Here is an 84,650-nt window from a genome sequence, read left to right as displayed (position 1 = left end):
CCAAATCAGAACGTCACAGAAGAATCATACAGCACACGCCGGCGGAATCCGACACGTCACAACCGAGTCAATCCGTCGCAGCAAGATGTGTATACGCCCTAGCACAGGTCATGGGAGAAGCATCCGGTCCCGGCGCGCAAATCAGGGCAAGGCGCGGCGTTCCGGCACGTTCATCCCTGATCGAATTGTCTGCTTTCCTCAACGTCACGATACGCCTGCGTCCGCGCAGGGTCAACGGAACCAGCGAAAAGCCCAGCGCATCGACCCGGTCCCGAAGGCGATGGTCGCGCTGAGTTCCTGCTGTTCCCGGAGACCATGGAGCCTCTGGATCTGTGGTCATGGGGCTTTCCTTTCCGGGGCCGCACCACGCGGCACCTGAGCGTCAGTCGCGGGGCGAGGCGGAAAGGTTCATGGGCCGGGGGCCGGGCCGGCTGGATCACCGCCGGAAAATACGGGCCTGCCGGTCCCGAATCCGATCAACCGCGATGAAAGGTGAACGCCTTGCGCAGAATGCTTGCGCGCCACGCAGCCTGTTCTTATATACGCGCCAAGCCGTCCAGCGCCGAATGCCGGTTGCCGGAGCGGAATTTCTTGTGAACAGGGGCTTTCGTCGGAACGCCTGTACGGGTCCTGAGAGCCTGCTTAGCGGAGAGATTAGAGAAATGGCAAAAGTAATCGGTATCGATCTGGGAACAACCAATTCCTGTGTCGCCATCATGGACGGCAAGGAATCCAAGGTCATCGAGAATGCGGAAGGCGCGCGCACGACCCCTTCCATCGTCGCCATCAACAGCGACGGCGAGCGCCTCGTCGGCCAGCCGGCAAAGCGCCAGGCGGTTACCAATCCTGAGAACACCATTTTCGCGGTCAAGCGCCTGATCGGCCGCCGCTACGACGATCCGGTGACGGAGAAGGACAAGAAGCTTGTCCCCTACAAGATCGTCAAGGGCGACAATGGCGACGCCTGGGTCGAGGCCGGCGGCAAGAAGCAGTCGCCTAGCCAGATCTCGGCGATGATCCTGCAGAAGATGAAGGAAACGGCGGAGGCCTATCTCGGCGAGAAGGTCGAGAAGGCGGTCATCACCGTTCCGGCCTATTTCAACGACGCCCAGCGCCAGGCGACCAAGGATGCCGGCAAGATCGCCGGCCTCGAAGTGCTGCGCATCATCAACGAGCCGACGGCGGCCGCGCTTGCCTATGGACTGGACAAGAAGGAAGGCAAGACGATTGCCGTCTATGACCTTGGCGGCGGCACGTTCGATATTTCGGTGCTCGAAATCGGCGACGGCGTGTTCGAGGTGAAGTCGACCAATGGCGACACCTTCCTCGGCGGCGAGGATTTCGACATGCGTCTGGTCGAATATCTGGCAGCCGAGTTCAAGAAGGAACAGGGCATCGACCTGCGGAACGACAAGCTCGCCCTTCAGCGCCTCAAGGAAGCGGCTGAAAAGGCCAAGATTGAGCTGTCGTCCACCACGCAGACCGAGATCAACCTGCCCTTCATCACCGCCGATGCCACCGGCCCCAAGCACCTGACGCTGAAGCTGACGCGGGCGAAGTTCGAGAGCCTGGTCGAGGATCTCGTCCAGCGCACGATCGATCCTTGCAAGGCGGCGCTCAAGGATGCCGGCCTGAAGGCCGGCGAAATCGACGAAGTCGTCCTGGTCGGCGGCATGACCCGTATGCCCAAGATCCAGGAGATCGTGAAGCAGTTCTTCGGCAAGGAGCCGCACAAGGGCGTCAACCCGGATGAGGTCGTCGCGTTAGGCGCCGCTATCCAGGCCGGCGTGCTGCAGGGCGACGTCAAGGACGTGCTGCTGCTCGACGTGACGCCGTTGTCGCTCGGCATCGAGACGCTGGGCGGCGTGTTCACGCGGCTGATCGAACGCAACACGACGATTCCGACAAAGAAGAGCCAGGTGTTCTCCACGGCCGAGGATTCGCAGTCGGCGGTGACCATCCGCGTCTTCCAGGGCGAGCGTGAAATGGCCGCCGACAACAAGGCGCTCGGCCAGTTCGATCTGGTCGGCATCCCGCCTGCGCCGCGCGGCGTGCCGCAGATCGAGGTCACCTTCGACATCGACGCCAACGGCATCGTCAACGTCTCGGCCAAGGACAAGGGCACCGGCAAGGAGCACCAGATCCGCATCCAGGCGTCCGGCGGCCTTTCGGACGCCGACATCGAGAAGATGGTCAAGGACGCCGAGGCCAATGCCGAAGCCGACAAGAAGCGGCGCGCGCTGGTCGAGGCCCGCAACCAGGCCGAGGCGCTGGTGCATTCCTCGGAGAAATCTCTGAAGGAATACGGCGAGAAGGTTTCCGAGGCCGACCGCACGGCGATTGCCGATGCGATCGCGGCGCTGAAGACCGCTGCCGAAGGCGACGATGTGACCGAGATCGAGGCCAAGACGCAGACGCTCGCCGAAGTCTCGATGAAGCTCGGCCAGGCCATGTACGAGGCTTCGCAGAAGGAAGCCGCCGAGGCCGACGCCAAGGCTGATGCCGCCAAGGACAGTGACGTCGTCGATGCCGACTTCGAGGAAATCGACGAAGACGACGAGAAGAAGAAGTCGGCCTGAACCGCCTGACGGTACAGGTAAGGGAAAAAGCCCGGCGCACAGCCGGGCTTTTTTGCAACCCTTTGCCGGAAAAACGCTGAGCTGCCCGAAAAAATGCGGACAAAGCCTCGTAGACACTGGCATCGCGGCTCCATCACACCTAAATCGGAACAGCGTGCCGGCAAACGACGCAACGATGCTTCAAGACGTTGACTATCCGGACTGCGGGAAAACATGAAAGCTGATTTTTACGAAACGCTAGGCGTGCAAAAGGGCGCCGACGAGAAGGAGCTCAAGAGCGCTTTTCGCAAGCTCGCCATGCAGTTCCATCCCGACCGCAACCCAGGCGACCATGCCTGCGAGCACAAGTTCAAGGAAATCAACGAAGCCTACGAGACACTGAAGGACCCGCAGAAGCGCGCCGCCTATGATCGCTTCGGCCACGCCGCCTTCGAGCACGGCGGTATGAATGGCGGGGCGCAAGGCTTTGGCGCCGGCGGCTTCGCCGACATTTTCGAAGACATTTTCGGCGACATGATGGGCGGGCGCCAGCGCCGCTCGTCCGGCGGCCGCGAGCGCGGCGCCGACCTGCGCTACAATATGGAAATTACGCTGGAAGAGGCATTTTCCGGCAAGACCGCGCAGATTCGGGTGCCAGCCTCGATTTCCTGCTCGGAATGCTCGGGCAGCGGCGCCAGGCCTGGCACCCAGCCCGTCACCTGCTCGATGTGCAACGGCCACGGCAAGGTGCGCGCCACGCAAGGCTTCTTCTCGATCGAGCGCACCTGCCCGCAATGCCAGGGGCGCGGCCAGACCATCAAGGATCCGTGCCCGAAATGCGCCGGCCAGGGCCGTGTCACCGAGGAGCGCTCGCTGTCGGTAAACATCCCTGCCGGCATCGAGGATGGCACCCGCATCCGGCTGGCCAATGAGGGCGAGGCCGGCCTGCGCGGCGGCCCGTCGGGCGATCTCTACATCTTCCTCGCGGTCAAGCCGCACGAATTCTTCCAGCGCGACGGGGCCGATCTTTATTGCAAGGTGCCGATCTCGATGACGACGGCAGCGCTTGGCGGCTCGTTCGAGGTGACGACACTGGACGGTACCCAGACGAAGGTGAAGGTGCCGGAAGGCACCCAGAACGGTCGCCAGTTCCGCCTCAAGGGCAAGGGCATGCCTGTGCTGCGCCAGCCCAATATCGGCGACCTCTACATCCAGACCGTGGTTGAGACGCCGCAGAACCTTTCGCGCCGTCAGCGCGAATTGCTGGAGGAATTCGAGCAGCTTTCCTCAAAGGACAATTCGCCTCAGTCGAGCGGATTTTTCGCCCGCATGAAAGACTTTTTCGAAACGTTCGGCGAGCACTGAAGCTGATCCCTGGAAAACGCTTCCCGAGCGTCATCAACACCTTATCCGGGGATTCGCCTTGTCTTGCACCTCGTAACTGCTAAGTAGCATGCGAGGGAGCGTTGAGGAGGACTTTCGATGACGCGTAGTCCCGGACTGCGAAAGACGCTGGCGGAAAAGTTTGACGACGAGCTGAAGTTCTTCAAGGGTTGGATCGACAAGCCGAAGGCGGTCGGTTCGATCGTCCCGACCAGTTCCATCACCGCAGGCAAGATGGCCTCGATCGTCGATCCGACATCCGGCCTGCCGGTGCTCGAGGTCGGGCCCGGTACAGGCGTCATCACACGCGCCATCCTCGCCCAGGGCATAAAGCCTGAGAATCTCTACGCGGTCGAATATTCCACCGATTTCGTGCGCCATCTGCGCCAGCTTTATCCAGGCGTCAACGTCATCGAGGGCGACGCCTTCAATCTCGACGCGACGCTTGGCGACAAGCGCGACCTGATCTTCGATTCTGTGATATCGGGCGTGCCGCTGCTCAATTTCCCTGTCGCCCAGCGCATCGCCTATGTCGAGAGCCTGCTCGACCGTATCCCGGCGGGCCGGCCGATCGTGCAGCTGACTTACGGGCCGCTGTCGCCGATCCCGCCGGGCCGCGGCGACTATACGGTCGAGCATTTCCATTTCGTCATCCGCAACATTCCGCCGACGCAGCTTTGGATCTACCGGCGCGGGGCCGCATGAATTGAAGCGTTGGGTTTGAATAGCACTTGTCTTATACCCATCGGGTGACAAGGCAGACCCATGGCTGTGATCCCGAAAATTCTCGTCGTCGCCGGTTCGGTGCGCAGCGGCGCCTATAGCGGCAGGACCGCCGACGTGGCACAGAAGGAACTTGCCATGCAGGGCGCCGAGGTGACCCGCATCTCGCTCGCCGACTATCCGCTGCCGATCCTCGACCAGGATTTGGAAAAGGACGAAGGCATTCCCGAAAACGCCGTCAAGCTCGGCCGGATGATCGCCGCCCATGACGGGCTGCTGATCGCGACGCCCGAATATAACGGCTCCATTCCGCCGCTGCTCAAGAACAGCATCGACTGGGTGAGCCAGCTGCGCAAGGATGGCGGCCGGACGTTCAGGCCGCTTGCCGGCAAGGTCGCCGCCCTCTGCTCGTCTTCCAACGGACCCTTCGGCGGGATACGCTGCATCAACCATCTGCGCGCCGTGCTGGTGCGCTGCCGGATGGAGGTGGTGACACCGGAGTGTTCGGTGCCGGAGGGCGGCTACGCCTTCGACGACGAGGGCAACTTCCGGGACGAAAGACTACGCCAATCGATGGAGCACCTATGCCGAACGCTGATCGAAACCTCGCGCATGCTGTCGACGCGGATCGAGGCATGATCCCGGACGCCGCGCATGCCGACACGATGCAGGAACGGCTGATCGTCGGCCTCGACCTGCCGACGCTGAAGGAAGCCGAGAAAGCGGTGCGCGAGCTCGACGGGATCGTCTCCTTCTACAAGATCGGTTACCAGCTCGCCTTTGCCGGCGGGCTCGATTTCGCCCGCGAGCTGGCCAGCGGCGGCACTAGGATCTTTCTCGACATGAAGCTCCTCGACATCGATAACACCGTTGCCAAGGGGGTCGACAACATCGCCAGGATGGGCATGAGCATGCTGACCATCCATGCCTATCCGAAGACGATGAAGGCGGCGGTCGAGGCCGCGAGGGGCAGCGACCTTTGCCTGCTCGGGGTCACCGTGCTGACCTCGATGGACGAGCAGGACGTGATCGACGCCGGCTATGAGTATGATCCGCATACGCTAGTGCTGAGGCGCTCCGAGCAGGCGCTGCATGCCGGCATGGGCGGCATCGTCTGCTCGGCCGAAGAAGCCGAGGCGGTGCGCCGCATCGTCGGCCCCGACCTGGCGGTCGTGACGCCGGGAATCCGGCCGAAGGGCAGCGACCATGGCGACCAGAAACGCGTGGTGACGCCGGCGCAGGCGATCCGCAACGGCTCCAGCCACCTCGTCGTCGGCCGGCCGATCGTCGGTGCGGCCGACAGGCGGGCGGCAGCGGAAGCGATCCTCGATGAAATGCGCTCGGCCTGAGGGCAGGAATTAACCCGGAGAAAAGCCATGCCCAAAGGATACTGGATCGCTCGCGTCGACGTGCGCGATGCGGAAGGCTACAAAGACTATGTCGCCGCCGCCAAACCGGCCTTCGATCGCTTCGGCGCCAAGTTCCTGGCGCGCGGCGGCGCACATGAGAAGGCCGAGGGGCCGGGCCGCGACCGCAACGTGATAATCGAGTTTCCGTCGCTTGCGGCGGCGCATGACTGCTACCACTCGCCCGAATACCAGCGCGCTGTCGCGATCCGCCAGAAGGTGGCCGATGGTGAAATCGTGCTGGTCGAGGGGATTTAGGCGAGAAGCCGGTTCGCCGCTGCGTCCGCCATCGCGTCGGCGAGGCTCAAGCCCCATTGCTGGCGACAGTAATCGCGGAAATCGAAGCAGGGCAGGCCGGGGCAGACCTCGAACTCGATGAGGTGGACGCTGTCGTCGGCTTCGACCCGGAAATCGATGGAAAACACATCCCGCAGGCCAAGCCCGACCATCAGGCGTTCGGCGATGCGACGGATTCTTGCATCGGCTTCAGGCTGGCTGCCGGCGACCGGCAGCAGCACCGGCTCGGTATATTTTCCCGCAGCTTTCGCCGCTGCGCCGGTATCGCCGTAAAGCGCCAGGCTGTCCTGCATGGTCTGGAAATCGCCGCCCGAATCGACAAAGGCGATGCCCAGCGCCTCGACGCCGGTATCCGGCCTCAATCCGAGAAAACTGGCGCGCGCGTTGCGGCCGGCGACATAGGGCTGGACGACGACATCGTCGCGATAGGCGGCGAAGACGCGCCGGCTAAGCTCCAGCGCATGGCCGAGATCGTGGCAGCGCGAATCCGGCCAGATGCCGATCTTGGCGCCGAGCCGGTTCGGCTTGACGAACCAGCCGGCGGGCGAGGCCGGTGGCGCGACCAGCCAGGCGCCGTCACGGGCAAGGCCCACCTGCGGCACCGGCAGGCCAAGCGCGCCGAGCACGGCGCCGGACCGGAACTTGTCCTGACAGAGCGCGAACAGCGCGTCGTCGGCGCCGATCGCCTTCAGGCCATTCAGCCGTGCCAGAGCCGGTGCGGCGCCGCCGCGGAAATAGGCGACGCCGTCGGTCAGCGTCCAGACAAGCGTGGTGTTCGGGTCCTCGCCGGCGAGAACGCTTGCGGCGTCGTCGAGCGCCAGCGGGGCAAACGACAGGCCGCGCTTCTGGCAAGCGGCGGCAAGTGCGTCGAATTCAGCAGCGATATCGGTCGATTGCGCCAGATAGGAGGCGATTTCGGCGGCACGCTCCGGCACGTGGTTATCGGCAACCAGCCGATCGAAGCAAGCCTTTTCCGGCTCGTAGACAAGGATCAGCTTCGGCTTGCGGCTTGACATGATCGAACGATTTCCCGGCAGCACGATTGCTAGAGCAATTCCAGGAAAAGTGTGAAACGGTTTTCCGTCCAGAATTGCGTCAAAACAAAGAGATAGAGCGTTTCGGCGTTCCCGCGAAACGCTGAACCGTTCTAGCATCGCACGGCGAGCGCATTCGGCTTTCGCGGAACCGACGTCAGCTGGACGCCTGCACGACAGCAACGGCGCCATCTTCCTGGTTGATCATGATCTTTTCCGAAAACCGGTTCCCACTTTTCGGGATCATGGTCTAGCCAATCAGCACGCGTGGCTCGAAGCGACCATTGACTGGAATGTCGAGCATGAATGTCATGCCGGCTTGCGGGTCGAGCAGGCGCTGCTTCTCGCTCTTGCCCGACCAGGCGGAGGTGACCGCCAGCCGGTCGGCATTCCTGCCGACGAAAGCCGGACAGGAAGGCTGCGTCGCCGGCATCGCCACCGAACGGACGAGCTTGCCGTCGGGTCCATAGGCTTCGACGACGCTGCCGCCCCAGCAGGCGTTCCACAATATGCCGTCACGGTCGAGCACCGAACCATCGATATAGCCCTTGGCCGAACGGTGGTCGACGAAGACCTTCGGTTCGCCAACCGGCAGGCCGGTCGCCGGATCGCAGCCGACGCGCATCAACAGCCCGGTGCTGGTGTCGGTGTAATAGGCGATCGTCCCATCCTCGGAAAAGCAGATCGAATTGGGCACCGTGACGTCGGCATAGAGCCGGCGCAGCTCGCCCTTGAAGAACCAGTAGATCGAACCGGCGGCCTTCTCCTCGCCCTTGCCCATGGTGCCGACCCAGAGGGCGCCGCAAGGGTGAACGCGTGAATCGTTCGAGCGGGTGACCGTATTGTCGGCCTCGATCGGCGTGTGCAGCGTCAGCTTGCCGGTCGCGACGTCGCGGACATGCAGACCGGTCTCGGTGGCGATCAGCTGGCGTTGGTCGTCGATGATGCAGATGGCGCTGGCCATCTGACCGAGCTCGTGGATTTTGACGGCACCGCCCGACAGGCGCTGTTCGAGGAGCTGGCCGTTGACGATGTCGAACCAGTAGAGCGTGTCGGTGGCAGGGTCATAGCTTGGTCCCTCCCCGAGTTGGCAGACATGGTCGGAAAAAACCGAAACAATGGTCTCGCTCATCATGCCACTCCAAACGCCGCGTCCCAGGCCTGAACTGCGGCTTTCGCTCGCGCTGCCACTTCGTCGACGCTCATGCCCGGCTTGAACAGGCTGGAGCCAAGACCGAAGACGCTGACGCCGGCTGCCTTGTAGCCGGCAAAATCCTTATCCGAAACGCCGCCGACCGCGCCGACCAGCACACTGGCCGGCAGCACCGCGCGCATCGCCGAAATGCCCGCCGCGCCAAGCACGCTCGCCGGGAAGAATTTCAGTGCCGAGGCGCCGAGCCGGATTGCTTGAAATGCCTCGGTCGGCGTGAACACGCCGGGCATCGTCACCATGCCGTAGTGCATGGCACGGCCCATGACCTCGGCATCGATATTGGGGCTGACCAGCAGCCGCCCGCCGGCCTTGTGCAGGCCGTCGACATCGGCGGCGCTGAGCACCGTGCCGGCACCGACCAAGGCTGTTGGAGGAAGCGCTCCGACAATGCTGGCGATGGAGGCGTAAGGATCGGGCGAGTTGAGCGGCACCTCGATCGCTTCGATACCGGCGCCGAAGATCGCCTGGCCGATCGCCACCGCCTCGCTTGGCTTGAGGCCACGCAGGATGGCGACCAGACCCCGCTCGAGCTTTGGAAAAGGTGCGGTCTCTGTCATGCGGCAACTCCATTTCCGGCGATCATGCCATTTTCGCGCGCGGCTTCGGCAAGACCGGCACGCACCGCCTCGTCGGCGTCGACCACCCTGACCGCGAGCCCGGCAAGGCCGAGCGCGTCGGCATAGAGCGTGCCAAGTGCGCCCGACGCGATCAGCACGACGGGCACGGCACTCGCCCCATAACGGCGATTTGCCGAAGCGATCTCGCCGCCGATCAGCAGGCCGGACAGGCACGCGGCGGCATCCTCGGGCTTCAGATCCTGCAGCAGGCTGGCGGCGCGGATCGAGAACAGTCTTGAACCGATGTCACCGCCTTCGGCCAACGCCTTCAGGCACCACTCCCGGAAAAATGGATTTTCGGCGGCAACCGGCTTCGGCGGCTCGCCCAGCGAATGGCGCAGGATCGAGTGCGCGGCCAGCACCGAAAACAGCTCGCCGGTCGGCCAGGTGCCGAAACCGGCAACGGCACCGTCCTCGACCAGCACCCATTTCGAATGCGTGCCAGGCATGCAGACGACATGGCGTCCCTTTGCCGGCAAACCGGCGCCGGCAAGCTGCGTCTCCTCGCCGCGCATGACATCCGGGGCGTCGGCCAGACGCTGGGCAAGGCCGGGCACGATGCGGATGTCGCGGCGCTGGCCGGGGATGCGGGCAGCGCCGGCGAGAATAGCGCCGATCGGCGCCGGCACGCTGACATAGGGCGCCTCCAGCCAGCCCTGGCGCGAACCGGCCATGCCGCAAATGATGACCGGCAGCGCCTCGGCTGCGCCCAGTGCAGCCAGATGCCCTTCAAGAATGGACGAAAATCCTTTAGCCTGGGCGGTGATCAGCCCGTCATCGCCGCGCCGCTCGGCGAGAACCTTGCCGGCGCCGTCGAGCAGCCAGACCCTCATACGGGTGGTGCCCCAGTCGACGGCCGCGACGGAAGCTGCCTTGCTCGATGAGATCACAGGAACCCCCCATCGACGATCAGCATCTGCGCGGTCAGCATGCGTGAGGCATCCGACGCCAGGAACAGCACGGTGCCGACAATGTCTTCCGGCTGCATCACCTCTTTGATGCACTGTTTGGCGACATGAGCGGCGAGCGCTTCTTCGGTGACCCAGAGCTTTCTCTGCCGCTCGGTGATCACCCAGCCGGGCGCGATCGCGTTGACACGGATGCCGTCGACGCCGAGCTTGCCGGCAAGACCCTTGGTGAGACCGACGATGCCGGCCTTGGCGGCGGTGTAGGCCGGCATATCGGGATGGTTGATGAGAAACGACGTCGAGGTGAAGTTGATGATCGAGCCGCCGCCGGCCCGCTTCATGCCCGGCGCCACCGCCTGTGCGCTGAAGAAATGCGGGCGCAGGTTGATGGCATGGTTGTTGTCCCAGAACTCCACCGTGACGTCTTCAACGGCATGGCGGTCATCCTGCGCGGCATTGTTGACCAGCACGGTCACGTCGCCATGCGCCTCGGCGGCTTTGGCCGCCGATAGCCGCAACGCCTCGATGTCGCGTATGTCGGTCTTGAGATAAAGCGGCCGCCGGCCCAGCTCCTTCTCTAACCGATCGGCCAGCGCCACGCTCGGACGGTCCGCGATATCGATGAAGGCGACCTTTGCCCCCTGGCGGACAAAACCTTCGGTCAAGGCAGCACCAATGCCGGAGCCGCCGCCGGTGATCAGCACCGAAGCGCCTTCGAGGTCGGCAAAGCGTGCCGATGGCATCATGAAATTCTCTCCCGGTCCAATGATCTCGGTCGGCCGGCGCGCATCCTATCCAGCCGTGTCGGGCGGGCAAGGGCGAAAGAGTGGATTGTCAGGACTTATGTCCGACAAAAGGCCGCACGGGCCGCCGATCGATCAGCTGCCCAGCCGGACGCGGTACAATTCGACGGCGGCTCCGCTGGTCCCGGCAACCGGCTCAAGCCATTCCGGCACGCTGCCGCGCATCAGCCCGGCAAGAAACCCTGCCGGCGCCTTGGCTGCGAGGAGCTTGCTTTCGGCGCTGCCGGGGCACAGCGCGACGAGGCCGACGTGATGATCCGCTACGACCGTCCTGGCATCGGCATCGGACCCAAGGAAGGCATCGAGCGCCAGCAGGTTGCCGGCGACATTGCGATGATAAGGCCCGGCGAAGACGCGATGTCCGGAATAGGCCAGGATAGGCGATCCGAGATTGGAAATTGCCAGCACGGTGGTGCCGGGCAGGCGGCCGAGTGCCGCAAAGGAGGCCACGCGCTGGCAAGCGACATCGGTGCCGTCGCCATTATCCGCCGTGGTGTTGCTGTCGTCGAAGGCTACCGAGGTCGCCGCGGCAGCCCCAGTCCAGACCGCATTCACCGAAACCAGCCAGACGGCAGCCATGCGCAGCGCCACACCGCGCGACGCGCTGGCCTCGGCCCGTTGACGCCATTTGGCAATCCAGGCGGCAAGCGGGATGACGGCGAAGGCGATCGAGAATGTCGAACCGCGTACCTGCCAGGCGCTGACGATGAAGGCCACGACAAGCAGCGCGCCGACAAGGCTGTCCTGCCGCCGCCAGCCACCGCGGCCAAGGCGAAGCGCCATCAGCACGAGCGCGATGAGCGGCGTGGCATAGCGCGCCACCACCCCGGCCGGATCTTCAGCGAGCAGCTTGAACAGCGATTGCGCCTCGTCGATGTGATCAAGCCATAGCTCCTTGAGGCGCGGATCGAGGTTGGCATAGGGCGCCGCCAGGCATTGTGGGAACAAAAGGACGACGAGAGCGGCCAATATCAGGGCAAGCGGGCCAAGCGAGGCGAACCGCCGTTGGCGCGTGCGGCCGGCGGGCTCGACCGACGCTATCGCCGCAAGGCCGGTTCCGGCAATCGCCGCGACGACGAACTGCACGGCCGAGAAGGCGTCGCATTGCGCCTGACCCCAGGCGGACCATGGAATGGTGACGACAAAGACGAGGGCGGAGACGCCGGCAAAGCCGAGGCCGAAATCCCTGGCGATCAGCCTCTCGCCATTGGCGCCGAGGGCGAACAGCATGGCAACAGAGGCGCCGATGGTGGCCACATAAGGCGCGGTCTCCATGCCGACGGCCAGCATCAATCCGGTGCACAGGCCGGAGAGCAATGCCGCCGGCCTGCGCGTTCGCGCTTCAAGCAACAGGCTCAGGCTGGCCATGCTCAGCATCAGCTGGACATTGTGGTGATCGAGCGCGCCAGGCGAAAAAATACCGAGGAAATACAGTGCGGCAGCGCCGATCACGACAGCGGGCAGCACGGCGCTGTCACCGGCAAAGCTGCGCGCGGCGCGAGCCGTGAAAAATACGGTCAGGCAGAAGAGCAGCGCCGGCCACAGCACTTGCGCAACATTCTCGGCCAAGGCCGCGCTGCCGGTCAGGGCCGATACGGCGATGATGATGGCGGCGATCGGCGCATCGACCAGCCGCGACCAATGCATGACGAAACCGCCTTCCAGGCCCATCCTGTACTGGTGGAGATCGAACCACCTTTGGCCGGCCAGCATGTCGCGAACTTCGACGAGGCGCAGCAGATTGTCGTTGTCGCCGCCGGCATTGGTCAGTGCCGGGAAGCCGGCAAAGGCATTGACGGCAAGCGCCAGCACCGTGGCAAGCAGCGCCAGCGCGATATCGGACCTCCAAATGGAGGCGCCATCGTCGGCTGTGCTCATATCGGGACCTTTGGAAGGAATACGGGGCGGTTTAAACCTAGCCTTAACAGCTTCAATAAATAGTAAAGCCGCCCGAGCGAGGCCGGCGTTTGAGCGGTCAGGGGCCTCACAGGGCATCCGGAGACGAAAAATGCCACAAGAAGTGCGCCATGAGCCGAGCATCGCCGTGCTCCTGCCTTGCTACAATGAGGAGCTGACGATCGGCGAAGTGGTGCGGCGCTTTCGCGAAACGCTGCCTGCCGCCGCGATCTATGTCTACGACAACAATTCGCGCGATCTGACGGCGCTCCGAGCCCGCGCCGCCGGCGCCATCGTGGTGCGCGAGCCGCGCCAGGGCAAAGGCAATGTCGTGCGCCGCATGTTCGCCGACATCGAGGCCGACATCTACCTGATGGCCGACGGCGACGGCACCTATGCGCCGGAGGACGCGCCGCAACTGATCAACACGCTGCTGACCGAGCGCTCCGACATGGTGGTGGGCACCAGGCGCGGCGTCGCCAACGACGCCGGCAGGACAGGCCACGCCTTCGGCAACCGCATCTTCAACAGCCTCTACAAACGTTTGTTCGGCTCGGACTTTACCGATATCTTCTCGGGTTACCGCGCCTTCACCAGGCGCTTCGTCAAGAGTTTTCCCGCCGTTTCCGGCGGTTTCGAGATCGAGACCGAAATGTCGGTGCACGCCTCGCAGCTCAAATTGCCGGTCAGCGAGATCGGACTCGACTATGGCCGCCGGCCGGAAGGCTCCTCGTCGAAGCTGTCGACCTTTCGCGACGGCGCGAAGATCCTGTGGATGTTCGCCATGCTGATGAAGGAGACGCAGCCGCTGCGTTTCTTCGGCGCTTTTTCGGTGTTCTTCCTGGCATCAAGCCTGTTTCTGATGGCGCCGGTGCTGATCGAGTTCGCCGAAACCGGGCTTGTGCCGCGCATGCCGACCTGGGTTCTGTCGGTCGGCCTGCTGCTGCTGTCGATGCTGGCGGCGGTGACCGGGGTGATCCTCGATTCGGTGTCGCGCGGGCGCGCCGAGCAGAAGCGCATCTTCTATCTGTCGATGCCTTCCGGTCGCGTCGAACGTGAACGTGCAAGCGCGCTCGCGACTTTGAAGGCCGGACCGCGCAAGACCCCGCGCGCGGCCTAGAGCCTAAATGGGACGCCTCGCCCGCTTCATTGTCGCCGGCGGCATCGGCTTCGTCGCCGACGCGGGTGCGCTTTGGCTGGTGCTGGCGGCAACGCCGCTTGGCCCCTTGGCAGCCCGCATCATTTCGATCGGTTTTGCGCTGTCCGCCACCTGGCTGATCAACCGCCACCTGACCTTCTCGCCTTCCAGCCGGGGCATCGCGCATGAGGGCGCCCGCTACGGCGGCGTCGGCATTGCCACCAGCGTCGTCAATTATCTCGTCTATTGCGTCATGTTGTTCGCACTGCCGATGGTGTCGCCGCTCATAGCCCTTGCGGTCGCCTCGCTGGTCGCCATGGCGCTGTCCTTCCTCGGCTATTCCAAGCTGGTGTTCGACCGCTGAAGGCACATCGCGTTGGGATCTGCGCCAAGCGAAGCGCAGCCTCATCATGACCTTGGCCGATTGGCAGAGGCCGCCGATTTCCTTATATCGCTGTCGTCGATGCATCGGCCCGAAAAATCGGAATCGATTTTCGGAAAGCACGATGCATGGATTCAAGAAATGTTGGAGCGTACTTTGTGCGTCCAAGTGGATCGCTCCAAGTGCGCCGGAGAGCTGCCATGCCCCTGAAAGTCGCCGTCCAGATGGACCACATCTCCACCGTGTCGGTAGCCGGCGACACGTCGTTTGCACTGTCGCTGGAGGCGCAGCGGCGCGGCCACCAATTGTTCCACTACACGCCCGACCGGCTGTCGCTGCGCGACGGCAAGGTGTTTGCCCGTATCGAGGCGATGCAGGTCCGCGACGAGAAGGGCAATCATTATTCGCTGGGCGAAGAAGTCCGCACCGATCTTTCGGAGATGGACGTCATCCTTTTGCGGCAGGATCCGCCCTTCGACATGAACTACATCACCACCACGCATATTCTCGAGCGCATCCATCCGAAGACGCTGGTGGTCAACGACCCGGCCTGGGTGCGCAACAGCCCGGAAAAGATCTTCGTCACCGAATTTCCCGACCTGATGCCGGACACGCTGATCACCAAGGACCCTCTCGAGGTCGCAGCCTTCCGCAAGGAGTTCGGCGATATCATCGTCAAACCGCTCTACGGCAATGGCGGCGCCGGCATCTTCCACCTGCACGAGGCCGACCGCAACCTCGCCTCGCTGCTCGAAATGTTCGACCAGTTGTTCCGCGAACCCTACATCGTGCAGCGCTACCTCAAGGAGGTGCGGGCTGGCGACAAGCGCATCATCCTGGTTGACGGCGAGCCTGTCGGCGCCATCAACCGGGTACCGGCCGAGCATGATTCCCGCTCCAACATGCATGTCGGCGGCCGCGCCGAAAAGACCGAGCTGACGGCGCGCGAACGCGAGATCTGTGCCCGCATCGGCCCCGCGCTGAAGGAGCGCGGCTTCATCCTTGTCGGCATCGACGTCATCGGCGACTACATGACCGAGATCAACGTGACCTCACCGACCGGCATACGCGAAGTGCAGCGCTTCGGCGGCGCCGACATCGCCAGCCTGTTCTGGGATGCCGTGGAGGAGAAGCGCAACTAGCCTCGCTTCGCGAGCGGCCGCGTTGCAAACCATTGCCGCCGTTGCGCTCAGCTGTTCCCCAAATGTTCTTGCCTTCGCCGGAAATCTGTGGTTGTCTCGGGTGACGCCGTTCGCGGCATGATCGCAAAGGCTTGGGGCAAAAGCCTGCATCCGGGGTGAAGACATGGTGGCGCGGGTTCGCACGGTTGCTTTCCAGGGCATCGAGGCCGTGCCGGTCGACGTGCAGGTGATGATCGCGCCGGGCAAGGTCAACATGCACATCGTCGGCCTTGCCGACAAGGCTGTAGCCGAAAGCCGCGAGCGGGTGCAGGCAGCACTTCATGCATCCGGCCTGTCGATGCCGTCGAAGAAGGTCACCGTCAATCTGGCGCCGGCCGACCTGCCCAAGGAAGGCAGCCATTACGATCTGCCGATCGCCCTCGGTCTGATGGCGGCGCTCGGCGCCATTCCGGGCGACATGCTGGCCGGCTATGTCGTGCTTGGCGAATTGTCGCTCGACGGCACCATCGCCGCGGTTGCCGGCGCGCTGCCGGCGGCGATCGGCGCCAATGCCGAAGGCAAGGGCCTGATCTGCCCGTTCGCCTGCGGGCCGGAAGCGGCCTGGGCCGGCAAGGATTTCGACATATTGGCGCCGCGCAGCCTGATCGCCATCGCCAATCATTTTCGCGGCACGCAGGTTCTGTCGCGGCCGGAAGCCGGCATCCACGCCGCGGCGCGCGACCTGCCCGATCTCGCTGACATCAAGGGCCAGGAGACCGCCAAGCGGGCGCTGGAGGTGGCGGCCGCCGGCGGCCACAATCTTCTGATGGTCGGGCCGCCGGGATCGGGAAAGTCGATGCTGGCGCAGCGGCTGCCGTCGATCCTGCCGCCGCTGGCGCCCAGGGAATTGCTCGAAGTCTCGATGATCGCCTCGGTGGCCGGCGAACTCGGCGAAGGAAAGCTCACAGACCGGCGGCCGTTCCGCGCGCCACATCATTCGGCCTCGATGGCGGCGATGGTCGGCGGCGGTCTGCGCGTGCGGCCGGGCGAGGCCTCGCTTGCCCATCACGGCGTGCTGTTCCTCGACGAGTTCCCCGAATTCTCGCCGCAGGCGCTCGATGCACTGCGCCAGCCGCTCGAGACCGGCGACTGCATGATCGCGCGCGCCAATCATCGCGTCACCTATCCGGCGCGTATCCAACTGGTCGCGGCGATGAACCCGTGCCGTTGCGGCATGGCCGGCGAGCCGGGCTATCGCTGTCTACGCGGCGATCGCTGCCGCACCGACTACCAGGCGCGCATTTCCGGCCCGCTGCTCGATCGCATCGATCTCAGGATCGAGGTGCCGGCGGTCTCGGCCAGCGATCTGATCCGGCCGGACCGGGCGGAGAAAAGTGCCGCCGTCGCACTACGTGTTGCCCGCGCCCGTACGATCCAGCGCGAGCGCTTCGAGCGGCTCGGCGCGACCGCCACCACCAACGCCCATTGCTCGCCGTCAGTCATCGAGGAGATCGCCATGCCCGATGCCGCCGGCCTGTCGTTGCTCAGAGATGCCAGCGAAAAACTCGGCTTTTCCGCGCGCGCCTATCACCGCGTCTTGAAGGTGGCGCGGACGCTGGCCGACCTCGAGGCAAGCGAAACAGTCGGCCGCATCCATCTGGCCGAGGCGATTTCCTACCGCATGAGCTCGGAGCGGATGGCGCAGGCGGCGTGACGTTCCCCTCCCCCCCTGGGGGGAGGGTGGCCGCGAAGCGGCCGGGTGGGGTTGCCGGCGACGTGCTCTGCCTTTAACGTCTGCACGATATGCGCAGATCAAGATGGCACCGAGTATTGGTCGCCAAGACAATCCCGTTCTTGTCGCTGGAATGGGAGTCGGCGCAATTCTTGCAGGACCCCTCCCGGCCCTTCGGGCCACCCTCCCCTCAAGGGGGAGGGGGACACCGACTCCCATGCCTTCGCTTCAGGTGCCCTGCTTCGCCTTCAGCTCCAGCCTCCGTGCGTGCAGCACCGGCTCGGTATAGCCGTTGGCCTGGACGCGGCCCTTGAAGACCAGATCACACGCGGCGAGGAAGGCGATGGACTTGTCGAAATCCGGCGCCATCGGCCGGTAGAGCGGATCGCCTTCGTTCTGGCGGTCGACGATCGCCGCCATGCGTTTCATCGTCTCCATGACCTGCTCGGGCGTGCAGACGCCGTGATGCAGCCAGTTGGCGATGTGCTGCGAGGAGATGCGCAGCGTGGCGCGGTCCTCCATCAGGCCGACGTCGTTTATGTCCGGCACTTTCGAACAGCCGACGCCCTGGTCGATCCAGCGCACGACATAGCCCAGAATTCCCTGCGCGTTGTTGTCGAGTTCCTTCTGGACGTCTTCAGGGGACCAGTTCGGCCGCCTTGCTACCGGCACCGACAGGATGTCGTCCAGTTTCGCCTTGGGGCGGCTCTTCAGCGCCGCCTGGACGGCGTGGACATCGACCTTGTGGTAGTGCGTGGCGTGCAGGGTCGCCGCCGTCGGCGACGGCACCCAGGCGGTGTTGGCGCCGGCCTTGGGATGCACGATTTTCTCGGCCAGCATCGCCGCCATCAGGTCAGGCATCGCCCACATGCCCTTGCCTATCTGGGCGTGGCCGGCCAACCCACATTCCAGCCCGATGTCGACGTTCCAGGCTTCGTAGGCGGCGATCCAGGCGGCCTGCTTCATGTCGCCCTTGCGGATCATCGGGCCGGCTTCCATCGAGGTGTGGATCTCGTCGCCGGTGCGATCGAGGAAGCCGGTGTTGATGAAGACGACGCGTTCTTTCGCGGCGCGGATCGCCTCCTTGAGGTTGACGGTGGTGCGCCGCTCCTCGTCCATGATGCCCATCTTGATGGTGTTTTTGGGCACGCCGAGCAGCGCCTCGACGCGGTCGAAAATCTCGACGGCGAAGGCAACTTCGTCGGGCCCGTGCATCTTGGGCTTTACGATGTACATCGAGCCGGCGCGAGAATTGGCGCGGCGCCCGTTCACGCCGATGTCATGCAGCGCGATCAGCGCCGTCAGCGCCGCATCCATGATGCCTTCCGGCACCTCGTTGCCGTCGCGGTCTGATATCGCCGGATTGGTCATGAGGTGGCCGACATTCCTGACCAGCATCAGCGAGCGGCCCGGCAAGGTCAGCGTGCCGCCATCGGGCGCGGTATAGGAGCGGTCTGGGTTGAGCCTGCGGACAAAGCTCTTGCCGGCCTTGGTGATCTCCTCCGCCAAGTCGCCCTTCATCAGGCCGAGCCAGTTGCGGTAGACCAGCACCTTATCTTCGGCATCGACGGCCGCCACCGAATCCTCACAGTCCTGGATGGTGGTCAGTGCCGATTCCAGCACGACATCGGCAATGCCGGCCGGATCGGTGCGGCCGATCTGGTTGTTGCGGTCGATGACGATTTCAATGTGCAGGCCGTTCTTGACCAGCAGGACGGCTTCGGGGTCGGCGGCATCGCCGCGATAGCCGGCAAACTGTCTGAGGTCGGCAAGCGTGGTGGCGCCGGCACCCTCGCCCAGCCGCAACATGCCGTTGGCGACCGAAAGCCCGTTGACGCCGGCCCATTTGCCTGTGGTGAGCGGCACCGCCTCGTCGAAGAAGCTTTTCACCCAGGCGACGACCTTGGCGCCGCGCGCCGGATTGAATTTGTTGCCTCGCTCGGCGCCGTCCGTCTCCGGGATGGCGTCGGTTCCGTAGAGCGCATCGTACAGCGAGCCCCAGCGCGCATTGGCTGCATTCAGCGCATAACGCGCGTTCATCACCGGCACCACCAGCTGCGGCCCGGCGACCGAAGCGATTTCCGGGTCGACATTTTCGGTGGTCACGCTGAAGGCCGGCCCCTCCGGCAGGAGATAGCCGATCTCGCGGAGGAACGTCTTGTAGGCCTCCATGTCGACGGGCGCGCCATTGTCGCGATACCAGCGGTCGAGCTTGTCCTGCATGGCATCGCGCTTTTCGAGCAGCGCCCGGTTTTTTGGCGAGAGATCATGGACGATCGCCGAAAAACCGCTCCAGAATGCCTCCGCCTCGATGCCGGTGCCCGGCATCGCTTCGTTCACGACGAAATCATGAAGCTCGCGGGCAATCCGCAATCCGGCGATCTCGACGCGATCGGTCATCAGGGCTTCTCCAGACGAAAGGCTAGGCCGGGCCTTTGGCATGTCACGGTGGCAGGGTCAATTCAGCTCAGGGTGAAGGTAGGGCGTTTTCGCTGCCGATCTCCCCCCTTGAGGGGGAGATGGCCGGCAGGCCAGAGGGGGTCGCTTCGCGTGGAGTGCAACTCTTCTTTGCACCAAATCGGGTCGCGCTTCATGCGCGGCGACCCCCTCGGTCGCCTTCGGCGACATCTCCCCCTCGAGGGGGGAGATTACGCGCTCACACCGCAATCCTTGGCCTTCCCGACGCCACCGCCACGACATGCGCCTCGATGAACATGCGCTGGCCCTCTACTGTGGAGACGCGGAACTCGCTGGCGATTTCGATCTCGGCGCTGTCGGTGCCGGCGTCCTTAGCCCGCCCGGCGGCAATCGCCCGCACATCTTTCTCCGCTGCGGCGATCGCCGCTGCTTCGTCGTTGAAATCGCGCACGCTTTCACCGGAGGCGACGCGGAACAGCCCTTCCTTGGGCTGGCTGACGCGCGCCTCGGCCGAGACCCGCACCTGGCCGACGACGGCGCCGAGCGCGTTGGCGACGTCGGTATCCTCAGGCACCATGCATTCATTGCCGACCAGCTCGGCCAGGCCGGCATAGTGCAGCGGCGCCGAGGCGCCGAGGCCGATCACCGGACGGTCGAGGGCGACGCTCAAGCGGGCGATGCCGGGATGCGCGTCGACGGCGCGCTGGACCAGGGCATGGGCGACGGTCGCCGCGCCATCCAGCCCGTCCTCGGCAAAGGCGGTCTCGAGGATGACTTCCGCCGACAGACGGGTCAGCGCGGTCAGCACCCGTTCCGAGATCGCCTCCGGCGAGGCGGCGATGAACTGGCCGCGGCCGTCGCGCCTGCGCGCGAACAGCTCGGCACCCAGACGCGCCGCGGCCGCATCCCAATTGGCCTGCCTGCCCAGCACATGCGCGGCGTCCGACGGCGTGAAGCCGACGACATGCACCAGCCCGCGCGACACCAGCCGGTTCAAGGTGGCGTTCTGGGCGTTCGAGGTCAGCAATCTGTCGAGAGCCTGCGGCACGGCACCAATCAGCTCGTAAAGCTTGGCTTCGGCACCGGTCAGTCCGGCCGCCAGCCGCTCCGGCACGCCGGTGCGCACCGCCAGCCGGCCATCCATGCGGCCGGGGTTGGGCGCGCGCAGCTGGCGTTCGAGCTCTGATGTGACGGCCTCGCCATGCATCAAGCCGGCCAGCGCCAGCGGCACCAGGCGGCGCGGGCCGAGCAGGATTCTCGGATTGAGCGCGCCGTCCTCCAGCGCCACTTCGGAATCGCCGCCGAGGCCAAAAGTGCGCATGGCGACGGCCTCGACCATGGTGCGGAAACCGCCGACGGTGGCGCCTTCCGGATCGAGCCGCGGCCGGCCCTTGTCGAGCACGGCGACGTCGGTGGTGGTGCCCCCGATATCGGAAACCACGGCATCGTCGAGGCCGGTCATGTGGCGGGCACCGACGAGGCTGGCGGCGGGGCCGGACAGGATGGTCTCGATCGGCCGCTGGCGGGCAAAGGCGGCCGAGACCAGAGCGCCGTCGCCGCGCACCACCATCAGCGGGGCGGCAATGTTGCGCGCGGCCAAAAAGCCTTCGGTTGCCGCGACCAGCCGGTCGATCATCGAGATCAGCCTGGCGTTGAGCAATGTCGTCAGTGCCCGGCGCGGGCCGCCGAGCTTGGCCGACAGTTCGTGGCTGGCGGTGACCGGCAGGCCGGTCCTGTCGCGGATCAGGTTCCGCGCGCTTAGCTCATGCGCCGGGTTGCGGGTGGCGAAATAGGCGCAGACGGCAAAGCCGGACACCGACTTTTCCAGTTCCGGCAAAGCTGCCTCCAGCCCGGACAGATCGAGCTTTGCCGCATTGCCGTGGACATCGTGGCCGCCGGGGCAGAACACCACGGGATCGGTGCCAAGCGCCGCCTTCAGCCCGTCGCGGGCAAGGTCGCCCTCGGCAAAGCCGATCATCACCAGCGCGACACGCCCGCCCTGGCCCTCGACCAGCGCATTGGTGGCAAGCGTCGTCGACATCGACACCAGTTTTATCGCAGTCGGGTCAGTGCCGGCCATTTCGAGCACCGCATCGACCGCGCCGGAGATGCCGACCGCCAGATCATGGCGCGTGGTCAGCGCCTTGGCCTTGGCCAGCACCTTTCCGCTTGGCCCGCCGGCCTCCGACCACAGCACGGCGTCGGTGTAAGTGCCGCCGGTGTCGATGCCGAGGAACAGGGGTGAGGGTTTGGGCTTGGCGGTCATATATTTGGGTCCGGAGAATTGCTGCCCCGCCCCTTAGCCGATACGGGCCGGGCGATAAAGGCACGAGCGCTGGGCCAAGGCAGCGTAATCTCCCCCCTCGAGGGGGAGATGGCCGGCAGGCCAGAGGGGGTCGTCTCGCGTGGAGCGCCGGCATTCTCTGGCCGCGATGGCGTTGGCGTCAGGACGTACCGACCCCCTCTGTCGCCTTCGGCGACATCTCCCCCTCAAGGAGGGAGATAGCGGCGCCGCCTACCCGACAAACCCCACGCGCTTGTGCGAGCCATCGCAGAACGGCTTGTTGGCGGAGTGGCCGCAACGGCAGAGGAAGGTGCGTTGCGTGCGGTCGACCGTGTGGCCGGTGCCGGTGACGATTTCGACATTGCCTTCGAGCTTGAGCGGGCCGTTGGTCGTCGGTGTGACGGTCAGCGGGCCATTCCGCACCTCCAGCGCCGGCGTGTCCTTCAGCGCCGGCTCGCCGGTGGCGATGAAGCCCGATTTGGTGTGGCTGCCATCGCAGAACGGCTTGTTCTCCGAGGCGCCGCAGCGGCACAGCGTGGCGCGGTAAGACGTTTCGCCGCCCAGCACGATCTCGGCATGCAGCGCCAGCGGGCCGTTTTCCCTTATGCGCACAGTGTTGACCGCCGGCGGCTGTTCCTGCGGCCCGCCATCCTTGCGGATATAGGTGATGGCGCCGGACGGGCAGGCTTCGGCGAGCGCCACGACCTTCTCGACGCTGGCCGCATCGGGATGGATCCACTGGCCGGGCGCGTTGGGCACGAAAACATGCGGATCGCCAAGCACGCAGTTGCGCGAATGGATGCAACGTTTTCCCGAAAAGCCGATGTCGATCTTCTCGCCTTCGACCACTGCCATGGGTGGGTCTCCTGTCGGACTACGCTATGGCGACAGTCAGGACGACGTCAAGGCAGCATTCTCCCCCTCGTGAGGGCCGACCTCGGGCGCGGCGGTAAGGGAATTCCCATTTTTTGCTCGCAGCACCACATTTTGTTCTTGCTTTGTGCCGGCAGCTATGCTACTAATTTGCGTATGGTGCCAATTGGCTCCAACGACCCGCCTGCCGAGGCGGGTTTTTTGTTTCAGCTTTGAATTCCGGCGTTGCCGGCCTGCACTCGCGGGACGGCCCTCTCCCCCCTCGAGGGGGAGATGGCCGCGCAGCGGCCAGAGGGGGTCGGCACGACCGGACTCGGCCTACTGCTGCAGAACAGGTTGGCGCTCTATGCGCGGCGACCCCCTCTGTCGCCTTTGGCGACATCTCCCCCTCAAGGGGGGAGATCTGCCACGTCACGGAACCAGATCGATTTCCTCGGTCTCGCCGCCACTGCAGGTGTAGCAGCAATCGTCGCACTTTTCCGTATTGCCGGGGCCGACGCCCCAATAGGTATTCTCGTCGCCATCGACCCAGGCGCCGTAGCAGATCGATTCGCCGTCACTGCAGGACAGCGGGATCGCCTTGGTCTCGCCGTCGTTGAGATAGTAATCCTGATTGTTGCCCGGCCAGACATGATCGCGGTCCTGGCTGTAGAGCTCGACGCGCATGGCGTTGGGATGGCTGTTCTTGATCTCGAAAGTGACATCGCCGGCATGCGCGACGGGCGCAAACAGTGCGGCAAGGCAAAGCGACGCGGCGACGCGGCGCGCGAAAGCGTAGGACGACATGATGATTTCCCCCCGGAATGAAGCGGCCTGCCCGGCCGCGAGCGAGAACATGGCATGGCGGCGGGATGGGTGGAAGGGGGTGCGCCATTTGCACATCGCGAAAGCGCAGCGTTGCCAAGGAAGACCCCTCTCCGGTTTGCTTCGCAAACCACCTCTCCCCACTTCGTGGGGCGAGGAAATGCCAATCGCCGAAGCCTCACAAGACCTGGGTTCCTCGCCCCCACGAAGTGGGGGAGAGGTGGCCGCGCAGCGGCCGGAGAGGGGGCGGTCCGACTGGCCTCACCGGCTGGGCTTCAGCAGCGTCCAGATCCAGCCGATGAATGTGAGCACCAGGAAGGGATATCCGGCAGCGGGCAGCGGCTCCGAGGTCGGCAGCAACGGCGCCCCCCAGAGGATCAGGCCCGCCGACGCAACAAACAGCAAGGCGGCCACGACAGCCGTGAGCCGCATCCACAGCGCGAAGGTTTTCGGCGCGCTGACCATGACCAGCGCCGCCGCCCAAAGCGAGATACCGCCGATATAGGAGGGCACGCTGGCCTCAAGCCCCGCCGCATTGCCGGAGAGCAGCAGGCTTTCGCCGGCGAGAAAGGTCAAAAATCCAGCCGCCACGCAGTCATTGCCCTGGCGCTGATATTTCATCGTCAACAGCGCGGTCGCCACCACGAGCGCCACGCCGTCGATCGTCCAGAGCGTTTCGCGAAGTTCGGCGCTCTCGACGAAGGTGCCGGCGAGTCCGAAAGCGCCGCCGATGGCGAGGCCGATCGCGGCGACGAGGTCCAGAGTGGAGCGCATGTGATGTCTCCCCCGAAGCCGCAAGGATACTTCAAGGCGGGACATTCTCCAATGATGGTCCGCTGTCCTGAAGGGTCGCAATGGCCGGCGCGTATCCAGCTTGCTGACCTGTCGCACTCTTCTGCCCAATCTCCACCATGCAGCTTCAGCGCCGCGCTGGCGGGGGGCCCGCTGCCTCCGGCAGCTCCCCCGCTTTCGAAGCCTGCCATCGATTCACTGGATCGATGGCTTGGCGCGCTGTGCGCGCCAACCGGCTTCTCAATCGCCCATCTTCAAGGCCTGGATAAACGCCTCCTGCGGGATATCCACCTTGCCGAACTGCCGCATCCGCTTCTTGCCCTCTTTCTGCTTGTCGAGCAGCTTGCGTTTGCGTGAGACGTCGCCGCCGTAGCATTTGGCGGTGACATCCTTGCGCAGCGCCGAGATGGTCTCGCGGGCGATGACCTTGCCGCCGATCGCCGCCTGGATCGGGATCTTGAACAGATGATGCGGGATCAGCTCCTTCAGCTTCTCGCACATCTGGCGGCCGCGCTTTTCCGCCGCCGTGCGGTGGACCAGCATCGACAGCGCGTCGACCGGCTCCTCATTGACCAGGATCGACATCTTGACCAGGTCGCCTTCCTTGTAGTCGGTCAAATGATAGTCGAACGAGGCGTAGCCCTTGGAGATCGATTTCAGCCGGTCGTAGAAGTCGAAGACCACCTCGTTGAGCGGCAGATCGTAGATCAGCATGGCGCGCTTGCCGACATAGGACAGGTCGGCCTGGATGCCGCGCCGGTCCTGGCAGAGCTTCAGGATGCCGCCGAGATAGTCGTCGGGGGTGAGGATGGTGGCGCGGATCCACGGCTCCTCGATGGCCTGGATCTTGACCACGTCGGGCATGTCGGCCGGGTTGTGCAGTTCCTTGACCGAGCCGTCGTTCAACAGCAGGCGGTAGACGACGCTAGGCGCGGTGGCGATGAGATCGAGATTGAACTCGCGCTCCAGCCGCTCCTGGATGATTTCGAGATGCAGCAGCCCGAGGAAGCCGCAGCGATAGCCGAAGCCGAGCGCGGCGCTGGTTTCCATTTCAAAGGAGAAGGACGCGTCATTGAGGCGCAGCTTGCCGACAGCGGCGCGCAGATCCTCGAAATCGGCGGCGTCGACCGGGAACAGGCCGCAGAACACCACCGGCTGCGCCGGCTTAAAGCCGGGCAGGGCTTGCGCCGTCGGCCGCTTGTCCTCGGTGATGGTGTCGCCGACGCGGGTGTCGGCAACCTCCTTGATCGAGCCGGTGAAGAAACCGAACTCGCCGGGGCCGAGCTCGTCGACATTGATGCGGGCTGGCGTAAAGACGCCGGTGCGCTCGACCAGGTACCTGGCGCCAGTGCCCATCATGCGGATGGTCTGGCCCTTCTTCAGCACGCCGTCGATGATGCGGACCAGCACGATGACGCCGAGATAGGCGTCGTACCAGCTGTCGACCAGCATCGCCTTCAGCGGGGCCGTGATGTCGCCCTCGCGCGGCGGCGGCAGATCGTTGACGATCGCTTCCAGCACGTCGGGAATGCCTAGCCCGGTCTTGGCCGAGATCAGCACGGCGTTGGAGGCGTCGATGCCGATCACCTCCTCGACCTGTTCGCGGATGCGCTCGGGCTCGGCGGCGGGCAGGTCGACCTTGTTCAGCACCACGACGATCTCATGGTTGTTGTCGATCGCCTGGTAGACATTGGCCAGCGTCTGCGCCTCGACGCCTTGCGAGGCGTCGACGACCAGCAGCGAACCTTCGCAGGCAGCGAGCGAGCGCGACACTTCATAGGCGAAGTCGACATGGCCGGGCGTGTCGATCAGGTTGAGGACATAATCCTGGCCATTGTTGGCGCGGTATTTCAGCCGCACCGTCTGCGCCTTGATGGTGATGCCGCGCTCGCGCTCGATGTCCATCGAGTCCAGCACCTGCTCCTTCATGTCGCGCAGCTCCAGCCCGCCGGTCGACTGGATCAGCCGGTCGGCAAGCGTGGATTTGCCATGGTCGATATGGGCAACGATGGAGAAGTTGCGGATGTTTTTGATCGGCGTGGTCATGCGGCGCGCTTTAGCAGGGGCACGCTACATCGGCAAGCGGCGGGGCGCGGGTGCGGCGGCGGGGCGGCAAAGTCGTTAAACTTTGATCCATGAGATTAGAGCATAGTTCGCGCCCGGCGTGGTAGCCCACCGGCCGTCGCCGTTTCGGGGGGATCGGAATGCCGTTGTCAGCACGCAAATTTCTCAAATCGGTGAGCGGCTCGTTCGCGCCATTGCTCGCCATCTTGCTTATCCCGATGGTTGCCGCATTGGGTTTTTCCATCGACTATACCTCTGCGGTTTCAACCAGGGCATCGATGCAGAACGCCCTCGATGCAGCGTCGCTGTCGATCACGACGCTTGCGACGGACACCTCACTGGCGGACCGCCAGGTAAAACTGCAGGAGGCATACCTGGCCAATGGCGGGCAAGGCACGGCCAAGCTCGACAGCTTCGTCGTCGCCACCGACGGCGCCGCCAGCATCAAGGCTTCGGCCGGCTTTGCCATGCCGACGAATTTCATGCAGATCGCCAGGATCAACACGGTGCAGGTCGGCGTTGCGTCGGCAGTGACAAAGCGGCCGGCATTGGTGCAAGCCACGTTCAAGGTGACCAAGGTCTCGGGCTGGTGGGGCAAGACAATGACGCTCTACGGCACCAAATTCGGGGACACGGTGGCCAACAAGCTGATGAAGATCACCTACATATACAACGGTTATGGCGATCCGAAAGGCTATGGCACGGCGACCGTCTCCACCATCAACGGAGCGACGATCACTATGGTCCAGCAGCAGGTGTGTACGACCACCACGGTGCTCAGCTTCTACGCCTTGCCTAGCACCACGATCGTCCAGACTGACTCATACGGCAGGAAATACACGACCACCTGTGTCAACACAATGTATCCCGCGACCGGTGCCGGCGCGGTGATCGACGTCAGCCAGATGGACCAGCTATATCTGCAGATGGATGTCCCGTCAGGCAATCCAACGGTGCTCAAATCGAACGATCCGGCAACATCGAACCGCCTCTACGCGAACGGCGTCGAGATCGCCAGTGGCCAAACGGTCGATATCTTTACGCTGGTGCCGTGCGGCCAGACCAGCACACAAGCGTGGGAAGACGGGGGATCGTCGGTGCCGACATCTCCGACCATCACCGATTCCAACGCGGACTTTTTCTACACAGTAACCGGCAAATGCGCCTTCAATCAGCGGGCATCCGAAACGCTGTTGACACAATAGGCCGCCGCAGCTGAGTGCGAGGGCATATCGGCCCGCTTAGGCTGCCGTCCATCACACCGCCGCCCCGGTCACACCGGGTGGCGTGTTGGTTGCGAGCGACCGTCTTCCCTTCGCCCCCTGTGGGAGAGCTGCGAACGATCACGAAGCGGTGATGCTGTAACGAACCGTGTGTCGGCGGCGAAGTGTGGACATGGAACCGCACAGGAGAACAGCGATGACCGGATCGGAACGAAGCACAGCCCTGATGGGGCTCGCCGCGGCACTGTTTTCCGCGACTGTGCTGTCGGCAACCAGCGCGGCCGCCGGCCAGACGCTGACCGTCGTAGAGCTGTTCACCAGCCAGGGCTGCTCGTCCTGTCCGCCGGCCAACGCCAATCTGATCAAGGTCAAGGACCGGCCCGACGTGCTGGCGCTGTCCTTCAACGTCACCTACTGGGACTATCTCGGCTGGAAGGACACATTCGGCAAAGAAGAATTCACCCAGCGCCAGGTCCGCTATGAACCGTCGCTCGGCCGTTCCGGCCCGTTCACGCCGCAAGTGGTGGTCAACGGCAGGGCCGATGCCGTCGGCGCCAGGCCGGGCGAGATCGAGCAGATTTCGAGCGGCGGCCACGCTGACGGACCTTCGTTGTCGCTCGCCGGCGGAAAGGTCAGCATCGGCGCCGGTCCGGTGCCCGGCGGCAGGGCCGATGTCTGGCTGGTGCGTTACGGCAAGGGCGTCGTCGAGGTGCCGGTGGCGCGCGGAGAAAACACCGGCCGCACGCTGCCGCACGCCAATGTCGTGCATTCGCTGACCAGGCTGGGCAGTTGGACCGGCGACGCCACCGCACTGCCGCTGCCGGCGACGACGGGCGGCCTCAGCACAGCGGTGCTGGTGCAGGTGCCGGGCGGCGGGCCGATCCTCGCTGCCGCAGCGAATTAGAACCCGTTCCGAAATTTGCGCAACGCCGCAGCGGCGCCGCTGCATGCCGTCAACCCCTGCCAAACCCTAGGAGATCATCATGACCAATCCTTTGACCAATCGCCCGACCCTGGCGGCACTCGCCTTCGCACTTTGCTCGACGGCGCTGTTCGCAGGAGGCGCGGCGCGGGCCGAAGATGCGATGAAGCCGGCGAACGCCATGGCAACAAACGCCATGAAACCGGCAACGGACGCAATGAAGCCGGCCGGCGCCATGGCGGCTGACGCGATGGCCACGACCGCGATGAAGGCGACAGATCCGATGAAGGCCGACTGCATGGCCAAGGCCGCCGCCGAGACGGACGCCATGAAGAAAGCCGAAGCGACCAAGGCCTGCGATGCCATGGCTCCGGCCAAATAGGCGATGCGCACAGCAATGTGAGAGCCCGGCGGACCTATCCGTCGTATAATCCACACCAGCATCATGGGAGATCAGACATGACCGGAGCCCTGAAACGATCGTCGATTTTCGCAAAAGCAGCACTTGCCGCGCTCATCCTCACGGCCGCCGCGGCCGTGCTCTGGCAGACGCCGGCAGTCTCGGCCGAAGACGCGGTGGTGATCCCGCCGCCGGCATTGGACGAGAAGGCCACCGCCGGCACCGAAAAGGCGGTCTTCGCCGGCGGCTGCTTCTGGGGTGTGCAAGGCGTGTTCCAGCACGTCAAGGGCGTCACCAGCGCCGTTTCCGGCTATACCGGCGGCGACAAGGACACGGCCATCTATGAAATGGTCGGCACCAGCCGGACGGGCCATGCCGAATCCGTCGAGATCACCTACGAGCCGTCCGAGGTGACCTACGGCCAGCTGCTGCAGGTGTATTTCTCGGTGGCGCACAACCCGACGCAACTGAACTACCAGGGCCCGGACAGCGGCACCCAGTACCGTTCGACGATCTTTGCCGAAAACGACGCACAGAAAAAGATCGCCGAAAGCTACATCGCCCAGCTCGACAAGGCCAAGGTGTTTCCCAAGCCGATCGTGACGACGCTGGAGATCGGCAAATCCTTCTATCCGGCCGAGGACTATCACCAGGACTTTCTGACGCTCAACCCGACCTATCCCTATATCGTCTACAACGATTTGCCCAAGGTCGAGAATCTGAAGCGGCTGTTCCCCAACCTCTACAGCGAAAAGCCGGTGCTGGTGCTGGCCGCCAACAAGAGCTGAGTTTTGCGGGGGGCCTGCTGATCTCCCCCCTTGAGGGGGAGATGGCCGGCAGGCCAGAGGGGGTCGGTTCGGTTGGCGCGACGCGGTCCGGCATATCGAGGAAGACGAAGTTGGCACTCCACGCGCGGCGACCCCCTCTGTCGCTTTCAGCGACATCTCCCCCTCGAGGGGGGAGATCAGCAGTTTCCGCGCTTCGCACTACTCCCCCTTTTTCCAGGGCAGGCTCCAGCGCACCTTCTCCAGCGTCGCCTTTGCCTCGGCCGAGTCCGGGTCGGGCTCCGTCTCGCGATAATGCGCCGAGCCCTCAGGCGGGTAGGCAAGTGTGTTGTTGAGGGCGAATTTGTCGATCTGGCTGAAGTCGGGGAAAGGCAGGTTTTGCGCCTCGCGCCAATCGCTGACCCTTTTCTCCGCGGCGATGCGTTTTTCGTCGTCGACCGGAAGGTCGGTGGCTCTGTATTCCAGTGACGAAGGGAAGGCGAACTGCGCGCCGGCATCATCCATGATGTTGATCATGGACAACAGGATGTCCTCGCGGATGGCTTGAAAATCGGCCACGTCGGCGGTTTTGATATAAGTGAACACGTCGATATCGAGCGAATAGGCGCCGAAGCCGGCAAAGCGCACGCGGCAGGGCTCATCGGTGACGCGCGGATGGGCAATCAGCAGCTTGCGCAGCTCGGCCAGGACGTAACGTAGCTGATCGGGCGTCGTTTCGTAGCGCAGCTGCAGCGTCGTCGCGAACCGGGTGCGATCGCGATGCGCGTAGTTCTCGATCTGCATGCCGGCGAAATCCGAGTTTGGCACCGAGATGATCGTGCGGTCGAGCGACCGGATGCGGGTGGAGCGCATGCCGATATGCTCGATCGTGCCGGACTGGTCGCCGAACTTGCAGAAGTCGCCGACGCTGACCGGCCGATCGGCATAGAGCGTCAGGCCGGAGAGGAAGTTCTGCAGCGTTGGCTGCGCGGCCAGCGCCACCGCCAGACCGCCGATGCCGAGACCGGCGATGACGCCTTCGTAGGGGATGGCGAGCACTTCGGCCAGCAGCAGGAAGGCGACGACCAGCACGGCGACGCGCGCCACGCCGGTGGACAGCGAAATCAGCGTGTCGTGATAGCCGGGCACCTGCCACAGTCCACGGTAATGGTCGGCGACCTTGCCGATCAGGTGCCAGACCACCGGCACGGCGCCGATCACGACCAGGCTCCAGGCGATTGCCTTGACCGGGGCGGCGACCACTTGCGGCAGACCGAGCGGGCGCAGCGTCAACAGCAGGAAGAAGCCAAGCACGATCGAGCGCACCGCCCATTCGACAATGCGGAAGAAGGCCGGGCTGTCCGTCCTTCGCACAAACAAGGAAATCAGCGCATTGGCGATGAAGCCGAAGACGATGCCGGCCAGTGCGGCAAGGCCGAGCATCGACCATTGCCAGCGCTCCATCGGGCCGGCGCGGGTGAGCAGGCCGGGGCTGATCTCGCGGGCGAGGCCACGGGCGATGAAGAACGGGTCGGTGCTGGCGAAGGCGGCGAATTCCGGCGCCACCGGCACGTCTTCGACATCGGCGTAGAGCGCGCGGATGTGGGCGAGCGTCTCGGGCGTGAACTGCCAGATCTTGCCCTTCTCAGTCTCGACCGGGCCGATGACGATGTTGCCGACGGGATGCTCGAAATAGACGAAGGGGGTGTTGCTCTTCGGATCGTCGGGGATCTCCTGCCAATAGACGTAGCCGATGCGGTCGATGACCTTTTTGAGATAGCGCTCGAGCAGGAACGCCTCGTCGCCACGCACCGCCTGACTGTAGTTGCGCAGGTCGAGCGCCGCCTGGGCCGGGTCGCCGGCTTCGGTGAGGCCGCTCAACAATACCTTGAACGTGTCGCGCGGCGAGGCGAGCCTGCTCGGATCGTCGACCATGTCGACGGCTTCGCCACGCGCTTCCTGGAATTCGGCGAGCTTGGCCTGGAGCTGGGCAAGTGGCGGCCCGACGATGAACCAGTCGCCATTCTTGCGACGAAAAGTGACGTCGAAGGAGATCCTGGTGCCGTATTGCGGCAGCGTCGCCGTCACCTCGTCTCCGGAAATCGCATCATGCGGCATGCTCCACAGACGGAACGTCGCGTTGTCGATGACGGTGAACAGAAGCTTGGTGTAATCGGGCATGTTGAGGCCGCCGCGGTCGGCCTCGGTGACGTCGACGAGACCCGCTGCCAGACCGGCAAGACCCATGCCGCCACCGGTGGCGCGCGGCACATTGTCGGCGCCGCTCTCGTTCATTGTCTGCAGGAACGAGCGCATGGTGCTCATCGGGCTCGACTGGTCGACACGGACGTCCTCGACGGCGCTGACGCGCACACCTGTCCACCATTCGGCGGTGGCGGCATCGAAGCGGCCCATGAAGCTGCCGCCGTCAGGCGATTGGACGAAGGTGAAGGCGCCCTGGCGGTCGCCTTCGAACCAGTGGCCGACAAGCTTGTCGCCTTCGGCCTTGGCCTCGATACGGCCGTTATAAAGCGGGTACACGCCCTTTACGTCAGTGCCCGTCTGCTCGAACTTGATCTGGGCGCCGCCGCCGCGCCACTTCGTGTCCCACACGCCCGTCCAGTTGGCCGCGTCCTGGGCATGCGCCTGCGGCATGGCCGGCAGCAGGCCGGCAAGCGCGAGTGCGCCGATCAGCGCGACCGTCCGGATCAGCAAAAGCAGCAGCCGATCCTGTCCTGCCGCAGAAAAGGGGTTCATTCTGTTGCCCTTCTTCTTGCCGGCGATTCTGCTGGGCCGGCCAGAGAAGGTTATTCCGCTTGAAGATGAATATTCTGTTTCAGGCGACGGCGATACCGGTCAGTCATAGGTCAGATCCGTCGCCTTGCCGGCGAACACCCGGTAGGCAAAGAACGAATAGAAGATGATGATCGGCAGCACGACGACCGTCCCGACCAGGATGACGGCCAGGCTTTCGGGTGCCGAAGCAGCCTGCCAGATGGTCAGCCGGTCGGGCACCACGAAGGGGTAGAACGACCAGGCGAGGCCGGCAAAGCCGAGCGTGAAGATCGCGGCCAATGTCAGGAACGGGAGCAGCGCGTGGCGGTCGTCGGGCTTCGGCAGATGGAAGGTCTGGCGCCACAGCCACAGGAACAGCACTGCCGACAGGATCGGCAGCGGCGACAAATAGAGCATGGCCGGCCAGACGAACCATTTGTCGAAGATGCGCGCGCTGGCAAAGGGCGTGGCCAGCGATACCGCGACCATGCCGAGCGCGGTCAGCACCAACGCCGTGCGCAGCCACAGCACCGCCTTCTTCTGCAGATCGCCTTCGGTCTTATAGATGACCCAGGCCGCGCCCATCGCCGCGTAGGCCGCGGCAAGGCAGAGCGCCACCAGCGCGCCGAACGCCATGCCGCCAGGGCCGACGTCGAGGCCGAGCACATAGACGCCGAGCATATAACCTTGCGCCAGCGAAGCGATGACCGAGCCGAGGAAGAAGATGCGGTTCCAGCGGTGCTTCCTGCCGGCCGGCACCTTGGCGCGGAAATCGAAGGCGACGCCGCGCAGGATCAAGCCGACCAGCAGCACGAAGACCGGAATGTAGAGCGCCGTCAGAATGGTGCCGTGCGCCAATGGAAAGGCGACCAGCAGCAAGCCCACCGCCAGCACCAGCCAGGTCTCGTTAGCGTCCCAGAACGGGCCGATGGCGGCGATCATCGTATCCTGTTCGGTGTCTTCGGCTGCGGCGAACAGGATGCCGATGCCGAGATCGAAGCCGTCGAGGATGACGTAGATCAGGATAGCGAGGCCCATCAGGCCGGCGAAGATCAGAGGCAGCAGGGTCGGCCAGTCGAAGCTCATGATGTTTCTCCTGGTTGCGCAACCGGCTGCGACAGCGGCCTGTTCATGACGCCCGGTAGCGGCGAGGTGTCACCATCCTTCGCCGCCTTCAATGCCAGATGCACCAACACGCCGAGATAGGCGATCAAGAGCAGCACATAGAGGATGAGATAGACCGCGAGCGACAGCGCGATATGGCTGCCGGCGACCGGCCCGACAGCATCGGCGGTACGCAGCACGCCGGTGACCAGCCAGGGCTGGCGGCCGATCTCGGTGGTGTACCAGCCGGCCAGCGTCGCCAGCCAGCCGGACAGCGCCATCGGCACCATGACAAGCGCCAGCGGCTTGGGCAGGCCGTGGCGGCGCTTGAGGAAGAAGGCCGCCGACCAGGAGACGGCGAGCATCAGGAGGCCGGTGCCGACCATGATGCGAAAGCCCCAGAACACCGGAAATACCGGGGGATGGTTGCCGGCATAATCGTTCAGCCCCGGTACGATGCCGCCGGCGCTGTGCCTGAGGATGAGGCTGGCGCCATCGGGAATGATGAGCTCGAACCTGTTCTCCTTGGCCGCTTCATCGGGAAGCGCAAACAGCACCAGCGGCACGTTGGGACCGGTGTTCCAGTTGGCCTCCATCGCGGCGATCTTCTGCGGCTGGTGTTCCAGCGTGTTGAGGCCGTGCTGGTCGCCGGCAAAGATCTGGATCGGGATCAGGATCGCGGCGGTGAAGACGCCGGTGCGCAGCGCCTTCCACATCGATTCCGAGCGATCGCCGTAGAGATAGCGCAGCGCCGACAGGCCGGCGACCAGGAACGAGACGGTCAGGCCCGAAGCAAGCAGCATATGGACGAGCCGGTAGGGCATGGACGGATTGAAGACAACGGCCCACCAGTCGGTGGCGTGCGCAACACCATCGCGCATTTCGAAGCCGGCCGGCGTCTGCATCCACGAATTGAGCGCGATGATCCAGAAGGCGGACAAGGTGGTGCCGCCGGCCACCAGCACCGTCGCCAGTGTATGGACGCGGTTCGAGACACGGCGGAAGCCGAACAGCATGATGCCGAGGAACGCCGCCTCGAGGAAGAAGGCGGTCAAGATTTCGTAGGCCAGCAGCGGGCCGGCAATGTTGCCGACCGTCTCCATATAGCCCGGCCAGTTGGTGCCGAACTGAAAACTCATGGTGACGCCGGAAACCACGCCCATGGCGAAGGACAGCGCGAATACCTTAACCCAGGTGAAATAAGCGCGCATCCAGGCGGAATCGTTTGTCGCGTTGTAGCGGAGCTTGAAGAACAGCAGCACCCAGCCGAGCGCGATGGTGATCGCCGGGAACAGGATGTGGAACGAGATGTTCGCGCCGAACTGTATGCGCGACAGAATGAGCGGGTCCATGGCGGCTCCGGCTGCTGCTTGTTTGTTGAAGGATAGGCTTGATGCACCGGACGGTCAAAGCGGCGTCCCGCCGCGAGGCGGAACGCCGCAGTGCGGTTAATCTGCTTTTGCGTGGAATTTGGCTGGACGACCGGGCAGGTGTTGCCTATTCCGGCGAACCTCGATGGTCCAGAACTGTCAGGAGCGCCATTGACATCCGGATTTGCGAACCGACATTCAGCGGATTAAATCAACAACTCTGTTTCAAGCAGTCGTTTTCAGCCATGCAGCCGATCATCTCGATTTCCGGGGTCACCAAGACCTACGCCACCGGCTTCAAGGCGCTGAAGGAGATCAATCTCGACATCGTGCGCGGCGAGATCTTTGCGCTGCTCGGGCCGAATGGCGCCGGCAAGACAACGCTGATCTCGATCGTCTGCGGCATCGTCAACCGCTCGTCGGGTTCCGTCACCGTCGACGGCCATGACATCAACCGCGACTACCGCGCCGCGCGCAGTCTGATCGGGCTGGTGCCGCAGGAACTGACCATCGACGCCTTCGAGAGCGTGTGGGCGACGGTCAACTACAGCCGCGGCCTGTTCGGCAAGCCGGCGGACAAGGCGTTCGTCGAAAAGGTGCTGCGCGACCTGTCGCTCTGGGACAAGAAGGACGCCAAGGCGATCACGCTGTCCGGCGGCATGAAGCGCCGGCTGATGATTGCCAAGGCGCTGTCGCACGAGCCGCGCATCCTGTTCCTCGACGAACCGACGGCAGGCGTCGATGTCGAGCTGCGCCAGGACATGTGGGCGATGGTGCGCCGGCTGCGCGAAGACGGCGTCACCATCATCCTGACCACGCATTACATCGAAGAAGCCGAGGCGATGGCCGACCGCGTCGGCGTCATCAACCGCGGCGAGATCGTGCTGGTGGAGGACAAGGCCGAGCTGATGCGCAAGCTTGGCCGCAAACGGCTTGTGCTGGAACTGCGCAGTCCCCTGGCCACCGTTCCCGATACTTTTTCGCACTACGCGCTGGAGCTTTCGCCGGATGGCGGACAGCTGACCTATACTTATGACAACCAGAGCGAACGGCCGGGCGTCGCCTCGCTGATCCGCGAGCTCGAGGCGGCCGGCATCCAGTTCCGCGACATCGATACGGAAAACAGCTCGCTCGAGGAGATCTTCGTCAATCTGGTGAGGAAACCGGCATGAACCCGCGCGCGGCCATGAATCTTCATGCGGTATGGGCGATCTATCGGGTGGAGATGGCGCGCGCCCTTCGCACTGTGCTGCAGAGCATCGTTTCCCCGGTCATTTCGACGTCGCTCTATTTCGTCGTCTTCGGTTCGGCCATCGGCTCGCGCATCACCGAGATTGACGGCATCAGCTACGGCGCCTTCATCGTACCGGGGCTGATCATGCTGTCGCTGCTGACGCAATCGATCTCCAACGCCTCTTTCGCCATCTATTTTCCGAAATTCGTCGGCTCGATCTACGAATTGCTGTCCGCGCCGGTGTCCTATCTGGAGATCGTCATCGCCTATGTCGGGGGCGCGGCGACAAAGTCGATCGTGCTTGGCCTGATCATCCTGGCGACGGCCTCGCTGTTCGTGCCGCTGACGATCGAGCATCCGTTCTGGATGCTCGCCTTCCTGGTGCTGACGGCGGTGACCTTCAGCCTGTTCGGCTTTATCATCGGCATCTGGGCGAAGAGCTTCGAGCAGCTGCAGCTGGTGCCGCTGCTGATCATCACGCCGCTAACCTTCCTCGGCGGCAGCTTCTATTCGATCAACATGCTGCCCGGCATCTGGCGCACGGTGACGCTGTTCAACCCGGTGGTCTACCTGGTCAGTGGGTTCCGCTGGAGCTTCTACGGCAAGTCCGACGTTTCGGTCGGCGTCAGCCTCGGCATGACGGTGGTCTTCCTGCTCATCTGCATAGCGATCGTCGCCTGGATCTTCAGGACCGGCTACCGGCTGCGCAACTGATCGAACGGGCCTCGTCCAGGCGAAGCAGCCTTATCGATCGACCTTTCCTTGCCGAAGGCGACATAGGCCTGCGCCCGATGCCTGGAACCCGCGCTTGAATGCCTCGATCTTGCTTTTCATGCATTGTTATATATCATGTTATCGATGTTGGGATGAATTGACCTATGGAAGACGTCATACGATCGCTTGGCTTCCTGTGCCTGGGCAGCAGGCTGAAGCGTATAGGCGAGCAACTGCAAGCGGAGGCGCAGCGCCTGCTCGACAGGCTGGATGTCCCGGTTCAGGCGAGCCAATACCCGCTGCTGGCCGCGCTCGACAGGCTGGGTCCGCTGTCGGTCGGGGAACTGGCGCAATCCCTTGGCATCGCGCAGCCAGGCGTAACGCGAAGCGTCTCGCTTCTGGCCGGATTGGGACTGCTCGAGGTCAGTCCGTCGACCGATGACCAGCGGCGCAGGATCGTCTCGCTTACTCGGGACGGCCGGCGGCTGGTCGATGTCGCAAAGCGCGACGTCTGGCCTTGCATCGAGAACGTGGTTGCGGATTTGTGCGCAGGTTTTTCGGGGCCGCTTCTTGAGCAGCTGGCTGCCATCGAGGACGGCCTCGCCGCTGCCCCTCTCGACCGTCGTGTAAATAAGCCTGAGGGTGCCGCGCAATGAGACATCTGCTCGACCGCCCTATCTGGAGCGCGCTTCAGACGCGACATCGGGCCTTCGCGGAGGGTGACAACCTCGCCATGCGATATCGGCCGTCGATCGTCCCTTTCGCCGCCACTGGCGCGGACGACCCGGAAAGCCTGCGGGCGCTCGAAAACCTTGTCTCCCCGGGCGAGAGTGTGATCCTGCTTCAAGCGGACGCGATTGCTCTGCCCACGGGGCTTTCCGCGACTTCGACCGCAGCCGGGGTTCAGATGATCGCCGAGCAGCCATTGCAGATCGTCTCCGACCCGCGCGTGCATCGTCTGACCCGAGACGATGCTGCTGAGATGCTCGCCCTGGCATTGCTCACCAAGCCTGGCCCATTCACGCTCGAAGCCTTGAGCCTGGGCGATTTTCGGGGTGTGAAAATCGAGGGCAGGCTTGCGGCAATGGCCGGTGAGCGCACGAAGCAACCTGGCTATACCGAACTCAGCGGGGTGTGCTCACATCCGGAATTTCGCGGCGGTGGCCTGGGCAAGCTGCTGTCCCTATTCGTGGCAAACCGGATAGTGGCGCGCGGCGAAGTTCCCTATCTCCACGCCTATGCCAGCAACGCCGCGGCCATAGCGTTATACGAGTCCATCGGCTTCAGGTTGCGAAGCACAATGAATGTCGCCGTGGTTCAGCGCACCGAATGATTAGTCGGCGCATGATGCGCAGCATGGATGCATCCCGTATCTCAAGGAAGGATTTCGTGTCGCCGAAATCCTTCCTCGAGATGCAAGAGCTGGCTGCGTGTCAGACCGCGATCTTGCCGCCGCCTTGCCTGGTGATGGCAACGACCGCCGGGCGCACCGGCATGTCCGGCTTGAAGTCGGGCCAGCGCGTCGACAAATCCTCATAGTAGGACGGACGGCCGAAAGCCTCCCAGTCCTCGCCGCCGTCGCCCGGATGCTGGACGGCAACGAAGGCGGTCTGGTCGTCCGGCGCAAACAGGGGACCGCACATTTCGGCGCCGATCGGCACGCGGAAGAACAGCTTTGATGTCGCCCGTGCCGTCCCCTCCGTATCGACAGCCCACAGACCATCGGTGCGGCCGGTGGCTTTCGGGCCTTGGCCGTCGGTGGCGACCCAGAGGCGGCCGGCCGAATCGACCGCGCAATTATCCGGCATGCCGAACCAGCCATTGGCGGTGGTTGCGGTCGAGAAGGTGGCGCCGACGTCGGCCACAGCGGGATCGCCGCATTTCAGCAGGATTTCCCACCTGCCCTTTGTCGCGGTGAAATCACCGCCGTCCTCGACGATCTCGATGATGTGGCCAAAGGCATTTTCGGCACGCGGGTTGGCGGCGTCGACCTGGTCGGCCTTGCGCTTCGAATTGTTGGTCAGCATGACATAGACCCTGCCGTTGGTGGCATTGGGCTGGATGTCTTCCGGACGGTCCATCTTGGTGGCGCCGAGCAGGTCGGCGGCGCGGCGCGTCTCGATCAGCACGTCGGCCTGGCTGGCAAAGCCGTTCTCCGCCGTCAGCGGCCCTTGGCCGAAGACGATCGGCAGCCATTCGACCGAACCGTCCTCGGCGAACTTGGCGACATGCAAGGTGCCGTCGTCGAGCAAATCCATGTTGGCGGCGCGGTTGTCCGGATCGAACTTGCCTGTGGTGACGAACTTATACACATAGTCGAAGCGCTCGTCGTCGCCGAGATAGAAGACGACACGGCCATCCTTGGCGACGATCGATTCGGCGCCCTCATGCTTGAAGCGCCCCATCGCGGTGCGCTTCCTCGGCGCCGAAGTCGGAGCCTGGACGTCGACCTCGACGATCCAGCCGAAGCGGTTCGGCTCGTTCGGCTCCTTGCCGATGTCGAAACGGTCGTAATGCGCTGCCCATTCATAGGCACCTTCGGGAATGCCGAGGCGCTTGTAATTGGCGGCTTCCTTATGCCCCTGCGGCAGCTCGCCCGAGAAATAGCCGTGGATGTTCTCCTCGGCCATGACATAGGTGCCCCACGGCGTGACGCCGCCAGCACAATTGTTGACGGTGCCGATGACCTTCGTGCCGGTCGGATCGGCGCTGGTCTTGACGCGGTCGTGGCCGGCGACCGGGCCGGAGAGCGCGATCTCGGTGTTGGAGGTGATGCGGCGGTTGAGCTTGCCGTCGCGAACGACCTGCCATTTGCCTGATACCTTGCGTATCTCGACGATAGTGCCGCCATGCGCCGTCATCTCGACGTCGACTTGTTCCTTGCTGAGGGGCGCCTGCTTGGCCTTGCCGTCGACGATGGTGACGAGGCCCGGAAACATCAGGTGCGGATTGGTGTATTCGTGGTTGACCACCAGCAGGCCGTGCTCGGCCGAGCCGTCGATCGGGATATAGCCGACATAGTCGTTGTTGTAGCCGAATTGTCTGGCCTGGGCTTCCGCCGACTGTTTTCTCGGATCGAATTCCGGCGAATCGGCGAACAGCGGATCGCCCCAGCGCAGCAGTACATCGGCGTCATAGCCGGGTGCGACGTGATGCTTGTCGTCGATGCCGGCCTCGAGCTCGTCAAAAGCGAAGGCGGAGCCTTCGGCGGCGCGGGCGTTGTCGGCAGTGATCAGCGCCAGCGGGCTGACGGTAGCGGCTATGGCCGAGACGGCAAGCGAGCTCTTGAGGAAGCCGCGGCGCGAGAACCGCGCGGCGATGATCTCACCCATGGTGCGGTTGTCGGTGAGATTGGCTCCTGGCCCGTCGTTTTCCTCGAGCAGGCTGGTTCGGAAATGGGCGTCAGGGGTGCGATGTTCGGTCATAGGGCCTGCCTCTGGCTGGATGGATTGCTGGAGCGTGTTGCCTGGCCAGTCCGGTATCGCCGGCAGGTCACAGTTTGATGACATGCCGGCTAATTGCCACCTGCGATTTCGTATCCAACATCGGCCCCGCTTGACCGCGACCGTCGCTTCGGAAACAAGAGCTGCGGCAGGCGCGTAGGGACACATCGGGAGAGAACAAAAGTGAGTTTCTGGGGACTTGGGCAGCTCTGCGTTTCGACGGTGATCTTCCTGCTGGCGGCGATGGCCGCAAAACAGTGGGGGCTGGCGCCGAGCCTCGGCAAGATTGTGCTGACGTTGGCGCTCTATTCGCTGGGCAATCTGATCATGCTGAGGCTGATCCGTGAATTCGGCATGTCGGTGTCGTTCAGCCTGTCGGCGGTGATCCAGCTGGTGTCGGTGAATGTGGTGGCGCTGGTCTTCTTCGGCGAGCGCGTCAATGCCTTACAGGCAACCGGCATCGTGCTTGCCATCGCAGCTGTGGCGCTGATCACGCTCGGGCCCTATCTGCAAAGGCTGTAACTGCGATCGGGCCGATGAAGAAGATTGCAAGCAGACTGCGCAACTGGCTGGAGTTCCCGGTTCTGCTTGCCGGGCTGGTCATTGCCGGCGGGCTGTGGGGGTTCGAGGAGCTGATGGAGCTGGCGCGGGCCACCACGCCGCATGCCTTCGACACCGAAATCCTGCTTGCCTTCCGCGAGGCCGGGCAGCCCGACAATCCGATCGGACCGGCGTGGCTGGAAGGGGCGATGCGCGACATCACCAGCCTCGGCAGCGCCAGCGTACTGGTGGTGATCACGGCAGCAATGATCGTCTACCTGCTCCTTATCCGCAGGCCAGGCGCGGCGCTTCTCATGTTCGTCGCGGTAGCGGGCGGCCAGCTCCTGTCAAGCGTGCTGAAATTCGACATCGACCGGCCGCGCCCTGATCTGGTCTCGCATCTCGCCGATGTGGCATCGCTTTCGTTTCCGAGCGGCCACGCCATGCTGTCGGCGGTGACATATTTGACGCTGGGCAGCATGGCGGCGCGGTTTTTGCCCGGGCGGACAACGAAGATCTATGTACTCGGGCTGGCGGTGCTGACGACGGTGGTGGTCGGCATCAGCCGCATCTATCTCGGCGTCCACTGGCCGTCCGACGTATTGGCCGGCTGGTGCGCCGGCTTTGCCTGGGCGATGCTGTGCTGGCTTGCGGCACGGTTCCTGCAGCGATGGCTTGGGCGGGCCGACGGCACCTGACTCAAATCAGCCTGTTGATCAGGCCATGACCGCAGCCTGCCAGCAGGAAAACCATCGACAGCAAGGCTGTCGAGGTCGCCAACGCTTTGAATATCTTCACCCGCTCATCCTTTTGAAGTCGTGCCTGTGAAATCGGGATCGCAGTGGATGTCCCGCCAAACGATGCCGAGGTTTGTAGCATGACAGCGCATCGGCTGGCAAAGAGTGCTGCATGTTTGGAGGCAGACCATCAATCCTTGGTGCAGGAAGACGTCGCCGACCGCGCCAGCGCAGGAACTTCATCCTCGACTGTTCGGCGGTGCCGTTCTTCGATCAACGGCGGCCAATGTCATCGAGGGTGCGGCCCACAAGGCGAGCCGCGCCGGCGTTCGCTTCATTATATCAGGCGCTTCGCCGCAGATACGCCGCATGCTGATCAACCACGGCGTCAAGCGGCCGCTGGTGACTTATGCCGCCTCGATCACGGATCGCGGGCGCAGCTGAAGAAAGCCGCGCCCGCCGCCTGAGCCGATGGCTGGCTTAGTCGAGGCCCAATGCCGCGATCTCGCCGTCGTTCATCAGCGGCACGAAGATTGTCGACTTGCCGTCGGTGCCGATGTCGGCGCTGCCCGGCTTGAACGTCGCAACCGCTTGCGGCGTGCCGCCGGCTTTGTAGCGGTAGAGCGTGCCGGTCATATACGCGGTGGCGTAGATGCTGCCGCCGATGGCAACGACGCCATCGAGGTTGGCAAACTTTTCCGCGCCGGGCAGTGGCGAAACGGCCTTGGTAGCAAGATCGACCGAGAGCAGGCCGCCCGGCTCCGCGGTGCTGAAGTCGGGCTTGATGCCCTTGCCCCAGGAAGCGACGATCAGCCGGCCGCCATCGGCGAAGATGCCATTCGGCGAAGCAAGCGCCGCATCCCTGACGAACAGTTCGGGCCGGTCGCCGTCGATGCGATAGATCGTATCGGCAAGCATATCCGTGACGTAGATCTTGCCGGACGCGTCGGCGGTCACGTCGTTGAGGAAGACCGCGTTCGGCACGTCGATCGTCGATGTTAGCTTGCCGCTTGCGAGATCGACGACGCGCACATGGGTGATGTCGGCGACGTAGAGTTTGCCGCCGGCAATCGCCATGCCCTTGGGCGCGTCCATGCCGTCGGTCCAGTGTTGCGTGACTAGCTTGCCGTCCATCGACAGGATCGACAGATAGCCGTTGCCGTCGGCTTCGCCGGGATTACCGACGATGTTCGAGACGATAACGCGCTGGCCGGCGGCGTCGAACAGCGCCGATTCAGGCTGCTCGAGGCCGCCGGTGCGCCAGAGTTCAGCGGCCTGAACTGCCGGCGCGGCCGCGATGCCGACCAGGGCGAGAAGTATCGAGGTGAAGAGGCTCTTCATGGCTAGTCTCCTGTAATGGACTAGCGGAGAGCTAGGCCTTTCGATACTTTTCGGGAAGATCTATCAGGACTAGTACCGAAGGCTGATACCAAATCGTGCAAAAGAGGTGCATCCCATGAACGGCCTGATCTTCGAAGCGCTGAAGCGGACGCTTAAGGCAAAGGGCATCACCTATCGCGTCCTTGCCGAGCGGATGGGTGTTTCCGAGCCGACGGTGAAGCGCATCTTCCACGAGCGCAACTGCAAGCTCGACCGGCTGATGGAGATCTGCACTGCCGCCGGCGTAGAGTTGGAGAACGTGCTCGGCTCTATGAACAGAGGACCAGGACCCGCCAACCAGATCGCGCCGGAGATCGAGCGCAAGCTCGCCGGGCAGCCGGCACTGCTGTTCGTCTTTGTCATGCTTTCCGAGAAATTCACGCCCGAAGGCATCATGCGCTCACAAGGGCTGAGCGAGGCTTCGATGTTCCTCTATCTGCGCGAGCTCGAGGAACTCGGCCTGGTCGCGCTCGGTCGCGGCCTGTCGGCAAGGCTGCTGGTCGAGGCGCCGATCCAGTGGAATTTCGACGGGCCATTGCGGCCGCTGTTCGAGACGACCAACAAGAATTTCATCGGCTGGGCCATCACCCATCTTGAGCGCGAGTCGACGTTCGTCAGCTTCTCCAGGCGGATGCGGCCGGAAACGGCGGAAATGGTCAGGCGCGAGGCGGAGGAATTGGCGGAGCGCGCCAAATTGCTTGCTCATCACGACCAGCACACGACGCCCGAAGACGGACTGGTCGGCTACAAATGGACGTTTGCGTTCGGCGCAACGCCGTTCCCGGTGATCATGCCGATCGGGCCGCATCCGCGCGACGCAGGCGCACGGACGGACGATCGAGTTGCGGCTGCCGCAAACGGACGACGTCTGCCGGCCTAGGTCTAAATGCAGAACGACCGAGTCCGGGCTGTTGGCGGCAGCCAGTCTGACTGAGCTTCTTACCCCTGAGTATCGGCAGCAAACCGGTTCTCAGAGGGTCCCCTGCTCAAACACAAGATCGAGCGGCTATTCGGCGGTCTTGTTCGCCACCTTGTCATCCCAGACCATCTGCCGGTAGTCGAAGCCGTATTCCAGCGTCGGCTTGACAATACGGAAATAGGGCGACAGGTCGAAATCGCGCGGAGTGTAGAGCGAGTGATGGCGGATGTGCAGGATTTCCCTGCGCGAATAGCTCGACTGGGCCGAGGCACGGCCAGGCGCCCGCGTAATCTCCGGCAGGATCGGGTAGCGGATCAGGCCATAGGCCTCGGCAATCAGCGACGAGCAGATGGCACGCGTCGGGTCGCCGGAACCGAAAGCCAGCATGCGGCGGCGCCAGCGCACCGGCACCGGCGGCGTCGGCAAGAAGTAGCGCAGCATGTCGAATATGTTCTTGAGATCGTATCTGAGACCGAGCCTGCCGATCATGAAGGCGACGACCGCTTCGCGGTCATCCGGAGCCAGGCCACTCGCACGGCAGATGCGGGTGTTGTAGCTGCGATAGCGCGATAGCGGCACGGCGATGCAGCCATCGCCGAGCGTGACCTCGATCAGGCGCCGCCGCTCCGATCCGTCCTCCGGCTCCGGTAATGCATCGCCGACATAGAAGGCGGCATGCGACCAGGTCGACTGGGTGAGGTATTTGATCGCCGCCGAGATCTTCTGGTTACCTTCGATGAGCAGGATGTCGCCGGGCTCAAGCGTGCGGCGCAGCGTTTCGGCATCCGACGGCGTGTAAGGCTCGTAGCCGGACGATTCCTCCTGCAGCCGGCCTGCAAGCCAGCGGCCAAGTCGGTCAGAAGCGTGTCGCCGGGCTCGGTCATGCCAGACGGCGATTACCACAGGGCGGCAAATTAGACCATGATCAGCCCACGCCAGGCGCGCCGGCGTCTTCGTGCTGCGGTGCCGCTGTGAGATCTTCGCGCACCTTGCGGGCGAGCTTCCTCGTCGAGCGCTTCGGACTGTCGCCGAAAAGCTCGGCCGCCTCGGCGAGGCAGGTCTTTTTCAGGCCCTTTTCCGAGCGCTTCAGCAGCTTGGCAAGCAACCGCGTCTCCTCAGGGGGGCCGAGCGGTTGGTCCTCGGCATCTAGAAGCGCGCGCATGACGAACACATCGTGGAGCTCGCCAAGCCGCTCGCCCAATTCGTCGACGGCCTTGCGCCGCGTCTTGATCGGCGTCGGCCACAGCCTGCCGAGCAGCGACAGGTGCATGCCATGCGTCTTGGCCGCCTTGCGCAGATCGTGAAAGTCATCGGCTTCGCCGCGCGAAGCCGCCTTGTCCAGCGCTTTCCTGGCGCGGCGCAAAGTGGTGCGCGCGCCTTCGGCGAGCACGTCGGCAGCCTGCTCCGGCTGGTCGGGCAGAGCGAGCTTGTCGATCCGGGCGACACCTTTCTCGCAAGCGGAAATCGCCGCGCCTATCGCAGCATCGAGGCCTGCTCCGCCATGCAGTTCATGCTGGCGCGCGACGAGCCTGTCACGCACGGCACCGAGGCCATCGCCGGCACTTTGCTCGGGAAAGCTTGCCGCCAGCCGGTCGATTGTTTCCACCAGTGCGGTCGCCTCGCGCGGGCCGGCAAGCAGGGCCGCCACCTGGCGGTAGCACTGATTCTCCGTCACGCAGAATGTTTCGTCTCCGGAACGGACAAGGCGCAGCAAGGCGCGGACGTTCTTCAGCCGTTTGCGGCATTTGTGCAGCCCCTGTTCGGGCCTGTCACGCGCGGCGTCCAGATGGACAAGCGCCTTGCCGATCTCCTCGGCGAAGATGCGCCTGACCTCTCCGGTCAGCGACATGCGCGGATCGATACGAAAGCTCATGCGACGATCTCCGGAATCCCCCCAAGGGCGAGCGACGCGTTGTAAAATCTCGGCTCGCCGGTGACTTCACGGCCGAGCCAATGTGGCAGCATTTCGTCCTGTACATCATCCGGCGTCTCGAGCTCGGCGATCACCAACCCCGCAAGCGTCCCGCCGAAGACATCGACTTCGTAGCGATAGCCGCGGTGTCTAACATGGTGGCGTGTCTTCTCGATGACATGTCCGATGGCAAAGGCCTGCATCTCCTGCGCCTCCGCCAAAGGTACCGGATATTCGAATTCATCGCGCTCGCGTGCCTGGCTGCCGAACTTGAGCGTCAGCTTGGCGGCCGCATCGTTGCTGATGCGCACACGCACCGTGCGGCTGGGTTCGGCGACTAGGTAGAATTGACGGATATGAATGTCCGCCTCGACCATTGCCCGCCATTCGTCACCTGAGACCAGGAACTTACGCTCGATTTCCTTGCCCATGGCCAGGCACTAAAGCGCGCACGGCCAGAGTTGGCAAGCCGCTTGACCGCACTTGACTTTAATCATTCGATTGATTAAATTGTTGGCCATGATCAAATCGCCCAGCGCAAGCGGCCTTCCTCATGAGGCGCCCAAGACCGCCGCGGATATGACGCGGACGGCACTCGTGCGCGCGGCGCTGAAGCTGTTCGGACGCCAGGGTTTCGACGGCACGTCAACGCGCCAGATCGCGGCTGAGGCCAAGGCCAATATCGGCTCGATCGCCTATCATTTCGGCGGCAAGGAAGGGCTCCGCAACGCCGCGGCCGACTACATCGTCGACACCATCCAGACCGTTGCCGGCCAGGCGATCGGCAATCTGCAAGCGCCGGCCGCGGCATTGGCGGACACCGAGGCCGCGCGGGCACATTTGGCCGTCGCACTGGAGCGGATGGTCGCCTTCATCGCGGCAAGGCCGGAAGCCGGCGAGATTGTACAGTTCGTCCTGCGTGAGCTGTCGCATCCAACCGCCGCGCTCGACCGTATCTATGATGGCGTGTTCGAACCGGCGCATCACCGACTCTGCCTGATCTGGGAACAGGCGACGGGCGAGCCGGCCGAGAGCGAGCGCACTAAACTCACCGTATTTACGCTGATCGGCCAGGTCGTCTATTTCCGCATCGGCCGCGAGGCAGTTATGCGCCGGATGGGCTGGCGCGAGATCGGCGACGACGAGGCCGGCAAGATCGCGGCAACAATAACCGACAATCTCAGCGCGATTTTAGCTCGGCGCGATTTGGCTGTCCGGAAGGATCGTGGATCATGAGCCTGCTCTGTTCTTTGCCGTTTGCCGCCCAGCTTTTCAGCGCCTGCGCGCCGGCAGCACCGCTCGCCGTCGGCTACGTCGAGGGCGACTACGTCCTGCTCGCGCCGATCGAGGTGGCGCAGGTCGAGACGATTGCGGTCAAGCGCGGCGACCGCGTCGCGCCCGGCACGCCGGTGGTGACGCTGGAAAACGCCGACGCCAAGATCGCCATCGCACAAGCCGAGGCGGCCCTTGCGCAGGCCCAGGCGCAACTTGCCGACCTACAGGTCGGCAAGCGGCCGGAAGAGATTGCGGTGCTCAAGGCGCAGGTCGACATGGCCAAGGCGCAAGCCGCCGACGCCAAACGCCGTTACATCCGCGCCAGCGATCTGTTCAAACGCGGCACCGGCACACAGGCCGACTACGACACGGCTTCCGCGACGCTGGAGACGGCCAACGCGCAGGTCGGCCAGGCGGAGGCCAATCTCGCGGTCGGCGGCCTGCCGGCACGGCCCGAGACTATCAAGGCCGCCGACAATCAGGTCAGGCAGGCGCAATCGGCGCTGGAGCAAGCGCAATGGCGGCTGTCGAAGCGCGTGCTGACGGCGCCTTCGCCCGGCCGGGTCAACGACGTGATCCGCAATCCCGGCGATACGGCCGGGCCGACGGCACCGGTTATCTCGATACTGCCGGACGGCGCGGTGAAGCTCAGCGTCTATGTGCCGGAAAGCGCGTTCTCCTCGGTCGACGTCGGCACGCTGCTCAACGTCCATTGCGACGGCTGCGGGTCGGGCGTGAAGGCACGCGTCAGCTATGTGTCGCCCGATCCGGAATTCACGCCGCCGGTGATCTACTCGCTCGAGACCCGGCAAAAGCTGGTCTATCTGGTCGAAGCGCGGCCGGAGGGCGACGCCAGCGCCTTGCAGCCCGGGCAGATCGTCGACGTCGATCTGGCGGACATCGGAAAATGAACGTCATCGACGTGCACGGCCTGGTCAAACGCTTTGGCGACAAGACCGTCGTCGATCATGTGACTATGGCTGTGGCCGAGGGCGAGATCGTCGGCTTCCTCGGGCCGAACGGCTCGGGCAAGACGACGACCATCCGCATCATGTGCGGCTTGCTGACGCCGGATGAGGGCGAAGGCACGGTTCTGGGCTTCGACATCCGCACCGACAGCCTGCGGATCAAACGCGAAGTCGGCTACATGACGCAGAGATTCTCGTTCTACGAAGATCTGACGATCGGCGAGAATCTCGAATTCGTGGCTCGGCTGTACCGGCTGAAGCCGCTCGACGAGCACGTGGCTAAGACGCTTGAGGAGCTCGGCCTGACATCGCGCAGGAACCAGTTGGCCGGTACCCTGTCCGGCGGCTGGAAGCAGCGGCTGGCGCTGGCCGCCTGCATCATGCACAAGCCGAAACTGCTGCTGCTCGATGAACCGACGGCGGGCGTCGACCCGAAAGCGCGACGCGAATTCTGGGACGAGATCCACCGGCTGGCGAGCGGCGGCCTGACCGTGCTGGTCTCCACCCATTACATGGATGAGGCCGAGCGCTGCCATCGCATCAGCTACATCTCCTACGGCAAGATGCTGGCCACCGGCACGGTCGAGGACGTGGTGAGGAATGCCGGGCTGACCACCTTCGTCCTGCAAGGGCCGCGGCTCGATCAGGTCGCTGCCGCACTTCATGGCCGCCCCGGCGTCGACCAGGTGGCGCCGTTCGGCGCGACGCTGCATGTCGTCGGCTCCGACAGGACGGCACTTCAGGCAGCGCTCGCCGATGTCGAGAAAGAGCACGAGGGCGTTACGGTGACGCCCGGCGAGACCAGCCTGGAGGATGTGTTCATCCAGTTCATGTCCGGTTCGAAGGACAACATGGGATGAAAAATGGGATAAACAGCATCTTTTCGTTCGCCAGGCTAGGCGCGCTGCTGATCAAGGAGTTCATCCAGATGCGGCGCGACCGCATCACCTTCGCCATGATGCTCGGCGTGCCGTTGATGCAGCTGGTGCTGTTCGGCTATGCCATCAACAACGATCCGAAGAGCCTGCCGGCAGCGCTGGTGGCGATGAGCAGCGATCCTTACACACGAGCCATGGTTTCGGCGCTGCAGACCACCGGCTATTACCGCTTCGACCACGTCGCGCAAAGTGCCGCCGAAGCCGAATTCCTGATGGCGCGCGGCGACGTCGCCTTCGTCGTCACCATTCCCGCCGATTTTGCCCGGCGGGTCGAGCGCGGCGACAGCCCGCAGATTCTGATCGAGGCGGATGCGACCGATCCGGCCGTCGCCAGCGGCGCCATCTCGACGCTCGGCACCGTCGCCAACCAGGCGCTGCTCAGGGCACGCGGCATGCAGGAAACGGCGGCCGAGGCTGCCCGGGGCCAGCTCCAGGTGGTGGTGCACCGGCGCTACAATCCGGAAGCCGTCTCGCAATACAACATCGTGCCCGGCCTGCTCGGCGTCATCCTGCAGATGACGATGGTGATGATGACCTCGATCGCGCTGACGCGCGAGACCGAGCGCGGCACGATGGAGAACCTTCTGGCGATGCCGTCAAGCCCGCTCGAGATCATGCTGGGCAAGGTGCTGCCCTATCTGGCGGTCGGCGCCGTGCAGGTGCTGGTGGTGCTGGCAGCCTCGAAGCTTCTGTTTGCCATCCCCTTCACCGGATCGATGTCGCTGCTGTTGACGGCGGTCCTTATCTTCGTCTTGGCGCTGGTGCTGCTCGGCTACACGATCTCGACGATCGCCCGCACGCAAATGCAGGCCCTGCAGCTCACTTTCTTCTTCTTCTTGCCGTCGATCATGCTGTCCGGCTTCATGTTCCCCTATCGCGGCATGCCGGACTGGGCGCAGGTCTTTGGCGAGGTGCTGCCGCTGACGCACTTCCTGCGCATCATCCGCGCGGTGATGCTGAAGGGCGCCGAACTGCCGGCGGTGGCAACGGAAATCGGCTGGCTGGTGGTGTTCGTGGCGCTGTTCGCCGGTATTGCGCTGGTGCGGTTCCGCCGGACGCTGGATTAGGGTCGAACTCGATCCGCTTGTGCAAATGATCGAGATTCACACGGACTTGGCCTGGCCCGGGACCGGTGTCAATTCAGGCGCATTGAGCCCTTCGAAGGGATCGCGCCAGGCGTCGATTTCTTCGAGTTGAAGATACCAGCGACTGACAGAGGGATAGTCATCGAGCGGCAATCGGGCGAGATCGTTGAAGGGCAGAAACGTCGCCATTCGAAAGTCGGTATAGGAAACCGAAGCGCCGACCAGCCATTCTCGCTGGGAAAGCTCGGCATCAAGTATGGCAGCGGCCGTCCGGAAGTCGCTAAGGCCCTCCTCAACCCGCGCCTGATCTATCGGGCCGAGCCCATAGCGCTGTTTGGTCCCGCGTTCGAAATGCACGACATCGCAGGCTCTTGCGAAGTTCTCTTTCCCCCAACTCAGCCATCGGATCATCTCGGGCTCGTCGTCGCCAGCGCGCCAGAAATCCGAATGCATATCGTGCGAAAGCCGACAGGCTATGGCGTCGGCCTCCCAGAGGCTTTTTCCCGAACCTATAAGGATGGGCAATGAAAGATTTGGATTGAGCGGCCGAAATCGCTCGGCCTGGCCCGGAGCGAAGGGAGAGGCGAATTCAAACTCGACCTTGGCGTTGAGATACCGTGCCACCGCGACCGCGAGGCGAGGATTGGGATTGCGGCTGAAGAACAGTTTCATTGATCTCAGTCTTTGAAGGGTACCGGTTCGACCGGGTGCAACGGACGCTTGAGCACCTCGAATCGGCACATGAGCTGGAACTGGTTGCTATCCTAGCCGGCAGCAATGATCTCGGCATAGGTGCTGAGATCGACATTGCCGCCGGAGAGCACCACGGCAATGGATTTCCCGGCAAGGTCGATCTCGCCTGACGACAGCGCGGACAAGCCGACGCAACCGCCAGGTTCGACGACCAGCTTCAAGCAAGCCATCGCATCGCGCATCGCCTGTGCCACCGCCTTGTCGGAAACGGCGATGGCGCCGGCGAGATTCTTTCGGTTAATCTCGAAAGTGATGGCGCCCGGCTCGGCGACGAGAAGGGCATCGCAGATCGAGGTGTGGCCGGGCGCGTTCGACACCCTGGCGCCTTTGATCAGCGAGCGGCGTGTGTCGTCGAAATGCTCGGGTTCCACGGCCCAGACGGCGGTGCCCGGCGAGGCGTCCTTGACCGCGATCGAAATGCCGCTGCTCAAGCCGCCGCCGCCGCAGGGAACCACTACCGCATCGAGGCTGACGCCAAGCGCTCTTGCTTGGCGCATCAATTCGAGGCCGACCGTGCCCTGGCCGGCGATGATGGCCGGATCGTCGTAAGGCGGCACCAGGACCATGCCCTTTTCCACGTAAGAACGGACGACGGCAGTGCGATCGTCGCGGACCCGGTCGAAGGTGATCACTTCGGCGCCCATCTTCCTGACATTGCCGACCTTCATCGCCGGCGCGTCGGCAGGCATGGCGATTACGGCCTTGACGCCGAACATCCCCGCCGCGGCGGCAACGCCTTGCGCGTGATTACCCGACGAGAAGGCGACGACGCCGCGGGCGCGTTCTTCCGCCGAGAGCGAGGAGAGCTTGTTGTATGCACCGCGGAACTTGAACGAGCCGGTGCGCTGCAACGTCTCCGGCTTGAACAGGATCCTGGCGCCGAAGCGATTGTTCAACTCCGGCGATTCGATCAGCGGCGTTTCGACGATCCGTCCGGACAATCGCGCTGCTGCGCTGTGAATATCGGCGATGCCGGGAGGGGTGGTCATGGCTAGGTCCTACAAGAGATGAGACCGCCTATGCTGCACGGAAAGGGAGGCGGCGCACGAATGAAAAAATGTGACCGTTACAATTCGTCCTTGGAGGCAGGAGAGTGGGGCGTGACTGTCCCCACCGCCTCCTCGGCCCTCTGCCATGCGTTCGCCGCTTCAGTCGACAAATCGTTGTCGATTGACCGGCATAGCCTGCCGCTCCTCACCCCAACAGCGTCTTTTGCCGTTTGGGGCCGCCCATCTTGCGCCACGTGTTGAAGCGGTGGGTGGCGGCGGCGAAGGAGATCTTCATCTGCTGGGCAACCGAATAGCGCGACTTGCCCTCGTCGAACAGCCGATAGCAGCACTCGACGCCCTCCTCGGTCAACTTGCCGTCGGGAGCCTTGTTGTGCGGATTGGCGGGATCAAATTTTTCGACCTGCTGCTCGACCAGGCCTTTCAGGCGCTGCAGATCCGCCTCAATATTAGCGATAAGGTCGAGAACCGGTTTGGGATCAAACAGCTGCTGTTTTTCCGGCATCTGCGGCGTTCCTTTCTCTTAGTTGAGATTCGGTTATATAAGTGAACGTTTGCCGATAGCAACGGCGATGTGTTCGGGATTTTGAAGCCTGTACCTTTTGAGCATGAGTGGAGCGCACACGATTGACCGGCGACGTGCGAGGTCATAGTTTAGAACTATTCTAAACTAGGGTGAATTTCTCATGCTTTCCCGCGTTTTCGGCTTCGGCCGCCGTCCCTTTGAATCGCTCTCGGAACAGGAGATCCTGGCGCTCGCCATCTCCTCCGAGGAGGATGACGGGCGCATCTATCGCGCCTATGCCGACGGGCTGGCGGAGAGCTTTCCGCAATCGGCCAAGGTGTTCGAGGAGATGGCGGAGGAGGAGGACGGCCATCGCGATTCGCTGATCGAGCTTTACCGCAAGCGTTTCGGCGAGCGCATACCGCTGATCCGGCGCGAACATGTGAAGGGCTATTACGAACGCAAGCCGGACTGGCTGGTGAGGCCGCTCGGCATCGATCATGTGCGCAGCCAAGCCGAGGCCATGGAGCGGCAGGCCTACCTGTTCTATATCGAGGCGGCCAAACGCACAGGCGATGCGTCGACGCGAAAGCTGCTCGACGACCTGGCGATCGCAGAACAGGGCCACGAGACACTGGCGCAGCGGCTGGAGCAAAAGCATGTGCCGGGCGCGGTCAAGGACGAAGAAACGGCAGCCGAGCAGCGCCAGTTCATCCTGACCTATGTCCAACCGGGGCTGGCCGGGCTGATGGATGGCTCGGTGTCGACGCTGGCGCCGATCTTTGCCGCCGCCTTTGCCACGCATGATACGTTCCAGACCTTTCTGGTCGGGCTTGCCGCCTCGATCGGCGCTGGCATCTCGATGGGTTTCACCGAGGTGGCTTCCGACGACGGCAAATTATCGGGCCGCGGCTCGCCGGCAAAACGCGGGCTGACCGTCGGCGTCATGACGACGCTGGGCGGGCTCGGCCATGCGCTGCCCTATCTAATCCCGCTTTTTTGGACGGCGACCATTGTCGCCGCCGTGGTGGTTTTCTTCGAGCTGTGGGCGATCGCCTTCGTGCAGAACCGCTACATGCAGACGCCATTCTGGCGCGCCGCCTTCCAGGTGGTGCTGGGTGGCGCGCTGGTGTTTGCGGCAGGGGTGCTGATCGGGAATGCCTAACAGTCCTTAACCATTTACCGCCTGGCTGTCCTGAGGCGCCTCGGCGCGTTCGGTCAGGCCGTAATCGCGCACGACATGGGCGATGCGCAAACGATAGTCCGCAAAGATACCGCCGCGCCCGGCCTTCTGCGCCTGCCGATGTTCCTGCGTGTTGCGCCAGGTCTTCACCGCGTCCTCGTCGCGCCAGAAGGACAGCGACAGGATGCGGTTCGGATCGGCAAGGCTCTGGAAGCGCTCGATCGACAGGAAACCGTCGATGCCGTCGAGCAGTGGGCGCAGGTCGGCGGCGATGCCGAGATAGGCATCGCGCTTGCCCGCCGCCGACTCGACCTCGAAGATGACGGCGATCATGGCTTCACCAAAGGAGCATGCGGCCCGGAGGCCAGCTTGAGGAAGATGCGGTCCTCCTTCAGAATGAATTTTTCCCGTCGGGCGAACTCGTAGTTCGCCTTGCCGGCGGGATCGGCGGCGAGCCGGGCGCGGTAGGCTTCGTAGGCCGCAAGACTGTCGATGTTGTAGGCGGCATAAGCCGTGGTGGCCGAGCCTTCGCGCGGCGCGAAATAGCCGATCAGATCGGCGCCGCAGCGCGGGATCGCCTGCCCCCAATTGCGTGCATATTCCTCGAACGCCGCCTTGCCGAACGGATCGATCTCGTAGCGGATGAAGCAGGTGATGGTCATTTTCGCCTCCTTGGCGGTGGATGTTTTCTTGCGGTCACAGTTCGAGCCGGATCGAAACGTTCCGAAGATCGATATGCTAGGCAAATCCCTCGCTGATCATGCCTGCCAGAACGATTTCGCGCATTCGCGGCGGACGTCTTCAGGTGTCAGGCCAAGGTCACGCAGCAGATGATCGTCGATCTCGGCGAGGTCGAGACGCTGCAAATGACGGTCGTACCACCGCTTCAGGAGCCGCAGCCGCAAGCGGCGCAAGACAATGAACGGGAACGGCCGGCGAGCAGGCGCGGCGCTGAGAATGGTCCTTGCAGGCATCGTTGTCTCCTTGATTTGCATCGAGACTAATGCTTTATCTGACGAGGATGCTTCGATGAGGAACGAACTATGCGCGAAGGACCTGACATAGCCCGCACAGCCAGCCTGGTGGGCGATCCGGCGCGGGCAAACATGCTGTCCGCACTGATGGGCGGCACTGCACTGACGGCGAGCGAACTGGCACTCGAAGCCGGGGTGTCGCTTCCGACAGCGAGCTCGCATCTGTCGAAGCTGATGGAAGGCGGGCTGCTGACACTGGCGAGCCAGGGGCGGCACCGCTATTATGGCCTCGCCTGCCCGCAGGTGGCAGGAATGATCGAAGCTATCACCGGCGTTGCCGCCGCGGTCGGGCCGCAGAGGGTGCGACCCGGCCCTCGCGACGCGGCCATGCGCGTGGCGCGGGTCTGCTACGACCACCTCGCCGGCGAGCAGGCGGTGGCGATGCTGGACCGTCTCGTCGCTCGACAAGTGCTCCTGCGCGATGATGAGGAGATTCAGCTTGGGCCGTCGGCCACCTCGCATTTCGCCGCGATCGGCATCGACATCCATACCAAAGCGCGGCGACCGGTGTGCCGCGCCTGCCTCGACTGGAGCGTGAGGCGCTCGCACCTCGCCGGCACGCTGGGCGCCGCCATTCTCGACAAGATCCTCGCCGAGAAATGGGCACGGCGCGAGAAGGACAGCCGTGCCGTGATCTTTTCACCGGTAGGCAAGCAGGCCTTCGAGACGACGTTTCTCGCCTGACGGCTCGCTTCAATGCGCTAGAACGGTTCGTCGTTTCACGGAAACGCCGAACCGCTGTAACTTTTTGTTTTGAAGCATGTCGTTGTCGCAAACCGCTGCACATTTTTGCGCGACATGCATTAGCCGCGCTTGAGCGGCTTGGCCTGCTTGAAAAAATCCGCCCAGGGATCGGCTTGCCCGAGCCGCTTCAGCGTCGTCTTGTCGCCGATCGGAAAGGCGTTCGGCGGCAATCCGGCCTCGATTTCCGCCCAGGTCACTGGCATCGATATCGTGGCGCCTTTTTTGGCGCGCGACGAATAAGGCGCAACCGTGGTGGCGCCGCGGCCGTTGCGCAGATAATCGACGAAAATCTTGCCCGTGCGCGCCTTCTTCGACAGCGTCGCCGTGTAGCGGTCGGGTGCGGCTTGCTCGAGCGCTCGGGCGAACTCATGGGCGAAGCCTTTGACCTCGTCCCAGTCCGCCGACGGCTTCAGCGGGACGAGGACATGATAGCCCTTGCCGCCCGAGGTCTTGACGAAATTAGGCAGGGACAGTTCGTCGAGCCGGCTGCGGATATCGAGCGCCGCGGCACGCACTGCCTTCACGTCGACACCCTCGTCGGGATCGAGATCGAAGATGATCTGGTCGGGTTTTTCCAGTTCGTCCGTGGTCGAGCCCCAGATGTGGATCTCGACGACGCCGAGCTGCACCAGGGCCACGACACCGTCGAAATCGCGGATGAACAATATCTCCTCGCCGTCGGTGGGATCCTTCATCACTGCGATCTTGTCGTGCATGCCGGCCGAGGCATGTTTTTGGAAGAACCGTTGGCCGCCAACGCCGTCCGGCGCCCGCACGAGGCTGAGCGGCCGGTTGATGACGAATTGCTTCATGCGCGGCCAGACCAGCGCGTAGTGATCAACCAGATCCTGCTTCGATACGTTCTCCTCGGGCCACAGAAGCTTGTCGGGGCGGGACAGTGTAACCGAGGTTTTCGCCGCGCCGGCGGGTTCGGCGGGCTTTGGCCTCGGCTCGGCCGTGGCTGAGCGTGCTTTCGGTTTCTCCTGCACGACTTCCTCCGCCGGCTTGTCCTCGCGCAATCCCTGGAACGACGCGTGGCGTATTATACGGTCCGACGTCCAACTGCGAAACTCCACTTCGCCGACAAGTTCGGGCTTGACCCAGACCAGCCCCTTGCCCCTTGGCACCGCCCTGTCGAAGGGCGAGGTTGTCGTCTTCAGCGCATCAAGCCTCTTCTTCAGCTCGTTGGTGCTTTTGGCCGTGAAGCCGGTGCCGACGCGGCCGGCATAGCGCAGCTTGCCGCCCTCGTGATAGCCGACCAGCAGCGAGCGCAGGCCCCGCCCGGTCTTGTCCGACGGCATGTAGCCGCCGATGACGAATTCCTGGCGCGCCGTACATTTCGACTTCACCCAGGACGGGACACGGCCGCTGCGGTAGGGCGCATCGGCGCGCTTGGAGACGACGCCTTCGAGCCCCAGCCGGCAAGCATGCTCCAGCATGATCTTGCCGGGCTCGGCAAAGTGGTCGCTGAAGCGCACGGCCTGATCCTCGGCCTGTCCGGCGAGCAAAGTGCGCAGCCTTTCCTTGCGCTCGACCAGCGGCTCGGAACGGATATCCTCACCGTTGAGACGCAACAGGTCGAAAACGTAGTAGATGAAACGATCCGTGCGGCCCGCCGACAGATCTTGCTGCAGCAGCGAGAATGACGAGACGCCGTTATCCGCCAGCACGACGATTTCGCCGTCGATGATCGCATCGGTGCATTTCAGGCCGCCAAGTGCCGCGACAATTGCGCCACCGAATTTGTCGGTCCAGTCGAGGCCGGCGCGTGTCAAAAGCCGCACCTCGGTGCCGGTAAGCTGCGACTGCATGCGATAGCCGTCGAACTTCACCTCATGCAGCCAGTCCTTGCCGGGCGGCGCGTCCCGCTCCAGCGTTGCGAGCGCCGGTTCGATGAATTCGAGCCGCCTTGCCGCGACTGCCTTCTTGCCGGTAGCCGGCCTGTCGGACTGCCAGACCCTTGGCTTCTTGCCGTCGGCGGTCTTGCCTTCGCCGACCTCCTCGATGGTCAGGCCGGATTTCACCGATTGCGGCGCCTCCTGCAAAATGTCCTCGCCCGGACGCGCGGCGGCATCGTCGGATTTGATCAGCAACCAGTTGTCACGCTTTTCGCCCGGACGCGGCTTCAGCCGCACCAGATGCCATGCGCCATGCAATTTGTGGCCATGCAGTTCGAAACTGATATGGCCTTTCTTCATCGCCTTTGCCGGGTCGCCATCGGGGACCCAAGTTCCCTCATCCCAGACAATGACCGAGCCGCCGCCATATTGGTCCTTCGGGATGGTGCCTTCAAACGGCGCATAGTCGATCGGGTGGTCCTCGACATGCACGGCGAGCCGCTTTTCGTGCGGGTCGAGGCTCGGGCCTCGCGTCACCGCCCAGCTCCACAGCACGCCGCCGTGCTCGAGACGAAGGTCGTAGTGAAGCCTGGTGGCGGCATGCTTGTGGATGACGAAGATGCCACCCGGCACGGCTTTCTTGCCGTGCGAAACCTTGCCGGCTGGTTCGGCCGTCTTCTTGAAATTGCGCTTGGCGTGATACTGCTCGAGGCTGGCCATGGGCGGATCCTAAGCAGATTTGCGCCGGGCGGCTTTGGACTTGGCGCCTTTTGCCGGGCGTTCGGTCTTTGCCGGCGCACCGGCTTCCGACGAAAGGCTCTTCTTCAGCGCATCGAAGAGGTTGACGACGTTGGAGGGCCGTGGTTCCGCCTTGGTCTTCGGTGCCTTCTTGCCGGCCTTCTTGGCGCGGACCAGCTCGATCAGGGCGTTTTCGTATTTGTCCTCGAATTCGGAAGGATCGAACTTCGCCTGTTTCTCATCGACGATGTGTTCGGCCAGCCTGATCATCTCGGCGTCGGTCTTCACCGGCTTGATGTCGCCGAACACCATCTCGGGCCTGCGAACCGTATCGCCATAGCGCAGGGTCGTCAGCAGCAGACCCTTGCCCAACGGCTCAATGACCACCGGACGTTCGCGGCGATAGAGCACAATGCGGGCTAGCCCCGCCGTCTTCTTGGCGGCCATGGCGTCGCGGATGACGGCGAAGGCCTCTTCCGAGACCTCGTCCGCAGGCGTCACATAGTAGGGCGCATCGAGATAGATCTGCTGGATCGAGGATTTTTCGATGAAACCATCGAGGCTCATCGTATGCGAGGATTCGATCTGCACGGCTTCGATCTCCTCCTCCTCGATTTGGACGAAGTCGCCGTCGCCGATCTCGTAGCCCTTGATCTCGTCGCCTTCATCGAGCGGCTTGCCGCTTGCCGAATCGACATAGACGCGCTTGACGGTATTGCCGGTCTTGCGGTTGAGCACGCGGAACGAGACTTTCTCGGCCTGGGTGACGACATTGGTCAGTTCGACGGCGCAAGTGACCAGCGAAAGCTTGAGATACCCTCTCCAGGCCGGGCGCGGCGCCATGACAAACTCCCTGCGCGACAATGTTCAACCGAGAACGGGCAAAGTCCGTTCCGGTTCCGGCGGCCCAAAAGGCAAGTCCGAGCTTTCAACCCAGCCTTGCCTTTGTTCTCGCTCACTGCCCTACTCGACGGCTTGCAGGTTGACCTTGCTTTCCGCTATTTCGGTAAGCTTGCGGTCGGTTGCCTGCTCCTCCTTGAGGTTGTTGGCCAACACATTGGCGCAGTCGCTGCGGCCCAGTTGCTTGGCCCAAGCAATCAGGGTGCCGTAACGGGTCATCTCATAATGCTCGACCGCCTGGGCGGAGGCGATCAGCGCAGCGTCGAGGACCTCCTTGTCGGCGATGTCGCCGCTGACGTCGTCGGCTTCTTCGAGAATGCCGTCGATGGCCGGGCAGTCGACCTGCTTGGCCTTCACGCCGTGCAGTTCGAACACCTGCTCGACACGCTGGATATGACCCTTGGTCTGAGCGAGATGTTTCTCAAAGCCCGCTTTCAGCTGCGGATCACTCGCCTTGTCGATCATCTTCGGCAGCGATTTCTCGATCTGTTTTTCAGCGTAATAGATGTCGCGCAGCGTGTGCACGAAGAGGTCGTCGAGGGTTTTGATATCCTTCGAAAAGAAACCCATGGCCTTTGCCTTTCCATTGCTCTTGCAGTTTCGGATTTTTTGGCTGCGGCCCACCCGAGCACCACAGTCTGCGAAGCCGGTTCGTCCCGGCACTGGGAAATCAACGTGCGGCTGACGGGCCGGTTCCTGGTTTTCCGGCCGCGTGCACGGAAATTTCGCGGTCCGGCAAAACCTGAAACAAAACCGCGCCTCTGCGACATTCAGGCGAAACATATGTGATGCAAAAGTCACACTGGACGAAATGCCGACGGACTGCATGGAAACACCGCGAATCAGCCGCATTCCAGCCATGAACAAAGGCATTTTCGACCAGAGATTAACATCGCGTTCACCGACTATTCACGCCTGGACGCTATGATCCCCGCAATTCGGAAGGGAAATCCGAAACGGGACAGGGACCGAGTAAAATGAGCTTCTGGAATCAAATCGCCGGCTATGCCGCCGCCATCCGCGAATTCGTCGCGCCGACCTATCGGCCTGAGCGCTATTATATGCGCGGCCCAGGCCCCGCCTGCGCGCGCCGTGGCAACACGCTTGGGATCAGCGTGCGCTGATGATGAGCATGGAGAGCCGTCACGACAGCCGTATCTGCCGGCCCGACGCCGACAATCGGTCAACGACCTATCGCGCCGAGCGCCCTGCGCTGACCGACAGACGGCGTGCGACAACGCCAAGCCTCTAGCATTCCGGGCTTTGATCCAGCCGCCGGCAGGCCTAGTGTCGCCTGACACCAGCTGCCGGGCGTCACGTGATCGTCAAGCCGAACCATTCTCCTGAGCCGCCAGAATTCGAATCAAGTCGCCCGTTGATCGTGTTCGACGGTATTTGCGTGTTGTGCTCGGGCTTTGTGCGCATGGTGGTGAAGCTCGACCGCAAGGGCCGCTTCCATTTCGTAACGGCGCAGTCGCCCTTCGGCGAGATGCTGTTCAAGAAATACGGGCTGCGGACGGATCGCTACGAGACCAATCTCGTCATCGTCGATGGCGTGGCTTTCACCCGCCTGGACAGTTTCGTTGCCGTCATGGCCGAACTCGGCTGGCCGTGGCGGGCGGCGCGGATCCTGCTGCTGTTGCCGCGCCCGCTTCGCGACTGGCTCTACGACCGCATCGCAAAGAACCGCTACGCCCTGTTCGGCAAGAAGGACAATTGCGAAATCCCTTCCGCCGAGGTGAGGGCAAGATTGATCTGCTAGGTTCGTTGCCGTGGCCGGGAGCGGGCGGGGCATTTTGGGGGAACTGCGGATGAAGGTTCTTGTCGTCGGCGGCTATGGCACCTTTGGCGGTCGCACCGTCGAGCTTTTGGAGGGCGAGCCGCATCTGATCCTCTTTGTCGCCGGGCGCTCGCTCGCCAAGGCTGACGCGTATTGCAAGAAGCGCGCCCCGACAGCAGCCCAGCTGGTGCCGGCACTGTTCGACCGTGACGGCGATCTCGCCGCGCAACTCGCTGCATTTGAGCCTGATATTGTAGTCGACGCGAGCGGTCCGTTCCAGGCCTATGGCGAGGGACGCTATCGCCTGATCGAGGCCTGCATCGCCCAGCGCATCAACTATCTCGATCTAGCCGACGGCTCGGATTTCGTCGCCGGTGTCTCTGCGTTCGACGAGGCGGCGCGAAACGCCGGCGTCTTCGTGCTGTCCGGCGTCTCGAGCTTTCCGGTGCTGACGGCGGCGGTGGTGCGTCGCCTGTCTTCGGACCTGACGCGGGTCGACGGCATTCGCGGCGGCATCGCGCCTTCGCCCTTTGCCGGCGTCGGCGCGAACGTCATCCGGGCTATCGCCGGTTATGCCGGTCGGCCGGTGCGGCTTGTTCGCAATGGCCGTCCCGAACAAGGCCGTCCGTTTACCGAGCAGCTGCGCTACACTATCGCGCCGCCGGGCCGGCTGCCGCTTCGAAACGCGCTGTTTTCTCTGGTCGACGTTCCGGACCTGCGCGCCTTGGCCGCGCTTTGGCCGGAGGCGAGGACCATCTGGATGGGAGCCGGGCCGGTACCCGAGGTGCTGCACCGCGCCCTGATCGGCCTCGCCTGGCTGGTGCGCGCCGGATTGATCGGTTCGCTTTCGCCACTGGCGCCGCTGATGCATCAGGCAACGAACCGGCTGCGCTGGGGCGAGCATCGCGGCGGCATGTTCGTCGAGGTGGAGGGATCGGACCGGGCGGGCGCCATCGTCAAGCGCTCGTGGCATCTCTTGGCCGAGGGCAATGACGGGCCGCTGATCCCGTCGATGGCGGTCGAAGCACTGGCCCGCAAAGCGCTGGCCGGACATCAGCCCGCGCCGGGCGCACGGGCGGGGGTGCGCGATTTGGAGCTCCGGGATTATGAAGCCCTGTTCGCCGGGCGGACAATCTACACCGGCTTCAGGAACGGGGCGGCGGACGAGGACAAGCCGCTTTATGCCGAGCTGCTCGGTGCCGCCTGGCAAGGCCTTCCCGAGGCAATTCGGTCAATGCATGACCGTACGATCACGGCCGCAGGCCGCGCGCGCGTCGAACGCGGGCGCAATGTTCTTGGCCGGCTAATGGCCTGGACGGTCGGCTTCCCCGGGGCAAGCGAGGACATCCCGGTTCATGTCCGCTTCGACACCGACAAGGACGGCGAGACCTGGACCCGGACATTCGGCAAGCACAGTTTTTCGAGCCTACAGTCCGCAGGCCGGGGTCGATCGCAGCGCTTGCTGTGCGAACGCTTCGGCCCGCTGACCTTCGCGATGGCGCTGGTTGCCGAAGACGGCCGGCTGGCGCTGGTCTTGCGCCGCTGGAGTTTTTTTGGCCTGCCGCTTCCGATGTGGCTCGGTCCACGCTCGACTTCCTACGAAACGGTGAAATGGCCGCTTCCGCTTCCATGTCGAGATCTCGCATCCGCTTGCCGGCATGATCGCCCGCTACCGCGGCTGGCTGGAGCCCTCCGGCCCGCACGGCTCCAGCGAGATCGTGTCGCCTGCCAGCTTGGCCAGTTCGCGACAGTCCTGCGCCGTGCACAGCGTCCAGCCCTGACCCGTGGCGCCCGAGGCGGCGAGCGCGAGGCGCCGCTGTGGCCCGACCTTGGGCGCATAGACCCACCAGCCGTTTCTCAGCACCGAGCCTTGCGGCGGCTCCATCCCGGCGCCCGATCCCTTGATGCGGGCCTCGACCAGCTGCAGGCCGGACGGCAGCACCTTCCAGTCTTCCTGCCACTGGGTCTTCTCCACCGAATGCACCCAGGAGAGCGTGAAGGCAGCGACCGCGAGCGTCACCGTCTTGCCGGCCGCGACGATGCAGAGGCTCATGCTGAATTAGCCAGCGAAGCCTGCCGCGCGCGCCAGCAGTGCCAGCCGATCCAGGCAAGGGACAGCGCCCAGCCCGCCTCGTCGGTGAGCGGCAGCGCGGCAACCAGCAGCACGCCGGCGGCGAAGGCGACGAGACGTTCCCACCAGGCCATGCGCCGGGCGAGGAACCCGACAGCCGCGGCGCCCCACAGGACGATGCCCATGCAGGCCTTGGCAACGATATAGACGACCTCGACGGGATAGCCGAACTGGGCGGCGATCGGGCCGGGGTCCTGCAACATCAGCGCCGGGGTGTAGACCGCCATGAACGGCACGACGAAGCCGGCGACGGCAAGCTTGGTGGCCTGGATGCCGATCTTGAGGCCGCTCTCCTTGGCCATTGGCGCGGCGGCGAAGGCGGCCAGCGCCACCGGCGGAGTGAGGTCGGCCATGATGCCGAAATAGAAGACGAACATGTGGCTGACCACCAGCGGCACGCCGAGCGAGAGCAATGCCGGCCCGGCCAACGACGAGGTGATGATGTAGTTAGGGATGGTCGGGATACCCATGCCGAGCACCAGGCAGGTGAGCATGGTCAGCAACAGCGACAGGAACAGATTGTTCTCGCCGATGGAGATGATCCAGCCGATGAAGGTCGAGGCGATGCCGGTAAGCGTCAACGTGCCGATGACGATGCCGACAATGGCGCAGGCAATGCCGACCGGCAGCGCGTTCTTTGCTCCTTCGGCAAGGGAATCCACGCATATGCGCAGCGTCTCGCGCCCGCCCTTGAAGGTGAGGCAGGCGGCGACCAGCACGGCGATGACCAGGCTGAGGATGTTGACGCCGAATTTCATGAAGGAAGCCGCGGCAAGCCCGAGCGCCAGCCAGAAGACGATGCGGAAGGCGAGCGGCCCGATCGATGCTGCCAGCGGCGTGCCGAGGATAAGCACAATGGTCAACGCCAGGCCCATGGTGCCGGCGAACACCGGTGTGTAGCCGGCAAACAGCAGGTAGATCAGTGCTGCGAGAGGCAGTACCAGCGGCCAATGTTGTCTGACCGCATCCCACGGATTGGGCAGGTCGGCCTTGGCCATGCCGTGCAGGCCGGCCTTGCCGGCTTCCAGGTGCACCTGCCAGAAACAGGCGCCGAAATAGAGCAGCGCCGGAATGATCGCCGCCTTGACCACCGCGGCATAGGGGATGTTCAGGGTCTCGGCCATGATAAAGGCAACCGCTCCCATCACCGGCGGCATGATCTGGCCGCCCATCGACGAGGTCGCCTCGACGGCGCCGGCGAAAGCCGAGCGGAAACCGAAGCGCTTCATCAGCGGGATGGTGAACTGGCCGCTGGCCACCACATTGGCGACGCCGGAGCCGGAAATGGTGCCCATCAGCGCCGAGGACAGCACGCAGACTTGCGCCGGGCCGCCGCGCCATGAGCCGACCAGGCCAAGCGCAAAATCGTTGAACAGCGCGATCATGCCGGCGCGCTCAAGAAAGGCGGCGAAAACGACGAAGATGAAGATGTAGGCGGCCGAGACATAGATCGGCGTGCCGTAGATGCCTTCGGTGCCATAGGCGAAGGTGTCGACGAGCTGGGCGAAATCATAGCCGCGATGGATGAACGGCGGCGGCAGATGATTGCCGGCAAATGCGTAGGCGAGAAAGATGAAGGCAATGACGGCGAGCGGCAGCCCCATTAACCGCCGCGCCGCCTCGAAGACCAGCACGACCAGCACCGCGCCGACGATCAGGTCAGGCGTGGTGAGAAAGCCGGAGCGGCGGATGAGGTCGGCATAGAACACCCAATTGTACAGACCGGTGGCGAAACCAAGCAGGCCGAGCGTCCAGAACACTGCTTTCGCCGGGACGCTTTTGGCGCGCAGATTGGCGATTAGGGCAAAGCCGAGCAGCAGCAGGAAGCCGACATGCATGGCGCGTATGACCTGGCTCGGCAGGCTGCCATAGGCGGCGATGTAGATTTGGAAGATGGAGAAGGCGATGGCGATAAAAAAAGCCGCCTTGCCGGCGATGCCTTCGCCGAAGCCAGGCGGCAATCCTTCGACAGGAGCTTCCGCTGTGGGGGAAAGAACGGTCGGGGTTACGGTCATTAGCGGGGTTCCTGGCGGGGCGGTCCCCTCCTCGAGGGGAGGGTGCCGAGCGAAGCGAGGCGGGTGGGGTCGATGCGGCCGTGCGCGGCCTCAACCGACCCTACCCGTCCATTCGCCTTCGGCAGCTGTTCACCTTCTCCTCAAGGGGGAGGGATGGCTCCTTACTTCACCAATCCCTTTTCCTTGTAATACCTCTCGGCGCCTGGATGCAGCGGCACCGGCATGCCGTCGAGCGCCTTGGCCGGGTCGATCGCCTTGGCGGCGGCGTGGGCAGCGGTGAGCTGGTCGAGATGCTCGAACAGCAGTTTCGTCATCTGGTAGGCGGTCTCGTCGGAGACATCGGCGCTGGTGATCAGGAAATTGCCGACGGCGGCGGTCGCAACATCCTCGGTCTGGCCCTCGTAGGTGCCCTTGGGGATGACCACGGAAAGATAGGGCGAGCCGATCTTGGCGACGTCCTCCGCCGGCACGGCAACAACGTTTACCGGCACTGAGGTGGCGAGGTCACGGATCGACGCGACCCCAAGGCCAGCCGACTGCAGCGTGGCGTCGAGCTGGCGGTTCTTGATCAGCTCCACCGATTCGGCGAAGGGCAGATATTCGATCCGCCCGAGGTCTTCGTATTTCAGCCCGGCAGCGGCAAATATCGTGCGGGCGTTGAGCTCGGTGCCTGAGGCCGGCGCGCCGACCGAAAGGCTCTTGCCCTTGAGATCGGCGAGCGTCTTGATGCCGGATTCCTTGCTGGCGACGATCTGGATGTAATTGGGATAGATGGCGGCAATGCCGCGCAGCTTGTCGAGCTTGCCTGGGAAGCCTGCTTCGGTATTGCCTTCGGCGGCCAGCTTGACGGAATCTCCAAGCGCGAAAGCAATCTCGCCCTTGCCCTGCTGCAAGAGATTGAGGTTTTCGACCGACGCTTTCGTCGCCTGCACCTGGGTGCGCGCGCCTTCGATGCCCTTGCCGTAGATTTCCGACAGCGCGACGCCGAGCGGATAGTAGACGCCGGACGTGCCGCCGGTCAGCACGTTGATGAATTCCTGTGCCTTGACCGATACCGCGCCAAGGCCAAGCGACAGCGCCAGCACGCCGGCTGCAACAAATTTCGTCCTGAAATTGAGCATGCGATTTCCTCCCTGAAAATTCGCCGCCGTGCCCTCCTCGGCGGCACGAAGCGAAGCGAGTTTAGACAGCGGGCGGGAAATGCCAACCCGCAATAGCAGCGATTAGACGAACGGCTAAGCAGTGCCGCAACACGTTGGCGCTTGCGCGAGGTCGCATCGCGGCAGAAAGATTTTTCCAGCGCTTGTCGAAATCCGGCAGGGCCGCGCGACATAAGTCCGGCTCGCAACGATGCGGCCTTCGAGAAACGGGAGAAGACCATGCGATACATGCTTTTGATCTATGGAAACGAAGCGGGGATGGCAGCCGCGCCAGCAGATGCGGTGACACAGATGTCGAGCGCGTACGTCGCCTACACCGAAGCGTTGAAGAAATCCGGCGCCTGGCTCGCCGGCGACCGGCTGAAGCCGACGCAATCCGCTACCTCGGTGCGGATGGCCAATGGCAAGACCAACGTGCTCGACGGCCCCTATGCCGACACCAAGGAGCAGCTTGCCGGCTTCTATATGATCGAAGCGGAGGACGTCGACGCCGCCATTGCCTGGGCGGCGCGCTGCCCGGGCGCCAGCACCGGCACGGTAGAGGTGCGGCCGATCTGGGAACTCACCATGTGATGCCGGAATTGCCCGACACCGCGCGGGCGGCGGCGGAAGCGGCCGCCCGGCAAAGCTACGGCAAGCTGGTTGCCTATCTCGCCGCACGCACGCGCGACGTGGCCGCTGCCGAGGACGCATTGGCCGATGCCTTTGCAGCGGCGCTCGAGCGTTGGCCACAGGCGGGCGTGCCCGACAAGCCGGAAGCCTGGCTGCTGGCGGTCGCGCGCCGGCGCCGCGTCGACGCGGTCAGACGGCGGCTGACAAGCGAGGCGGGCCGCGATCACCTCAGGCTGATCGCCGAGGAGATGGAGGCACGAATGGCCGACGAAGACCTGCCGGACGAGCGGCTCAGGCTGATGTTTGCCTGCGCCCATCCGGCGATCGAGGCCGGTGTCCGCGCGCCGCTGATCCTGCAGACGGTCCTGGGCTTCGACGCAGCGACCATCGCCTCGGCTTTTCTTGTGTCGCCAGCCACGATGAGCCAGCGGCTGGTGCGCGCCAAGACCCGCATCCGCGAGACCGGCATTCCGTTCCGCGTGCCGGAGCGGGCCGAACTCGGCGAGCGGCTGGGCACCGTTCTGGAAGCGATCTACGCGGCGTTTGCCGAAGGTTGGTCCGACCCGGCCGGCACCGAAACGCGGCGCCGCAATCTCGCGACCGAAGGCATCTGGCTCGGCCGTCTGATCGCCTCGCTGATGCCGGATGAGCCGGAAGCACTCGGCCTGCTGGCGCTGATGCTGTTCGCCGAGGCGCGGCGTGCAGCCCGGCGCAATGCGGCGGGTGACTATGTGCCGCTGGCCGAGCAGGATCTTGCATTGTGGGACGACACCCTGATCGATGAAGCGGAGGCGCTGCTCGGGCGCGCGGCCGCCGAGGGTGTTGTCGGCCGCTACCAGCTCGAGGCCGCCGTGCAATCCGCCCATACGACACGGCGGCTGACCGGTTGCACCGACTGGGTCGCGATCAAGGAGCTCTACGACGCGCTGTCGGTGATTGCCGGCTCGCCGGTGGTGTCGATCAACCGTGCGGTGGCGATTGCCGAGGCCGAAGGTGCTTCAGCAGGATTGGGCGCGCTTGATCAACTCAGCGGCGACAAGCGGCTGTATGATTATCAACCTTACTGGGCCGCCCGCGCGGGCCTGCTGGCCAGACTCGGCAAAGTTCCGCAAGCGAGCGAGGCCTATGACCGGGCTATCGGCCTCGAACGCGATCCGGCCGTGCGCCGGTTCCTGCAGGAACGACGGGCATGGCTCGGCCACGCGGAAAGACACTGAGACAAGGCGGAGTGCTTAGGCCGGCCACATGTCGTGGGAAGCATTCAGCCTCTTTATCACTCGATGTTCCCGCAAATTGGCCCACAGGCGTTCGATATTCGGCCAAGCGGTTGGAACCTTCGCGACCTCCGGATGCCAGGCCACCAACATGACGAGATAGACGTCGGCCAGCGAGAGCCGGTCGCCGGCCAGCCAGTCATGGCCTGCGAGGGCGGCATCGAGAATGGCGAAGCTGCGATCCATTTCCGAGACCGCCGCCTGTTTGACAGCGTCCACGCCGCGGGGATCGGTCGTGTAGCGATGAGCGTAGAAGAACCGCAGGTCAGCCGAATAGATGACGGAGGACATGAAAAACATCCAGCGCAGGAAGTCGGCACGGTCAGCCGAACTTGCTGCGGGCGCCAGTCCTGCTTCCGGGTGGCGCTCGGCCAGCAGGATGCAGATCGCCGCCGATTCGGTCATCGAGCGTCCGTCCGGCAAGACCAGGACCGGTACCTGGTTCAAGGGACTGATGTCGAGGAAGGCCTGGTTGGGTCGGCCTTTTGGAACATCGATCTGGTCGAAAGGCACACCCGCCAAAGCGAGCGCCGCCTCGATGACAAAGCCGCCGGTATTGGCACGCGTATAGAGCTTGTACACTAAATCCTCCGCCTGCCGGGCAGCGACGATCTGATACGGAAGTGACTCGCCGCTCAAGCGAACAATGCACGCCACAGGTATTTTTTCGGCGGCCCAGGCCGAAGCGTCGATGTAGAACTTTTTGATGCCGGAGGGGCAGCGCGAAGGAGCGCTACGAATCCATCCCTGTCAAACTCTGTGTGGAGGACCTAAGCCCCCAATCCCTCGAATAGGATCGTCGAGAGATAGCGCTCGGCGAAGGAGGGGATGACGACGACGAGGTTCTTGCCCTTGTTCTCGGGCCGCGAGCCGACGACGATCGCCGCTTGCAGGGCGGCCCCCGACGAGATGCCGACCGGCACACCTTCGAGCCGAGCGACGAGCCGTGCATTGGCAACCGAATCCTCGTTCGAGACTTTGACGATCTCGTCATAGATCGTCGTGTCGAGGATTTTTGGCGCGAAGCCGGCGCCAATGCCCTGGATCTTGTGCGGGCCTGGCTGGCCGCCCGACAGCACCGGCGAGGCTTCCGGTTCGACGGCGACGACATGCACCGAGGGCTTACGCTTCTTCAGCACCTGGCCGACGCCGGTGATGGTGCCGCCGGTCCCGATGCCGGCAACGAAGATATCGACTTCGCCATGGGTGTCGTTCCAGATTTCCTCGGCCGTGGTGCGGCGATGGATTTCCGGATTGGCCGGGTTTTCGAATTGCTGCGGAATGACAGCGTCGGGCAGCGTTGCCGCCAGCTCGTCCGCCTTGGCGATGGCGCCCTTCATGCCTTTCGGCCCTTCGGTCAGCACCAGTTCGGCACCGAGCAGAGCCAGCATCTTGCGGCGTTCGACGGACATGGTTTCCGGCATGGTCAGGATCAGCTTGTAGCCCTTGGCAGCGGCGGCAAAGGCGAGCGCGATGCCGGTATTGCCCGAGGTCGGCTCGATCAGGGTGGTCTTGCCGGGCGTAATCCTGCCCGAAGCCTCCAATGCCTCGATCATCGACACGCCGATGCGGTCCTTGACCGAGCCGATCGGGTTGAAGAATTCGAGCTTGGCCAGCAGATTGGCGACGACACCCTTCTCCCTGGCGAATTTATCAAGCCGCACCAGCGGCGTGTCGCCGATCGTCTCGGTGATCGAATTGTAGATGCGGCCGCGGCCGGGCACGTGTGCGGGGGTGGCGGGCTTGTTCATTGATTTCCTCCCAGAGGTCAAGCGGCAAGAGTCGCGCGGGCATAGGATAGAGCCATCCACCGCGCAAGATAGGCTGTCGATCGAAAAATATCCGAGTGAAGTTCGTGCTGAGTACCCCCGCCCTTGCAAGGCCTGGCAATCCTTGGGCGGATTGGCGAAAGAGATCTATTGGCGGGCGGCAATTGCCGCCGCCGCACCGACCATGAAGCCCGCGGCGGTGCGGTTGAGTACCCTCAGCGCCCGCGGCGACTTCAGGAACCAGCGCGCCTTGGCCGCCAGCGCCAGATAGGGCACCAGCACCACGAGCAGGACGACGATGGTGAGCGCGACGAGGATGCCGTAATCGGCCAGCGTGATCGTCTTCAGATCGACGATGGTCGGGGTGATGGCAAGATAGAAGATCATCGTCTTCGGATTGCCGAGCGTGACGGCAAGGCCGGCTACAAAGCTGGATGCCAAGCCGCCCTTGCCTTTCTTCGCCTCCACCGTTTCCGGCGTGATGCCGCTCGTCCAGAAACGCCAGCCAAGAAAGGCGAGGTAGGCGACGCCCAGCCATTTGATGGCCAGGAAGACCATGCCGAAAGTCTGTGCGACGAAAGCCAGGCCGAGCACCACGGCAGTGAGATAGGTCAGGTCGCCGAGCATCAGCCCGAACGACATGGCCAGCGACGAGCGGAAGCCGGAACCCAGCGCACGCGCAACGAGCGCGGTGACGCCGGGGCCGGGGATGGCCGCGGCGATGCCGAGGGCAGCACTATAGGCGAGAAACCCGGTGAGTGTCATGATTCGCGCTTGTCGCACAATGTTGAAGTTGGGTGAATTCCCTCGGCCCGGATTCGATTGCGCCAGCGCAGCAGGCGACACCGCCGTTCAGGAGCGGCCGTCTTCGTAGGTAACGCGCCAGATGGTGCCATTACCGTCCTCTGTGACGATCAGCGAGCCGTCCTTGGCCATCGCGACACCGACCGGGCGGCCCCAGACGGCGTCGTTCGAGATGACGAAGCCGGTCATGAAGTCCTCATACTCGCCGGTCGGCTTGCCATCCCTGAATTTGAGCCTCACCACCTTGTAGCCGGTCCTGGCGCCACGGTTCCACGAACCATGCATGGCGACGAAAGCGTCACCCTGATAATCCGCCGGGAAGTTCTTGCCGTCGTAGAAGGCTATGTTCATCGGCGCCGAATGCGCCTGCATCAATACATCGGGGACAGTGGCCTTGCCGGCGAGGTCTGGCCGCTCGCCGTGATGGCGCGGATCCTCGTTATTGCCGATGTAGTACCAAGGCCAACCATAGAATCCGCCGTCCTTGACCGCTGTTGCAAATTCGAACGGCACATTGTCGCCGAGTTCGTCGCGCTCATTGACGACGCACCACAATGCGCCGGTGGCGGGCTGCACGGTCATGCCCGTACAGTTGCGCAGGCCGGTGGCGACAGTTCGGGGATTTTTCCCATCCGGGTCAAAGGCGAGCACATCGGCACGGCCGTCCTCGGAGCCCCAGGCCGCCCCGAGCGGCTTTGATTTGGCCCAGGCGTCGAGGCCGCTATCCGGCTCCTTGCCTATATCCTCGGCGACGTTCGAGGCGGAGCCAACCGACAAATAAAGCGTTTTGCCGTCCTGCGAGAAGGCGATGTCGCGGGTCGTGTGACCACCCGACGGGATTTGGGCGACAATGGTTTCTGGTTTGCCGGATGTCTTCAGGTCGCCATCGCGATAGGGGAAGCGGACGATGCTGTCGCTGTTCGCGACATAAACCCATTGCGGTTTGTCTCCTGGCGGATAGAAGGCGATGCCGTAGGGATAATTGAGCCCCTTGGCGAAGATCGCTTTCTCGATGGGCTTGGCGCTGCCCTCGGCGAGACGATAGACGCGTATTTGGTCGGCATGGCTGTTGGCAACAAACAGGTCGCCATTCGGAGCGACGCGCACGACACGTGGATTGACGATGCCGGATGCGATCATTTCAGCCGAAAAGCCCGACGGCAATTCTGGCTTGGCGCTTTCGGGCCGTTCCGCCACGCCGGCGCCGTTCGAAGCGGATTGGGCGGGGTCGGCTGCCGGCATGTCTCGCGGCCCAATCAGGCGTCGGACGCCAGGCCTGTCGGCGTGCCAATCGCCAAACGCGGCTTCGCCTTTGAGCACATTCTGGTCCGCCTGCTGGGCGGCTGCCGGTGTCGCAACAAGGAGGGCAGCGGCAACGGCCGCAAAGCCGCCAGATCGGATCATCAACGTCCTCCGGGATTCGCCTCGAACAGGGCAAACGGCATCAGGTATTGATCGTTCCAAGCGGCCGTCCAGCACACGAGGATTTGAAGCCGAACCCGTTCAGTTGCCCGAGGCGTAAAAGTCGTCGTCGAGGCGCTTTTCCAGCGCGACCAGATCGGCCGGCAGCGGCAAACCCATCGCCCGCATCTCTTGCAGCTTCTCGCGCAACTGCTCTTGCACCTCGTGCTGATCCTCTGGCTGGTTGATCATTTCTTCGAGCAGCAGACTGATCTGGGCCTTGAACGATTCCAGCGCCATTCTTTTCTCCTCCTTGCGGCAGGCCCGCGGCGGCTCCTAGCTCAGCATGCGCGAAATCAGCTGCGCGGTATAGTCGACCATCGGTACTATGCGCGCATAATTCAGCCGCGTCGGCCCGATGACGCCGAGCGCACCGACGACGCGCGCGTCCTTGTCGCGATAGGGTGCCACCACCAGCGAGGAGCCAGACAGCGAAAACAGCTTGTTTTCCGAACCGATGAATATGCGCACGCCTGGGCCTGCCTCGGCGAGGTCGAGAAGCTGGATCAGCCCATCCTGCGTCTCCAGATCCTCAAACAGATGCCGCAGCAATTCTATGTCGGCCTGGGCAGTGACGTTTTCCAGGAGATTGGCGCGGCCGCGCACGATAAGCCGCCCAGGCACGCCGCTTTCAGCGCCTGCCCAGACCGCCAGGCCCTTCTCGACCAGATCCTGCGACAGCGTGTCGAGGGCTGCCCTGGTCTCTTCCTTGATGCGGGCGATCTCGACCCGCGCCTCGGCCAGGGTGCGACCGCGGATATGGGCGTTGAGGAAGTTGGAGGCTTCGTGCAATTGCGAGATGGTGATGCCGGCGGGCAGATCGATGACGCGATTTTCGACGTCGCCGTTCTGCGAGACCAGCACGGCCAGCGCCTTGGTCGGCTCGAGCTGGATGAATTCGATGTGCTTAAGCGCCACCTCATTCTTGGCGGCGAGCACGAGGCCGGCGCCGCGCGACATGCCGGACAGCATCTGGCTGGCCTCGGTCAGCATATGCTCCAGCGTCGCGCCCGAGCCGGAGGCGCGCACCTGGGCCTCGATGGTGCGGCGCTCCTCGTCGGAGAGGTCACCAAGTTCCATGAAAGCATCGACGAAGAAGCGCAGGCCGGCCTGGGTCGGCAGCCGGCCAGCCGAAATGTGCGGCGCATAGATCAGGCCGAGATGCTCAAGGTCGCTCATCACGTTGCGGATGGTGGCCGGCGACAGCGACGACGGCAGGATGCGCGACAGGCTGCGCGAACCGACCGGCTCGCCATCCCTCAAATAGGAATCGACGATGCGCCGGAAGATGTCGCGCGAACGCATGTCGAGCGATTGAAGCGCGGGCGATTGCAGCGCGTGCGACGGGAGCACGTGCGACTGCAAACCGGGATCGACTGCCTTTGTCATTTCGAGCCAAAAACCTCCGCCCCGAAGATATAGACTTCCGCGGTGTCGGCGCAACCGGTCCATTTTCCTTTGCGCCTCACGCCCCGTGCGGCTACAAGCCGGCCAAGATTCCCCGGCCAAGATTCCGAAGAAAGAAAGAAGCCTGAATGCGCCCTTCCAAACGCCAATTCGACGAAATGCGCCCCATCTCCTTCGAGCGCGGCGTCTCCAAGCATGCGGAAGGCTCGTGCCTGGTGAAGTTCGGCGACACGCATGTGCTGTGTACGGCCAGCCTGGAGGAAAAGGTGCCGGGCTGGATGCGCAACTCCGGCAAGGGCTGGGTGACGGCGGAATACGGCATGCTGCCGCGTTCGACCGGCGAGCGCATGCGCCGCGAGGCTTCGGCCGGCAAACAAGGCGGCCGCACGCTGGAAATCCAGCGGCTGATCGGCCGCTCCCTGCGCGCCGTGGTCGATCTGCAGGCGCTCGGCGAGCAGCAGATCACCGTCGACTGCGACGTGATCCAGGCCGACGGCGGCACGCGCACCGCTTCGATCACCGGCGGCTGGGTGGCGCTCTACGACTGCCTGCGCTGGATGGAAACCCGCCAGATGGCGAGCCTGGGCAAGGTGCTGAAGGATCACGTTGCGGCGATCTCCTGCGGCATCCATGATGGCCAGCCGGTCATCGACCTCGACTATATCGAGGATTCCTCGGCCGGCACCGACGCCAATTTCGTCATGACCGGCAAGGGCGGCATCGTCGAGATCCAAGGCACGGCCGAGGGCGAGCCGTTCTCGGAAGAGCAGTTCGCGGCGCTGATGGGGCTCGCCAAGAAAGGTATTCAGCGCCTGGTCAGCTTGCAGCAAATGGCGGTGGCTTAGCTGCGGTCAATATTGATGAGATTGGCGATCCTGTGACTCCTTCTGCAATCCTGGAATCAGCACTCTACGTGACGGACCTTGCTGCCGCGGAACGGTTCTATTCGGGCGTGCTCGGGCTCGATCTGCTCGGCAAGGTCGATGGCAGGCATCTCTTCTTCCGCTGCGGCGACAGCGTGCTGCTTATGTTCAATGCCGAGGCGACCAAAGTGCCGCCGCCGGCCGACGCCAAGCTCAAAGTACCGCCGCATGGCGCGGTCGGCCAGGGCCATCTTTGCTTCGCCGCAAGCGCGGATGAAATCCCACGCTGGAAAGCGCATCTTGAGGCGAAGAAAATCGCCATCGAAAGCGAGTTCGAATGGCCGCAGGGCGGCCGCTCGATCTATATTCGCGACCCGTCGGGCAATTCGATCGAATTCGCCGAGCCAAGAATCTGGGGCATCTGATGCATTCGCCAACTGTTCATTCGCTTGACGGGCATAAGATCGTCGTCGCCAGCCATAACGCCGGTAAATTGCGGGAATTCGCCGATCTGATGGCGCCATTCGGCATAGAAGCGAAGTCCGCAAAGGAATACGGCTTGCCGGAGCCGGACGAGACCGGCACCACTTTCGAGCAGAACGCCCTCATAAAAGCCTTGGCCGCCGCCAAGGCCACTGGATTGCCGGCGCTGTCGGACGATTCCGGCCTGTGTGTCGATGCGCTCGACGGCGCACCCGGCGTCTACACCGCCAACTGGGCTGAGACGCCGGACGGCTCCCGCGACTTCGGCATGGCCATGCAGCGCACGGAAGTGGCCTTGCAAGAAGTTGGCGCGATCACGCCTGCCCAGCGCAAGGGCCGCTTTGTCGCGGTCATCTGCCTGGCCTTTCCCGATGGCCAGGCGGAATATTTTCGCGGTGAGGTCGAGGGCACGCTGGTATGGCCGCCACGCGGCGAGCTCGGCTTCGGCTACGATCCGGTGTTCTTGCCCAACGGGTTCGAAAAGACCTTCGGCGAGATGAGCGCGAAGGAAAAGCATGGCTGGAAGCCCGGCCAGCCAACCGCATTGTCGCACCGTGCCCGCGCCTTCCAGAAATTCGCGCAAGCCCGATTGGCCGCCGTATGACCATGCTGCTCGACCGCAGGCCTGGTTTCGGCGTCTACGTCCACTGGCCGTTCTGCGCGGCCAAATGCCCCTATTGCGACTTCAACAGCCATGTCCGCCACCAGCCGGTCGACCAGGAGCGTTTTGCCCGCGCCTTCGAGACCGAGCTGGCGACGATGCGCGGCCGCACCGGGCCGCGCGAGGTGACCAGTATCTTTCTTGGCGGCGGCACGCCATCGCTGATGAAACCGCAGACCGTGGCGGCGGTGCTGGATGCAGTGGCGAAGAACTGGACGGTGCCTGATGGCATCGAGGTGACACTGGAGGCCAATCCCTCCTCCGTCGAGGCCGAGCGCTTTCGCGGCTATCGCGCGGCCGGCGTCAACCGGGTGTCGCTTGGCGTGCAGGCACTGAACGACAAGGATCTGCGCTTCCTCGGCCGTTTGCACAATGTCGATGAGGCCCTGCATGCGATCGGCCTGGCGCGCGAGATATTCCCACGGCTGTCGTTCGACCTGATCTACGCGCGGCCCGGTCAGACGCCGGAAGCGTGGCAGGCGGAGCTCGAGCAGGCGATCGGCCACGCCGCAGACCATCTGTCGCTCTATCAGCTGACCATCGAGGAAGGCACGCCGTTCCATGCACTGCATGCGGCAAGGAAATTCATCATTCCAGACAATGAGCTTGCCGCCGATCTCTACGCGTTAACGCAGGAGATCACCGCCGCGCGCGGACTGCCGGCCTACGAGATTTCCAACCACGCCAGGCCCGGCGCCGAAAGCCGGCACAATCTCACCTATTGGCGTTATGGCGAATATGTCGGCGTCGGTCCCGGCGCGCATGGCCGGTTCGTCGAAAATGGCCGCCGCGTGGTGACGATCGCCGAGAAAATGCCGGAGACCTGGGCCAATCTGGTCGAGGCCAAGGGTCATGGCGTTTCCGGCGGCGAGGTCCTGACGCGGTCGGAAGAGGCCGACGAGTTCCTGCTGATGGGGCTGAGGCTGGCGGAAGGCATCGACCTTTCCCGCTACGAGGCATTTTCAGGGCGCGGCCTGTCGACGGCACGGCTGTCGGTGCTGCAGGACGAAGGCCTGGTGGCGCCGATCGGCAATGCCCGCCTGCGCGCCACGCCGGCCGGCATGATCGTGCTCGATGCGGTCGTGGCGGATTTGGCCAGATAGCACGTTGAAGAACGTTCTCTTCATCTGCAGCCAGCATCGCTTGCGCAGCCCGACGGCGGAGCAGGTGTTTTCCAAGCGGCGGGACATCGAGGTCGCTTCGGCCGGCACTAATCACGATGCCGACATACCGTTGACGCATGAACTCGTCGCCTGGGCCGACATCATCTTCGTGATGGAAAAAACGCACCGCGCCAAACTGCAGCAGAAATTCAAGACAAGCCTGAAAAAGGCTCGAGTAATCTGCCTCGATATTCCCGACGACTATGCATTCATGGACCCGGCTCTGGTGGGCCTGCTGGAGGCGCGTGTCTCGAAGTATCTGGGTTGAATGATACATCGCGGAGCATTCGCAACCGCGCTTCGAGAACTGTCTCGACCGATCGCTAAGGTTTGCGGGGTCAAGCCTCGTGCTTGTGGCGGTGTTTGGCGCGATCTTTTTCGCTGGTCTCTCCGGAACGGGCCGGCTTGATCTCGCTTTTGTCGCGTGAGGCATGGTGCTGGTCGTCTGTGGAATGTGACGCTGCGCCATCGCGGGCGCTTTTTGTTTCGAGGCGGGTGATGAAAATGTCGAAGCGATTGGGCATCGTCCGGTCAGTGCTCCATCGTGCGGTCGGTTTCGTTTGCGGGCTTGCTCTCTGCCGATCGCTGGCGTGCAAGCGGCTTCTTGGCTCTGCCATCTGCGGCTTCGGCAGGCAGGCTCTTGTCGCATGGCGCGGCGAAGCGTTTGCGGCCGGCATAGTAGGGTTCGAAAACGTCCTGTATCGTCAGGCTGTTCATCCTGCTCCTCCCGAGATCAGGGGTAAAATTCGCCGGCAACGGTTTCGTTCCCTACTGTGGCGAAGGCATGGCGGCCGGTTCACGTCGGCATCCCTTTTGGAACCAGGGCCTTTGCAACCCAGGCTTTTGCAACCAAGCGTGAGCCGTGCCAAACAGGGTCGAACGGAGTTGTGCAGGTGACCGGCGAATCGGCCAAACGCAGTTATGTGGTCGGGCAGACCGAAATCGCCGCCCGGCCGCTCGAGCCGGCGCTCTACCTGGTGGCGACGCCTATCGGCAATCTCGCAGACATCACGCTGCGCGCGCTGGAAACGCTCGCCGCCGCCGATATCGTCGCTTGCGAGGACACACGTGTCAGCCGCGTGCTGCTCGACCGCTACGGCATCCGCCGCCGCACCACCGCCTACCACGAGCACAATGCCGGCGAGGCCGGACCGAAGCTGATCGCGGCGCTGCTGGCCGGCCAAAGCGTAGCGCTGATCTCGGATGCCGGCACGCCGCTCATCTCCGACCCCGGCTACCGGCTGGTCGGTGAGGCGCTGGAACGCGGCATTCGTGTCGTGCCGATCCCCGGCCCATCAGCAGCACTTGCCGCTTTGACGGCATCTGGCCTGCCCTCGGACGCGTTTCTGTTTGCCGGCTTCCTGCCGGTGAAGACCGGGCAGCGGCTGACGCGGCTGGAAGCGCTGAAGGCGGTGCCGGCAACGTTGATCTTCTTCGAATCGCCGCGCCGGCTGGCCGAGACGCTCAGTGCCATGGTCGAGGTGCTGGGCGGTGCCCGCAAGGCGGCCATCGGCCGCGAGCTGACCAAGACCTTCGAGGAGATGCGGACCGGCACCCTGCAGTCGCTCGCCAGCCATTACGCCGCAGCTGATACGCCGAAAGGCGAAATCGTCATCTGCGTCGGCCTGGCGGATGTTGTCGCTGATGAGCCTGAAGACATCGACCGGCTGCTGCTTTCGCTCGCCGCCGAGATGCCGGCCTCCAAGGCAGCGGCGGAAGCCGCCAAGATGACGGGTGGCCAGAAGCAGACGCTCTATCGTCGGCTGCTCGACCTCAAGAATGCCGGAAGAGACGGGACCGGCGGAGACGGCGATGGCTGAACGGCCGAGCGCCAGCCGGCAAAAGGCCTACCGGCGCGGCCATCACGGCGAATGGCTGGCGGCGGCGGCGCTGATGCTGAAAGGCTACCGAATTCTTGCCCGCCGCCACCGCACCAGGTTCGGCGAGATCGACCTGATCGCGCGGCGTGGCGATCTGGTGCTGATCGTCGAGGTCAAGGCGCGCCGCACGCTGATGGAGGCAATGGAAGCCGTCGGTCGCGAATCGGAGCACCGCATCGAAGGCGCCGCCGATTTCTGGCTGTCGCGCCAATCCGACTACGGAAAATTATCGGTGCGCTTCGACATGGTGGCGGTGCTGCCGTGGCGCTGGCCGGTGCATGTCGAGAATGTGTTTTACGGGCGAAACTAGGCCATTCTCGACGTGGGGACGTTTTGCTGCGCCTGCGGTTCAGATCATGGTTTGCCGATCTGTCAAGCATCCGCCCAGCGCTGACTGGAACAAAAGCGTTCCTGCGTTGTTCCCCAATCGTCCTGATGTTCGACGGGCTGGTTCAAATGCCGGCCAGCGCAGTCCGCGTGGCAGCTATGCGAGGACAAAGGGATGGCGAGGCAAATGGATCCCGACGATCTCAACCCGGAACGGATCGTCACCGTGTTCGGCGGAACTGGCTTTCTCGGGCGCAGGATCGTGAAGCGGCTCCTGGAAAGAGGTTTCACGGTGCGCGCCGCATCTCGCCATCCGGCTCGCGTGGCCCTGGTCTTTTCCTCGATTACAAGGATGCCCGAAGCAGTCGAGGCGGATATATTGGATGCGTCCTCGATCGGGTCGGCCATTACCGGATCACAGGCGGTCGTGAATGCCGTCAGTCTTTACGTCGAGCAGGGCGTCCAGACCTTTGAACGCGTGCATGTGAAAGCCGCGGCCGATCTCGCTGCCGCGTCGCGCGACCGCGCGATCGACCAGTTCGTCCAGATTTCAGGGATCGGCTCCGATCCTCAATCGGATTCGAATTACATAAGGGCGCGTGGGCGCGGAGAAGGTGCCGTGGAAAGCGCATTTCCCGGCGCTTTCATTGTGCGTCCCGCCGTCATGACAGGACCTGACGACGCTTTCCTCACGACCATTGTGAGGATGATACGCCTCCTGCCGGTCTATCCGCTGTTCGGCGATGGTGGCACACGGCTTCAGCCGGTCTATGTGGCAGACGTCGCAGAAGCAGTGAGCCGGCTGATCGACGGGCGAACCCAGGGTTCATCCATATTCGAATTCGGTGGCCCGCGTATCTATGCCTATAAGGAACTGCTTCGGGAGATCGCCCGACAGCTCGATACGCACGTCAAGCTGATGCCGGTGCCGTTTGCGGTATGGAACGCCTTGGCTGGCGTCGCGGAACTCCTCCCGGCTGCCCCCATAACGCGCAACCAGATCGATCTTATGCGTCAGGACAATGTGGCAGCAATCGACGCGCCTGGCCTGAAGGAACTCGACATCGAGCCGCGGGATATCGACGAGGTGATCCGTGCGATCGAACAGCGCCGTCGCGTAGGCTCGCTCTCGTCTCCGGCTTAGGACGGCCCCCTGATCCTGGCGGGAACCTATCGCCGCGCGACAGGTTGGTCGAGCTTGAAGCCAGTGAAAGAAGGAGAAGAACTATGGCCAGATGCGATCAATGCGGGAATGACTACGACAAGGCCTTCAACGTGACGATGGCCGACGAGACCTACACATTCGACAGCTTCGAATGCGCGGTCCAGAAACTTGCTCCGACGTGTCCGCATTGCGGATGCCGGATCATCGGACATGGCGTCGAACAGGATGACATCATCTACTGCTGCGCACATTGCGCCGCGGAGGAAGGCGCGAGCGCGCTGACCGATCGTGCGCCTTGACGCACCTCCTTTGGCGTCTCCAGGTCGACCATTCCGAACGACTGCGCCGGCTCATCCCATATATGGCCAGTGCTGTCGGCACGACGACGACCAGCCGAGGTCAAGGCCGCCGCACGCTGATGGAGGCAATGGATGCAGTCGGCCGCGAATCGGAGCGCCGTATCGAAGGTGCCCGCGATTTCTGGCTGTCGCACCAATGGACTACGGAAAATTGTCGGTGCGCTTCGACAAAAGGCAGCGTGCGTCGTCTTGATCGCGCCAGAGCTGTCATGTTCTTGCACGTTCAAGAACCCACGTTCGACGGCTCGTTTAGACGCCGTTCCGTGGCAAGTCGGCTCCCGCTTGGACAAGTCGCTCCACGACGGCGGCCGCCTCCTCTGGAATGGCCGGTATGGTGCCCGACTTCCGCGTCGATCCGAAATCGAGGCCGGCGAAAAAGAGACCTGGAACAGCGCCGACGCCATCCTCGTGGACGGGCTGGCCGGCTGCATCGAGCGCGCCGGGAAGCCGAACCCATGCGAAATCGCCGGTGAAGCCCGTGCACCAGATCACTGATCTGATGCCGCTCGCCGTCCAGTCGAGGGAGCGGATCGGAGGATCGGGCAAGCGCGGTTCAATCGTCTCGGCCGGATCATCCTCGGCCAGTGGCGCATCGAGGCTGGCGCGCTCGATGTACTCGTCAACCAGGCGCTTGGCATTCGCGGAGACTTCGTCGGCAAATCGCATATGGTCGTCGAGCTCGTCGCCGAAGACGAGGTTGCCGTTCTCCACACCCCTGAAGCGGCCGAGCAGCACCACGCCCTGCGCGCTCAGCGATTGCAGGCTGATCGTATGGGTCGCGCCGACCAGCGCGCGGGCCTGCAGCTTGCCGGAGGGGAGGACGAGTTCCTTGCGCGGAACGTCGAGAAAACCGGACAGCGTCAGCCATTTAAGTATGTTGCCCCTGCGGTAGCGCCGCACCCAACGGCCGTTGCGGCTGGTCGCCAAAAAGACCACACGTCCTGCCAACGCCAGGTCCTCGGCGATCTGGCCGCCCGACTGGCCGCTGCCGACCACCAGCACCGCGCCACTCTCGAACTCGGCCGGGTTGCGATAAGCCGAGGAATCGACTTGGCGAATTGCGGTTGGCAAATCCGCCGACCCTGCTGGCCGGACCTGCCGATTCTGGTCGCCGGTGGCGATCACCACGTTGCGCGCCAGAAATGCCCCGTCCGTCGTGGTGATGCGAAAGATCCCGTCGTCTCTCGTCAGCTCTTGCACCGGAGTTTGGGTGCTTACCGGCAGGCGGTGCCGCTCGGCATAGCCTTCGAGATACGCGACAAATTCGTGGTGGGTTATCGCGCCCCACGGCTCGGGCCCCTCGTAGGAATCACCGGGTAAGATGGAGCGAATGGTCGGCGAATTCAGTCGAAACGAGTTCCAGCGCTGCGTTCGCCACGTCTCGCCGATCCGGCCTCGATCGAGCACACGGTGGTCGCGGTCCTGCCGTTTCAAGAAGTAGCTGACGCCGAGTCCCGCCGGACCGGCGCCAATAACGAGGGCGTCAAGAACTTCGCTCATGCATTCCCCCTGCCAACCATACGTCCACAAGATCGTATGGCTCGGCTTCGGGCAAGAATAGAGTTCCGGCTGGGATTGCGCTATCCGCGCCGGCTCACCCCCAGATTGCCAGCCCCGCCAGCCCGACGATGCCGACGACCAGCCGCCACCAGCCGAACAGCGCGTAGCCATGGCGCGAGACGTAGTCGAGCAGGAAGCGCACGACGATTAGCGCGGTGACGAAGGCGGCAACGAAGCCGACCGCGATGATGGGCAAGTCGGCGCTGCTTAGCACATTGCGGTTCTTGAACAGGTCGAAGGCGAAGGCGCCGACCATCGTCGGGATGGCAAGGAAGAAAGAGAATTCCGCCGCCGCCCGTTTGTCGACGCCGAGCAGCAGCGCGCCGACGATGGTCGAGCCCGAGCGCGACGTGCCGGGGATTAGCGACAAGCACTGAAACAGCCCGATCTGCAGATAAAGCCTGGTCGGAAACCGCTCGACATCGTGGTAATACGGCTTCGGCTTCATGCGATCGACCAGCAGCAGGATGACACCGCCGATGATCAGCATGATGCAGATCAGCCGCGGCGATTCGAACAGCACCGTCTTGATGAAGTCATGCGCCAGTGCGCCGATAATGGCCGCCGGCAGGAATGCGATGAGAATGCCAAGGACGAAATGCCGCGTCAGCCGATCGTAGGGCAGCTCGAGCAGCATCTTCCAGAGACGGCGGAAATAGACGCTGAGAATCGCCAATATGGCGCCGAGCTGGATCAGGATCTCGAAGGCCTTTCCGGTCGAATGAAAACCGAGGAAATGGCCGGCGAGCAGGATATGACCGGTCGAAGACACCGGAATAAACTCGGTCAGGCCCTCGAGCAGGCCGAGCAGCAGCGCTTCGACGACGGTCTGGCTTTCCATGGCAACCTCGGCGTTGGAGTGAGGGCTTGAGAAAAGGGCTTGCTTGTCATGGCGCGGAACTCCCCCTATAGGTCGCAGCACCCTGACAGCCCGCTGAATCGGGCGGCCAAGACTTACCGGCGCAGCCGGCGATTTGCCAGTGCGCTTTATTATCGCGGGACCATGCTGACGCTTTTCCACCATCCGATGTTCGCCAGCTGCCGCTTCGTCCGCCTCGCCTTTGGCGAGTATGGCGAGGAACTGGCGCTGATCGAAGAGAAGCCGTGGACGCGGCGCAAGGAGTTCCTGGCGCTGAACCCGGCCGGCACGCTGCCGATCCTGCTCGCCGAAGGCGACGTGCCGATCGTCGGCGCAGTGGTCATTGCCGAATATCTCGACGAGACGCGCGGCGTACTCAAGCGCGACAAGCGGCTATTCGCCGAGGATCCGATGGAGCGCGCCGAAATCCGCCGGCTGACCGACTGGTACCTCAACAAGGCGGAAAGCGAGGTTACCCGGCATCTGGTGCGCGAACGCGTTCTGAAGCCGGTCATGCCGGAAACGGCAGGCGGCGGATCGCCCGATTCGGCGGCGATCCGCGCCGCCCGCGCCAATATCCGCCAGCACATGAAATACACCAACTGGCTGGCCGGCACCCGTCATTGGCTGGCCGGCAACAAGGTCACCTATGCCGATCTCGCGGCGGCGGCAGCACTGTCGGTGCTCGACTATCTCGGCGAGATCGACTGGCGCGAACACAGCGCCGCGCGCGAATGGTATACAAGGGTGAAATCACGGCCTTCGTTCCGGCCGCTTCTGTCCGACCGGGTGCGCGGCCTGTCGCCGGTGTCACATTATGCGGACCTCGATTTCTGATACGGCAAAGCTGCGCGCGCTGATCGACCGCGAGGCGCGGAATGCCGGCTTCGACGCCGTTGCCGTCACCACGCCCGATGCGATTCCGCAGGCGCCGGAACGGCTGGCCGAATTCGTTGCCGACGGTTTTCACGGCTCGATGGGCTGGATTGCCGAAACGCTCGAGCGGCGAGGCAAACCGACGACGCTTTGGCCAGAGGTCCGCTCGATCGTCGTGCTGGCGATGAATTACGGCCCCGACCACGACCCACGCGACATCCTGGCAAAGCGCGACCGCGGCGCGATCTCGGCCTATGCGCAGAACCGCGACTATCATGACGTGATGAAAGGCCGGCTGAAGGAGATCGCCGGCAAGATCGTGGCGCGCGCCGGCGGGGACGTGAAAGTGTTTGTCGACACCGCGCCGGTGATGGAAAAGCCGCTGGCCGAGGCGGCCGGCCTCGGCTGGCAAGGCAAGCACACCAACCTGGTCAGCCGAACGCATGGCTCTTGGCTGTTCCTCGGCACCATCTTCACGACGGCCGAACTGGTGCCGGACGCGCCTGAGGACGACCATTGCGGCTCCTGCCGGGCCTGTCTCGACGTTTGCCCGACGGACGCCTTTCCGGCGCCTTACCGGCTCGATGCGCGGCGCTGCATTTCATACCTCACCATCGAGAACAAAGGACCGATCCCGCATGAGTTCCGGGAAAAGATCGGCAATCGTATCTATGGCTGCGACGACTGCCTGGCCGCGTGCCCGTGGAACAAGTTCGCCCAAGCCGCTTCGGAGGCAAAGCTTGCCGCCCGCGCGGACTTGCGCGAACCGCCGCTCGCCGAGCTGCTGCGCCTCGACGACGCTGCCTTCCGCGTGCTTTTTTCGGGCTCGCCGGTCAAGCGCATCGGCCGCGCCCGTTTTATCCGCAACGTGCTGATCGCCGCCGGCAATTCCCAGGACTTGTCGCTGGCCGGCGCCGTCCGCGCGCTGCTCGACGACGCCTCGCCCCTGGTTCGCGGAGCTGCGGTATGGGCGCTGTTGCGGCTGGTGCCGAGTCGGGAGTTTGCCGAGCGTGCAGCGGCCGCATTGCAAGCAGAAGATGACGAGGCGGTGAGAGGCGAATGGCTTCTGGCCCTGCCAAAGCCGATCGAGGCACATACATGACCAAACAGCAGATTTTCATCTTCGGCGCCGGTTATTCGGGCAAGGCCTTTGCCCGCGCCAACAAGGATGCCGACACAGCGATCTTCGG

General features: G+C 63.8%; 83 protein-coding genes and 4 pseudogenes (1 of these 87 only partly in view). 46 read left to right on the top strand and 41 right to left on the bottom strand.

The annotated features are described in order from the left end of the window. Positions 1-662: 662 nt before the first annotated feature. The 6 genes from dnaK to NKI25_RS19590 all read left to right on the top strand — a co-directional run bounded on the left by dnaK (position 663) and on the right by NKI25_RS19590 (position 6,328). On the top strand, positions 663-2,579 hold the full coding sequence (gene dnaK, locus NKI25_RS19615) for a molecular chaperone DnaK (RefSeq protein ID WP_023679851.1): 1,917 nt from the start codon (positions 663-665) through the stop codon (positions 2,577-2,579). 213 nt (positions 2,580-2,792) lie between these two features. Then, the gene (gene dnaJ / locus NKI25_RS19610) at positions 2,793-3,923 is read left to right on the top strand and encodes a molecular chaperone DnaJ (protein WP_352999107.1); all 1,131 of its coding nucleotides are present in this window, start codon (positions 2,793-2,795) and stop codon (positions 3,921-3,923) included. A 117-nt stretch (positions 3,924-4,040) separates the two neighbouring features. Next, complete coding sequence (pmtA, locus tag NKI25_RS19605; protein ID WP_023679853.1) at positions 4,041-4,646, top strand: phospholipid N-methyltransferase PmtA; 606 nt, start codon at positions 4,041-4,043, stop codon at positions 4,644-4,646. A gap of 60 nt (positions 4,647-4,706) precedes the next feature. Further along, a complete protein-coding gene (locus NKI25_RS19600; RefSeq protein ID WP_352575262.1) occupies positions 4,707-5,303 on the top strand; it encodes an NADPH-dependent FMN reductase in 597 nt (198 codons plus the stop codon). After that, entirely contained in the window at positions 5,300-6,013 is a 714-nt protein-coding gene (pyrF, locus tag NKI25_RS19595; protein WP_023679855.1) for an orotidine-5'-phosphate decarboxylase, read from the top strand. The genes NKI25_RS19600 and pyrF overlap by 4 nt, the downstream gene beginning before the upstream one ends. A gap of 27 nt (positions 6,014-6,040) precedes the next feature. Next, positions 6,041-6,328 (top strand): DUF1330 domain-containing protein, encoded by a 288-nt coding sequence (locus NKI25_RS19590; protein WP_352539832.1) that lies wholly within the window; start codon positions 6,041-6,043, stop codon positions 6,326-6,328. Here the strand turns inward: NKI25_RS19590 and NKI25_RS19585 are convergent. The 6 genes from NKI25_RS19585 to NKI25_RS19560 all read right to left on the bottom strand — a co-directional run bounded on the left by NKI25_RS19585 (position 6,325) and on the right by NKI25_RS19560 (position 12,820). Next, positions 6,325-7,383, bottom strand: coding sequence for a D-alanine--D-alanine ligase family protein (locus NKI25_RS19585; protein WP_352999104.1), 1,059 nt, complete (start codon positions 7,381-7,383; stop codon positions 6,325-6,327). The two genes, NKI25_RS19590 and NKI25_RS19585, sit on opposite strands and share 4 nt — an antisense overlap. Before the next feature lie 268 nt (positions 7,384-7,651). Further along, positions 7,652-8,533 (bottom strand): SMP-30/gluconolactonase/LRE family protein, encoded by an 882-nt coding sequence (locus tag NKI25_RS19580; RefSeq protein WP_023679859.1) that lies wholly within the window; start codon positions 8,531-8,533, stop codon positions 7,652-7,654. Beyond that, positions 8,533-9,171, bottom strand: coding sequence for a 2-dehydro-3-deoxy-6-phosphogalactonate aldolase (locus NKI25_RS19575; protein ID WP_023679860.1), 639 nt, complete (start codon positions 9,169-9,171; stop codon positions 8,533-8,535). The genes NKI25_RS19580 and NKI25_RS19575 overlap by 1 nt, the downstream gene beginning before the upstream one ends. Further along, positions 9,168-10,118 carry a 2-dehydro-3-deoxygalactonokinase gene (locus tag NKI25_RS19570; protein ID WP_031212749.1) on the bottom strand — a complete coding sequence of 317 codons (951 nt, stop codon included), beginning with the start codon at positions 10,116-10,118 and terminating at the stop codon, positions 9,168-9,170. Before NKI25_RS19570 ends, NKI25_RS19575 begins: the two co-directional genes overlap by 4 nt. Next, positions 10,118-10,885: an SDR family NAD(P)-dependent oxidoreductase gene (locus NKI25_RS19565; protein ID WP_352999102.1), complete on the bottom strand. Its 768-nt coding sequence runs from the start codon at positions 10,883-10,885 to the stop codon at positions 10,118-10,120. The genes NKI25_RS19570 and NKI25_RS19565 overlap by 1 nt, the downstream gene beginning before the upstream one ends. A gap of 132 nt (positions 10,886-11,017) precedes the next feature. After that, positions 11,018-12,820, bottom strand: coding sequence for a GtrA family protein (locus NKI25_RS19560; protein WP_352999100.1), 1,803 nt, complete (start codon positions 12,818-12,820; stop codon positions 11,018-11,020). A 130-nt stretch (positions 12,821-12,950) separates the two neighbouring features. Here NKI25_RS19560 and NKI25_RS19555 point away from each other — a divergent pair, with 130 nt between their 5' ends. From NKI25_RS19555 to NKI25_RS19540, 4 genes are all read left to right on the top strand, one after another. Then, a complete protein-coding gene (locus tag NKI25_RS19555; protein WP_031212751.1) occupies positions 12,951-13,958 on the top strand; it encodes a glycosyltransferase in 1,008 nt (335 codons plus the stop codon). A gap of 7 nt (positions 13,959-13,965) precedes the next feature. Beyond that, entirely contained in the window at positions 13,966-14,340 is a 375-nt protein-coding gene (locus NKI25_RS19550; RefSeq protein ID WP_023679865.1) for a GtrA family protein, read from the top strand. A gap of 218 nt (positions 14,341-14,558) precedes the next feature. Beyond that, entirely contained in the window at positions 14,559-15,500 is a 942-nt protein-coding gene (gene gshB / locus NKI25_RS19545) for a glutathione synthase (protein WP_023679866.1), read from the top strand. Positions 15,501-15,663: 163 nt separating this feature from the next. Continuing rightward, positions 15,664-17,193 carry a YifB family Mg chelatase-like AAA ATPase gene (locus NKI25_RS19540; protein WP_023679867.1) on the top strand — a complete coding sequence of 510 codons (1,530 nt, stop codon included), beginning with the start codon at positions 15,664-15,666 and terminating at the stop codon, positions 17,191-17,193. Positions 17,194-17,439: 246 nt separating this feature from the next. Here NKI25_RS19540 and NKI25_RS19535 read toward each other — a convergent pair whose 3' ends face one another. The 6 genes from NKI25_RS19535 to lepA all read right to left on the bottom strand — a co-directional run bounded on the left by NKI25_RS19535 (position 17,440) and on the right by lepA (position 26,428). Beyond that, on the bottom strand, positions 17,440-19,611 hold the full coding sequence (locus NKI25_RS19535) for a malate synthase G (protein ID WP_352999098.1): 2,172 nt from the start codon (positions 19,609-19,611) through the stop codon (positions 17,440-17,442). 256 nt (positions 19,612-19,867) lie between these two features. Next, a complete protein-coding gene (locus NKI25_RS19530) occupies positions 19,868-21,895 on the bottom strand; it encodes a hydantoinase/oxoprolinase N-terminal domain-containing protein (RefSeq protein ID WP_352588934.1) in 2,028 nt (675 codons plus the stop codon). 249 nt (positions 21,896-22,144) lie between these two features. Beyond that, positions 22,145-22,768, bottom strand: a complete 624-nt coding sequence (locus tag NKI25_RS19525; protein WP_352975375.1) for a CDGSH iron-sulfur domain-containing protein — start codon at positions 22,766-22,768, stop codon at positions 22,145-22,147. A 429-nt stretch (positions 22,769-23,197) separates the two neighbouring features. After that, complete coding sequence (locus tag NKI25_RS19520) at positions 23,198-23,572, bottom strand: hypothetical protein (protein WP_352588940.1); 375 nt, start codon at positions 23,570-23,572, stop codon at positions 23,198-23,200. Between the two features lie 279 nt (positions 23,573-23,851). Next, entirely contained in the window at positions 23,852-24,364 is a 513-nt protein-coding gene (locus tag NKI25_RS19515; RefSeq protein WP_352591673.1) for a hypothetical protein, read from the bottom strand. 258 nt (positions 24,365-24,622) lie between these two features. Beyond that, complete coding sequence (gene lepA / locus NKI25_RS19510; RefSeq protein WP_352591676.1) at positions 24,623-26,428, bottom strand: translation elongation factor 4; 1,806 nt, start codon at positions 26,426-26,428, stop codon at positions 24,623-24,625. A gap of 158 nt (positions 26,429-26,586) precedes the next feature. Between lepA and NKI25_RS19505 the strand changes: the two genes are divergently transcribed. From NKI25_RS19505 to msrA, 4 genes are all read left to right on the top strand, one after another. Further along, positions 26,587-27,651 carry a TadE/TadG family type IV pilus assembly protein gene (locus NKI25_RS19505; RefSeq protein ID WP_352591679.1) on the top strand — a complete coding sequence of 355 codons (1,065 nt, stop codon included), beginning with the start codon at positions 26,587-26,589 and terminating at the stop codon, positions 27,649-27,651. Between the two features lie 214 nt (positions 27,652-27,865). Continuing rightward, a complete protein-coding gene (locus tag NKI25_RS19500) occupies positions 27,866-28,573 on the top strand; it encodes a DUF1223 domain-containing protein (protein ID WP_352999095.1) in 708 nt (235 codons plus the stop codon). Positions 28,574-28,652: 79 nt separating this feature from the next. Beyond that, complete coding sequence (locus NKI25_RS19495; protein ID WP_352571561.1) at positions 28,653-28,973, top strand: hypothetical protein; 321 nt, start codon at positions 28,653-28,655, stop codon at positions 28,971-28,973. A 77-nt stretch (positions 28,974-29,050) separates the two neighbouring features. Next, positions 29,051-29,779 (top strand): peptide-methionine (S)-S-oxide reductase MsrA, encoded by a 729-nt coding sequence (gene msrA, locus NKI25_RS19490; RefSeq protein WP_352591685.1) that lies wholly within the window; start codon positions 29,051-29,053, stop codon positions 29,777-29,779. A gap of 198 nt (positions 29,780-29,977) precedes the next feature. On the opposite strand, the gene NKI25_RS19485 is transcribed toward msrA, so the two are convergent. The 3 genes from NKI25_RS19485 to NKI25_RS19475 all read right to left on the bottom strand — a co-directional run bounded on the left by NKI25_RS19485 (position 29,978) and on the right by NKI25_RS19475 (position 34,986). Further along, complete coding sequence (locus NKI25_RS19485) at positions 29,978-32,512, bottom strand: mechanosensitive ion channel family protein (RefSeq protein WP_352591688.1); 2,535 nt, start codon at positions 32,510-32,512, stop codon at positions 29,978-29,980. A gap of 99 nt (positions 32,513-32,611) precedes the next feature. After that, the gene (locus NKI25_RS19480; RefSeq protein ID WP_352571564.1) at positions 32,612-33,616 is read right to left on the bottom strand and encodes a cytochrome d ubiquinol oxidase subunit II; all 1,005 of its coding nucleotides are present in this window, start codon (positions 33,614-33,616) and stop codon (positions 32,612-32,614) included. Next, complete coding sequence (locus NKI25_RS19475) at positions 33,613-34,986, bottom strand: cytochrome ubiquinol oxidase subunit I (protein ID WP_352591691.1); 1,374 nt, start codon at positions 34,984-34,986, stop codon at positions 33,613-33,615. Before NKI25_RS19475 ends, NKI25_RS19480 begins: the two co-directional genes overlap by 4 nt. Before the next feature lie 263 nt (positions 34,987-35,249). On the opposite strand from NKI25_RS19475, the gene NKI25_RS19470 reads away from it, so the two are divergent. The 4 genes from NKI25_RS19470 to NKI25_RS19455 all read left to right on the top strand — a co-directional run bounded on the left by NKI25_RS19470 (position 35,250) and on the right by NKI25_RS19455 (position 38,285). Further along, complete coding sequence (locus NKI25_RS19470; RefSeq protein WP_352457877.1) at positions 35,250-36,176, top strand: ABC transporter ATP-binding protein; 927 nt, start codon at positions 35,250-35,252, stop codon at positions 36,174-36,176. A gap of 14 nt (positions 36,177-36,190) precedes the next feature. Continuing rightward, positions 36,191-36,952 carry an ABC transporter permease gene (locus tag NKI25_RS19465; protein ID WP_352451914.1) on the top strand — a complete coding sequence of 254 codons (762 nt, stop codon included), beginning with the start codon at positions 36,191-36,193 and terminating at the stop codon, positions 36,950-36,952. A gap of 164 nt (positions 36,953-37,116) precedes the next feature. Beyond that, positions 37,117-37,608, top strand: coding sequence for a MarR family winged helix-turn-helix transcriptional regulator (locus NKI25_RS19460; RefSeq protein ID WP_023679020.1), 492 nt, complete (start codon positions 37,117-37,119; stop codon positions 37,606-37,608). After that, entirely contained in the window at positions 37,605-38,285 is a 681-nt protein-coding gene (locus tag NKI25_RS19455) for a GNAT family N-acetyltransferase (RefSeq protein ID WP_352999093.1), read from the top strand. The genes NKI25_RS19460 and NKI25_RS19455 overlap by 4 nt, the downstream gene beginning before the upstream one ends. A 100-nt stretch (positions 38,286-38,385) precedes the next feature. Here the strand turns inward: NKI25_RS19455 and NKI25_RS19450 are convergent, their stop codons facing one another. Then, positions 38,386-40,377, bottom strand: coding sequence for a PhoX family protein (locus NKI25_RS19450; protein WP_352571568.1), 1,992 nt, complete (start codon positions 40,375-40,377; stop codon positions 38,386-38,388). Between the two features lie 201 nt (positions 40,378-40,578). Between NKI25_RS19450 and NKI25_RS19445 the strand changes: the two genes are divergently transcribed. From NKI25_RS19445 to NKI25_RS19435, 3 genes and pseudogenes are all read left to right on the top strand, one after another. Then, positions 40,579-40,917: a hypothetical protein gene (locus NKI25_RS19445; RefSeq protein WP_023679017.1), complete on the top strand. Its 339-nt coding sequence runs from the start codon at positions 40,579-40,581 to the stop codon at positions 40,915-40,917. A gap of 14 nt (positions 40,918-40,931) precedes the next feature. Beyond that, a complete protein-coding gene (locus NKI25_RS19440) occupies positions 40,932-41,633 on the top strand; it encodes a phosphatase PAP2 family protein (protein WP_352620827.1) in 702 nt (233 codons plus the stop codon). Between the two features lie 259 nt (positions 41,634-41,892). Continuing rightward, positions 41,893-42,116: pseudogene (locus NKI25_RS19435) on the top strand (sodium-independent anion transporter); the annotation flags it as partial. A gap of 36 nt (positions 42,117-42,152) precedes the next feature. Here NKI25_RS19435 and NKI25_RS19430 read toward each other — a convergent pair. Next, positions 42,153-43,013 (bottom strand): SMP-30/gluconolactonase/LRE family protein, encoded by an 861-nt coding sequence (locus NKI25_RS19430; protein WP_352575306.1) that lies wholly within the window; start codon positions 43,011-43,013, stop codon positions 42,153-42,155. Between the two features lie 115 nt (positions 43,014-43,128). Between NKI25_RS19430 and NKI25_RS19425 the strand changes: the two genes are divergently transcribed. Next, complete coding sequence (locus NKI25_RS19425; protein WP_352575308.1) at positions 43,129-43,932, top strand: helix-turn-helix domain-containing protein; 804 nt, start codon at positions 43,129-43,131, stop codon at positions 43,930-43,932. 126 nt (positions 43,933-44,058) lie between these two features. Here the strand turns inward: NKI25_RS19425 and NKI25_RS19420 are convergent. The 3 genes and pseudogenes from NKI25_RS19420 to NKI25_RS19410 form a co-directional block, all read right to left on the bottom strand. Next, positions 44,059-44,855: pseudogene (locus NKI25_RS19420) on the bottom strand (C40 family peptidase). 41 nt (positions 44,856-44,896) lie between these two features. Further along, on the bottom strand, positions 44,897-45,844 hold the full coding sequence (locus tag NKI25_RS19415) for a CHAD domain-containing protein (RefSeq protein ID WP_352591700.1): 948 nt from the start codon (positions 45,842-45,844) through the stop codon (positions 44,897-44,899). Continuing rightward, complete coding sequence (locus NKI25_RS19410; RefSeq protein WP_352571575.1) at positions 45,841-46,314, bottom strand: CYTH domain-containing protein; 474 nt, start codon at positions 46,312-46,314, stop codon at positions 45,841-45,843. The genes NKI25_RS19415 and NKI25_RS19410 overlap by 4 nt, the downstream gene beginning before the upstream one ends. 88 nt (positions 46,315-46,402) lie before the next feature. On the opposite strand from NKI25_RS19410, the gene NKI25_RS19405 reads away from it, so the two are divergent. From NKI25_RS19405 to NKI25_RS19390, 4 genes are read left to right on the top strand one after another with little or no spacing between them, the layout of a single operon-like run. Continuing rightward, entirely contained in the window at positions 46,403-47,119 is a 717-nt protein-coding gene (locus NKI25_RS19405; protein ID WP_352571576.1) for a CerR family C-terminal domain-containing protein, read from the top strand. Continuing rightward, a complete protein-coding gene (locus tag NKI25_RS19400; protein WP_352571577.1) occupies positions 47,116-48,069 on the top strand; it encodes an HlyD family secretion protein in 954 nt (317 codons plus the stop codon). Before NKI25_RS19405 ends, NKI25_RS19400 begins: the two co-directional genes overlap by 4 nt. Next, positions 48,066-48,986: an ABC transporter ATP-binding protein gene (locus NKI25_RS19395; RefSeq protein WP_023679007.1), complete on the top strand. Its 921-nt coding sequence runs from the start codon at positions 48,066-48,068 to the stop codon at positions 48,984-48,986. Before NKI25_RS19400 ends, NKI25_RS19395 begins: the two co-directional genes overlap by 4 nt. 8 nt (positions 48,987-48,994) lie before the next feature. Continuing rightward, positions 48,995-50,131, top strand: coding sequence for an ABC transporter permease (locus NKI25_RS19390; protein ID WP_023679006.1), 1,137 nt, complete (start codon positions 48,995-48,997; stop codon positions 50,129-50,131). Positions 50,132-50,167: 36 nt separating this feature from the next. On the opposite strand, the gene NKI25_RS19385 is transcribed toward NKI25_RS19390, so the two are convergent. The 3 genes from NKI25_RS19385 to NKI25_RS19375 all read right to left on the bottom strand — a co-directional run bounded on the left by NKI25_RS19385 (position 50,168) and on the right by NKI25_RS19375 (position 52,414). Next, positions 50,168-50,821 (bottom strand): glutathione S-transferase family protein, encoded by a 654-nt coding sequence (locus tag NKI25_RS19385; protein WP_352591705.1) that lies wholly within the window; start codon positions 50,819-50,821, stop codon positions 50,168-50,170. A gap of 92 nt (positions 50,822-50,913) precedes the next feature. Next, the gene (locus NKI25_RS19380) at positions 50,914-51,891 is read right to left on the bottom strand and encodes a threonine ammonia-lyase (protein WP_352591708.1); all 978 of its coding nucleotides are present in this window, start codon (positions 51,889-51,891) and stop codon (positions 50,914-50,916) included. A 205-nt stretch (positions 51,892-52,096) separates the two neighbouring features. Then, positions 52,097-52,414, bottom strand: coding sequence for a hypothetical protein (locus tag NKI25_RS19375; protein WP_023679003.1), 318 nt, complete (start codon positions 52,412-52,414; stop codon positions 52,097-52,099). 181 nt (positions 52,415-52,595) lie between these two features. On the opposite strand from NKI25_RS19375, the gene mbfA reads away from it, so the two are divergent. Continuing rightward, a complete protein-coding gene (gene mbfA, locus NKI25_RS19370) occupies positions 52,596-53,579 on the top strand; it encodes an iron exporter MbfA (RefSeq protein ID WP_352451856.1) in 984 nt (327 codons plus the stop codon). Positions 53,580-53,585: 6 nt separating this feature from the next. Here the strand turns inward: mbfA and NKI25_RS19365 are convergent, their stop codons facing one another. From NKI25_RS19365 to NKI25_RS19355, 3 genes are all read right to left on the bottom strand, one after another. After that, entirely contained in the window at positions 53,586-53,930 is a 345-nt protein-coding gene (locus NKI25_RS19365; protein WP_352591711.1) for an antibiotic biosynthesis monooxygenase family protein, read from the bottom strand. After that, positions 53,927-54,259 carry an NIPSNAP family protein gene (locus NKI25_RS19360; RefSeq protein ID WP_352591714.1) on the bottom strand — a complete coding sequence of 111 codons (333 nt, stop codon included), beginning with the start codon at positions 54,257-54,259 and terminating at the stop codon, positions 53,927-53,929. Before NKI25_RS19360 ends, NKI25_RS19365 begins: the two co-directional genes overlap by 4 nt. A gap of 96 nt (positions 54,260-54,355) precedes the next feature. Beyond that, positions 54,356-54,571: a DUF1127 domain-containing protein gene (locus NKI25_RS19355; protein ID WP_023678999.1), complete on the bottom strand. Its 216-nt coding sequence runs from the start codon at positions 54,569-54,571 to the stop codon at positions 54,356-54,358. Between the two features lie 69 nt (positions 54,572-54,640). Here NKI25_RS19355 and NKI25_RS19350 point away from each other — a divergent pair, with 69 nt between their 5' ends. After that, complete coding sequence (locus tag NKI25_RS19350; protein WP_352591717.1) at positions 54,641-55,315, top strand: ArsR/SmtB family transcription factor; 675 nt, start codon at positions 54,641-54,643, stop codon at positions 55,313-55,315. Positions 55,316-55,434: 119 nt separating this feature from the next. Here the strand turns inward: NKI25_RS19350 and ligD are convergent, their stop codons facing one another. From ligD to NKI25_RS19335, 3 genes are all read right to left on the bottom strand, one after another. After that, complete coding sequence (gene ligD, locus NKI25_RS19345) at positions 55,435-57,933, bottom strand: DNA ligase D (protein ID WP_352591720.1); 2,499 nt, start codon at positions 57,931-57,933, stop codon at positions 55,435-55,437. A 9-nt stretch (positions 57,934-57,942) separates the two neighbouring features. Beyond that, positions 57,943-58,794: a non-homologous end joining protein Ku gene (gene ku / locus NKI25_RS19340; RefSeq protein ID WP_352591723.1), complete on the bottom strand. Its 852-nt coding sequence runs from the start codon at positions 58,792-58,794 to the stop codon at positions 57,943-57,945. A 120-nt stretch (positions 58,795-58,914) separates the two neighbouring features. Beyond that, positions 58,915-59,421, bottom strand: a complete 507-nt coding sequence (locus NKI25_RS19335; RefSeq protein WP_352591901.1) for a YciE/YciF ferroxidase family protein — start codon at positions 59,419-59,421, stop codon at positions 58,915-58,917. A 407-nt stretch (positions 59,422-59,828) separates the two neighbouring features. Between NKI25_RS19335 and NKI25_RS19330 the strand changes: the two genes are divergently transcribed. The 3 genes and pseudogenes from NKI25_RS19330 to NKI25_RS19320 all read left to right on the top strand — a co-directional run. After that, positions 59,829-59,975: a hypothetical protein gene (locus NKI25_RS19330; protein WP_023678994.1), complete on the top strand. Its 147-nt coding sequence runs from the start codon at positions 59,829-59,831 to the stop codon at positions 59,973-59,975. Between the two features lie 257 nt (positions 59,976-60,232). Then, a complete protein-coding gene (locus tag NKI25_RS19325; RefSeq protein ID WP_352591904.1) occupies positions 60,233-60,613 on the top strand; it encodes a thiol-disulfide oxidoreductase DCC family protein in 381 nt (126 codons plus the stop codon). Between the two features lie 49 nt (positions 60,614-60,662). Then, positions 60,663-62,177, top strand: a pseudogene (locus NKI25_RS19320) (DUF4166 domain-containing protein); the annotation flags it as partial. Positions 62,178-62,300: 123 nt separating this feature from the next. On the opposite strand, the gene NKI25_RS19315 reads toward NKI25_RS19320, so the two are convergent. The 3 genes from NKI25_RS19315 to NKI25_RS19305 form a co-directional block, all read right to left on the bottom strand. Continuing rightward, positions 62,301-62,684 (bottom strand): DUF1850 domain-containing protein, encoded by a 384-nt coding sequence (locus NKI25_RS19315; protein WP_352999109.1) that lies wholly within the window; start codon positions 62,682-62,684, stop codon positions 62,301-62,303. Further along, positions 62,681-64,777: a TRAP transporter permease gene (locus NKI25_RS19310; RefSeq protein ID WP_352999088.1), complete on the bottom strand. Its 2,097-nt coding sequence runs from the start codon at positions 64,775-64,777 to the stop codon at positions 62,681-62,683. The genes NKI25_RS19315 and NKI25_RS19310 overlap by 4 nt, the downstream gene beginning before the upstream one ends. Before the next feature lie 161 nt (positions 64,778-64,938). Beyond that, positions 64,939-65,898 carry a TAXI family TRAP transporter solute-binding subunit gene (locus NKI25_RS19305; RefSeq protein WP_352575333.1) on the bottom strand — a complete coding sequence of 320 codons (960 nt, stop codon included), beginning with the start codon at positions 65,896-65,898 and terminating at the stop codon, positions 64,939-64,941. Between the two features lie 258 nt (positions 65,899-66,156). Between NKI25_RS19305 and NKI25_RS19300 the strand changes: the two genes are divergently transcribed. After that, positions 66,157-66,510, top strand: a complete 354-nt coding sequence (locus NKI25_RS19300; protein WP_023718846.1) for a YciI family protein — start codon at positions 66,157-66,159, stop codon at positions 66,508-66,510. Beyond that, on the top strand, positions 66,510-67,766 hold the full coding sequence (locus NKI25_RS19295) for an RNA polymerase sigma factor (RefSeq protein ID WP_352999086.1): 1,257 nt from the start codon (positions 66,510-66,512) through the stop codon (positions 67,764-67,766). Before NKI25_RS19300 ends, NKI25_RS19295 begins: the two co-directional genes overlap by 1 nt. Positions 67,767-67,781: 15 nt before the next feature. Here the strand turns inward: NKI25_RS19295 and NKI25_RS19290 are convergent, their stop codons facing one another. The 6 genes from NKI25_RS19290 to hrcA form a co-directional block, all read right to left on the bottom strand. After that, positions 67,782-68,405 carry a glutathione S-transferase family protein gene (locus tag NKI25_RS19290; protein WP_352747377.1) on the bottom strand — a complete coding sequence of 208 codons (624 nt, stop codon included), beginning with the start codon at positions 68,403-68,405 and terminating at the stop codon, positions 67,782-67,784. Between the two features lie 188 nt (positions 68,406-68,593). After that, positions 68,594-69,574 carry a cysteine synthase A gene (gene cysK / locus NKI25_RS19285; RefSeq protein WP_352999082.1) on the bottom strand — a complete coding sequence of 327 codons (981 nt, stop codon included), beginning with the start codon at positions 69,572-69,574 and terminating at the stop codon, positions 68,594-68,596. A 165-nt stretch (positions 69,575-69,739) separates the two neighbouring features. Beyond that, a complete protein-coding gene (locus NKI25_RS19280) occupies positions 69,740-70,357 on the bottom strand; it encodes a LysE family translocator (RefSeq protein ID WP_352451872.1) in 618 nt (205 codons plus the stop codon). 87 nt (positions 70,358-70,444) lie between these two features. Further along, positions 70,445-71,800 carry a PQQ-dependent sugar dehydrogenase gene (locus NKI25_RS19275; protein WP_352999080.1) on the bottom strand — a complete coding sequence of 452 codons (1,356 nt, stop codon included), beginning with the start codon at positions 71,798-71,800 and terminating at the stop codon, positions 70,445-70,447. A 99-nt stretch (positions 71,801-71,899) separates the two neighbouring features. After that, positions 71,900-72,097, bottom strand: a complete 198-nt coding sequence (locus NKI25_RS19270) for a hypothetical protein (protein ID WP_023678983.1) — start codon at positions 72,095-72,097, stop codon at positions 71,900-71,902. A 36-nt stretch (positions 72,098-72,133) separates the two neighbouring features. Further along, entirely contained in the window at positions 72,134-73,246 is a 1,113-nt protein-coding gene (gene hrcA, locus NKI25_RS19265) for a heat-inducible transcriptional repressor HrcA (protein ID WP_036239090.1), read from the bottom strand. 146 nt (positions 73,247-73,392) lie between these two features. Here hrcA and rph point away from each other — a divergent pair, with 146 nt between their 5' ends. From rph to NKI25_RS19240, 5 genes are read left to right on the top strand one after another with little or no spacing between them, the layout of a single operon-like run. Then, positions 73,393-74,109, top strand: a complete 717-nt coding sequence (gene rph, locus NKI25_RS19260) for a ribonuclease PH (protein ID WP_023678981.1) — start codon at positions 73,393-73,395, stop codon at positions 74,107-74,109. Between the two features lie 32 nt (positions 74,110-74,141). Then, entirely contained in the window at positions 74,142-74,552 is a 411-nt protein-coding gene (locus NKI25_RS19255; protein WP_023678980.1) for a VOC family protein, read from the top strand. Then, on the top strand, positions 74,552-75,214 hold the full coding sequence (gene rdgB, locus NKI25_RS19250; protein WP_352999078.1) for an RdgB/HAM1 family non-canonical purine NTP pyrophosphatase: 663 nt from the start codon (positions 74,552-74,554) through the stop codon (positions 75,212-75,214). Before NKI25_RS19255 ends, rdgB begins: the two co-directional genes overlap by 1 nt. After that, a complete protein-coding gene (hemW, locus tag NKI25_RS19245; RefSeq protein WP_352999076.1) occupies positions 75,211-76,374 on the top strand; it encodes a radical SAM family heme chaperone HemW in 1,164 nt (387 codons plus the stop codon). Before rdgB ends, hemW begins: the two co-directional genes overlap by 4 nt. Before the next feature lie 4 nt (positions 76,375-76,378). Beyond that, positions 76,379-76,702 (top strand): low molecular weight protein tyrosine phosphatase family protein, encoded by a 324-nt coding sequence (locus NKI25_RS19240; RefSeq protein WP_352798014.1) that lies wholly within the window; start codon positions 76,379-76,381, stop codon positions 76,700-76,702. A gap of 263 nt (positions 76,703-76,965) precedes the next feature. On the opposite strand, the gene NKI25_RS19235 is transcribed toward NKI25_RS19240, so the two are convergent. Beyond that, complete coding sequence (locus NKI25_RS19235) at positions 76,966-77,151, bottom strand: hypothetical protein (protein ID WP_023678975.1); 186 nt, start codon at positions 77,149-77,151, stop codon at positions 76,966-76,968. A 176-nt stretch (positions 77,152-77,327) separates the two neighbouring features. Here NKI25_RS19235 and rsmI point away from each other — a divergent pair, with 176 nt between their 5' ends. The 5 genes and pseudogenes from rsmI to NKI25_RS36475 form a co-directional block, all read left to right on the top strand. Continuing rightward, positions 77,328-78,254, top strand: a complete 927-nt coding sequence (gene rsmI / locus NKI25_RS19230) for a 16S rRNA (cytidine(1402)-2'-O)-methyltransferase (protein ID WP_023678974.1) — start codon at positions 77,328-77,330, stop codon at positions 78,252-78,254. Continuing rightward, a complete protein-coding gene (locus tag NKI25_RS19225) occupies positions 78,247-78,624 on the top strand; it encodes a YraN family protein (protein WP_023678973.1) in 378 nt (125 codons plus the stop codon). The genes rsmI and NKI25_RS19225 overlap by 8 nt, the downstream gene beginning before the upstream one ends. A gap of 192 nt (positions 78,625-78,816) precedes the next feature. After that, positions 78,817-79,785, top strand: coding sequence for a complex I NDUFA9 subunit family protein (locus tag NKI25_RS19220; protein WP_352906392.1), 969 nt, complete (start codon positions 78,817-78,819; stop codon positions 79,783-79,785). 83 nt (positions 79,786-79,868) lie between these two features. Then, positions 79,869-80,105, top strand: a complete 237-nt coding sequence (locus tag NKI25_RS19215; protein ID WP_254817997.1) for a metallothionein — start codon at positions 79,869-79,871, stop codon at positions 80,103-80,105. Positions 80,106-80,206: 101 nt separating this feature from the next. Next, positions 80,207-80,334 (top strand): annotated as a pseudogene (locus NKI25_RS36475) (YraN family protein); the annotation flags it as partial. A gap of 80 nt (positions 80,335-80,414) precedes the next feature. On the opposite strand, the gene NKI25_RS19210 reads toward NKI25_RS36475, so the two are convergent. Both NKI25_RS19210 and NKI25_RS19205 read right to left on the bottom strand, forming a co-directional pair. After that, positions 80,415-81,665 (bottom strand): flavin-containing monooxygenase, encoded by a 1,251-nt coding sequence (locus NKI25_RS19210; RefSeq protein ID WP_352999074.1) that lies wholly within the window; start codon positions 81,663-81,665, stop codon positions 80,415-80,417. Positions 81,666-81,759: 94 nt separating this feature from the next. Then, a complete protein-coding gene (locus NKI25_RS19205; protein WP_023678969.1) occupies positions 81,760-82,566 on the bottom strand; it encodes an undecaprenyl-diphosphate phosphatase in 807 nt (268 codons plus the stop codon). 162 nt (positions 82,567-82,728) lie between these two features. On the opposite strand from NKI25_RS19205, the gene NKI25_RS19200 reads away from it, so the two are divergent. The 3 genes in view from NKI25_RS19200 to NKI25_RS19190 are tightly spaced (each overlapping or abutting the next) and all read left to right on the top strand, a layout consistent with a single transcriptional unit that may run on beyond the window. Further along, the gene (locus NKI25_RS19200) at positions 82,729-83,421 is read left to right on the top strand and encodes a glutathione S-transferase family protein (protein ID WP_023678968.1); all 693 of its coding nucleotides are present in this window, start codon (positions 82,729-82,731) and stop codon (positions 83,419-83,421) included. After that, positions 83,402-84,562 (top strand): tRNA epoxyqueuosine(34) reductase QueG, encoded by a 1,161-nt coding sequence (queG, locus tag NKI25_RS19195; RefSeq protein WP_352591748.1) that lies wholly within the window; start codon positions 83,402-83,404, stop codon positions 84,560-84,562. Before NKI25_RS19200 ends, queG begins: the two co-directional genes overlap by 20 nt. Then, positions 84,559-84,650: the beginning of an SDR family oxidoreductase gene (locus NKI25_RS19190; protein WP_352591751.1), read on the top strand. It continues 817 nt past the right edge of the window; the window shows 92 of its 909 coding nt (coding positions 1-92); it begins with the start codon at positions 84,559-84,561; its stop codon lies beyond the right edge, outside the window. The genes queG and NKI25_RS19190 overlap by 4 nt, the downstream gene beginning before the upstream one ends.

Source organism: Mesorhizobium sp. M0808 (genome assembly GCF_040320025.1).
In the GTDB taxonomy this organism is placed as follows: domain Bacteria; phylum Pseudomonadota; class Alphaproteobacteria; order Rhizobiales; family Rhizobiaceae; genus Mesorhizobium.
This window is presented reverse-complemented; position numbering and strand designations above follow the sequence as displayed.

What these genes read in the sequence shown, in the direction of transcription:
- NKI25_RS19360 (WP_352591714.1), bottom strand. Translation starts at nt 54,259, where the DNA reads ATGACCATCACCTGCTTCATCCGCTACGAGATCGATCCGTTCGGCAAG.
- NKI25_RS19565 (WP_352999102.1), bottom strand. Translation starts at nt 10,885, where the DNA reads ATGATGCCATCGGCACGCTTTGCCGACCTCGAAGGCGCTTCGGTGCTG.
- NKI25_RS19375 (WP_023679003.1), bottom strand. Translation starts at nt 52,414, where the DNA reads ATGCCGGAAAAACAGCAGCTGTTTGATCCCAAACCGGTTCTCGACCTT.
- NKI25_RS19550 (WP_023679865.1), top strand. Translation starts at nt 13,966, where the DNA reads ATGGGACGCCTCGCCCGCTTCATTGTCGCCGGCGGCATCGGCTTCGTC.
- pyrF (WP_023679855.1), top strand. Translation starts at nt 5,300, where the DNA reads ATGATCCCGGACGCCGCGCATGCCGACACGATGCAGGAACGGCTGATC.
- NKI25_RS19385 (WP_352591705.1), bottom strand. Translation starts at nt 50,821, where the DNA reads ATGAAACTGTTCTTCAGCCGCAATCCCAATCCTCGCCTCGCGGTCGCG.
- NKI25_RS19505 (WP_352591679.1), top strand. Translation starts at nt 26,587, where the DNA reads ATGCCGTTGTCAGCACGCAAATTTCTCAAATCGGTGAGCGGCTCGTTC.
- NKI25_RS19600 (WP_352575262.1), top strand. Translation starts at nt 4,707, where the DNA reads ATGGCTGTGATCCCGAAAATTCTCGTCGTCGCCGGTTCGGTGCGCAGC.
- queG (WP_352591748.1), top strand. Translation starts at nt 83,402, where the DNA reads ATGCGGACCTCGATTTCTGATACGGCAAAGCTGCGCGCGCTGATCGAC.
- NKI25_RS19380 (WP_352591708.1), bottom strand. Translation starts at nt 51,891, where the DNA reads ATGACCACCCCTCCCGGCATCGCCGATATTCACAGCGCAGCAGCGCGA.
- NKI25_RS19300 (WP_023718846.1), top strand. Translation starts at nt 66,157, where the DNA reads ATGCGATACATGCTTTTGATCTATGGAAACGAAGCGGGGATGGCAGCC.
- hrcA (WP_036239090.1), bottom strand. Translation starts at nt 73,246, where the DNA reads ATGACAAAGGCAGTCGATCCCGGTTTGCAGTCGCACGTGCTCCCGTCG.
- NKI25_RS19275 (WP_352999080.1), bottom strand. Translation starts at nt 71,800, where the DNA reads ATGATCCGATCTGGCGGCTTTGCGGCCGTTGCCGCTGCCCTCCTTGTT.
- NKI25_RS19355 (WP_023678999.1), bottom strand. Translation starts at nt 54,571, where the DNA reads ATGCCTGCAAGGACCATTCTCAGCGCCGCGCCTGCTCGCCGGCCGTTC.
- NKI25_RS19210 (WP_352999074.1), bottom strand. Translation starts at nt 81,665, where the DNA reads ATGAGCGAAGTTCTTGACGCCCTCGTTATTGGCGCCGGTCCGGCGGGA.
- lepA (WP_352591676.1), bottom strand. Translation starts at nt 26,428, where the DNA reads ATGACCACGCCGATCAAAAACATCCGCAACTTCTCCATCGTTGCCCAT.
- NKI25_RS19575 (WP_023679860.1), bottom strand. Translation starts at nt 9,171, where the DNA reads ATGACAGAGACCGCACCTTTTCCAAAGCTCGAGCGGGGTCTGGTCGCC.
- NKI25_RS19430 (WP_352575306.1), bottom strand. Translation starts at nt 43,013, where the DNA reads ATGAAGAGCCTCTTCACCTCGATACTTCTCGCCCTGGTCGGCATCGCG.
- NKI25_RS19335 (WP_352591901.1), bottom strand. Translation starts at nt 59,421, where the DNA reads ATGGGTTTCTTTTCGAAGGATATCAAAACCCTCGACGACCTCTTCGTG.
- NKI25_RS19280 (WP_352451872.1), bottom strand. Translation starts at nt 70,357, where the DNA reads ATGACACTCACCGGGTTTCTCGCCTATAGTGCTGCCCTCGGCATCGCC.
- NKI25_RS19350 (WP_352591717.1), top strand. Translation starts at nt 54,641, where the DNA reads ATGCGCGAAGGACCTGACATAGCCCGCACAGCCAGCCTGGTGGGCGAT.
- NKI25_RS19225 (WP_023678973.1), top strand. Translation starts at nt 78,247, where the DNA reads ATGGCTGAACGGCCGAGCGCCAGCCGGCAAAAGGCCTACCGGCGCGGC.
- dnaJ (WP_352999107.1), top strand. Translation starts at nt 2,793, where the DNA reads ATGAAAGCTGATTTTTACGAAACGCTAGGCGTGCAAAAGGGCGCCGAC.
- NKI25_RS19450 (WP_352571568.1), bottom strand. Translation starts at nt 40,377, where the DNA reads ATGACCGAACATCGCACCCCTGACGCCCATTTCCGAACCAGCCTGCTC.
- msrA (WP_352591685.1), top strand. Translation starts at nt 29,051, where the DNA reads ATGACCGGAGCCCTGAAACGATCGTCGATTTTCGCAAAAGCAGCACTT.
- NKI25_RS19305 (WP_352575333.1), bottom strand. Translation starts at nt 65,898, where the DNA reads ATGCTCAATTTCAGGACGAAATTTGTTGCAGCCGGCGTGCTGGCGCTG.
- NKI25_RS19440 (WP_352620827.1), top strand. Translation starts at nt 40,932, where the DNA reads ATGAAGAAGATTGCAAGCAGACTGCGCAACTGGCTGGAGTTCCCGGTT.
- NKI25_RS19425 (WP_352575308.1), top strand. Translation starts at nt 43,129, where the DNA reads ATGAACGGCCTGATCTTCGAAGCGCTGAAGCGGACGCTTAAGGCAAAG.
- NKI25_RS19295 (WP_352999086.1), top strand. Translation starts at nt 66,510, where the DNA reads ATGCCGGAATTGCCCGACACCGCGCGGGCGGCGGCGGAAGCGGCCGCC.
- NKI25_RS19540 (WP_023679867.1), top strand. Translation starts at nt 15,664, where the DNA reads ATGGTGGCGCGGGTTCGCACGGTTGCTTTCCAGGGCATCGAGGCCGTG.
- NKI25_RS19580 (WP_023679859.1), bottom strand. Translation starts at nt 8,533, where the DNA reads ATGAGCGAGACCATTGTTTCGGTTTTTTCCGACCATGTCTGCCAACTC.
- NKI25_RS19525 (WP_352975375.1), bottom strand. Translation starts at nt 22,768, where the DNA reads ATGGCAGTGGTCGAAGGCGAGAAGATCGACATCGGCTTTTCGGGAAAA.
- NKI25_RS19400 (WP_352571577.1), top strand. Translation starts at nt 47,116, where the DNA reads ATGAGCCTGCTCTGTTCTTTGCCGTTTGCCGCCCAGCTTTTCAGCGCC.
- NKI25_RS19315 (WP_352999109.1), bottom strand. Translation starts at nt 62,684, where the DNA reads ATGAGCCTCTGCATCGTCGCGGCCGGCAAGACGGTGACGCTCGCGGTC.
- NKI25_RS19535 (WP_352999098.1), bottom strand. Translation starts at nt 19,611, where the DNA reads ATGACCGATCGCGTCGAGATCGCCGGATTGCGGATTGCCCGCGAGCTT.
- NKI25_RS19470 (WP_352457877.1), top strand. Translation starts at nt 35,250, where the DNA reads ATGCAGCCGATCATCTCGATTTCCGGGGTCACCAAGACCTACGCCACC.
- NKI25_RS19475 (WP_352591691.1), bottom strand. Translation starts at nt 34,986, where the DNA reads ATGGACCCGCTCATTCTGTCGCGCATACAGTTCGGCGCGAACATCTCG.
- gshB (WP_023679866.1), top strand. Translation starts at nt 14,559, where the DNA reads ATGCCCCTGAAAGTCGCCGTCCAGATGGACCACATCTCCACCGTGTCG.
- NKI25_RS19560 (WP_352999100.1), bottom strand. Translation starts at nt 12,820, where the DNA reads ATGAGCACAGCCGACGATGGCGCCTCCATTTGGAGGTCCGATATCGCG.
- NKI25_RS19495 (WP_352571561.1), top strand. Translation starts at nt 28,653, where the DNA reads ATGACCAATCCTTTGACCAATCGCCCGACCCTGGCGGCACTCGCCTTC.
- NKI25_RS19465 (WP_352451914.1), top strand. Translation starts at nt 36,191, where the DNA reads ATGAATCTTCATGCGGTATGGGCGATCTATCGGGTGGAGATGGCGCGC.
- NKI25_RS19235 (WP_023678975.1), bottom strand. Translation starts at nt 77,151, where the DNA reads ATGAACAGCCTGACGATACAGGACGTTTTCGAACCCTACTATGCCGGC.
- NKI25_RS19590 (WP_352539832.1), top strand. Translation starts at nt 6,041, where the DNA reads ATGCCCAAAGGATACTGGATCGCTCGCGTCGACGTGCGCGATGCGGAA.
- ku (WP_352591723.1), bottom strand. Translation starts at nt 58,794, where the DNA reads ATGGCGCCGCGCCCGGCCTGGAGAGGGTATCTCAAGCTTTCGCTGGTC.
- NKI25_RS19405 (WP_352571576.1), top strand. Translation starts at nt 46,403, where the DNA reads ATGATCAAATCGCCCAGCGCAAGCGGCCTTCCTCATGAGGCGCCCAAG.
- NKI25_RS19395 (WP_023679007.1), top strand. Translation starts at nt 48,066, where the DNA reads ATGAACGTCATCGACGTGCACGGCCTGGTCAAACGCTTTGGCGACAAG.
- NKI25_RS19555 (WP_031212751.1), top strand. Translation starts at nt 12,951, where the DNA reads ATGCCACAAGAAGTGCGCCATGAGCCGAGCATCGCCGTGCTCCTGCCT.
- NKI25_RS19215 (WP_254817997.1), top strand. Translation starts at nt 79,869, where the DNA reads ATGGCCAGATGCGATCAATGCGGGAATGACTACGACAAGGCCTTCAAC.
- NKI25_RS19485 (WP_352591688.1), bottom strand. Translation starts at nt 32,512, where the DNA reads ATGAACCCCTTTTCTGCGGCAGGACAGGATCGGCTGCTGCTTTTGCTG.
- NKI25_RS19220 (WP_352906392.1), top strand. Translation starts at nt 78,817, where the DNA reads ATGGCGAGGCAAATGGATCCCGACGATCTCAACCCGGAACGGATCGTC.
- rdgB (WP_352999078.1), top strand. Translation starts at nt 74,552, where the DNA reads ATGCATTCGCCAACTGTTCATTCGCTTGACGGGCATAAGATCGTCGTC.
- NKI25_RS19585 (WP_352999104.1), bottom strand. Translation starts at nt 7,383, where the DNA reads ATGTCAAGCCGCAAGCCGAAGCTGATCCTTGTCTACGAGCCGGAAAAG.
- NKI25_RS19410 (WP_352571575.1), bottom strand. Translation starts at nt 46,314, where the DNA reads ATGGGCAAGGAAATCGAGCGTAAGTTCCTGGTCTCAGGTGACGAATGG.
- NKI25_RS19205 (WP_023678969.1), bottom strand. Translation starts at nt 82,566, where the DNA reads ATGGAAAGCCAGACCGTCGTCGAAGCGCTGCTGCTCGGCCTGCTCGAG.
- cysK (WP_352999082.1), bottom strand. Translation starts at nt 69,574, where the DNA reads ATGAACAAGCCCGCCACCCCCGCACACGTGCCCGGCCGCGGCCGCATC.
- NKI25_RS19520 (WP_352588940.1), bottom strand. Translation starts at nt 23,572, where the DNA reads ATGTCGTCCTACGCTTTCGCGCGCCGCGTCGCCGCGTCGCTTTGCCTT.
- NKI25_RS19365 (WP_352591711.1), bottom strand. Translation starts at nt 53,930, where the DNA reads ATGATCGCCGTCATCTTCGAGGTCGAGTCGGCGGCGGGCAAGCGCGAT.
- ligD (WP_352591720.1), bottom strand. Translation starts at nt 57,933, where the DNA reads ATGGCCAGCCTCGAGCAGTATCACGCCAAGCGCAATTTCAAGAAGACG.
- NKI25_RS19415 (WP_352591700.1), bottom strand. Translation starts at nt 45,844, where the DNA reads ATGAGCTTTCGTATCGATCCGCGCATGTCGCTGACCGGAGAGGTCAGG.
- NKI25_RS19200 (WP_023678968.1), top strand. Translation starts at nt 82,729, where the DNA reads ATGCTGACGCTTTTCCACCATCCGATGTTCGCCAGCTGCCGCTTCGTC.
- NKI25_RS19455 (WP_352999093.1), top strand. Translation starts at nt 37,605, where the DNA reads ATGAGACATCTGCTCGACCGCCCTATCTGGAGCGCGCTTCAGACGCGA.
- mbfA (WP_352451856.1), top strand. Translation starts at nt 52,596, where the DNA reads ATGCTTTCCCGCGTTTTCGGCTTCGGCCGCCGTCCCTTTGAATCGCTC.
- NKI25_RS19460 (WP_023679020.1), top strand. Translation starts at nt 37,117, where the DNA reads ATGGAAGACGTCATACGATCGCTTGGCTTCCTGTGCCTGGGCAGCAGG.
- NKI25_RS19310 (WP_352999088.1), bottom strand. Translation starts at nt 64,777, where the DNA reads ATGACCGTAACCCCGACCGTTCTTTCCCCCACAGCGGAAGCTCCTGTC.
- NKI25_RS19515 (WP_352591673.1), bottom strand. Translation starts at nt 24,364, where the DNA reads ATGCGCTCCACTCTGGACCTCGTCGCCGCGATCGGCCTCGCCATCGGC.
- NKI25_RS19500 (WP_352999095.1), top strand. Translation starts at nt 27,866, where the DNA reads ATGACCGGATCGGAACGAAGCACAGCCCTGATGGGGCTCGCCGCGGCA.
- rph (WP_023678981.1), top strand. Translation starts at nt 73,393, where the DNA reads ATGCGCCCTTCCAAACGCCAATTCGACGAAATGCGCCCCATCTCCTTC.
- NKI25_RS19530 (WP_352588934.1), bottom strand. Translation starts at nt 21,895, where the DNA reads ATGACCGCCAAGCCCAAACCCTCACCCCTGTTCCTCGGCATCGACACC.
- NKI25_RS19480 (WP_352571564.1), bottom strand. Translation starts at nt 33,616, where the DNA reads ATGAGCTTCGACTGGCCGACCCTGCTGCCTCTGATCTTCGCCGGCCTG.
- NKI25_RS19270 (WP_023678983.1), bottom strand. Translation starts at nt 72,097, where the DNA reads ATGGCGCTGGAATCGTTCAAGGCCCAGATCAGTCTGCTGCTCGAAGAA.
- hemW (WP_352999076.1), top strand. Translation starts at nt 75,211, where the DNA reads ATGACCATGCTGCTCGACCGCAGGCCTGGTTTCGGCGTCTACGTCCAC.
- dnaK (WP_023679851.1), top strand. Translation starts at nt 663, where the DNA reads ATGGCAAAAGTAATCGGTATCGATCTGGGAACAACCAATTCCTGTGTC.
- NKI25_RS19330 (WP_023678994.1), top strand. Translation starts at nt 59,829, where the DNA reads ATGAGCTTCTGGAATCAAATCGCCGGCTATGCCGCCGCCATCCGCGAA.
- pmtA (WP_023679853.1), top strand. Translation starts at nt 4,041, where the DNA reads ATGACGCGTAGTCCCGGACTGCGAAAGACGCTGGCGGAAAAGTTTGAC.